87 protein-coding genes, 1 tRNA gene and 1 pseudogene (1 of these 89 only partly in view) are annotated in these 114,511 nt (G+C 35.9%); 56 read left to right on the top strand and 33 right to left on the bottom strand.

Annotated features, from left to right (window positions below; genetic code table 11):
- Positions 1-85: 85 nt before the first annotated feature.
- The 4 genes from uvrA to GR162_RS18380 all read right to left on the bottom strand — a co-directional run bounded on the left by uvrA (position 86) and on the right by GR162_RS18380 (position 7,198).
- Positions 86-2,917 (bottom strand): excinuclease ABC subunit UvrA, encoded by a 2,832-nt coding sequence (uvrA, locus tag GR162_RS18395; protein WP_160783310.1) that lies wholly within the window; start codon positions 2,915-2,917, stop codon positions 86-88.
- A gap of 128 nt (positions 2,918-3,045) precedes the next feature.
- On the bottom strand, positions 3,046-4,830 hold the full coding sequence (locus GR162_RS18390) for a chloride channel protein (protein ID WP_160783309.1): 1,785 nt from the start codon (positions 4,828-4,830) through the stop codon (positions 3,046-3,048).
- 72 nt (positions 4,831-4,902) lie between these two features.
- Positions 4,903-6,591 carry a gamma-glutamyltransferase gene (gene ggt / locus GR162_RS18385; protein ID WP_091136405.1) on the bottom strand — a complete coding sequence of 563 codons (1,689 nt, stop codon included), beginning with the start codon at positions 6,589-6,591 and terminating at the stop codon, positions 4,903-4,905.
- A 22-nt stretch (positions 6,592-6,613) separates the two neighbouring features.
- Positions 6,614-7,198: an ACP phosphodiesterase gene (locus tag GR162_RS18380; RefSeq protein ID WP_091136401.1), complete on the bottom strand. Its 585-nt coding sequence runs from the start codon at positions 7,196-7,198 to the stop codon at positions 6,614-6,616.
- A 206-nt stretch (positions 7,199-7,404) separates the two neighbouring features.
- Here GR162_RS18380 and glmM point away from each other — a divergent pair, with 206 nt between their 5' ends.
- Complete coding sequence (gene glmM / locus GR162_RS18375; protein WP_160783308.1) at positions 7,405-8,793, top strand: phosphoglucosamine mutase; 1,389 nt, start codon at positions 7,405-7,407, stop codon at positions 8,791-8,793.
- Positions 8,794-8,884: 91 nt separating this feature from the next.
- On the opposite strand, the gene GR162_RS18370 is transcribed toward glmM, so the two are convergent.
- Positions 8,885-10,369, bottom strand: coding sequence for a glycosyl hydrolase (locus GR162_RS18370; RefSeq protein ID WP_160783307.1), 1,485 nt, complete (start codon positions 10,367-10,369; stop codon positions 8,885-8,887).
- A gap of 209 nt (positions 10,370-10,578) precedes the next feature.
- The gene (locus GR162_RS18365; protein WP_091136391.1) at positions 10,579-11,451 is read right to left on the bottom strand and encodes a lysophospholipid acyltransferase family protein; all 873 of its coding nucleotides are present in this window, start codon (positions 11,449-11,451) and stop codon (positions 10,579-10,581) included.
- Positions 11,452-11,563: 112 nt separating this feature from the next.
- Between GR162_RS18365 and GR162_RS18360 the strand changes: the two genes are divergently transcribed.
- From GR162_RS18360 to GR162_RS18345, 4 genes are all read left to right on the top strand, one after another.
- Entirely contained in the window at positions 11,564-12,202 is a 639-nt protein-coding gene (locus GR162_RS18360) for a rhomboid family intramembrane serine protease (protein ID WP_066034135.1), read from the top strand.
- A gap of 51 nt (positions 12,203-12,253) precedes the next feature.
- On the top strand, positions 12,254-12,946 hold the full coding sequence (locus tag GR162_RS18355; protein ID WP_160783306.1) for an SIMPL domain-containing protein: 693 nt from the start codon (positions 12,254-12,256) through the stop codon (positions 12,944-12,946).
- A 124-nt stretch (positions 12,947-13,070) separates the two neighbouring features.
- Positions 13,071-13,640, top strand: coding sequence for a Crp/Fnr family transcriptional regulator (locus tag GR162_RS18350; protein ID WP_160783305.1), 570 nt, complete (start codon positions 13,071-13,073; stop codon positions 13,638-13,640).
- Positions 13,641-13,712: 72 nt separating this feature from the next.
- Positions 13,713-14,102 carry a RidA family protein gene (locus tag GR162_RS18345; RefSeq protein WP_160783304.1) on the top strand — a complete coding sequence of 130 codons (390 nt, stop codon included), beginning with the start codon at positions 13,713-13,715 and terminating at the stop codon, positions 14,100-14,102.
- Between the two features lie 193 nt (positions 14,103-14,295).
- Here the strand turns inward: GR162_RS18345 and GR162_RS18340 are convergent, their stop codons facing one another.
- On the bottom strand, positions 14,296-15,672 hold the full coding sequence (locus GR162_RS18340; RefSeq protein WP_160783303.1) for a sensor histidine kinase KdpD: 1,377 nt from the start codon (positions 15,670-15,672) through the stop codon (positions 14,296-14,298).
- Between the two features lie 247 nt (positions 15,673-15,919).
- On the opposite strand from GR162_RS18340, the gene GR162_RS18335 reads away from it, so the two are divergent.
- Positions 15,920-16,897 (top strand): YheT family hydrolase, encoded by a 978-nt coding sequence (locus tag GR162_RS18335; RefSeq protein WP_160783302.1) that lies wholly within the window; start codon positions 15,920-15,922, stop codon positions 16,895-16,897.
- Positions 16,898-16,906: 9 nt separating this feature from the next.
- Here GR162_RS18335 and GR162_RS18330 read toward each other — a convergent pair whose 3' ends face one another.
- Positions 16,907-17,674: a DUF2490 domain-containing protein gene (locus GR162_RS18330; protein WP_160783301.1), complete on the bottom strand. Its 768-nt coding sequence runs from the start codon at positions 17,672-17,674 to the stop codon at positions 16,907-16,909.
- 256 nt (positions 17,675-17,930) lie between these two features.
- Between GR162_RS18330 and GR162_RS18325 the strand changes: the two genes are divergently transcribed.
- From GR162_RS18325 to GR162_RS18295, 7 genes are read left to right on the top strand one after another with little or no spacing between them, the layout of a single operon-like run.
- Positions 17,931-18,560 (top strand): TetR/AcrR family transcriptional regulator, encoded by a 630-nt coding sequence (locus tag GR162_RS18325; RefSeq protein WP_160783300.1) that lies wholly within the window; start codon positions 17,931-17,933, stop codon positions 18,558-18,560.
- Positions 18,561-18,588: 28 nt separating this feature from the next.
- A complete protein-coding gene (locus tag GR162_RS18320) occupies positions 18,589-19,830 on the top strand; it encodes a TolC family protein (protein ID WP_160783299.1) in 1,242 nt (413 codons plus the stop codon).
- An 11-nt stretch (positions 19,831-19,841) separates the two neighbouring features.
- On the top strand, positions 19,842-20,744 hold the full coding sequence (locus GR162_RS18315) for an HlyD family secretion protein (RefSeq protein WP_160783298.1): 903 nt from the start codon (positions 19,842-19,844) through the stop codon (positions 20,742-20,744).
- 11 nt (positions 20,745-20,755) lie between these two features.
- Complete coding sequence (locus GR162_RS18310) at positions 20,756-21,706, top strand: ABC transporter ATP-binding protein (RefSeq protein WP_160783297.1); 951 nt, start codon at positions 20,756-20,758, stop codon at positions 21,704-21,706.
- Positions 21,696-22,439 (top strand): ABC transporter ATP-binding protein, encoded by a 744-nt coding sequence (locus GR162_RS18305; protein ID WP_160783296.1) that lies wholly within the window; start codon positions 21,696-21,698, stop codon positions 22,437-22,439. The genes GR162_RS18310 and GR162_RS18305 overlap by 11 nt, the downstream gene beginning before the upstream one ends.
- Before the next feature lies 1 nt (position 22,440).
- Entirely contained in the window at positions 22,441-23,547 is a 1,107-nt protein-coding gene (locus GR162_RS18300; protein WP_160783319.1) for an ABC transporter permease, read from the top strand.
- On the top strand, positions 23,544-24,668 hold the full coding sequence (locus tag GR162_RS18295; RefSeq protein WP_160783295.1) for an ABC transporter permease: 1,125 nt from the start codon (positions 23,544-23,546) through the stop codon (positions 24,666-24,668). The genes GR162_RS18300 and GR162_RS18295 overlap by 4 nt, the downstream gene beginning before the upstream one ends.
- Positions 24,669-24,735: 67 nt before the next feature.
- On the opposite strand, the gene GR162_RS22190 is transcribed toward GR162_RS18295, so the two are convergent.
- Positions 24,736-25,071, bottom strand: a complete 336-nt coding sequence (locus GR162_RS22190; RefSeq protein ID WP_202393968.1) for a hypothetical protein — start codon at positions 25,069-25,071, stop codon at positions 24,736-24,738.
- 112 nt (positions 25,072-25,183) lie between these two features.
- Positions 25,184-25,900, bottom strand: a complete 717-nt coding sequence (locus GR162_RS18285; RefSeq protein ID WP_160783294.1) for a YqjF family protein — start codon at positions 25,898-25,900, stop codon at positions 25,184-25,186.
- Between the two features lie 151 nt (positions 25,901-26,051).
- Here GR162_RS18285 and GR162_RS18280 point away from each other — a divergent pair, with 151 nt between their 5' ends.
- Positions 26,052-26,309 (top strand): hypothetical protein, encoded by a 258-nt coding sequence (locus GR162_RS18280; RefSeq protein WP_160783293.1) that lies wholly within the window; start codon positions 26,052-26,054, stop codon positions 26,307-26,309.
- 304 nt (positions 26,310-26,613) lie between these two features.
- Positions 26,614-27,783 carry a zinc-dependent alcohol dehydrogenase gene (locus GR162_RS18275; RefSeq protein ID WP_160783292.1) on the top strand — a complete coding sequence of 390 codons (1,170 nt, stop codon included), beginning with the start codon at positions 26,614-26,616 and terminating at the stop codon, positions 27,781-27,783.
- Positions 27,784-27,885: 102 nt separating this feature from the next.
- On the opposite strand, the gene GR162_RS18270 is transcribed toward GR162_RS18275, so the two are convergent.
- Both GR162_RS18270 and GR162_RS18265 read right to left on the bottom strand, forming a co-directional pair.
- On the bottom strand, positions 27,886-28,542 hold the full coding sequence (locus tag GR162_RS18270; RefSeq protein ID WP_160783291.1) for a DUF6766 family protein: 657 nt from the start codon (positions 28,540-28,542) through the stop codon (positions 27,886-27,888).
- A gap of 171 nt (positions 28,543-28,713) precedes the next feature.
- Positions 28,714-29,388: an SRPBCC family protein gene (locus GR162_RS18265; RefSeq protein WP_160783290.1), complete on the bottom strand. Its 675-nt coding sequence runs from the start codon at positions 29,386-29,388 to the stop codon at positions 28,714-28,716.
- Between the two features lie 246 nt (positions 29,389-29,634).
- On the opposite strand from GR162_RS18265, the gene GR162_RS18260 reads away from it, so the two are divergent.
- The 3 genes from GR162_RS18260 to GR162_RS18250 all read left to right on the top strand — a co-directional run bounded on the left by GR162_RS18260 (position 29,635) and on the right by GR162_RS18250 (position 31,975).
- Positions 29,635-29,925, top strand: coding sequence for a hypothetical protein (locus tag GR162_RS18260; RefSeq protein WP_008467860.1), 291 nt, complete (start codon positions 29,635-29,637; stop codon positions 29,923-29,925).
- 97 nt (positions 29,926-30,022) lie between these two features.
- The gene (locus GR162_RS18255; RefSeq protein WP_160783289.1) at positions 30,023-31,420 is read left to right on the top strand and encodes a DHA2 family efflux MFS transporter permease subunit; all 1,398 of its coding nucleotides are present in this window, start codon (positions 30,023-30,025) and stop codon (positions 31,418-31,420) included.
- A gap of 117 nt (positions 31,421-31,537) precedes the next feature.
- Positions 31,538-31,975 (top strand): hypothetical protein, encoded by a 438-nt coding sequence (locus GR162_RS18250; protein ID WP_066034147.1) that lies wholly within the window; start codon positions 31,538-31,540, stop codon positions 31,973-31,975.
- A gap of 98 nt (positions 31,976-32,073) precedes the next feature.
- On the opposite strand, the gene GR162_RS18245 is transcribed toward GR162_RS18250, so the two are convergent.
- Positions 32,074-32,424: a hypothetical protein gene (locus tag GR162_RS18245; RefSeq protein WP_160783288.1), complete on the bottom strand. Its 351-nt coding sequence runs from the start codon at positions 32,422-32,424 to the stop codon at positions 32,074-32,076.
- Positions 32,425-32,460: 36 nt separating this feature from the next.
- On the bottom strand, positions 32,461-32,706 hold the full coding sequence (locus GR162_RS18240; RefSeq protein WP_160783287.1) for a hypothetical protein: 246 nt from the start codon (positions 32,704-32,706) through the stop codon (positions 32,461-32,463).
- A gap of 224 nt (positions 32,707-32,930) precedes the next feature.
- On the opposite strand from GR162_RS18240, the gene GR162_RS18235 reads away from it, so the two are divergent.
- The 3 genes from GR162_RS18235 to GR162_RS18225 all read left to right on the top strand — a co-directional run bounded on the left by GR162_RS18235 (position 32,931) and on the right by GR162_RS18225 (position 35,582).
- Positions 32,931-33,509, top strand: coding sequence for a Crp/Fnr family transcriptional regulator (locus tag GR162_RS18235; RefSeq protein ID WP_160783286.1), 579 nt, complete (start codon positions 32,931-32,933; stop codon positions 33,507-33,509).
- A gap of 164 nt (positions 33,510-33,673) precedes the next feature.
- Positions 33,674-34,531, top strand: coding sequence for an SDR family oxidoreductase (locus tag GR162_RS18230; RefSeq protein WP_160783285.1), 858 nt, complete (start codon positions 33,674-33,676; stop codon positions 34,529-34,531).
- Between the two features lie 13 nt (positions 34,532-34,544).
- On the top strand, positions 34,545-35,582 hold the full coding sequence (locus tag GR162_RS18225; protein WP_237421392.1) for a VOC family protein: 1,038 nt from the start codon (positions 34,545-34,547) through the stop codon (positions 35,580-35,582).
- Between the two features lie 81 nt (positions 35,583-35,663).
- On the opposite strand, the gene GR162_RS18220 is transcribed toward GR162_RS18225, so the two are convergent.
- Both GR162_RS18220 and GR162_RS18215 read right to left on the bottom strand, forming a co-directional pair.
- On the bottom strand, positions 35,664-37,700 hold the full coding sequence (locus GR162_RS18220) for a transketolase (protein WP_160783284.1): 2,037 nt from the start codon (positions 37,698-37,700) through the stop codon (positions 35,664-35,666).
- Positions 37,701-37,713: 13 nt separating this feature from the next.
- On the bottom strand, positions 37,714-40,341 hold the full coding sequence (locus tag GR162_RS18215; protein ID WP_160783283.1) for a glycoside hydrolase family 3 C-terminal domain-containing protein: 2,628 nt from the start codon (positions 40,339-40,341) through the stop codon (positions 37,714-37,716).
- 281 nt (positions 40,342-40,622) lie between these two features.
- On the opposite strand from GR162_RS18215, the gene GR162_RS18210 reads away from it, so the two are divergent.
- The 31 genes from GR162_RS18210 to GR162_RS18060 all read left to right on the top strand — a co-directional run bounded on the left by GR162_RS18210 (position 40,623) and on the right by GR162_RS18060 (position 96,807).
- On the top strand, positions 40,623-41,654 hold the full coding sequence (locus GR162_RS18210; RefSeq protein WP_160783282.1) for a LacI family DNA-binding transcriptional regulator: 1,032 nt from the start codon (positions 40,623-40,625) through the stop codon (positions 41,652-41,654).
- Between the two features lie 429 nt (positions 41,655-42,083).
- Positions 42,084-43,118 carry a glycoside hydrolase family 43 protein gene (locus GR162_RS18205; protein ID WP_160783281.1) on the top strand — a complete coding sequence of 345 codons (1,035 nt, stop codon included), beginning with the start codon at positions 42,084-42,086 and terminating at the stop codon, positions 43,116-43,118.
- 24 nt (positions 43,119-43,142) lie between these two features.
- On the top strand, positions 43,143-43,853 hold the full coding sequence (locus GR162_RS18200) for an NUDIX domain-containing protein (protein WP_160783280.1): 711 nt from the start codon (positions 43,143-43,145) through the stop codon (positions 43,851-43,853).
- Positions 43,854-44,564: 711 nt separating this feature from the next.
- Positions 44,565-47,654, top strand: a complete 3,090-nt coding sequence (locus GR162_RS18195; protein WP_160783279.1) for a TonB-dependent receptor — start codon at positions 44,565-44,567, stop codon at positions 47,652-47,654.
- A 12-nt stretch (positions 47,655-47,666) separates the two neighbouring features.
- The gene (locus tag GR162_RS18190) at positions 47,667-49,607 is read left to right on the top strand and encodes a RagB/SusD family nutrient uptake outer membrane protein (RefSeq protein ID WP_160783278.1); all 1,941 of its coding nucleotides are present in this window, start codon (positions 47,667-47,669) and stop codon (positions 49,605-49,607) included.
- A 151-nt stretch (positions 49,608-49,758) separates the two neighbouring features.
- Positions 49,759-51,489 (top strand): glycoside hydrolase family 43 protein, encoded by a 1,731-nt coding sequence (locus tag GR162_RS18185; RefSeq protein WP_160783277.1) that lies wholly within the window; start codon positions 49,759-49,761, stop codon positions 51,487-51,489.
- Between the two features lie 135 nt (positions 51,490-51,624).
- The gene (locus tag GR162_RS18180) at positions 51,625-52,854 is read left to right on the top strand and encodes an SGNH/GDSL hydrolase family protein (RefSeq protein WP_160783276.1); all 1,230 of its coding nucleotides are present in this window, start codon (positions 51,625-51,627) and stop codon (positions 52,852-52,854) included.
- Positions 52,855-52,892: 38 nt separating this feature from the next.
- Entirely contained in the window at positions 52,893-55,610 is a 2,718-nt protein-coding gene (locus GR162_RS18175) for an alpha/beta hydrolase-fold protein (protein WP_160783275.1), read from the top strand.
- A 47-nt stretch (positions 55,611-55,657) separates the two neighbouring features.
- Complete coding sequence (locus GR162_RS18170; RefSeq protein ID WP_237421391.1) at positions 55,658-58,207, top strand: glycosyl hydrolase 115 family protein; 2,550 nt, start codon at positions 55,658-55,660, stop codon at positions 58,205-58,207.
- Positions 58,208-58,244: 37 nt separating this feature from the next.
- Positions 58,245-60,719 (top strand): glycoside hydrolase N-terminal domain-containing protein, encoded by a 2,475-nt coding sequence (locus tag GR162_RS18165; RefSeq protein ID WP_237421390.1) that lies wholly within the window; start codon positions 58,245-58,247, stop codon positions 60,717-60,719.
- A gap of 18 nt (positions 60,720-60,737) precedes the next feature.
- Positions 60,738-63,020, top strand: coding sequence for a glycoside hydrolase family 127 protein (locus tag GR162_RS18160; protein WP_160783274.1), 2,283 nt, complete (start codon positions 60,738-60,740; stop codon positions 63,018-63,020).
- A gap of 244 nt (positions 63,021-63,264) precedes the next feature.
- Positions 63,265-64,842 (top strand): glycoside hydrolase 43 family protein, encoded by a 1,578-nt coding sequence (locus GR162_RS18155; RefSeq protein ID WP_160783273.1) that lies wholly within the window; start codon positions 63,265-63,267, stop codon positions 64,840-64,842.
- A 155-nt stretch (positions 64,843-64,997) separates the two neighbouring features.
- Positions 64,998-66,335 (top strand): glycoside hydrolase family 43 protein, encoded by a 1,338-nt coding sequence (locus GR162_RS18150; RefSeq protein ID WP_160783272.1) that lies wholly within the window; start codon positions 64,998-65,000, stop codon positions 66,333-66,335.
- Between the two features lie 38 nt (positions 66,336-66,373).
- Entirely contained in the window at positions 66,374-67,744 is a 1,371-nt protein-coding gene (locus tag GR162_RS18145) for a glycoside hydrolase family 43 protein (RefSeq protein ID WP_202393967.1), read from the top strand.
- 59 nt (positions 67,745-67,803) lie between these two features.
- Positions 67,804-69,750 (top strand): glycoside hydrolase family 97 protein, encoded by a 1,947-nt coding sequence (locus GR162_RS18140; protein ID WP_160783271.1) that lies wholly within the window; start codon positions 67,804-67,806, stop codon positions 69,748-69,750.
- A gap of 710 nt (positions 69,751-70,460) precedes the next feature.
- Entirely contained in the window at positions 70,461-73,661 is a 3,201-nt protein-coding gene (locus GR162_RS18135) for a TonB-dependent receptor (protein WP_160783270.1), read from the top strand.
- Positions 73,662-73,671: 10 nt separating this feature from the next.
- Positions 73,672-75,561, top strand: a complete 1,890-nt coding sequence (locus GR162_RS18130; protein WP_160783269.1) for a RagB/SusD family nutrient uptake outer membrane protein — start codon at positions 73,672-73,674, stop codon at positions 75,559-75,561.
- A 41-nt stretch (positions 75,562-75,602) separates the two neighbouring features.
- Positions 75,603-78,626 (top strand): SusC/RagA family TonB-linked outer membrane protein, encoded by a 3,024-nt coding sequence (locus GR162_RS18125; protein ID WP_160783268.1) that lies wholly within the window; start codon positions 75,603-75,605, stop codon positions 78,624-78,626.
- 27 nt (positions 78,627-78,653) lie between these two features.
- Entirely contained in the window at positions 78,654-80,390 is a 1,737-nt protein-coding gene (locus GR162_RS18120) for a RagB/SusD family nutrient uptake outer membrane protein (RefSeq protein ID WP_160783267.1), read from the top strand.
- 43 nt (positions 80,391-80,433) lie between these two features.
- Entirely contained in the window at positions 80,434-81,471 is a 1,038-nt protein-coding gene (locus GR162_RS18115; RefSeq protein ID WP_160783266.1) for a DUF5627 domain-containing protein, read from the top strand.
- A 33-nt stretch (positions 81,472-81,504) separates the two neighbouring features.
- Positions 81,505-83,178: an endo-1,4-beta-xylanase gene (locus GR162_RS18110; protein WP_160783265.1), complete on the top strand. Its 1,674-nt coding sequence runs from the start codon at positions 81,505-81,507 to the stop codon at positions 83,176-83,178.
- Between the two features lie 590 nt (positions 83,179-83,768).
- A complete protein-coding gene (locus GR162_RS18105) occupies positions 83,769-86,777 on the top strand; it encodes a TonB-dependent receptor (RefSeq protein WP_160783264.1) in 3,009 nt (1,002 codons plus the stop codon).
- Between the two features lie 12 nt (positions 86,778-86,789).
- On the top strand, positions 86,790-88,283 hold the full coding sequence (locus GR162_RS18100; protein WP_160783263.1) for a RagB/SusD family nutrient uptake outer membrane protein: 1,494 nt from the start codon (positions 86,790-86,792) through the stop codon (positions 88,281-88,283).
- Positions 88,284-88,484: 201 nt separating this feature from the next.
- Positions 88,485-89,447: a glycoside hydrolase family 43 protein gene (locus GR162_RS18095; protein WP_202393966.1), complete on the top strand. Its 963-nt coding sequence runs from the start codon at positions 88,485-88,487 to the stop codon at positions 89,445-89,447.
- Positions 89,448-89,497: 50 nt separating this feature from the next.
- A complete protein-coding gene (locus GR162_RS18090; protein WP_237421389.1) occupies positions 89,498-90,796 on the top strand; it encodes a glycosyl hydrolase family 8 in 1,299 nt (432 codons plus the stop codon).
- Between the two features lie 19 nt (positions 90,797-90,815).
- Positions 90,816-91,931: an alpha/beta hydrolase-fold protein gene (locus GR162_RS18085; protein WP_160783262.1), complete on the top strand. Its 1,116-nt coding sequence runs from the start codon at positions 90,816-90,818 to the stop codon at positions 91,929-91,931.
- Between the two features lie 34 nt (positions 91,932-91,965).
- On the top strand, positions 91,966-93,132 hold the full coding sequence (locus tag GR162_RS18080; protein WP_160783261.1) for an alpha/beta hydrolase-fold protein: 1,167 nt from the start codon (positions 91,966-91,968) through the stop codon (positions 93,130-93,132).
- Between the two features lie 669 nt (positions 93,133-93,801).
- The gene (locus GR162_RS18075; protein WP_160783260.1) at positions 93,802-94,242 is read left to right on the top strand and encodes a hypothetical protein; all 441 of its coding nucleotides are present in this window, start codon (positions 93,802-93,804) and stop codon (positions 94,240-94,242) included.
- 465 nt (positions 94,243-94,707) lie between these two features.
- A complete protein-coding gene (locus GR162_RS18070; RefSeq protein WP_160783259.1) occupies positions 94,708-95,367 on the top strand; it encodes a BON domain-containing protein in 660 nt (219 codons plus the stop codon).
- Positions 95,368-95,392: 25 nt separating this feature from the next.
- Complete coding sequence (locus GR162_RS18065) at positions 95,393-96,064, top strand: BON domain-containing protein (protein ID WP_160783258.1); 672 nt, start codon at positions 95,393-95,395, stop codon at positions 96,062-96,064.
- A 47-nt stretch (positions 96,065-96,111) separates the two neighbouring features.
- Positions 96,112-96,807 carry a TIGR00730 family Rossman fold protein gene (locus GR162_RS18060; protein ID WP_160783257.1) on the top strand — a complete coding sequence of 232 codons (696 nt, stop codon included), beginning with the start codon at positions 96,112-96,114 and terminating at the stop codon, positions 96,805-96,807.
- Positions 96,808-96,863: 56 nt separating this feature from the next.
- Here GR162_RS18060 and GR162_RS18055 read toward each other — a convergent pair whose 3' ends face one another.
- Positions 96,864-97,496: a hypothetical protein gene (locus GR162_RS18055; RefSeq protein WP_160783256.1), complete on the bottom strand. Its 633-nt coding sequence runs from the start codon at positions 97,494-97,496 to the stop codon at positions 96,864-96,866.
- Positions 97,497-97,645: 149 nt separating this feature from the next.
- Between GR162_RS18055 and GR162_RS18050 the strand changes: the two genes are divergently transcribed.
- Positions 97,646-98,080, top strand: coding sequence for a hypothetical protein (locus GR162_RS18050; RefSeq protein WP_160783255.1), 435 nt, complete (start codon positions 97,646-97,648; stop codon positions 98,078-98,080).
- A 75-nt stretch (positions 98,081-98,155) separates the two neighbouring features.
- On the opposite strand, the gene GR162_RS18045 is transcribed toward GR162_RS18050, so the two are convergent.
- From GR162_RS18045 to GR162_RS18025, 5 genes are all read right to left on the bottom strand, one after another.
- Positions 98,156-98,977 carry a universal stress protein gene (locus GR162_RS18045; RefSeq protein ID WP_160783254.1) on the bottom strand — a complete coding sequence of 274 codons (822 nt, stop codon included), beginning with the start codon at positions 98,975-98,977 and terminating at the stop codon, positions 98,156-98,158.
- Positions 98,978-99,003: 26 nt separating this feature from the next.
- Positions 99,004-99,504 carry a hypothetical protein gene (locus tag GR162_RS18040; RefSeq protein ID WP_160783253.1) on the bottom strand — a complete coding sequence of 167 codons (501 nt, stop codon included), beginning with the start codon at positions 99,502-99,504 and terminating at the stop codon, positions 99,004-99,006.
- 43 nt (positions 99,505-99,547) lie between these two features.
- Positions 99,548-99,700, bottom strand: coding sequence for a hypothetical protein (locus GR162_RS18035; RefSeq protein WP_160783252.1), 153 nt, complete (start codon positions 99,698-99,700; stop codon positions 99,548-99,550).
- A 157-nt stretch (positions 99,701-99,857) separates the two neighbouring features.
- On the bottom strand, positions 99,858-100,526 hold the full coding sequence (locus tag GR162_RS18030; protein ID WP_160783251.1) for a BON domain-containing protein: 669 nt from the start codon (positions 100,524-100,526) through the stop codon (positions 99,858-99,860).
- 52 nt (positions 100,527-100,578) lie between these two features.
- Positions 100,579-101,088 carry a hypothetical protein gene (locus GR162_RS18025; protein WP_160783250.1) on the bottom strand — a complete coding sequence of 170 codons (510 nt, stop codon included), beginning with the start codon at positions 101,086-101,088 and terminating at the stop codon, positions 100,579-100,581.
- Positions 101,089-101,384: 296 nt separating this feature from the next.
- On the opposite strand from GR162_RS18025, the gene GR162_RS18020 reads away from it, so the two are divergent.
- Positions 101,385-101,822, top strand: a complete 438-nt coding sequence (locus GR162_RS18020) for an OsmC family protein (protein ID WP_160783249.1) — start codon at positions 101,385-101,387, stop codon at positions 101,820-101,822.
- Positions 101,823-101,968: 146 nt separating this feature from the next.
- Here the strand turns inward: GR162_RS18020 and GR162_RS18015 are convergent, their stop codons facing one another.
- From GR162_RS18015 to ppsA, 6 genes are all read right to left on the bottom strand, one after another.
- Positions 101,969-103,324 (bottom strand): MBL fold metallo-hydrolase, encoded by a 1,356-nt coding sequence (locus tag GR162_RS18015; protein ID WP_160783248.1) that lies wholly within the window; start codon positions 103,322-103,324, stop codon positions 101,969-101,971.
- Between the two features lies 1 nt (position 103,325).
- Positions 103,326-104,156, bottom strand: coding sequence for an ATP cone domain-containing protein (locus GR162_RS18010; protein WP_160783247.1), 831 nt, complete (start codon positions 104,154-104,156; stop codon positions 103,326-103,328).
- A 73-nt stretch (positions 104,157-104,229) separates the two neighbouring features.
- The gene (locus tag GR162_RS18005; RefSeq protein ID WP_160783246.1) at positions 104,230-104,682 is read right to left on the bottom strand and encodes an Hsp20/alpha crystallin family protein; all 453 of its coding nucleotides are present in this window, start codon (positions 104,680-104,682) and stop codon (positions 104,230-104,232) included.
- Between the two features lie 114 nt (positions 104,683-104,796).
- Positions 104,797-105,846 (bottom strand): response regulator, encoded by a 1,050-nt coding sequence (locus tag GR162_RS18000; protein WP_160783245.1) that lies wholly within the window; start codon positions 105,844-105,846, stop codon positions 104,797-104,799.
- Complete coding sequence (locus tag GR162_RS17995) at positions 105,843-107,030, bottom strand: PAS domain-containing sensor histidine kinase (protein ID WP_160783244.1); 1,188 nt, start codon at positions 107,028-107,030, stop codon at positions 105,843-105,845. Before GR162_RS17995 ends, GR162_RS18000 begins: the two co-directional genes overlap by 4 nt.
- Before the next feature lie 97 nt (positions 107,031-107,127).
- Entirely contained in the window at positions 107,128-109,560 is a 2,433-nt protein-coding gene (ppsA, locus tag GR162_RS17990; RefSeq protein ID WP_160783243.1) for a phosphoenolpyruvate synthase, read from the bottom strand.
- Between the two features lie 237 nt (positions 109,561-109,797).
- Between ppsA and dinD the strand changes: the two genes are divergently transcribed.
- Together dinD and GR162_RS17980 are read left to right on the top strand one after the other, a co-directional pair.
- The gene (gene dinD / locus GR162_RS17985) at positions 109,798-110,646 is read left to right on the top strand and encodes a DNA damage-inducible protein D (RefSeq protein ID WP_160783242.1); all 849 of its coding nucleotides are present in this window, start codon (positions 109,798-109,800) and stop codon (positions 110,644-110,646) included.
- A gap of 45 nt (positions 110,647-110,691) precedes the next feature.
- On the top strand, positions 110,692-111,132 hold the full coding sequence (locus tag GR162_RS17980; protein ID WP_160783241.1) for a hypothetical protein: 441 nt from the start codon (positions 110,692-110,694) through the stop codon (positions 111,130-111,132).
- Positions 111,133-111,529: 397 nt separating this feature from the next.
- On the opposite strand, the gene GR162_RS17975 is transcribed toward GR162_RS17980, so the two are convergent.
- The 5 genes and pseudogenes from GR162_RS17975 to GR162_RS17955 all read right to left on the bottom strand — a co-directional run.
- Positions 111,530-111,610: transfer RNA gene (locus tag GR162_RS17975), tRNA-Tyr, on the bottom strand.
- 454 nt (positions 111,611-112,064) lie between these two features.
- A pseudogene (locus GR162_RS17970) lies at positions 112,065-112,451 on the bottom strand (TlpA family protein disulfide reductase); the annotation flags it as partial.
- Between the two features lie 18 nt (positions 112,452-112,469).
- Positions 112,470-113,231, bottom strand: coding sequence for a DUF4369 domain-containing protein (locus GR162_RS17965; RefSeq protein ID WP_160783240.1), 762 nt, complete (start codon positions 113,229-113,231; stop codon positions 112,470-112,472).
- A gap of 263 nt (positions 113,232-113,494) precedes the next feature.
- Positions 113,495-113,935 carry a KTSC domain-containing protein gene (locus GR162_RS17960; protein ID WP_160783239.1) on the bottom strand — a complete coding sequence of 147 codons (441 nt, stop codon included), beginning with the start codon at positions 113,933-113,935 and terminating at the stop codon, positions 113,495-113,497.
- 441 nt (positions 113,936-114,376) lie between these two features.
- Positions 114,377-114,511, bottom strand: partial view of a hypothetical protein gene (locus tag GR162_RS17955; protein ID WP_160783238.1) — the 3' portion only. Its footprint extends 111 nt past the window's final position; only the last 135 of its 246 coding nucleotides appear in the window; the start codon falls outside the window, past its right edge — the gene reads right to left on this strand; the stop codon is at positions 114,377-114,379.

Here is a 114,511-nt window from a genome sequence, read left to right as displayed (position 1 = left end):
GAAATGACAAAGAATTGTGGTTGTTTTGTTTAAAAAAACAAAATTCTACATACACTAGGTTTTTAAATATTTACAAAGATCACTCTTACTCTAACTCTTTTTTCAAAAACTTAGCTGTATAACTCTTTTTATTCTGAGCCACTTCTTCTGGAGTTCCTTTGGCAACCAATTGTCCACCACCTTTTCCGCCTTCTGGCCCAATATCGATAATATAATCTGCTAGTTTGATAACATCCATATTATGTTCGATCACTAGAATGGTATTGCCTTTGTCCACCAATTTATTTATTACTTCCATCAAAACGCGAATGTCTTCAAAATGCAATCCAGTTGTAGGTTCGTCAAGAATATAAAATGTATTTCCAGTATCTTTTTTAGACAATTCTCCTGCTAGTTTTATACGTTGCGCTTCACCGCCAGAAAGCGTTGTGCTTTGTTGTCCAAGTGTAATGTAACCTAAACCAACATCTTGAATTGTTTTGATTTTTCTGTGAATTTTTGGAATGTTTTCAAAGAAAGGAACCGCTTCATCAACCGTCATATCCAAAACATCAGAAATAGATTTTCCTTTATATCTAATTTCTAAAGTTTCTCTGTTGAAACGTTTTCCTTGACAAGTCTCGCATTCTACGTAAACATCTGGCAAAAAGTTCATTTCGATTGTTCTAACACCAGAACCTTCGCAGGTTTCGCAACGTCCTCCTTTTACGTTAAAACTAAAACGTCCCGCTTTGTAACCACGAATCATACTTTCAGAAGTCATGGTAAACAGATTTCTAATTTCAGTAAAAACTTCCGTATACGTTGCCGGATTAGAACGTGGTGTTCTACCAATCGGACTTTGGTCAATGTCAATTACTTTGTCGATATGTTCTAAACCTTCAATCTTTTTATACGGTTGCGGTTTTTTTACGCCATTAAAATAATGTGCATTTAGAATCGGATAAAGCGTCTCATTAATCAAAGTCGATTTTCCGCTTCCAGAAACACCCGTTACGCAGATTAACTGTCCTAACGGAATTTCAATAGAAACGTTTTTAAGATTGTTTCCAGTTGCTCCAGTAAGTTTTAAAAATTTACCATTTCCTTTTCTTCTTTTCTTCGGAATGTCGAATTTCATTTTGCCGTTCAAATATTGAGCAGTAATTGTATTTGATGCTAATGTTTCTTTCGGAGTTCCTGTGCTGATGATTTGTCCACCATATTTTCCCGCTTTTGGACCAATATCAATTACATAATCGGCGGTTTCAATCATGTCTTTATCGTGTTCTACCACAATAACCGAATTTCCGATATCACGTAATTGCTCTAGCGACTGAATTAATTTTTCATTATCTCTTTGGTGGAGGCCAATACTTGGTTCATCCAAAATATAAAGAACACCCACCAATTGCGAACCAATTTGTGTCGCCAAACGAATACGTTGTGCTTCACCACCAGAAAGCGATTTTGAACTTCGGCTTAAAGCCAAATAATTCAAACCAACATTCATAAGGAAGTTCAAGCGGTCTTTTATTTCTTTTACAACTTCAGAAGCAATTAAAAGCTGTTTGTCTGTCAGATGGTTTTCTAAATCTAAAAACCATGCCGTCAAATCTGAAATATCCATATCACACAATTCGGTGATATTTTTTTCATTTACTCTAAAAAACAAAGCTTCTTTTTTAAGACGTGAACCTTCACAAACAGGACAGTTAATTTCGTCCATAAAATCTTTTGCCCAACGTTTTATAGTTGTTGTGGCACTTTCGTCATATTGATTTTTAATGAAATTAGAAATTCCTTCAAAATCAATTTTATATTCTCTTGTAACGCCAAGATCTTTTGAGTTGATAGAGAATTTATCTTTCCCGCCATACAAAATCATTTGCATGGCTTCTTCTGGAATTTTCTCAATGGGATCAGTTATTTTAAATCCGAATTTTTCCCCGATGGTTTCCAATTGCTTGAAAATCCATGAAGATTTATATTCGCCCAGAGGCGCAAGACCACCTGCTTTTATTGATAATTTCGGATTCGGAATAATCTTTTTGACGTTGATTTCGTGCACAGTTCCCAATCCGTTGCAATGAGGACAAGCTCCTTTTGGAGAGTTGAACGAAAATAAATTCGGCTCTGGATTCTGATACGAAATTCCTGTTGTAGGACACATTAAGTTTCTACTGAAATAACGTACTTCATTAGAATCCTGATCCAAAATCATCAAAACATCTTCACCGTGATGCATGGCTGTATTGATGCTTTCTGATAATCTTTTTTGCGTATCAGGATTATCTTCAATGACCATTCTGTCTACAACAATCTCGATATCGTGAGTTTTGTAACGATCCAATTTCATTCCTGCAACCAAATCTTGAACTTCGCCGTTTACACGAACCTTCAAGAATCCTTGTTTGGTAATCTGCTGGAATAATTCGGCATAATGCCCTTTTCTGGCCTTAATAACTGGCGCGAGAATATTAATGCGTTTTCCTTTGTAATCCTGAATAATCAAATCTTTAATTTGTTCATCAGAGTACGAAACCATTTTTTCGCCTGTGTTGTAACTGTAGGCATCTGCACCACGTGCATATAGAAGTCTCAGGAAATCGTAAATTTCGGTAATCGTTCCAACTGTAGAGCGCGGACTTTTACTGGTAGTTTTTTGTTCAATTGCGATTACAGGAGAAAGTCCGTCAATTTTATCTACATCAGGACGCTCTAAACCGCCAAGGAATTGTCTTGCGTAGGCAGAAAAGGTTTCAACATAACGGCGCTGGCCTTCAGCATAAATCGTGTCAAATGCCAAAGAAGATTTTCCCGATCCTGATAAGCCAGTAATGACAACCAGTTTTTCACGCGGAATAGATATATCGATATTTTTTAGATTATGAACTCTTGCACCAAGAACTTCAATAGTATTGTCTTTATCTAACATAATTTTGAGCAAAACGCAAAGTTACCACTTTGATTTGTTCTTTTAGTGCTCGATAGCAAAAGTTTATGTTACAAATAATAACAAAATAGCGATCGTTTTTATAGCTGGACTTTCTTACTTATTAAAGCTTATTCAATCGTCATTGAACGGAGTTTTGTTCGATAAGCTTCTAGTGCTATTGATTTGGAAATAAATCCGTGGTATTTCCCGTCTCTTAAAACAGGAAGGAAAGCAGATTTGGTGGTTTCAAATTTACGCATTACAATTTCCATGCTGTCGAGTGTAGAGATTGTTGCAGCAGGCGCTTTCATTACGTCTCTGATAAAGGTGTATTTTACGCGGTAAGAATTAAAAATAATTTCTCGTATATCATTAAAATGAACAACTCCAACTAGATCTTTCTCTTGATTTACAACCGCAAAAACAACCTGGTTCGAATGCGAAATAAGATCAACCAATTTAGTTAGATTTTCATCTGGATGCACTGTCAAATAATCGCATTGAATAATCGAGTCGATATCTAAAGTCGATAAAATGTTTGAATCTTTGTTGCTTGTAAAGGCATGTCCTTTCTTTGCTAAACCTTTTACGTCAAGTGAATATTTTTCGTAACGTTTAGAAATGGCAAAACTGATAGAAGAAACAATCATCAGCGGAATCATTAATCCATAACCTCCTGTGATTTCTGCAATTAGGAAGATGGCAGTTAGAGGTGCATGAAATAAACCGCTCAGAATTCCAGCCATTCCAACCATTGTAAAATTACTGATAGGAAGTTTAGATAAACCTACCATGCTTACAAGTTTAGAAAAGAAGTAGCCTAGATAAGAGCCTAAGAATAGAGAAGGAGCAAAGTTTCCTCCGTTTCCACCGCTTCCAATAGTTAATCCCGAAGCAAATACTTTAACCATCATGGTAGCGCCAATAAATAAAAGCAAAACCCACTGATTATTTCTAAAATCGGCAAATAAAGTATTATCCAACAATTTTCCAGGATCGGTTTCAGATAAAGTTTTAATGCTTTCGTATCCCTCACCAAATAGGGTTGGGAAAATAAAAATTAATAACGCCAATAACGATGAGCCAATTAAAGCTTTTTTATAAGGGTTAATTTGCTGTTTGGCAAAATAATGCTCCACCCTTTGAAAGTTTCTCGAGTAATAGATGGCAACTAGTCCGGTTAAAACTCCCAAAATAACGTAAAACGGAATATTGTGGTAATCAAAAGATTCTTGTTTTTTAAAGCTCAAAAGAATGCTTTCGTCCAAAACGATAGCAGAAACCAAAGCGCCCGTTGCTGCAGAAATCATAATAGGCGTAAAAGCAGAAATGCTGACATCTACCAATAAAACCTCAATAGCAAAAAGAACACCTGCAATTGGAGCGTTAAAAGCAGCCGCAATTCCAGCAGCAACTCCGCATCCAATCAGCAAAGTTCGATCCTTATACTGCATCTTATAATTCTGGGCATAATTTGAACCAAAAGCAGCTCCTGTAATTACGATCGGACTTTCTAAACCTGCAGAACCTCCCAAACCAACTGTCAACGAACTTGTCACAATTTGAGCATACATCTGCTTTCTAGGAATAATACTGGCTTTTTTCGCAACTGCATAAAGTATTTGAGAAGTTCCTTTTTGAATACTTCCGTTAAGAACTTTATTTACCACAAAAACAGTTAATGTAATACCTATAATAGGCAGAATACTGTTAATGAAACTCAATTTCAGGATTCCATTAATGTATGTTGCAAATGAGAATACACTATGCGCGAAAGTTTTAAGTACGATAACGGCAAGGGAACAAGATATTCCGATAAGAACGCTCGACAAAAAAAGAAACTGCTTTGGAGTCATTAACGATTGTGCCAAAGCAATGATGCTTTCGAGTCTTCTGAAATATTTTTTTAGCATTCTGTTTTAAAATTATCGTTCTTACAAAATTAGTTCATAATGTTAGATTAAAAAAATAAAAACGGAGAACTATTAAAAACCAACAGCTTTGTCATCGCCTCTAAAATCAGCTCCGCCTTCTAGATTTTTGTTTGGCAGAACCAAAATAGCATCAACTTTTCCGATGATAGGAGTTGGTTTTTCGTTGATGATATAGTTTTTTGCTTTAAGCTGATCAATTGTTTTTGTTTCAAAAGTATTGGGTTCGAAAGTAATTAAATCTGGCAGCCATTGGTGATGAAAACGTGGAGCATTAACAGCTTCTTGCATGCTTAGATTATATTCGTAAACATTTAGAATTGTCTGTAAAACAGAAGTAATGATTGTTGAACCTCCTGGAGTACCTACCACCATAAACAGTTTTCCGTCTTTTTCTACAATGGTTGGCGTCATAGAACTTAACATTCGTTTTTGCGGAGCAATGCTGTTGGCTTCATTTCCAACTAATCCAAACATGTTTGGAGAACCTGGTTTTGCACTAAAATCGTCCATTTCATTATTTAAAAAGAAACCTAACTCGTCGCAATAATATTTCGATCCATAACCGTCATTTAGTGTTGTCGTAGCCGCAATTGCATTCCCGAATTGATCTACAATTGAATAATGTGTAGTTTCTGTGCTTTCGGCATAATTCACTTTTCCTTCTTTTATTTCGCTTGATAAAGTCGCTTTTTCAGGATTAAAGCTAGCCATTCTTTCACGAAGGTAATTTTCATCTAATAATTCTTTCATCGGAATTTTGACAAAATCTGGATCACCCAAAAAGTAGCTTCTGTCTGCATACGCTCTCCTTTCTGCTTCAACAATAACCTGAATGGCATCTGGCGAATTATGCCCCATTTTGGCTAAATCATACGGCTCAAGCATTTTTAAGATTTGAGCCAGACAGATTCCGCCACTGCTTGGAGGAGCCATTGATGTAATTTTTAAACCTTTATAAGTAAATTGCAATGGTTTTCTCCATTTGGCTTCATATTTCGCTAAATCCTGCATCGTGATAATGCCGCCTTTTTCCTTTAGATAATTGACTAGGATTTTTGCTGTTTCTCCTTTATAAAATTCGTTTCTACCTTTTTTCTGGATTCTTCTTAAAGTTTTGGCTAATGCTGGATATTTGATGGTATCGTTTTCTTTAAAATTGCCAGATAAAAGCGAATTTTCTCCATTTATTTTTACAATGCTTTCGTGATAATCTTTTAAGCTTTTTTCTTGTTTTTTAGTCACTACAACACCTCTTTCTGCTAAAGCGATTACAGGTTCAAGGATTTTAGAAATCGGCATTGTGCCATATTTTTTATGAACCGCAAAAACGCCTGCAATTGTGCCTGGAACACCAATGGCAAGTGCTGTCTGGGTGCTTTTTCCTTTTATTACATTTCCCTCGCTATCCAAAAACATATCTTTTGTAGCAGCCAACGGAGCTTTTTCTCTATAATCCAAAGAACCAACCTCGCCATTGGCTTTTCTATACACCATAAATCCGCCGCCGCCGATATTTCCTGCAAACGGAAAAGCAACTGCAAGCGCCAACTCGGTTCCTACCATGGCGTCAAAAGCATTTCCGCCTTTTTTCATAATGTCAGAACCTATTTTTGAGGCTTCTTCGCGGGCAGAAACCACCATAGCTTTTGTAACAACTAATCCAGTCGGATTTGGTGTTGCCTGTTGCGCATTGCTATTGCTTATATATAAAAGTGCTATTAAAAATGTAATTTTTTTCATGTTCAATAAAATTAAATTGGACTTAAAGAGAAAGTAATTTTCCTTTTGCTTGTTCTCTAATTTCTTCAAAGAAGAGTGTGAATTCTTCTTCAAATTCATCATAAAATTCAGTAAGCTCTTCGACAGCGAACTGCATTTGAGAAACATTTTTGGATCTTCTGTCCATTTGGGTTAGTATATGTTGAATTCCTTCGGTTGTGCGATAACTTACAAGCCAGTTTCTTTCAATCATATATGGCATTAAGCCTTGAGTTTTTTCAGTTAAAATTTCATAATTATCGTGAAGCGAATGATAAAATCGATTTACAAAAAGTTCTAATTTTTCATCTGAATATTTTTTCCAGTTTTTGGCTAGAAAATGATCGTAAACAATATCTACAATAACGCCAGCATAATGGTGATATCTCTCATGGAGGCGTTTGGTGCTTTTCCTAAAAATATCATGAGAATCAGTATAAGTATCTATGAATCGATGGAGTAGAATTCCTTTTTGAACATCTTCAGGAAAATGCTCAAACTGTTTTCCGCGAATTCCGTCTGCCATAAAATTCCCGATTTTAATTAAATCATTGTCTCCAGAAAGATATATATGGGCTAAGAAATTCATTTTTTATAAGTTTCTAAGAATCGAAGTTTTTTAAGATTCTGAGTTATTTTAGTAAATGTATAAAAACTTTTTTAAATCATTTTGTTATAAAAATAACGAGATGCAAGTAGTTTCCTATAGGTTAAATTTAAAATCTTAGAATCTTAGCAACTTAGTATCTCAGCAACTTTTTTATATTTGTAAAAAAATAACCCTAACTCACAAAAATGACTCTAATAAAATCTATTTCTGGAATCCGTGGGACGATCGGAGGAAAAGTGGGAGATAATCTAACTCCTGTTGATGCAGTAAAATTTGCATCCGCTTACGGAACTTTCTTGAAAAATAATATTGCGAAAGATAAATTGACAGTTGTAATTGGCCGTGATGCGAGAATCTCTGGACCAATGATTCATAATTTAGTAGTGAATACTTTAATTGGTTTAGGAATCGATGTTATTGATCTTGGACTTTCTACAACGCCAACTGTTGAAGTGGCTGTTCCTTTGGAAAAAGCTGACGGTGGAATTATTTTAACAGCTTCTCACAATCCAAAACAATGGAATGCTTTAAAATTATTAAATGCTAAAGGTGAATTTTTAAGCGGAGCTGATGGAGCAAAAATTCTTGAAATTGCAGAAGCAGAAGCTTTTGATTTTTCTGATGTGGATAGTTTAGGTGAAGTTATTTCTAATGACGCTTACATGGATATTCATATTGATGAAGTTTTAAACTTGCCATTGGTAGATATCGAAGTAGTAAAAGAAGCTAAATTTAAAGTGGTTGTTGATGGTGTAAATTCTTCAGGAGGAATTATTATTCCGAAACTTCTAAAATTAATGGGAGTTGAAGTAGTAGAATTGTACTGTGAACCAAACGGACATTTCCCTCATAACCCAGAACCTTTAAAAGAGCATTTAACTGATATTTCGGAATTGGTAGTAAAAGAAAAAGCTGATTTTGGTATCGTAGTAGATCCAGATGTAGATCGTTTGGCTTTTATCAGCGAAGACGGTGAAATGTTTGGTGAAGAATATACTTTGGTTGCTGTTGCTGATTATGTTTTAAGTAAAACTCCAGGGAATACAGTTTCTAATATGTCATCTTCTCGTGCTTTAAGAGATGTTACTAAAGCTCATGGAGGAAGCTACGAAGCCAGTGCAGTAGGAGAGGTAAACGTGGTAGAATTGATGAAGAAAAATAATGCTGTAATTGGTGGTGAAGGAAACGGCGGAATTATCTACCCTGAATTGCACTACGGAAGAGACAGTTTGGTTGGAGTTGCTTTGTTCTTGACGCATTTGGCAAACAAAAAAATGGCAGTTTCTGCTTTGAGAGCTTCTTATCCAGAATACTACATGAGTAAAAATAAAATCGAATTGACGCCACAAATTGATGTTGATGCGATTTTAACTCAAATGACTGAGAAATATAAAAACGAAGATATTTCGACAATTGACGGTGTGAAAATTGATTTTGCAACAGAATGGGTTCATTTAAGAAAATCAAATACAGAACCAATTATTCGTATTTATACTGAGGCGCCTTCTCAAGCAGCTGCAGATCAATTGGCACTTCGAATTATTGATGAAATTAAAGTAATTGCTGGAATTTAAGATTTTCAGTTTTTAAAATAAAAAAAGCTCTTTAGATTTGTCTAAAGAGCTTTTTGTTTAGTCAAAACTAATTCATTCCGTTAGGAATGAATTAGTTCTTAATTATTTTAATCGATTTTTTAATATTTCCATACGAAGCGTTTACAATATAAACTCCTTTTGGAAGCTTGTCTCCAATTTTAATATCTTGATTTGTAAAATAATCTGCAGAAGAAAAACAGACATCTCCTTTCATATCAATTATTTTGATCGTTAAAGGTTCAGTTATATTTGATTTAATATGTAAAGTGGCTTGCGTTTTTACAGGATTTGGATAAATCGTAAAACTCTCTTTTTCAAGCTCATTATCGTTAACGCCAAGATTGGCAACAGCAAAATCGATAAAATTAAAATTAAAATCATTTGATTTGAATTTGATTTTCAAATACACCTCGCCTTTTGGTAAAAAAACATCATTTACCGTTTTATTAGCAAAAGTCTGCCAGTCACCAGTTGGCGGAAAGGTTTCATCGGCTTTTACCACAACATCATTTACTAGAATGTCAAATTTGCCTGTCAATACGGGAGATGCCACTCTAAAAGTTAAGTTGTAGGTTCCAGCATTGGCAACATTCAGCATAAATTCGTTCCAGTCTCCTTCATTGATGAAACAAACATTTTGCCCCGTTCCAGAATCTGTTGTTGTCTGTAAACCAGTTCCTTTTCTTCTGTAATGTTTATTGGCAGTAACGCGACCTGGTATATTCATTTTTTTTGCCGTGTAAGGAACATTAATATATTCAGTTCCAATTGGTCTTAGGACACCACTTGTACCACTTAACAATTGTCCTTCTAACATATCGGTCCAAGTTGGATTTACTCTTCCAGAAAACCATGAATAGCGAAAAATATCTGGATCATTTTCATAGCTGGTTAAAATTTGTTTCATGAAAGCTGTTTTTTCTTCAGCGGTCTGTATAACTCTATTGGCAAACTCCGTAATCCAAAGCGGGCGATTGAATTGTTTTAAAATTCCTGTTACTCCAATCACAGATCCAGCAGTGGCATCATAAGTATGAAAAGCGATATAATCTACTTTACAGTTGGGGCATAATTGGAAAAACTGATTGTGCCAAACAACAGGATCAGAAATTCCTCCGTAATTATTAGGGCCATTGTAAGCAGGTGAGGCGCTTACAATTTCTAGATTTTTTGCAGCAGCAATTTTTTCGATATTTGCCCATGCAGTTACTGCCTCTTGCGGTGTTAATCTTGCACCGTCGGTAAAATTAGGTTCATTAAACGCTAAAAGATATTTGGCTCCAGGTTTTATTTTATTGATGAAAGTTTGTACGTCATTGTCGCTGATCTTTCCCCATGCCATCGGGACAAATTCAACACCAAGAGATTCATAATTGGCTTTTAAATCGGCATCAGGTTCTGGCGACCAGTTGTACCACCAAGAAAGGCCTGGTTTTAAAGCTTGCATGTCGGCTTGGGAGTGGTATCCGTAAGCAATTCCTCGTTTCGGGCTTTGAGCGAAGACAGAAAAAAAGAGAAAAGATACTAAAAATGAAAAAAATAGTTTTTGGATCATGGTTAATGATTTTTTGGTTCTTTTTAGATATTGGAGAAGAACCAAATTTAAATGGTTTCCTTTTTTTATCCATTCAAAAAAATCATTACAAAAACACATCAAATTAGATAAAGAGAACGTATTTAGATATTTATTATTCAGTTTTAAAAGAAAAAGCCCGAAAAGCAAATGCTGTTTTTCGGACCTTCATTTAAATTATTTTCTAAATATCATTCAATACGGTGTTTCCATCTTTTGTGTGTCCACAAATAAAATTCCGGAGCTTCTAGAATCTGTTTTTCCACTTCTTTTAAATACATTTCGGTGATTTTGAAATTTTCAAATTCTTTCGGATTATCTGCAAGCGAAATAAATGTAGCCTCATAATAACCTCTTTTGACTTTTTTAACCTGCACAAATATCACAGCCAAATCATATTTTTTAGCTAGTGTTTCTGCGCCAGTATGTACAGGAACTTCAACTCCCATAAATTTCATCGAATGAAAAATTCTTTCCATTTTTGGTGATTGGTCACTTGCTAAACCGTACATGCTCAAAACTCCTTCACGCTGGTTTTTTGCCATTGTCGGAATCGCTTTTCGGGTTTCTATCATTTCGGTGTTGTATTTAGAGCGAATTTTTCTAACTAATCTATCAAAATAAGGATTGGCTAGTCTTTTGTAAACCGCAACTCCTTGAAAACCAAGTTTAGGATTTATGGTTAAAAGCCACTCATAACTTGCATAATGTGAAGCTACCAAAATTACGCTTTTTCCCTTTTTAGCATAATCGCGAACAAGATCAATATTGGTTACATGAAATCTTCTTTCCATTTCTTCAGGAGACATGCTCATGGTTTTAATCATCTCCAGGAACATATCACACATATGCTTGTAGAATTTCTTTTCTACAACTTTTCTTTCTGCATCGCTCAAATGAGGCAAAGTAAGCGCCAGATTTTCGCGCACTACTTTTTTACGGTATCCAATAACTTTATATACTAAAAAATATACAAAATCTGAGAATAGGTAAAATACAGGAAAGGGAAGTATAGAGATGAGCCAAAGTAAAGGGTAGGCTAAAATATAAACAAGAAATTGCATGTAAATTTTTTTTACAAAGATAAATTAAAAATGATTAGCGATTGATATTTTGCTTTCTTGCTAACTTATCTTTAAGAATGATTATATTTACCATTCACAATAATTATTATTTATGAATATTATTTTAATAGCGATTATCGTTGCGAACGTTGTTATTAGTTACAAAGGTTTTAACGATCTTTATTTTTTTAGAAAATACGAGTTTCATGTAGGAAGCATTCGTTCTGGCGAGCAAATCAGAATGCTGTCTTCTGGCTTTCTGCATGTTGATATGATGCATTTGATTTTTAATATGCTGACTTTGTATTTTTTTGCTCCTGTAGTTCTAGGCTGGCTTGGTAATTTTTCTTTTATCTTGGTCTATTTTGGAAGTTTAATTTTCGGAAGCCTTCTTACTATGCTCTTTCATAAGAACGATTATAGTTATAGAGCCGTTGGAGCATCTGGCGCTGTTACTGGAGTTTTATATTCGGCAATATTATTGCAGCCTGACATGATGCTTGGAATATTTTATGTCATTCCGATGCCGGCTTATCTTTTCGGAATTTTGTATTTATTGTACTCAATTTATGGAATGAAGGCCAAAAATGACAATATTGGGCATACGGCACACTTTGGAGGTGCTATAGGCGGTTATTTAATTACCTTGATAAAAATGCCATCATTATTTACAGACCATACATTGATGGTAATTCTGCTTGCAATTCCGATTTTGATACTTTTTGGAATGGCAAAATTGGGAAAACTGTAAGCTTGGCACAACTTTTGGAATGCTCTTGTCAAACATTAAAATTTAACAAAAATGAAAAAACTAGTATTATTTTTAACAATCATGTTTATGACTATGTCTTACGGCCAAGAAATCAAACAAATACCTTTAATTAATGTTACTGGAGAAGGAAAAGTAAAAGTAGCACCTGATCAGGTTTGTATTTCAGCTTCGGTTGAAACAAAAGGGAATAATGCTAAAGATGTTAAAAAACAAAATGATGAAAAGATGGATGCTGTTTTAAAATTCATCAAAAAAATGAATATTCCAACAGCAGATTTCAAAACAAAACAAGTAGCTCTTAATCCGCAGTACGATTATGAGAAAAAGAAAACTTCTTATAACGCTACACAAACTGTAGAAATCGTGGTAAAAGATTTGACTAAGTATGATGAATTAATGGAAGGTTTGGTTCAACAAGGAATCAATAGAATCGACAAAGTTTCTTTTGAATCATCTAAATTAGCGCAATATGAGTCTGAAGCTAGAAAATTAGCGATGAAAGATGCAAAAGTAAAAGCTGAAGAATACGTTTCTGTTTTAGGACAAAAAGTAGGTAAGGCATTTACAATTTCTGATAACTCTCAAGTTTACCGCCCACAGCCTATGTACGCTGCTATGAGAATGAAAGAAGCAGACGCAATGGGAGGAGCTTCAAACGAAACTTTAGCAATTGGCGAAATCGAAATTACAGCAAATGTTAGCGTAAGTTTTATGTTAGACTAAACTTTTCTAAATACCAATATTTAAAATCCAAATTCCAATTCAAACTGGGATTTGGATTTTTTATTTTGTATAGATTTTTTCCATTAGCCTAATTAATAATTAAATTTACTTTTAAAAGCACTTTATGAATAATCCTGAACAATTTTTAAAAACTCATATTGATAAAACAGTCCCTTTAACAGATGAAGAAGCAGGATTTATCATTTCTCATTTTGACTTAAAATCGTTTCGTAAAGGTGAATTTATCATTGAAGAAGGAAATGAGGTGAATGAGGTTTACTTCGTGCTTTCGGGACTTGTTAAATTGGTTTATGAAGATCAGGATGCTAAAAAACATATTGTTTCTTTTGCAATGGAAGATTGGTGGGAAACAGATTTTCAAGCTTTTTACACCCAAAGTAAAGCACAGTTAACTTTAGAATGCATTGAAGATACTCTCCTGTATAGTCTTTCATTAGAAAACTTTGAAAAACTTTGTTCAGATTCGCGTAAAATGGAACGTTTTTTTCTTCGAAAATCAATTGCTGGCCACATAGGGTCGCAAACGCGAATTTTATCGTTTTTAACTTCAAATGCACGCGAAAGATACGAGCAGTTAATCCTTAAAAATTCATCTTTATTGCAACGCGTTCCTAAAAGTTCTTTAGCTTCTTATTTGGGTGTTTCGCGAGAAACATTAAGCCGTCTTTTTTAAATAGTGATATTTATCACGCCTCTGAAATCAACAGCCTGCCGATTTTTGCATCATAGAATTAAATTATTAAAGATGGAAAAACGAGTAATTAATCCGTGGAAATGGCAAGATGCTAGAAATTATGTTCAAGCCGTTGATGTTAGTAATGCAAAAGGAACTTTATATGTTTCAGGACAAACTGCTATTGATGAGAATGGTATTTCCAGTAACGCCGACATGCGAACTCAATTATTGAAAACATTGGAAAATCTGGAAAAAGTAATTCGCAATGCTGGTTATGAATTGAAGAATATAGTAAGACTAAATGTCTACACTACAGATTCGGTTTCATTATTCGAGAATTTCGATGTTTTTCAAAAATGGATTCAAAAAAATGAGATTAAGCAAACCAGTACGGTTTTGGAGGTAAAAAGCCTTTTTGAAACTTTAAAAGTGGAGTTGGAGGCAACTGTGGTTAGGTAAAACATTAAAATTTTAAAATCCAAATTCCAATGAATAAAGGGATTTGGATTTTTTTATTTCAGATTTCAGACTTTAGATTGAAATTTAGGTTTTTAATACTGAGGTTGGAATTTGGAATTTCAGTTATTGAGATTTAGCCGAAAGGTTGGAATTTGGAATTTCTAGAATTGGAATTTAATAATAGTTTGAAATTTTAGTTATCGGAATTTACAATAGGAAGTGTAAACCTAAACGTGCTTCCTTTTCCTTGTTCGCTTTCTACCCAAATTTTTCCATGATGAATGTTTACAAACTCTTTGCAAAGCAGTAAACCGAGTCCGCTTCCGAGTTCATTTTCTGTACCTTTCTGCAGTACTTTTCCGTTGATTTTGAACAATTTTTCTTTGATGTAGTCAGGAACTCCGATTCCGTTATCTGTGATAGAGATTTCTGCTTTCTGATTGGTTTGGATCAGTTTTAGTTTAATTTCTCCATTCTTGTCTGTAAATTTAATGGCATTACTCAGCAAATTACGCAAAATGGTGCTGATCATATTTTTATCTACTTCTGCCTCAACTAAAAAAGCCGATTCAAAAGCAATGTTTATGTTTTTATTTATAGCCACATTTTTACTCAGTTCGATATTCTCTTCAATTAAGGCATTTAAAAGTATATTTTTAGGATGAAAAGTAATCATGCCGGTTTGCACTTTAGACCATTCCAAAAGATTTTCGAGCAGCTTGTAAATGTTTTTATTTGAGTCGTGCAGCAGTTCCGATATTTCTTTTATTTCTTCGCGGCTGTACTGTTCTATATTTTCCAGCAAAATTTCAGAAAGAGAAACAGATGATCCTAAAGGGCCTCTTAAATCATGTGAAATAATAGAGAAAAACTGGTTTTTGTCATTCAAAAGTTTTTTGATTTTATGATCTTGTTTTTCTTTTACCAAGAGCAAAAAACCAACAATTCCGATCAGACTGAGAAGAAACAGACAGATGCTGTAAAAACTATCAAAAGTATCGTTAGAAATAATAAGGTTTTGAGGATATAAGTATCGGTGGATTATTCGTATTACAATTAGAATTTCAAATCCTGTGTAGCACAAAACATAAAAAGTCTTGAAAAAGCTTTTTTTCTTTTCTGTGAAATAAATAATTGTAGGCAATAAATAAATGGCAAAAACACCAATTCCGCCAATGATAACACGAGTGTTCATCGAGGCATAAAAAAGTGTCGATATATTAAAAAGCAATATGGCAGCCGCTGTAATAGCTATCTGAATTTGAAACTGTCTTTTTGCGTGTGTTTTAATGAGCGACAGCATTGCAAGGGTTTCGAAGCAGCAGGCGCCAAAAATCATCGAATTGGCAATATTAATAGAAGCAAAGTCGGGAATAATATTTCGTAAAAGAGCCAATATCCAAGCAACGGTCAGTATTAATTTACCTAAGCCAAACCATTTTAATATTTTTCTATTATCGCTAGTGGCATATGAGAATGAAAAACTAAAAATAAGGATGCAGGTAAAAAAATTACCCCAGAAATAAAGCAGAAAAATGGTTTTTGGATCTACTGGTAAAAGTTCAAACATTAAAAGGATTTTGCTTTTTGGAAATCGATTTTACAAATATACAAATAAAGTAAACATTCAGACCTGAGTCGACGCTTCATGAGCAGTGTTTCTGCATATTTAACAATTAGTTTTCTTTAGGATCTGTAGTGCTTTTTTAAATTTACATACTGTTAAATTATTGAAAAAGGAAGCAAATAAAAAGAAAGAATTAAATTACATGTTGATTGATTTCTTAGCTTTGTAAAGTACCACCAAATTCTTTGTTATGCCACTAATTGAACATTCAGAATATGATTCTCCTTCGATTATTCATCGCAACAGACATATTTCTACCATTTATGCTGCCTTGATAAAAAAGTTTGAAGTGCCTGAATATACAAGAGAAAAGCATGAATTAAATGACGGAGATTTTATCAACATCGATTATATTTTAAATGACTCGAAAAAAGCAGTTATTTTATGCCACGGCTTAGAAGGCGATTCGCGAAGAACCTATAATAACAGTTGTGCAGCCTATTTTCTGCAGAAAGGTTTTTCGGTTTTTGCATGGAACAATCGCACCTGCGGAGGAGAAATGAATCGACTTCCGAGACTGTATCATCATGGAGCAGTGGATGATCTTGACGAAGTGGTTCGATTTGCATTGAGAAAAGGAATTGAAGATGTTTATTTGATAGGATATTCTATGGGCGGTGTTCAGCTCCTTAATTATTTGGGTTGGACCAAAATAGATGAGCGCGTAAAAGCAGCCGTTTCTATTTCAGTTCCGACACATATTGCTACTAGCGCAGAAGTGCTTAAACAAGGTTTTAATAGAGTCTATTTAAAGAATTTTACCATTGATATTAAAAAGAAGCTGAAATACAAGGCGGCTCAATTTCCCGATTTTATCAACCGTGATCAGATTGATAATATTTCTTCTTTTGATGAGGTCGATCAATATTTTACAGCTCCGCTCCATGGTTTTGCAAGCCGTGACGATTATTACGAACGTGTTTCTCCAGAATTTTCCCTTAAAAACATTACAACTCCAGTTTTAATTATCAATTCGCTGGACGATCCATTTTTGGGAGAAAGATGTTACCCAAGAAAGATTGCCAAAGACAGTGCCTACGTATATCTGGAAACTCCTAAATATGGCGGTCATTGCGCTTTTCCGCTTCGTGATTCTGAATATTCTTATGCCGAAAAAAGAGCTTTCAAGTTTTTTGAATCTTTCAGGTCTAACAATACTTTGGTTTAGAAATAAATTTTATTCATCACCAGAATTCTCAATTTCAGATGGCGCTTTTTTTCTAATGCTGGTATTCAGATAAAAAAACAATCGTATTGTGTGATTCATGTCGTACTGATATCCAGAGTATTTTTGCTGATAGACATTCATATAGCCAAAATCGTAACTCCATTTCGAATTAATATTTTTTCTGATTCCGATAAAAAAGCGGTTTTGATCAAAAGTATTATAAACGACTTCTTCTCCAAAATGCAACAGAATTTCATCTGAAAGAACCATTTGAGGCCAAGATTTTTTATCAGAAATTCGGAAAGTAAAACTCATCAGGTAACGAATTCTATTGGTAAAACGCCAATCGCCACTGGATCTATCATTGACGATTTTTTCCTGCCAGCGCTGTTCATTTCGCAAGCGCTGCAAAATGCTTACATTTCCAAATTTTGTATTTAATTGGGCCTGCTGATAAATTCTATTTTCATCTGAAAAAGTACTCCAGTCGGGATTTGATGGAGCAAGCCACATGTGTGCATATCCTAGATTTAAGGAAGTATTTGAATTTGGAATATAGCTGATTCCTCCTCTTATAAAATAAAAACTGGGATCAGATACAAAATCATTTCGTCTGATATGGAAATCGCCGATTACACCCCAATGGTCAGCAAATTTGGTAACCGTATTGATAGAAACCCAAGTCTGAAGCTGCTGGTTAATTTCTTTTTCCTGCCCTTGTCCCAATACATGTAAAGAAAGCAGGAAAATCAGGATTCCGATAAAATAAGTCTTCATAAAAAAGCACGATAGAAATTAATTAAAAAGTAAATTTCTTTAAAATCGGTAATAAGCAATCAATTATTAGCGTAAAGATATTCTTTTTTAACGAGAAATTATATCGTATATTTAAGTTTTAATTTGTTTTATATCAGTTGTTTATGTGTTTTAAAAAGTGATTTAGAATCTTTTAAACAAAAAAATTAATCATTTGATTAAAATTTTTGTTTAACGTATTTATAAAAAACGTAAATTTGCCTGTAAAATATTAAATATGAGTACTTCAGCATCTGAAAAGAAAGATTCTACTACAGAAGAAAAGATAAAAACAGCAGCTAAAACTGTTTTTTATAAAAAAGGTTTCACAGCAACACGAACAAGAGATATTGCTGAAGAAGCAGGTTTGAATCTAGCTTTGCTTAATTATTATTTCAGAAGCAAGGCTAAACTTTTTGAAATCATAATGACAGAAACTTTTACTGGTTTTATAGGAAGTATGAAAGTAATTTTCAATGATGAAAAAACGTCTTTAGAACAGAAAGTAATGACTATTGCTGAGCGATACATTGATTTTATCAGCGTAGAGCCAGAAATTCCAACCTTTATTTTAACTGAAATCCGCAATAATCCAGAAGGGCTTTTAAAAAGACTGCCGATTAAAGAAATCGTAAATGATTCTGTTTTTATCAAGCAATTTCAAGAAGCGGTTCAAAATAAAGAAATAACCGAACCCAATCCACTTCATTTTTTGATGAATCTCTTGGGATTGGTCGTTTTCCCATTTATAGCAAAACCGATTATCATGGGAAGCAAAAATCTTGAAACCGAACAGTTTCATGCCCTAATGCAAGAGCGTAAGAAAAAAATCCCGATCTGGATTACTATGATGTTCAAAGCTGTTTAATAATAACGAAAAGTTAATTTATACTGTAATGAAAGGGAAATTATACTTTACATATATTGGAATCTTGTCCTTTATAACAGCACAAGCTCAGACTTTGACAATTGATCAAAGTTATCAGTTGGCTGTTGAGAATTATCCTTTAATTAAACAATATGAACTTATTGAAAAAAGTAAAGAATATACTTTGAGCAATGCCAATAAAGCGTATTTGCCTCAAATAAGCTTGACCGCAATTGAAGGATATGTTTTTGGAGATTTTCCAAGTATGGGAAGCTCGGGAAACGACAGTAAATTTAAATTTATTGGTCTCGGGCAAGTCAACCAGACGATTTGGGATGGAGGTGCTACCAAAACACAGAAAAAGATTATTGAAGCCTCTTCAAACGCAGATAAGGCTTCTGTAGAAGTTTCACTTTACGATTTACGTTCTCGAGTAAATCAGCTTTATTTTGGCGTATTGCTTATTGACGAGCAATTGAAACAGCTTCAAATACAAAATGCCATTATTGCCAATACTATTGATAAGGTTAAAAAACTTCACGAAAATGGTTTGGCCTATAAAACGGATGTTGACGAAATGAAAGCAGAACAGCTCAATCTCAGCAGACAGAAAAAAGATTTTGAATATACTAAAGCAGGCTACCAAACGATGCTTTCTTATTTGATAGGAAAAAACATCAGTCAAGAGAAATTTGGAAAGCCTTTCAATTCTTCTAGTCTCGACACCATTATCAAACGTCCCGAACAATTGCTTTTTGCCAGTCAGCGAAATTTGGTAAATGCACAATCAGAAATGCAGAAAGTCAGCCTGATGCCTAAAATTGGTTTACTTGGTGCAGGCGTAGTTTTGGCACCTGGAATTAATTTGGGAGCCAATAAAATTTCTACCGTTGGAGTAGCTGGAGTAAGTGTTGGATGGGATATAAAAGGCTTGTACAAAAATTCAAACGAAAAACAGCTTGCACAGCAGAATTTGAAAAAAATAGAAGTGCAGGAAGAGACATTTTTATTTAATACCAGATTTCAGATGAATCAAAAAACGGCTGATATTGAACGACAGAAAGCCATTTTGAAAGATGATGATGAAATTGTAAAGCTTCGTCAGACTATTCGCGAAGGCTATCAGCTGAAATACGACACTGGAGCTGGCCCGCTGATCGATTTACTGAATGCAACCGAAAAAGAAGGAAATGCACGAGCAGAAAAAGCATTGCATGAAATTCAATTGCTTATGTCAGAATACGAATATCAAACAATCAAAGGAAATTAACTCCATATATTATGAAAAAGATAAAGCTTTTATATTTTCTTATCCCCCTAATTTTCATGTTTTCTTGCGATAATAAAGAAAATGATTTTGATGCTTCAGGATCTTTTGAAGCGGTTGAAACCATTCTGTCAGCAGAAGCAAACGGTCAGATTTTACAACTCAATGTCGAAGAAGGACAGCAATTGGAAGCTGGTCAAAAAGTGGGTTTTATAGACAGTACACAATTGGCCATTAGTAAAATGCAATTGCGCCAGAATGAAAAAGCGATTTTGAGCGGCAAGCCTCAAATACAGATTCAGACTGAGAGTTTAAAAAGACAGCTTGACAATGCCATTTTAGATCGTAATCGAACTGAAAGATTGGTAAAGGGCGGAGTGGCTTCGCAAAAACAATTGGATGATGTAAATTCTAAAGTAGCGACGTTGCAAGCTCAGATAACGGCGCAGAAGAGTTCGTTGGAAACCACAACCGAAAGCTTGACAGAGCAAGGAAATACTGTTGGTGTTCAATTAAAAGGAATTCAAGATCAATTGAGTAAAAGTGTGATTGTAAATCCGATAAAAGGCACGGTGTTGGCAAAATATGCAGAGCAGTACGAAATGGCGGTAATGGGGAAGCCGCTATACAAAATTGCGAATCTTGAAACGCTAGATTTAAGAGCTTACATAACAGGGACACAATTGCCGCAAATTAAAATCGGACAACAGGTAAAAGTGCGTATAGATCAAGGAGAAAAGAAATACAAAGAATATCAAGGTACAATTGGATGGATTTCAAACAAATCTGAGTTTTCTCCAAAAACAATCCCGACCAAAGATGAAAGAGCTAATTTAGTTTACGCCATAAAAGTGAGAGTAAAAAATGATGGCTATCTGAAAATTGGCATGTATGGAGAAGTGCTTTGGTCAAAATAAAATAATACAATATGCCTTCAGTTACATTAAAAAATATTACAAAAAAGTATGGTGATTTTGTCGCCGTAGATGAGGTGTCTTTTGAAGTGCAGAAAGGAGAACTTTTTGGGTTGATTGGTCCCGATGGCGCTGGAAAAACTTCGATTTTTAGAATCTTAACGACATTACTTTTGGCGGAAGGAGGTACAGCAACTGTTGAAGGACATGATGTTGTAAAAGAGTTTCAGGAAATTAGAAATAAAGTAGGATATATGCCAGGAAAATTCTCATTGTATCAGGATTTGACAGTAAAAGAAAACCTCGAGTTTTTTGCCACTATTTTTGGAACTGCGATTGAAGAGAATTATGATCTGATTAAAGATATTTACGATCAGATAAAGCCTTTTAACGACAGACGTGCAGGAAAACTTTCGGGTGGAATGAAGCAAAAATTGGCTTTGTGCTGTGCGTTGATTCATAAACCTGAGATTTTATTTTTGGACGAGCCTACTACTGGTGTAGATGTGGTTTCACGCAGTGAGTTTTGGGAAATGCTGGCAAAGCTTAAAAAACAAAATATCACAATCGTAGTTTCGACTCCTTACATGGATGAAGCAAAATTATGCGATAGGATTGCGCTTATCCAAAACGGAAAAATAATGACGGTCGATGAACCGCAGCAAATTATAAACAGTTTTCCGAAATCACTTTTTGCTGTAAAAGAAAAGAATATTTATAAGCTTTTGCAAAATCTTAGAACCGAAAATGAGGTTGAAAACTGCGATGCTTTTGGAGAATTTCTTCATCTTACTTTAGTCTCGGAAAAAGCTAATGAAGAGAAAGTTAGAGCTATCGCTCAAAAATACAATCCAGAAGATTTAGAAGTAAAAAAAATAGAACCTACAATCGAAGACAGTTTTATTCGACTAATGAGAGAACAGAACGATTCTAGAGAACCAAAAGAAATGCTGGATGGAAAATAAAGCTATAATTTGTAAAAACCTCACCAAACAGTTTGGCGATTTTAAAGCAGTTGATAAAATTAGCTTTGAAGTGAACGAAGGCGAGATTTTCGGTTTTTTGGGAGCCAATGGAGCTGGAAAAACAACAGCAATGCGCATTCTCTGCGGACTTTCTTTTCCAACTTCGGGAGAAGCTAGCGTAGCTGGTTTTGATGTGTATCGACAGCAGGAAAAAATCAAGAAAAACATTGGTTATATGAGTCAGAAGTTTTCGTTGTATGATAATCTGACCATTTTGGAAAATATTGAATTTTTTGCTGGGGTGTATGGAGTTTCAAGACCTGAAATAAAAGAAAGAAGCAAGGATCTGATTTTGACTTTAGGACTAGAAAAAGAAGCCAAAAAATTGGTTGGAGGATTGCCATTGGGATGGAAACAGAAATTGGCTTTTTCTGTTGCGGTATTTCATCGGCCTAAAATTGTTTTTCTAGACGAACCTACAGGCGGTGTTGACCCAATAACGAGACGCCAATTTTGGGAAATGATTTATCAGGCAGCAGCAGACGGAATTACGGTTTTTGTCACCACGCATTATATGGACGAAGCCGAATATTGCGACCGAATCAGTATTATGGTCGATGGACGCATGGCAGCAATAGATTCTCCTTCGGCATTAAAAAAACGCTTCAATGCCGTTTCTATGGATGAGGTTTTTTATGAACTGGCGCGAAATGCCAAAAGAACATCAGATTAGTATGAAAAGATTACTGGCTTTTATTCGAAAAGAATTTTATCATGTTTTTAGAGACAAAAGAACGCTGCTGATTCTTTTTGGACTTCCTGTTGCACAGATTGTTCTTTTTGGTTTTGCATTGAGCAGTGAGGTCAAAAATATCGGAATTGCTATTCAGGATAATTCACACGATATTCATACCGAAAAAATGATACAAAAGATACAGTCCAGTTCTTATTTTCATGTTGAAAATCCGATTTTGAATTACCATGATATTGAGAACAGATTTAAAGATGGAAGTATTAAATGTGCCGTCATTTTTCCATCCAATTTTGGTTCTGATGTGCAACGTCTTGGAGGGGCAAAAATTCAGGTAATTGCTGATGCATCAGATCCTAATACGGCTACGATTGTGACCAATTATTTAAATACCATTATACGAGACTATCAGCAGGAATTAAATCCGTCTGCAAAGTTAAATTATCAAATAATTCCAGAATTAAGACAGTTGTACAACGAAAAGCAAAACGGTTCGCTTAATTTTATTCCAGGCGTTATTGCCTTGATTTTTATGATTGTCAGTACGGCTTTGACTTCTGTTTCTGTTGTACGTGAAAAAGAGCTCGGAACGATGGAAATTTTACTTGTATCGCCTTTCAAGCCGATTATGGTTTTAATTGCAAAAGCAATTCCGTTTTTAGTGCTTTCCATAATCAATTTTATCATTATTATATTTCTTTCAGTATATCTGCTTGATGTTGAGATTAAAGGGAGCTTTCTGCTTCTTTTTGCAGAAAGTATTTTGTTCATTATCACTTGTCTTTCTCTTGGATTATTGATTTCAAATGTTACCAATTCGCAACAAACTGCGATGCTTATATCAATGATGGGAATGATGGTGCCGACTTTGATTCTGACTGGTTTTATGTTTCCGATAGAAAATATGCCTTGGGTATTTCAAGCTATTTCTCATTTAATTCCGTCGCATTATTATTACATCATTGTAAAAGCTGTAATGCTCAAAGGTTTGGGCTTTTCATACATCTGGAAGGAAACTCTAATATTGGCAGTAATGACCGTTTTATTGCTTACGGTCTCTTTGAAAAAATTTAAAATCAGATTGTCATGAAAGTGCTGCGTTTCATATTACAGAAAGAATTTCGACAGATCTTTAGAGACAAAACCATATTGGCCATGATGTTTTTTGTGCCGACAATACAGCTCATCATTTTACCGCTTGCCGCTAATTTTGAAGTAAAAAGTGTAAACATTGTTTACGTAGATCATGACCACAGTTCTTATTCTCAAAAATTAATCAATAAAATAGGTTCTTCGGGATACTTTCATATTGTGGCAGCTCCACCATCTTATTTGGAAGGCATGAAATGGGTTGAAACGGGAGATGCCGATTTAATTTTAGAAGTTCCTTCTGGTTTTGAACGAAACTTAGTAAGAGAAGGCAGTCAGAAAGTGAATATAGCTGCAGACGCTATCAACGGAACGAAATCAAATATTGGAAATGCTTATTTGAATGTTGTGTTGGCAGATTTTAGTAATGATTTGGATATTCGGTTTAAACTACCGCCACAATCGGCTTCAGCCACCTCTTCATTAATTACCTTGACAAGTACAAATTGGTACAATCCAAGAGCGGAATACAAATATTATATGGTTCCAGGCATTTTGGTTTTGTTGCTCACTTTGATTGGCGGATTTATTACGGCATTAAATATTGTAAAAGAAAAAGAAATTGGTACAATTGAACAAATTAATGTAACGCCAATTCAGAAATGGCAATTTATTTTAGGAAAACTTATTCCTTTTTGGATTGTCGGAATCATTGTATTTACAGTTGGCCTTATTGTAATGTACTTGATTTACGGAATATTTCCGCAAGGCAGTTTCTTAGTGTTGTATCTTTTTGCAGGAGTTTATCTGACCGCTTTATTAGGATTAGGACTTTTGATTTCAACCTTTGCCGATACACAATTGCAAGCTATGTTTATTGCTTTTTTCTTTATGATGATTTTTATGCTCATGAGCGGTTTCTTTACCAGTACCGACAGCATGCCGAATTGGGCAAGAACTATGTCAGAGTTTACTCCTGTAACGCATTTTATAAAAGTGGTTCGGCTTATTGTTCTAAAAGGAAGTGGTCTGCAAGAAGTGGGAAGAGAGCTTTTATATTTATTTATTTTTGCTATTGTTTTGAATGCTTTAGCGATTTATAATTACAGAAAGACAAGTTAAATAAAATGGTAGTCAAAAACGATTAAAAACAAAACCCCGTTTGAAACTCTCAAACGGGGTTTTGTTTTTATAAATTCCGATTCGGATCTGTTCCTGTTTCATCTCCTTCTAAATTTTCCTGAGTAAATTCATCATCGTCAATGTCTTCCTCATCTTCCTCATCTTCAAATTCTTCATCGAATTCGTCGCCTCCCGGACCATCATCGTCAAGTTGCTGATTGTTGATTTGATCTTCGTCAAATTCGTCGCCATAATCTGGTTCTGCATTCTCGCTTATAGAATGATCTGCTGGCGGTGCATCAATATCGATATCATCATATTGATGTTCATCTTCATATCGGGTTTCGTCGTCTTGAAAATATTGGTCTTCTGGACTGTAATTTTCTTTTTCATTTAAATTCATAGTGCTATTTTTAAGTTGTTCTTAATTGTTTCGTGTAAAAATAGCGTTACCATATGCGTAAAATTTATACGAGTGATCCTTTGCAATTATATAATTTACAGTTTGTTGCAATTTAAGTCTCTACTTTTCCCCATAATACTACTTGAGTTTTTTCTGCGTAATGAATTTTATCGGGATACGTATTAATTACAAATTGTCCAGCCTCATACCAAATGTCTTGTATCTTGACGTTTAGATCCAAAAGTTCCCATTCTTTATGATGAATATCAAAACGGCAGATTTTGCCATTGCACATTTCATATAACGAATGCCTTTCGGTGAGCCATAAATCTAAATCGGTTTTTTGAAGAGAGGCTGTTTCCCCAATTTTAAAACCAAGAAGATGATTTTTCTTTATGTTTTGAGAGGTAAGATGATTTCCTGAACGTTCGATTTCTGCTTTTTCATAAGGAAGTCCGATAAAAAGTCTAGAAAACAATACTTCGATTAATTTATTGGTTTCAATAGAAAATAAGTAAATGCCAGGAATTCCGTTTTTGATAACATACGTTCTAATATTAATTTCTTCAAAATTAGAAATGTAAGGCAAAGGAGGAAAGTATCGTAATCTCATATTTTTTACTTCAAAAGAAACAAGAGAAACCCATGCCATTGAAGAATAAGTGTCTAGCAGTAATCCTTTAGGAATATATTTCTCCAAGAAATATACAGGGACTTCCCAATGAAAAAAAACAGTATGATGCCACTCCTGATAGTATTTCCATTTTCGTTCAGGCAAAGCGTATTGTCTGTTTTCTGTCGAATTTAGTATTTGCTTTATTGAGGCCATTCAAATGATAATTTAAGTGATTTGTTTTTATGGTAATCATGTAATAACGAGAGTTTTATAGTGTAAATATCTATGGTCTTTCTTTATAAAATTTGCAATGAAACAAACTAAAGTGTTTGATAAACAAATTGTTAATTTAAAATTGATTGTTATGAAAAATTTATTTTTAATTGGTTGTATGCTTTTGTGTTTTAGTTTTGCATCAGCTCAGGATACAATTCCGGGGAAGAAAAAATCTTCTCCAAAAACCGATACTGTCCATCATAAAAAGAATAAGCAGTATCCTTCAACACGAAAGACTGATACAGTCAACAAACAGCGTACTGATAAAAAGAAAGGAACTTCAAAGTCAACTAACCCGACTACTGTTCCTCCAACGAGAGATTCAATTAATGGCACAAGACCATAAAAATGTTACTTCTCAATTTAGTGCAAATGATGAGGCCTGTTTTTTATTTAAAATGGGCCTTTGTTTTTTTTAATTTATTCCAGATATCAAGTTGATAAATATATACTTATCATGCAGACAGTTTTTTATATAATTTCTAATATTATGCTGCATGATTTTCATTTTCATTGTTTTATCCTATAATAGATAGGTTTTTCTTTTAGCTCATTAGATATCGTATTTTGTAAGAGTAACTATAAATGATGTAATCGCAACTCTTTTGTTTATAGTTAATTAGTAATGATTAATTTTAAAAATTATTATTATGAAAGCAGCAGTTATTCATGGACCTGGCTCTATCAAGTATGATACAGTCGACGATCCGATTTTAAAAGAAAAAGACGATATAATTTTGAGAGTCACCTCTACCGCAATCTGCGGATCTGATCTTCATATCTATTCAGGAGGAATTCCGCAGCCACGGCCTATGGTTTTAGGTCACGAATTTATGGGTATTGTAGAAGAAACAGGATCTACAGTTACAAATCTCAAGAGAGGCGACCGTGTTGTGGTTCCGTTTCCTATTGCCTGTGGGAGTTGTTTTTTCTGCACTCATGATTCACCTGTAAATTGCGAACACAGTAATCCCGAAAATTATGGACCAGAAGGCGGAATTATGACCGAGAAAGGCGGAGCATTGTTTGGTTATACTGATTTATATGGAGGTTATGATGGGGGGCAAGCACAGTATGTCAGAGTTCCTTATGCTAACTACGGTCCTAGGATAGTGCCTGAAGATTTATCAGACGAGCAGGTGCTTTTCCTGACGGATATTTTTCCCACCGGTTATACAGGTGTTGATTGGGGAGAGGTGAAAGGCGGGGAAACTGTCGCTATTTTTGGAGCTGGCCCTGTTGGAATTATGGCTGCAAAAAGTGCATGGCTTCGTGGCGCAGGTCTGGTTATTATTGTAGATACGTTACAATACCGTCTGGACAAGGCTAAAGCAACAACCGATTCGGTTACCTTGCTTTGGGAAGATGACCCCAAAGATGTTATCGAACAAATTCGCGCAATGACCAACGGACGCGGTGCAGATGTCTGCATTGATGCTGTAGGTTTTGAACCCGACCGAAATATAGCCGATCGTATAAAAGCGACGATCAATTTTGAAAAGGGATCGATTAAAGTATTAGAAGCTTGTATGAGTGCCGTGAGAAGAAACGGAATAGTATCGGTATTGGGAGTGTATCCTGTTAATTATGATAATTTTCCTTTAGGGCAGTTTTTTGACAAGGGAATAGTTTTAAAGGGAGGACAGGCACCTGCACACAAACACATAGACAAACTTTTAGATTATGTGGTTCAGGGAAAGGTAAAACTTGATGATATTATTACCCACAGGCTTCCGCTATCTGAAATTTCACATGCGTATGATATTTTCAAAAAAAGAGAAGACGGCTGTGTCAAAGTGGTTTTAGATCCTTGGGAATAATTTTAAAGGTGAAGTTTTTATTTAAACTTCACCTTTAATTTTTTAATAAGCTGAAAAATATTTTCTGTAAAAGCTTATAACTTATTTTTTTATGGCTAAAAATCATCCGCCAGTTTCCATATGAGGCGCATCGACTGGCTTGGACTGTGAAGAACCAATCTGACGCAGATATATCGATAGCATAATGATAGCAAAAACAGAAAGAAATTCACTTTGCCAATTCTGAAAAGACTCAAACCAAAACCTCGAATTTCCTAAATAAGAAGACACGGTTTCCAATGGTTCTCCTTTTCTGAGAAGCTGTTCGTTTTCATCTTTAAGGCTTCCGTAAAAATGAATAATAAATGATATTACAAACAGAAGCAAAAGCATAATAGTGAGCGAATGCTTGTAAATCTTCAAAATAAAACCTCCTTTTTTAACTGGCCAAGGCGCATCTTTTTTTGTTGGATCCGGTTCGCGGTCTACCTCTTCTGGTTCGTCTATTTTTTTGGATTCTGAAGAGCCTTTTTGTTTTAGGAAAATGGTAAAGACTACAAACAATGCCATTTGTAAAAATTCACTTTCCCAGTTTTCAAAAGTCGATTGGAAAAAATGCCCAGAAGTGAGATACGCTATAAAAGTGATCGTATTTGCACCTTCATCAATCAGTTCTTTATTATGCTCTTTAAATCCTAATATAATCTGGCCTGCTAAAGATCCGATAAATAAGACTAAGAAGCAGATACACAATCCGTTATTTCTAAAAAATGTTTTCATTTTATTGTTATTTATTCTCAAAGTTCAAAAAAACACCAAATAAAATTTTATAAGATTTATTTCACTTTTTATAGTTTTTGCATAATGAATCGATTATAAACACAAAAAACGCCTCCATAAATGAAGACGTTTTTCTACAAAAAAATAAATACAAGAAACAGTAGCGTTTTCTTATTCTTGATTAGTTTCAAGATAGACTTTAAGATTGGAAATGTCATCTTTTACTAACTTTTCAAAATAAGGATTTAAAAGTTTGGCGGCGCTTTCGCCTGCAATTCCAAGTGGAGCATGATACGAAATTGTAACATCTAGTTCTGTTGCTTTTCCTTTTGGTTTAAAGACAACTTTTCCAGCATTTTTAATAGAAGACCCTTCAATAGAATTCCAGCTTAAAAGTTTGTCCTTTTCGTCTCTTACGATTTCGGCATTCCAAGATATTTTCCCGATTCCGCCAGGACCTTTTGCTGTCCATTGAGAGATTGTAGAGCTTATAGGTCTTACAGAATCCAGATGATTCATGAATTTTGGCAAATTTTCTAAGTTTCTCCAAAAGGCATACACTTCGCTTACAGATTTATTGATTACGCTATTTACTCTGATATTTATATTTGAGGCTTTGTCATGCATTAAATGGTCTGCGGCATCATAAATCGGGCAGTAGCCTGAAATGCCGCGTAATAGCATTGCACCTCCAGCTCCCGCTTGCGTAATACTTTTATTTTCTTTAGAAAGCGCGTTGTACAAAAGATAAGCGCCACTTGTAACCATTAAAACTCTTTCTAGTTTTGAGACATTATTTTTTAATAATGATTTTGAAGACTGATTTTGTTTGGATACTGTATTCATAGCTATTCATTTTTAAAAAGATACAATTAGTGAGACAAGCTGCGAGAATAATATTGTAGCTTGAATAACAAATTTCGACAGTCTTTTAAAGTATTCTTTACAAGATTAAAAACATGATTTACACATTTTACATTAGCAAAGTCTTCAATTGCTCTGATTTTTATAAAGGCTTTTTGAAATTATGTAAAATCATTGATACACAGTGGTTTAATTTAGTTTTGTAAAAATTTTAAAAAAACTTGAATTATGAAAACATTTTTGAAAACAATCGTTATGCTGCTTGTAGTGACAGCTTTATTTTCATGTAAAAAGAATGAAAATAACAATGCATATCCAAATGATAATCAAGCAGACACTATGAACATGTCAGTCGATACAGTTGGGCCAGCTGTAGACTCGTCGGCAACTTTAAATTCTGATCAAAATGGTCAGAATGGTACAACAGGAGCAACTGGAGAAGGGGCGACTGGTTCGGGAACAGATGGATCAACCCAGAAAGGAAATCAGAATATTAAAACAGATTCGATTAAAAAGTAATTTCATTTCGGCTAAAGGAAAAGCTCTTAACACTTTTAAGAGCTTTTTTTTATTAATTTACAGTATTGTTATGAATCAAGCTTTATCTAATTAAAGGATGCTAAATAATAAAGAAGAAAAAAAAGAACAAAATGCCGTGTACCTGCTTCCTTGGGTAACAGCAATTGCTATGTTTATGCAATCATTAGATGGTACTATTTTGAATACCTCGTTGCCATCAATAGCCCAAAATATGGGATATTCAGCAACCGAAATGGATTCGGTTATTGTAACGTATACACTTACATTGGCCATGTTTATTCCGCTCTCTGGATGGCTGGCAGATAGATTTGGCACTAGGACGATGTTTATGATTGCCGTATTACTGTTTATGACTGGATCTTTGTTTTGTGCCCTTTCTGTTGATTTAAAAACGCTAAATTTGGCACGTGTTTTACAAGCCATTGGTGCTTCAATGATGGTGCCTATTGCGCGATTGGCTATTTTATATCAATATCCAAAAAACGAACTGCTTAAAACGATGAATTTTATAACCTTATTTGGATTATTAGGAATGGTGGCAGGCCCAAGTTTAGGAGGTTTTCTCTCAGATAATTTCAGCTGGCATTGGATTTTTCTCATAAACATTCCAATCGGTTTCATTGGGATTTCGATGGCATATCGCATTATGCCCAATTTTAAACACGCAGTAGGACGATTCGATTTTAGAGGATTGGTTTATTTCAGCTTGGCGCTTATCTCTATTACATTGGTTTTAGAACTTATTGGAAGCGGGAGGCCTCATATGATTGTGATTTGGAGCTTACTGTTTTTATCGGGATTGCTTTCGCTTTTTTATTATATTCATTACAAAAGAACCGAAAAACCTATAATAGATCTGCAGCTTCTAAATATTAGAACCTTAAAAATTGGATTAATAGGAAGTTTGATCACGAGATTGGGAATAGGCGGACTGCCATTGTTATTGCCGCTCATGCTGCAAACAAGTTTTGGGTATTCGGCATCTGTGTCTGGATTGTTATTGCTGCCTTCTGCATTGTCAAATGTAGCTGTAAAGCCTTTTATGGTAAAAATCATCAAATTTTTTGGATACAGAACGGTATTGATTAGCAACACCATTTTACTAGGATTTATTTTGATAATCCTTGGATTTGTGACGAAAGAAACACCGTTAGGATACTATATTTTGCTGATGATTTTCTATGGAATTTTCACTTCTATTCAAATGTCGGCTATGAACACCATTACGCTTTCAGATCTCGATCAAGATACAGCCAGCGGAGGAAATACCATGTTAGTTATTATGCAGCAGCTTTCGGTAAGTTTTGGAGTTTCGGTTGCCAGTCTTGCTCTTTCTTTATTTCAGTCCGGTATTTTTGAGTTGGATACTGCCAAAGCCTTTGAGTATACTTTTATAACATTGGCGGTCTTTACTATTTTTTCGAGTTTTACCTTTTCAAAATTAAATAAGACAGATGGAGAAGGGTATATGTAAGGTCTTTATGGGTATTTTATAAGTTTAAAAAGTAATCGTAAAATCGGATTGATGATTTCTTAAGTTATTTTGTAATTCATTGTTTGTTAGATTATTGTTGAATTAAAAACTATAATTATGAAATTGCAAAGAGAAATTATCAACGGATTTTTAATATTCGTCGGAATTGCACTGTTCTTTCTTTTGATGGAGCTCTTAAATCTTTCGAATCTATTTTATTTAAGACTTTTAAATGTAATTTTCATTTTTTATGGTGTAAACCGAAGTTTGAAAATGAATCTTGCCGAAGGAAAAAACGAATTTGTCCCGAATGCTATATCGGCTATGGTTACCTCATTTACTGCTGTCGTGATAAGCATAGTGGCACTTCTTATTTACAGTTATGCAAAAGGAGGCGATAAATATGTAAAATCATTATCAGAAGCTTTTATGTTTGGAGGAGAGCCATCGGTAACCTCTTATTGTCTTTCTTTATTTTTTGAAGGAACTGCCTCGTGTATTATCGTGACGCTTTTATTGATGCTGTATTGGAATAATAAATATGTTGCAGATTAAATTCTCAAAAAAGATTTAGCCAATACAATAAATCCTGAAAAAGATTTTTTTTGAACTTTCTTTTCAGGATTTACTTTTTGAAACAAAGAAATATTGATTTACTCTTCATCATCCCCATCTTCATCAGGTTTTGTTTCGTCTAAAGTTCTTCTGTTTGCATCATTATCAAACTCATCATCGTTATCGTTCTCCTCTTTAAGATCTTCATCTAAATCTTGGGCGATAGGCGCATTTTTTTGAAAGAAAGGATCGGAAGTGTCATTTTCATTTTCTTCTCTTTCCTGATATTCAGGAGTGTGTTTGTGTCTCTGTGACTCGTTTTGATGCTGATTGATGGCAGGATCTTTTTTCTCCATAGTTTCAGAATTAATCGAATCGCTTGCCGAATGATCTGCTGCGTGATAGATAAGATCTTCCTGATCGTAGCTATCGTAATTTTCTCTTGACATAGTATTTTAGTTTAATGTTATACAAATTTGATTTTTTTAAATCTTAGTAAGTTTTGAAGGATCGGTTGCTTCTTCAACACTTTTTCCTTCTGGTTGCTGATTTTTCTTTTCATTTGAAGCAGAATTTTCTTCTGTATTTTCCTCATCATAATCGCTTAATCGTCCAGCTTCGCCAGTACTGCCTCCAGGCTGCATACCTCCAGATCCGCTATAAGCACTGTTTGCATTTTGATTGGTCAGCTCTTCTTCGTTTTTTTCTAGATTTTGCTTATTATTTTCCATGATTTCCTTTTTTTATAATTTTTGAACTTTCTCCAAAAAAAGCATCTAATGATTTTTCAGCTTCTTTTTTAATTATTTTAAAATTAGTAAACCTTAGCCCTTGATTTTTATATTATTACATCGAGCTTTTATATAATAGGAAGTAAAATAACTGATGAAATATGTTTTATCCAATTTCACTTTGAATTTGTTGGTCAGAAGCCTTTTGCATAATTTTACATGATATGTATGAAATATTCCAAAAATATCTTGACGAAAAAGCTGAACTGACTCAGGCTGAATCAGAACGTATACAATCATTTGCTATTATTAAAAAACTTCGTAAAAGACAGTATTTACTTCAAGAAGGAGACGTCTGGAAATATGATGCTTTTATAACTCAAGGTTGTGTAAGAACATATACCGTTGATGAAAAAGGCAGCGAACACGTAAACAGTTTTAGTATTGAAAACTGGTGGACAGGCGATCGTGAAAGTTTAATGCTGCAGCAGCCGTCCCGTTTTAATATTGATGCTATTGAAGATACTGAGCTGATACTGTTTACTCATGAAAACTTTGAATTGCTATGTCGAGAAATTCCAGCATTTAATAATATGGTCAATGCTATTTTGCAAAGAAGTTTTATAGCTGCTCAAAACAGAATTCAAGCTTCACTGACGCTAACAGCAGAAGAGAAATATTTAAACTTCATAAATAAATATCCCGGGTTTGCTTCAAGGATTCCCCAAACTATGATTGCCTCATATCTTGGTATGACACCAGAAACACTAAGCCGCATTCGGAAACAGACCGCAAAGAAATAAATCTATAGGGAGCTTATAAAGCTCCTTTTTTTATGTCCGCTTTCAAACTCTTGATCTATATCAAGTTTTTACTTATTTCTAATCAATGTACAGGTTTTGCATTAGACGCAACTTTGTAATGTTCAAAAGAAACAAACATTATAAACATTTAAAAAATAGAAATCATGTCAAAAACAATTTTCATTACAGGAACAAGTACAGGCTTTGGAAAATTAACAGCGGTAACATTAGCTAATGCTGGTCACTCAGTAATTGCAGGAATGCGAAACACAAATGATAAAAATGCCGCTGCCGCGAAAGAACTTCAAGCAATAGAAAATATTGAAGTAGTAGATATTGATGTCACAGATGACGCATCAGTTAGAAATGCGGTTGAAAAAATAATCATTAAATACGGAAAAATTGATGTCTTAATTAATAATGCGGCAGTAAGCGGTTTCGGTCTTTTAGAAGGATATTCAATTGATCAGGTTCGTAAAATGTTTGATGTAAACGTTTATAGCGTGCTTCGTATGTATCAGGCAGTGCTTCCTTCTATGAGAAAAGAAAAAAATGGTTTGGTTATCAACATTACAACTGGAGCAAGCGGACATACACTTCCTTTTATGATTCCGTACATCGCATCAAAATTGGTAGTAGAAAGCTTTACAGAAGGATTGCAAGATGAACTTGCAGATTACGGAATTGAAAATGTGAGCATCCAACCTGGAGTTTATCCAACCGAAATGAATAACGGATCGAAAGCTGGTATTCATGCAGATAAAACAGCAATTATTGAACAATACGGTGATGCAGCAACTGAAAAATTCAATGCATTAGGGACAGCATTATTTGGTAAAATGGCTCAGTTTGAAATGAATCCACAAACAATAGCGGATGGTATTCTGGAATTGGTAAATATGAAAAAAGGGGAGAGACCGCTTCGTTTTCCGCTTGATGCCATTGCTCAAGGAACTGACAAAGAATTTATAGAAGCCCGCGCCAATATTAAAGCAAAATGGGTAGCAGCTTACACTAATTAATTTTCTTCTTTAAATGAATTTAAGAATAACAAACGTAAATATATTCATGAGAACAAATTATAAAAAATCGAATAAAAAAGTACAAACATCAGCAGCAGCAATACTGAATTTACTAATACTTTTTTCTGCTTCAGATAAAACAGTAGCGCAAAATAGTGCAGGAATTGTCGGAATCGATCATGTCGGGATCAATGTTCCAGATCTTAATAAAGCCGTTACATTCTTTAGTGATGTGCTTGGTTTTGCACCCGTAACGCAATTAGGACCAACTCCACTTGACGCTGATTGGAAAAAGCTAAACCATATTAATCCTAATACCGGAGCCGTTACTATAAAAATGATCAATGCAGGCAATGGAGCAAGTATAGAAGTGTTTGAATATGCTGATAATAAAGGAAGTAAAACCCATCCCAATACAGATGATATTGGAGCGTCTCATATTGCTTTTTATGTAAATGATATTAATGCAGCAGTTGAATATTTAAAAAGTAAAAGCATAAAAATGGTAGGAGAACCCTTTACAATGCCTTCTGGAGACACAGCAGGCGAGTCTTGGGTGTATTTTGAAACGCCATGGGGTTCTAAAATGGAATTGGTTTCGTATCCAAACGGAAAAGGATATGAGAAAGGAAACCCCAAAACAGTCTTATGGTCTCCAAAAAACAAAACAATCAAAAAAACGGCTGATGATTTCGATCCTAAAAAGAATACATCGATAATAGAAAATCATCTGAAGATCTGGAATGAAAAAGACGAAGTAAAACGTAAAGCATTATTGAATAAAGTTTACGATACAGATATAGAAATGGTAGATCGCCATTTTGTTGCTGAAGGAATTGAGGATATCAGTAAATTTATTGTAGAACTTCAAGCTAAAAATCCTGATTTTAGATTTACAGCAAAATCTGTTGAAACCAACCATAATATAGTGAGATTGTATTGGCAATTTGGTTCAAAAGCAAAACCATCAGTGGTTAGCGGCATGGATTTGTTTGTGATTGAAAACAATAAAGTTCAAAAGCTATATGTTTTTGTAGATCAAAAGGAATAATGTCTAATCATTTTTGAAAATTATAAAAGCCAGAAATTCTTTTTCTGGCTTTTTAAATTGTATAGAATAGTTTGGTTTCGATTATCTCTGATTTTCCAAATACTTCAATATTTCATTGCTAATATTTTCAGCTGTAAAGCCGAATTTTTGATCTAAAACTGAAGCAGGAGCGGAGTAGCCAAAATGATCTAATCCGTATACAATTCCTCGAGAACCCGCTAAACTTTCAAGATTAATAGGAAGTCCGGCAGTTAAACCAAAAACCAATCCGTCTTTTGGAATAATACTTTCTTGATATTCTTTTGGTTGAGATCTGAAAATGCCCTCAGAAATTATGGAAGTAACATTTATTTTTAATTGTTTTGTTTTTTCCAACTCAGAAGCCGCTTCTAAAAGAGTGGCAACCTCAGATCCGTTTGCAATTAAAGTAAGATCTGGATTTTGAGTTTCTTTAATCAGATAACCGCCTTTTTTAGCCTGTGATGCCGTTTCGAACTTTGAATCCTTGTACGGAAGATCTTTGATGTTTTGTCTTGAAAGGATTAATGCGGTAGGAGTTGTTTTATTTTCAACCGCCATTTGCCATGCTACCGAAGTTTCAGTGGCATCAGCTGGACGCAGTGCCAAAAAGCTTTGATGGCCCGAATGGTTTTTAATTTTTTCCAAAAGCCTGATCTGAGCCTCTTGTTCAATTGGCTGATGCGTTGGTCCGTCTTCTCCAACTCTAAATGAATCATGCGTCAACACATATTTTACAGGAAGCTCCTGAATTGCAGCAAGACGCATAGCAGGTTTCATATAATCAGAAAAAACAAAAAAAGTAGCTACAACAGGAATTACGCCGCCATGTAGAGCCATTCCGTTTGCAATTGCTGCCATTGTAAGTTCGGCAACACCAGCTTGAAGAAATGCTCCGCTAAAGTTGCCTTTTTGCATCACTGAAGTCTTTTTCAAGAAACCGTCTGTTTTGTCACTGTTAGACAAATCGGCAGAAGAAACAATCATGTTTTCTACTTTTTCAGCCAAATAAGCTAAAACCTCCGCAGAAGCATCGCGTGTTGCGGCATTAGCCTTTTGAGATATAGAACTAAAATCCATTTCAGGAAGTTCTCCGCCGAAAAACTGCTGGATCTTTTTAGCAGATTCAGGATTTTGACTTTCCCAAACCGAGATTTTTGATTTTCTTTCTTCAGCATCCTTAGTTTTTTGTTCTAAAACTTTTTTATAATGGTCTTCAACGCTGTTGTAAATGGCAAAAGAATCTTTTGGATCAGCACCCAAGTTTTCAAGTGTTTTTATAAAATCTGCTTTTGTTGCTCCGATAGGTTTGCCATGAAGTTCGCATTGTCCTTCGTATAATGTCCCGTCAGAAGTAACACAGCCTTTTCCCATTATCGTTCTTCCAATAATAAGCGTAGGCCTTTTTAATTCGGCATTTGCGGCGTTTAGTGCAGAGCGTATCTGAGTATGATTGTGAGCATCAATAGTAATGACCTTCCATCCCCAAGATTCATATTTTGCGGCCGTATTTTCACTCGTTACTTCGTCGGTCATAGAAGATAATTGCACATCATTAGAATCATAAAACATTATAAAATTGTTTAATCCTAAATGTCCTGCAATCCTTCCAGCTCCCTGCGAAATTTCTTCCTGAACACCTCCATCTGTTATAAAACCGTATATTTTATGATCGAATAAATTATCGAATTTTTCAGATAGAAATTTAGCAGCAATGGCAGCTCCAACGCCCATAACATGCCCTTGTCCCAACGGACCAGATGTGTTTTCAATTCCTCTCTTTACATCAATTTCTGGGTGACCTGGCGTTACAGACCCCCACTGTCTGAAGTTTTCAAGATCTGTTTTTTCATAATTACCCAAAAGATAGTACTGAGCGTACATTAAAGCAGATAAATGCCCAGCATCCATAAAGAAACGATCTCTGTAAATCCAGTTCATTTCAGTTGGATCATATTTTAGATATTCAGAATATAAAATATGCATAAAATCTGCTCCTCCCATTGATCCTCCAGGATGTCCAGAATTGGCTTTTTCAACCATTGATATGGCTAAAGCTCTAATATTATCTGCTGATAATTGGTCTATTGTCTTGTTCATTACTACTAAATAATTATTTTTCTATTTCTAGAGTTTGAGTTATTATATTGGTTTTTGTTTGATTTTTTTCATCTGGTTGAGAGCCTCCAACTGCTATCTGAATTTTGCCTCCATACTGTTTTAAGCTTCCGTCTTCTGTCACATAGGAGAGATCTTCTGGAGAAAGATTAAATTTGACAATAGTACTTTCGCCAGGTTTCAAATTAAATCTTTCAAAGCCTTTAAGACTTTTTAAAGGCGTTTTTATTGAGGTATTTTGATTAATTATATATAGCTGAGAGACTTCTTCTCCTGCCATCTTTCCTGAATTTGTTACTTTGACGGAAATAGTGATTGGCTGTCCTTTTTTTATTTTTGATGAAGTTTTTAATGCACTGTATTTGAACTCTGTATAACTTAATCCATAACCAAAGCCGTATAATGGGGTGCCTTTAAAGTAGCGATATGTTTTATTATCCATTTTGTAATCAACAAAAGATGGTAAATCAGAATCGTCTTTATAAAAGGTTACAGGAAGTCTTCCTGCTGGATTATAATCTCCAAAAATAACGTCGGCAGAAGCCGTTCCAGCAGCTTGTCCGCCGTACCAAATATTAAGTATTGCTGGAATATTTTCTGCTTCCCAAGGCACAGCAATTGCACTGCCGGTCATCATTAGGAAAACTACTGGTTTTCCAGAAGATTGAAGTGTTTTTAGAAGTCTTGTCTGCACTTCTGGAAGCAGGATAGAAGTACGGTCTCCGCCATTAAATCCAGGCGCATTAACTGGCATTTCTTCTCCTTCAAGTTGAGGAGAAATTCCTCCAGCGAAAATGAAGGCATCTGCATTTTTATGGCGTTCAATTAGATTAGCAAAATCTGTTTTTATAAAATTCCCTGTTTGCAGAGACACTTCAGCTTTTCCTTCACCTTGCCAGTATTCCAACACTAATTTGTAAACAGAATCTTTTTTGGTTTGCAGTTTGTAGGTTTTTGCTCCCCATCTGTTTTTCCCCCAAGCGTCTATAACTTCTTTTCCATCAACAATAAATCTATAGCCATCATCTGCAGCGATTTCAAAAGTAATAGAACCATCTTCATCTGCTTTAAAGTTAGTAGTATAGCGTGCCGAAAAATGATTTGCTTTGATGTTTTTGGTAACCATTGCTCCTTCCTGCCAGAAATTATTTATTTCAGATTCAGTTCTTATAGTTTCAGGGTTGCCAGACAATGTATTGTTATTAAAATATTCAGCTTTAAAACCTTGTTTTCCTTCATAAGAATAACGGTTTTTAAGATCTTTATAAACCAATAATGTGTCATTGGTAAAGTTGATGGCTTTTTCATAAACTACTTCGGTTTCTGGTCCAACTTTTTCTTTAATACCTTGTAAAACTGTTGTTAGTTTGGAAGGTGTTCCATTGTAATTGCCAAGTATGGAGATTGAATTATCTGCATTTGGACCTAGGACAACGATCTTCTTCAGTTTTTTGCTTAATGGAAGCGTATTTTTATCATTTTTAAGCAATACTATAGATTGTCTAGCCATTTTTAAAGCGTGATCCTTGTGTTCATCCGATTCTAAAACCGAATTTGGAGTCTGAGCATATTTTACCATTGCTACCGGATCAAACATGCCTAGTCTGAAACGGATCATAAAAAGGCGTTTTACAGAAACATCAATTTGTTTTTCGGTAATTTGACCATTTTTGACAGCTTGAACAAGCGATTTGTAAGCGTCTGTTCCGCAGTCAATATCGGTTCCATGAAGTACTGCATCGGCTGAAGCAGATGCCGCATCAGGATGTGTTTTATGGTTTTTGAAAAAATCATCAATCGCCCAGCAGTCCGATGTGACATAACCGTTAAAATTCCATTGATTTCTTAGAATATCATTCATTAAAATGTCGCTGGCACAGCAAGGCTGCGTTCTGAATGCGTTGTAGGCACACATAACTCCTGCAACGTTAGAACTGGTAACTAATTTTTTAAAGGCGGGAAGGTAAGTATCCCAAAGTTCATAAGGCGTTACATCTACATCAAAAGTATGGCGTAGAGATTCTGGTCCGCTATGTACTGCGTAATGTTTTGCACAGGCTGCTGCTTTTAGATATTTAGGATCATCTCCTTGTAGGCCTTTTACAAAAGCATCTCCTAAAACGGCTGTCAGAAAGGGATCTTCTCCATAAGTCTCTTGTCCGCGTCCCCATCTTGGATCTCTAAAAATATTAATATTTGGAGTCCAATAGGTAAGTCCTAAATAGCGTTCGTTAGTTCTATTAAGCTCAACCGCTTTATTGTAAATGGCTCTGCCTTCTAGAGCAGAATAATCCGCCATTTTGAAAAGTGAATTTTTATCAAAAGTAGCAGCCATTGCAATAGCCTGTGGAAAAACTGTTGTTTTAAAGGGAGTTCTTGCAACACCGTGAAGTGTTTCATTCCACCAGTCATAAGCTGGAATTCCTAGTCGTGGTATGGCAGGCGCTGCATTTAACATTTGGGCTACTTTTTCTTCTAACGTTAATTGCCCTACTAAGTTTTCTACTCGTTCTTCAAAAGTAAGATCAGTATTTTGAAATGGAAATTTAGGGTTCTTATTCTGTGCCGTGCACCAAAGTGAGATTAATATCAGAATTTGATACTTTAATTTTTTTGTTTTCATATGAATAATTTTTACTGATGTTGCGACTGATGGAGTGCTGTATTTTTATAAAAAAAATAAATTGCAACCGATTGTGTAAAGAAAAGAAAAATATTTTAACTTTAGAGCTTTATTTAAAAAATAATGCCATTTTGCTGTCGTATTGATGATTTTTTATGATAAAAATTGCGTTTTATATTGATTGTCAGTAAATTCGTTATGCAAAATGGAGGATGTGGTATTGAAAATACGTGACCAATTTTTTAAATTATATTTAAAATTTACGACTAATCATATAGTAAATGGAAGAACACAGACATGTAACAATTTATGATATTGCAAAGAGACTTAATCTAGCTACATCGACAATTTCAAGAGCTTTAAAAGACCATCATACCATAAGCGATAAGACTATTAAGAAAGTTAAAAAGACAGCCGAAGAAATGGGATTTGTTCCCAATACTTTGGCAGCGGGACTAAGAGGCAACAAATCTAAAACGATTGGCGTTTTAATTCCAACTATCACACAGCCTTTCTTATCATCTTTAATTAGCGGTATCGAAATCACTGCCAGAAAATCTGATTACTCTGTTATTATTATGCAGTCGCATGATTCTTATGAAGAAGAAGTTAATATGACTAAATCGCTTTATAGCAGTAGGGTCAGCGGTGTTATTTGTTCGTTGGCAATGGAGACAAAAGACACTTCACACTTTCAGCAATTTTCAAATAATAATATTCCTCTTGTATTTGTTGACCGTGTGCCAAAGGACTTTAATACTTTTAGAGTGGTTATTGATAATTATACCGCTGGATATAAAGCAACAAAACATCTTATAGAACAAGGCTGTAAAAGAATTGCACATATGACAGCTGGTGCTGAATTTGGCAATCTTTATAATGAAAGGAAAAGAGGCTATGCAGATGCACTAGCTGATTATGGCCTGCCATTGAGAGAGGAATTGATTATAAATCTGAAAGCAATGACTTATGATGCTGGCGTTAAAGCCTGCAATAAACTGTTTGGGCTAAAATCGCCACCTGATGGACTTTTTGCGCCAGGAGACATTCTTGCGGTTAGCGCTGTACAAACAGCAAAAAAGAAAGGAATTAAAGTTCCTCAGGATTTTGCTGTAATTGGTTTTAACAATGACCCCATTTCAGAGATAATCGAGCCGAATATTACAACTATTACCCATCCTGCAGAAAAAATGGGAAAAGCGGCAGCAAATATTGTCATTGATACTATAGAATTTCATAAAGAAGAAGAAGCAAAAGAAATTACTTTTTTAAATACTGAAGTACTGGTGCGTGAATCTTCGAAGAAAGTTTAAAATTTTTTGTACTTAAAAGAAGCTGCTATTGCATTTTATGTAGTAGCAGTTTCTTTTTTGTCACATTAAATTAAAGGAAATAATACTATGAATATTTTGAATTTGAAAGTCTTAAAAAACTAGCCGAACTAGAATTTAATAAGTTTTTGATTAAGCATATTAGCAATCGGTTGTTAATTAGAAATAGCCTAAATAAAGAAACTAAATTTGCATAGTATGTTTTTTTGTATAATTTTACACAACCGATTGTTTTTATCAGGAAACAATATTATTTTTGCCATTTCTGAAACTATTATCCTAGCGATTGTGAAAAAAGAGACAATTGCATAGCCAAGCAAAGAGAATAAAATTCAGTTCACAGAATTTTTAGATTTCACCGAAACGGAACTGAAAGAAAGAAGAAGTTAATTATTAAAGAAAAATATCACTATGCCTGAAGACAGCATTGAACACATTAATTTTGAAGAAATAAGCAATCTGGCAATTTCCAAGCCTTTAGTTTCCCATATCTACACCGCCGATCCTTCGGCGCATGTATTCAACGGAAAGATTTACATTTATCCGTCGCACGACATCGATGCGGGGATTCCATTTAATGACAACGGCGACCATTTCGGAATGGAGGATTACCATGTCTTTTCGATGGAGGACATTTCATCGGAAGCTGTCGACAATGGGGTTGCATTGCATGTGGATGACGTTGCCTGGGCCGAAAAGCAGATGTGGGCGCCCGATGCCGCACATAAGAACGGAAAGTATTATCTGTATTTCCCTGCCAAACGCGCCAGCGGAATTTTCCAGATCGGCGTAGCGGTTTCAGACTCGCCAGTCGGACCTTTTGTTCCTGAAAAAGACGCCATAAAAGGCAGCTACAGCATCGATCCTGCGGTCTTTGAAGATGAAGATGGGAAACATTACATCTATTTTGGGGGAATCTGGGGCGGACAGCTTCAGAAATACCGCAATAATGAATATCATGAAAACAATGAAGAGCCTCTTGCGGGCGAAAAAGCCTTGGGGCCGATTGTGGCTTTGTTAAGAGATGATATGCTCGAGTTTGCTGAAGAGCCGAGAGAAATCCAGATTTTGGACGAAAACGGAAATGGGCTTCTGGCAGGGGATAATGCGCGCCGTTTTTTTGAGGCTTCGTGGGTGCACAAATGCAACGGAAAATACTATTTCTCGTATTCGACGGGAGACACGCATTTCATCTGCTATGCAATCGGAGACAGTCCGTACGGGCCGTTTACGTATCAGGGAAGAATCCTGAATCCGGTGATAGGCTGGACGTCGCACCATTCGATCTGCGAAGTGGAAGGGGAATGGTATCTGTTCTACCACGATTCGAGCCTTTCAAAAGGCGTGACGCATTTGCGAAGCATGAAAGTGACCAAGATAGAGTATCTGGAAGACGGTTCGATTGTAACGATTGATCCGTACGGAATAAGAAGATTATTTGATTAAAAGGGAGTTTTAATTTTATTTTCTATGAAAAAAGAAGAATCAGAAGAGAGAGTAGGTTTTAATTTAAGTCAAGAAAATAAGATAGAAATTGACTGTGTAATATTCTGTTTTGAAGACAGGAGCTTAAAAGTTTTGCTTGTCAAAAATGAAAATGATGCAACGAATGGCAACTGGAGATTACCTAGTGCGAGTTTGGAAGAGGGAGAGACAATATTAAAAACGGCACAAAAGATTTTGAAAAAATATATTTCAGAAGAGGATTTCTTTTTGGAACAATTACGGGCATTTGGTTATCACTCATCAGCATCATTTCAAGAAAATATCTCAATCGGATATTATGCAATGGTGAACAAAGAAAAAAAAGTTGATGATGACGAATTGCCATCTAACGTAATCTGGATTGATGTACACCATATAGCTGATTTAGAGGAAAAATATATGGGAGTAATTGATTTCAGCATTAAAGAATTGCGAAAGAATATTTGTTGCAGTGCAGTTGGCTTCAATCTTTTGCCCGAAAAGTTTACTTTGCTTCAAGTGATTCATTTGTATGAAATAATATTGGGCATTGAAATCAATAAGACTAATTTTAGAAGAAAGATTTTGCAGAGAAGATTAGTTCGAGGTCTTGCTGAAAAAGAAGAAGGCGTCTCAAACAGGGCTGCTGAATTTTATAGTTTGAATGTGCCAAAACATGAAATATTTTGGAATGCAAAATTCAATTTTAATTTTTAAAAGAAATTTATTGTGATTTGGTAAAATTACAATCATTAATTTCTAATTTGAGTTATATGATAGCTGAAGAACGTTATTTGTGTCTTTATTAAAAAAATATAATAGATGTAAATAACTTAAGAAGATTTAGTGTCACGACTCTCTTGCATTTATATAAGAAATATTTTATTGGCGATTACTTGAGAAGACAAAAGTTTTTTTTAGAATTTGTTTAAAAACCTTTCATGAAAATGAAAGGTTTTTTTGTTAAAACAAACAATCGATTGCTTTAAAGACAATTTTTAAGAATTTTAAAGATTGGCAAATCAGGTTACTGCTGTTTAATGTACGATTTTACTGGTTTTTTGTGTTTGTTTACAGTCCTGTAATCTAAAGGATTTTAATTTTTTCAAATCAAAAACCAGAATTTTTCATTTTTATGTTTTCTTTAAGAATATCCCAAAAACGCATAATTTTTATTAAACATAGCTACAACGTTATAGTTTGTTTTATAATATTCTTATTTTTTTAAGCTTAATTATGAAGGAATTATTTTTTTAAGCTGTATTTTTTTTGTACTTCTCAATAAAAAATTACACAACCGATTGTGTTTGATAGATATTTTTCTATATTTGTAATAAATACACTTATTAAGTTGATATTAGATTTTCACTTTTAAAGTGTAAAAAAGCTAACTAACAAAAACCAATTTTAATAATTAAATCAATTTTTATGACTAACCACTTTACTGCAAGTAAACAGAGACATTTAAAATGTTTATGTTTTTTTATGCTGATGTTTGCGTTTTCATTTCAATCTAAAGCGCAGACAACAGTTACAGGAACGGTAACTGATGCAAGCGGTCCTATTCCAGGGGCTAATGTTAATTTAAAAGGAGCCAAAAACGGTGTGAGCACTAGTTTTGATGGTACTTATTCTATAAATGTGCCGGCAAACGGAGTACTTATTTTTAGTTTCATCGGATTAAAAAGCAAAGAAGTTGCTGTAAACGGACAGAAAAATATTAATGTAACACTTGAAGAAGATGCCAATAACTTAAAGGAAGTTGTGGTAATCGGATACGGTACACAAATTAAAGAAGCGGTTACAGGATCTGTTGCTTCTCTTGGCGGCAAGGAATTGAACGAGGTACCAGCAGCTAATATTACTCAAGCGCTTCAAGGAAGGCTTCCAGGTGTTGAGATGACGCAAACTTCTTCTAAACCAGGTGCTGCAATGCAGATCAGGATTCGAGGGACTAGATCGTTGACAGGAAGTAACGATCCTTTGGTGGTATTGGATGGAGTTCCATTCGCAGGTTCTATAGGAGATATTAATCCTGCAGATATCAAGTCTGTGGATATCCTGAAAGATGCTTCTGCTACAGCTATTTATGGTTCTCGTGGAGCAAATGGTGTAATCTTAGTGACTACTTTAAAAGGAAAGAAAAATCAAAAAGCTACTTTTACCTACAATGGTTTTAGCGGGATTAAACAGGTTTTCTCAAAATATCCTATGATGGACGCATCTAAATTTGCTGCTCTTCGTGATTATTCAGGGTTATATGCAGATGGCGTTGACGAGAAAAGAAATGTAAATACAGATTGGCAGGATTCACTATACGGTTCTGGCGAAATGATTAGCCATGATGTTAGCGTTTCAGGAGGAAGCGAAACAGGTGCTTACAATGCAGGCTTAGGATATTATAAAGAAGAATCAGTTCTTCCTGGCCAAAGCTATGAGCGTTTTAGCCTTAGAGCGGGTTTAGACCAGCAGATTAATAGATCTATTCGCATTGGATTCAATACGAATAGCAACTACAGCATTACAAATGGCGATAATATCGGAACAGGAACTATTTTGCAGACTTCACCGCTTGCTAATCCGTACAATGCAGATGGTTCTTTGAAAAGAACAGTTAGCATGGCGGCAGATGACCAGTGGGTTTACACTAGAAAGTCTATTGAAAATTTGGGAGATGCTTATGTGAATTTAAATAGAGCTTTCAGTTCTTACAATAACATTTTTGCAGAAATTAAAATCCCAGGTGTTGAGGGATTAAAATACAGACTTAATACAGGTTTAAATTTACGCACATCAAATGCTGGATATTATGAAGGTCAGGGAGTTTTTGACGTAAACCCGACAACACTTTCTAATGCGGCAATCACAAATGGTTGGTCTACACAATGGCTGTTGGAAAATTTATTGACTTATGATAAAACATTTGCACAAAAACATACAATAAATTTTGTCGGATTGTACTCCAATGAACAATACACAGGACAAAGTTCGAGAGTGACTCGAAACGGAATTACTTCTGACGCTTTCCAATTTTATAATTTAGGGCAAAGTGAGGAAGAAGCAGTGATTAATCCGGCAGATCAAGATTATACGCAATGGGGATTGACATCTTATATGGCTAGGTTAATGTATTCTTATGATAACCGTTACTTTATATCTGGAACAGTTCGTTCTGACGGTTCATCAAGATTATCTCCTGGCAACAAATGGGTAACTTATCCTGCTGTATCTGCTGGTTGGACACTTTCAAATGAGTCATTCATGAGAGATATTAAATACATTAATTTATTGAAATTAAGAGCGGGGTATGGAGAAACTTCAAATCAGGCAGTATCTCCTTATGCAACGCTAGGAGCTTTAAGCACAAGACCGTACAATTTTGGAAGCAATAATTCAACTGGAGTATATGTTACTGAGCTTCCTAATCCTAATTTGGGATGGGAGTTTTCTACTACATGGAACTATGGTTTAGATTTCGGATTTTTTAATAACCGTTTATCTGGTACAGTTGAATATTATAAAACCAATACAAAAAATCTATTGCAGCGTGTGGGACTTCCAGCAACATCTGGTGTAAGCAGTTATGTGGCCAATGTGGGAGAAACACAAAACAAAGGTTACGAAATCTCATTGAACGGAGTTATTCTTGATAATCCTAAAGGTGTGACATGGTCTGTGGGAGTTAACTTCTATAAAAATGAAAACAAACTTGTTGCTTTAGCATCAGGTGCTAGCCGTGATGAAGCAAATAATTGGTTTGTTGGATATAATATTAATTCAATCTATGATTATGAAAAGGTTGGAATCTGGCAGGAAGGTGATCCATATATGTCAATTCTTGAGCCAGGACCAACAGGAATTAACCAGCAAGGAACAGTTGTAGGATCTATTAAAGTGAAATATACAGGAGAATATAATCCAGATGGTTCGCCAACCCGTGCTATTAATGCAAGCGATCGCCAGATTATAGAAACAGATCCAGACTTTCAGGGAGGTTTTAATACCAATGTAACTTACAAAGGATTTGATTTTAATGCAGTAGGAGCATTTAAAAGCGGAGGTGTTTTAATAAGCACATTATATGGAGGTGCAAGCTATATGAACTTATTAAACGGACGTAGAAGCAACGTAGATGTTGACTACTGGACTCCAGATAATAGAGATGGAGAGTTTCCTAATCCGAGAGGTATCAGAAGCGGGGATAACCCTAAATATATGTCGACTATGGGGTATTTTGATGCTTCTTATGTAAAAATTAGAGCAATGACTCTTGGATATACTCTTGATCCAAATTTTACAAAAAATGTAGGAATTGACAAATTAAGACTTTATTTCACAGTGCAGAATCCGTTTGTTCTATTTTCTCCATATCATGATAAATCTGGAATGGATCCTGAAACGAATTCATTTGGTGACGAAAATCAGGCTGTTGCCTCTTATCAGAGAAGATTTTCTGTTATAGGTACAAATACTCCTGCAACCAGAAATTATTTATTTGGACTTAATTTAACATTTTAATCAGATACAGACATGAAACGATATATTTTTAAAAATTTGATTATAGGATCAACGGTTTTACTTTCATTAGCCGGCTGCTCTGATATATTAGAGGAAAAACCTCATGATTTTTATGAACCTGGCTACTTTAAAACAGAACAGGGGGTTAAACAGGGATTAACGTCTCATTATGCACACTTGCGCTGGATTTACGGACAGGCATATTTTTATAATGCATGCCAGACAGGAACAGATGAGGCAACATATGCACAGAGTGCAGACGGAAATTTTAAAGATCACGATTTATCTGGTGTGGGTATCATTAATCCGACTTCAAGCCGTTCAGATGTTTTGTGGAATAACTCTTATTATGATATCAATACCGCAAGCGGTATTATCGAGAATGGTGCGGCTGTAGGAGTTGCCAACAGTTTAATTGCAGAATCGAAATTTTTCAGAGGATTTGATTATTTCCTTCTTGTGCAGACTTTTGGAGGTGTACCGTTAGATTTAGGAGCTGGAGAATTAAAGTTTAACAGCAAACCTTCAAGATATTCTAAACGTAATACAGTTCCTGAAGTATATACGAAAGCTATTTTCCCAGATTTGCTTACAGCTGTCCAAGATCTTCCTGATGCGCCGAGATTGACTGGTACGGTAACCAAAACAGTAGCACGATTATTTCTAGCAAAGGCATATCTTACGTATGCTTGGTGGTTGGAAAACCCAAATAATATTCCAACTTATCCAGATGCCCCAAGAACAGATCCTGATGGACATAATGCACAGTGGTATTTTCAGAAGGCTTATGATTTGGCTGTAGAAGGAATAAATAATCCAGGGTCTTATGGACTGCTTGATTCTTATTATGATGTTAATGCGGGAGCAAATGACAGAAATAAAGAAGTAATGCTTTATGCAGATCATACGCAAGAAAGCGAATATTACAATGGTGCAAGTCTGACGTACGGTAGTGGTGGTGCTCCAGACAACTTTTCGGGTTGGATGGTGACTTGGAACTATACTGCCATCAGAAGTAAAAACGGAACGGCAGCGGTTTCTTCAGTGCAGAGAGAAGCCAACCAATTCCTAGGACGTCCGTGGACAAGAATGGCGCCGCCAATAGAAGTTTTTACTAACACATTTGCTGATAAAACCAACGATTCTAGATATGATGGAACATTTGCGACTGTTTATAGAGGCAACTGGAATCTTACAGGAACGGGACTTACAGGTGTAGCAACTCTAACGAATGCTAATGGTTTGACAATTAAACCAGGAGACGCTGTTTTAAGCTTCCTTAATGATGAGCCTGCAACTGCAATCACTTATCCTTCTGGGCAAGGCGACAGCGGAGTAGGTGCCGGGGTATTGCCAGGAAGAGCAGATTATGTGATTTCTCCAAAAGGCATTAGCAGAATTGTATACCCAGGTTTCTGGAAGCTTGGACCTTACAGAACAGATAACGCTGGAGGATTAGGACAGCCTAATGCAGGAAGTACAAGACCATTCCCAGTCGCAAAATTCTCTGAATTATATTTAGTTGCAGCCGAAGCGGCTGTTAAAGGAGCTACAGGATCTTGGAGTGCCAGATCTCTTGTAAATGTACTTAGAGCTAGAGCAGGAAAATGGAAATGGGACAATAATGGAAATACGGCTAAAATTCAGGATAATAGCGCAGCCATGACCAATGCAACCCCAGCTGTAATTGATATTAACTACATTCTTGCTGAGCGTTCACGTGAGTTTTTTGGTGAAGGATACCGTTGGTATGACTTAGTAAGAACACAAAAATGGAATGAAATTGCTGGGAAATATTCTATAGGAGGATCTAACTACGGACAGCATACGCCAGAAGTGGTAACCCGAACAATTGATCCGCATCATTACTTAAGGCCAATTCCGCAAGGACAAATCGATGGAATGGAAATGTCTGCTGATGAAAAAGCAGCGTACCAAAATCCGGGATATTAAGTTTTATTTTTCTAAAAACTATTTCTAAGCAAATAAGATCAATTTTATGGATTATCTTATTAGGGTTTATTAATTTAGTTTTAAACAAGCCGGGAGTAACCATCTCGGCTTTTTAATATTTTTCGAAATGTACTTTAACAAACAATATAAAATGAGGAATAAAAAAAAGATTCTTATATCAGTTGCTGTTCTGTTTTGCTCTATCCTTACACAGGCTCAGGAAAGCACTATCCAAAAAAAGAAGAGCAGTAAAGATCCCATCTTTTCAAACGCAACTTACGTAGGAGACGACCAGATTTACAAAAGCAATCCGTTAAAAGAAGATGAATTTTATTCTCCGATTCTTCAGGGATGTTATCCTGATCCTGCCATTACGAGAAAAGGAGATGATTTCTATATGGTATGTTCTTCATTTGCCATGTTTCCAGGAGTGCCCATTTTTCACTCTAAAGATTTAGTAAACTGGACCGATTTAGGAGGGGTATTGAATAACGTTTCAGAATTTAACCCTCATGATACAGGAATTAGTGCTGGAGTTTATGCACCAGGAATTACGTACAATCCTCACAATGACACTTTTTATATGATTGTTACTGCTTTTACAGGCGGTTTAGGAAATATCATTGTAAAAACTAAAGATCCAAAAAAAGGATGGGGAAGTCCAATTAAATTAGCTTTTAACGGAATAGATCCGTCTATTTTCTTTGATGACAACGGAAAAGGGTATGTCGTGCACAATGATGCTCCTGATAAAGGAAAAGAATTGTACAACGGACATCGCGTAATTAAGGTCTGGGAATATGATTTAGAGAAAGATCAGGTAATTCCAGGAACAGACAAAATTATTGTGGATGGCGGAGTTGACCTTTCGAAAAAACCAATTTGGATTGAAGCTCCTCATTTGTATAAAAAAGACAATCATTACTATTTAATGTGTGCTGAAGGAGGTACCGGAGGAAATCATAGCGAAGTTGTTTTTATTAGCGATAGTCCAAAAGGACCTTTTAAACCAGCATCTAATAACCCAATTCTAACACAGAGATATTTCCCTCAAAACAGACCCAACAAAGTAGATTGGGCAGGACATGCAGATTTAGTCCTTGGTCCAGACAATAAATATTATGGTGTATTTTTAGGAATTCGTCCAAACGAAAAAGATAGAGTAAATGCTGGACGTGAAACTTTTATGCTGCCAGTAGACTGGTCAGGTACCTTTCCTGTTTTTGAGAACGGTTTAGTTCCAATGGGGCCAAAATTAAAAATGCCAAACGGTGTGGTAAATAAAACAGGTAAAGATGGTTTTTTCCCTAATGGCAACTTTACATTTACAGAAAATTTTACATCACAGAAGTTAGATTATAGATGGATTGGATTACGCGGACCAAGAGAACACTTTATTTCTATTGTTAAAAAAGGTTTGCAGATTACGCCATTTGCTGTAAACATCAAGGAACTAAAACCAACTTCTACTTTATTTTACAGACAGCAGCATAATACTTTTTCTTTTACAACAACTTTAGAATATAAGCCAGAGTCAGAAAAAGATCTGGCAGGAATTGTATGTCTGCAGAACGAAAGCTACAATTATGTTTTTGGTGTTACTAAGAAAGGAAAAGAGACTTATATACTATTGGAAAGAACGGAAAAAGGACAATCAGAAATTATATCAAGTGCAAAAATAGAGGTGAAAGGAGCAATACGCTTGCAAGTTAAAGCAACAGGCGACAATTATCAATTTAGTTATGCTTTAAACGGTGCCGATTTTGAAAATCTTGGGAATCCAGTTTCAGGAGATATTCTTTCAACAAATGTCGCTGGCGGATTTACAGGAGCTTTGGTGGGGTTATATGCCACTTCATCAAATAACTCACATCCGAAATAAAATTCAAAAAAAACTCAAACTCCCATTATTTCAGTTTGCAGAATTAATGGGAGTTCCTTTTTCAGATAGCAATTCATCAAAGCAGTATTTAAGTATGCTTTTTGGATAAAAAAGAGGTTTTAAATTTTAATAGAAATGATAAAAAGATATTTAAAATATATATTGCTTTTACAGCTTTTCATTTTAATAGGATGTACGGCCAATCAGCAATTAGCAAAATCTTCTCAAAAGGCAGCTGACAATTGGGTCGGATCGTGGGCTTGTGCACCAATGCTTGTAGAACCAAACAATATGCCTCCAGCACCAGGTTTGGCCGAAAATACACTTCGTCAGATTATAAAAGTTTCGATTGGAGGAGAGCATATTCGTCTGCGTTTTTCAAATCTATTCAGCGATCAGCCTACAGTTCTAAAAAAAGTCAGTATAGCCAATGTGCTTGAGGCTCCTGCGATTGATAAAAGCACACAAAAAAATCTCAGCTTTAATGGAAATCAAGAAGTAACATTAAATCCAAATCAGGAAATATTTTCAGATAAACTGAATTTTAAATTAAAGCCAGGCCAGCTTCTTGCCATAACCATTTATTATGGAGCTGCATCACAAAAAACAACTGGACACCCAGGATCGAGAACGACCTCTTATATTTTAGCGGGAGACAATCTCAACAATGATGTTTTCTCGGACGCCATAAAAACAGATCATTGGTATTCTATTATCGGACTTGATGTTGTGTCATCAAAAAAGGCATCTAATATTGTTTGTCTGGGAAACTCCATAACAGATGGGCGAGGTTCTGGAACAAACAAACAAAATCGCTGGACCGATATTCTAGCAGCTAGACTCGCAGCCGATAAAGCAACTCAAGATATTGGAGTTTTGAATTTAGGAATAGGAGGAAATTGCGTTGTAAAAGGCGGACTTGGCCCAACGGCTTTAGAACGTTTTGACCGTGATGTGCTTTCGCAGTCAGGTATAAAATGGCTTGTAATATTAGAAGGAATAAATGATATAGGCGGAATTAAACGTGCGGAAGATGCTCCTTTAAAAGCCCAAGAAATTATAGATGCTTATAAAATTATGATAGAAAAAGCACACGCCAGAGGCATAAAAGTCTATGGCTGTACGATTTTGCCTTTTCAAAAATCATTTTATGACGCGCCTTTCAAACAAGAAGCAAGAGATCTAGTGAATGCTTGGATTCGAAATAACCATTTTGATGCGGTAATAGATTTTGATAAAGAAATGGCTTCGGAAACCGATTCTAAAACCATATTATCAAATATGCATGATGGGGATTTTTTACATCCTAATGAATTAGGTTATCAAAGAATGGGCGAAGTCATAGATTTAAATTTATTTAAGTGAAATCCCATTTAGTATTAAAACAACTTTAACAAGATATCATGAAATCAATAATTAGATTTTTCGCAATAGCAGTTCTTTTTTTAAAGGGACTGAATGGATATTCTCAAGATCCAAATTTTCATGTTTATTTAAGTTTTGGACAGTCGAATATGGAAGGCGCTGCTCCGATAGAAGCTGAAGACAAAATAAATGTAGATCCTCGTTTTCAGGTTCTGGAGGCTGTAAATTGCCCAGATTTGAATCGCGAAATGGGAAAATGGTATACTGCAATTCCGCCATTATGCAGATGTAAAACAGGATTAACATTGACAGATTATTTTGGAAGAACTATGGTAGCTAATCTTCCTAAAAATGTAAAAGTGGGAGTGGTAAATGTTGCTGTGGGAGGATGTAAAATTGAGCTTTTTGATAAAAATAATGTCGAAAATTACGTAAAAACAGCACCAGAATGGATGCTAGGCATGCTTAAGGAATACAATGGCAGCCCGTATGCAAGATTGGTTGAAATGGCAAAAATTGCACAAAAGAAAGGAGTTATAAAAGGTATTTTACTGCATCAGGGAGAATCTAACACGGGCGATACTCTATGGCCGAAAAAGGTTAAAATAGTATATGATAATCTGATGAAAGATCTAAACCTTGATCCTAAAAAAGTGCCGTTGCTTTCAGGTGAAACCGTTCATGAAGAACAAAAAGGAAAATGCGCCAGCATGAATAAAATCATTGCAACACTTCCTCAAACCATTCCAACCTCTTATATAATTTCATCAAAAAGCTGCGCAGTAGCTCCAGATTTCCTTCACTTTAGTTCGGCAGGATATAGAGATTTAGGAAAACGTTATGCAGAAAAAATGCTTTCATTATTAGGCTATAAATCAGATAGCCCAAATGAGCCTTTTATAGTTCAAGCACCAGTCGGTTTTGATCAGTTAAACCCATCAGTTCCATCAGGAAAAGTAGAAACGGTAAGTTATGATTCAAAAACAGTTGGAACAAGCAGAAAAGCCACTATTTATACGCCACCTGGATTTAGTAAAAGCAAAAAATATCCAGTTTTGTACCTTTTGCACGGAATTGGCGGAGATGAAAAAGAATGGCTTAATGGTGGAAGTCCTCAGATTATATTGGACAATCTTTATGCAGAAGGAAAAGTAGAACCGATGATCGTAGTAATGCCAAACGGAAGAGCCATGAAAGATGACAGCGCTACCGGAAATATAATGGCGCCAGACAAAGTGCAGGCATTTACAGATTTTGAAAAAGATTTATTGAAGGATTTGATTCCTTTCATTGAAAAAAAATATAATGTTTACAAAGACAGAGAGCATCGTGCCATTGCAGGATTATCTATGGGTGGCGGACAGTCTCTGAATTTCGGTTTGACAAACCTAGATAAATTTGCTTGGATAGGCGGATTTTCTTCGGCTCCAAATACCAAGAAAACAGAAGAATTGGTGCCAAATCCTGAAGAAGCCAAAAAGAAACTGAAACTGCTGTGGATTTCTTGCGGAGATAATGATTGGCTGCTGGAAAACAGTAAACGAACACACGATTATTTATTCAAAAACAATGTCCCGCACATCTATTATCTAGAACCAGGAGTTCACGATTTCAAAGTATGGAAAAACAGCTTGTACATGTTTTCGCAGTTATTGTTCAAACCAGTTGATGAATCAAGTTTTGCAAAATATACGGTTTTAGGAGCCACAGCTCAAACCAACATACGTAATGCCAAATATCCTCAGATTCTGCCTGATAACAGAGTAATCTTTAAAGTCAATGCACCTGACGCATCAAAAGTGCAGATAGACCTTGGGAAAAAGTACGACATGCAGAAAGATGGTCAGGGAGTCTGGAATGTTACAACTGACCCTATAAACGGAGGATTTAATTATTACTCGCTTTTGATTGATGGTGTGGCAGTTGCAGATCCGTCAAGTGAAACTTTTTATGGAATGGGGCGCATGGCCAGTGGAATAGAAATCCCGAAAAAAGATAGTGATTTTTATGAATTGAAAACTGTTCCGCATGGTGAGGTAAGAATAATGAAATACTTTTCAAAAGGAACTAATTCTTGGCGTGAAATGTATGTGTATACGCCACCAGGATACGAAACCTCTTCAGAAAAATTTCCTGTGCTGTATCTTTTACACGGAGGTGGTGAAGACCAAAGAGGATGGAGCACTCAAGGAAAAGCAAATTTGATTTTGGATAATTTAATTGCAGAAAATAAAGCAAAGAAAATGCTTATTGTAATGCTTGATGGCAATATGGGCAATACAGGAGGAACAGCAGGTTTTGGAGAAGAAACATTAAAAGCATTTGAAAACGAACTGAAAAATGGAGCCATACCTTTTGTAGAAAGCAATTTTAAAGTTGCGACAGACAGCAAAAGTAGAGCTTTAGCCGGTTTATCAATGGGTGGATTGCAGACACTTTACGCTGGAATTAAAAACTCTAATATGTTTTCAAGTCTGGGCGTTTTCAGTTCAGGCTGGTGGGCAAACAATCCGAAATTATCAGATCCTCAATATGAGTTTATGAAAAACAATGCGCAGTCAATTAATGCTAACTTAAAAGATTTCTGGATTTCGATGGGAGGAAAAGAAGACATAGCTTACGAGAATTGTAAAATCATGATGCAGAAATTTGATCAATTCGGCATAAAATATAAATACAGCGAATATCCAGGCGGACACACTTGGCCAGTATGGAGACACGATTTGTTCCTGTATTCACAGTTATTATTCAAATAACACAAAGCAGAATCAAAGATTTTGATCTAAAATAAGCTGAATCTGAAATGAATGATAAAAAATACCTGATGAAAAACTATTTGAAATTTATATACGCCTTGATTTTTGTTTTAGCAAGTACGCTATCAAAAGCTTCTCAGCCTTTTATAACAGAAGATAAAAGCCAGAATGTTATGGTGCTGAAAGAAAAATCGCTGTCACTTTCTTTTTGGATAAATTCAAATTTAGATGCAGGCATTTTGCGAGCTGTACATAATCTACAGTCCGATTTTGAAAAAGTTACAGGCCAGCGTCCGCTTATTTTAAACCAAAATCCTAATGCATCATCACCGCTCATTATCATTGGAACGATCGGATCTAATTCTGTTATTGATGATTTAATTAAACAGAAAAAAATCGAAGGAAAAGAACTCAAAGGGAAGAATGAAAAATTCATCATACAACACGTTAGAAGTCCTTTTAAAGGTGTAGACGAAGCGCTCGTAATTGCAGGAAGCGACAAACGCGGTACGATTTACGGAATTTATGAATTATCGAAACAGATTGGCGTTTCTCCTTGGTATTACTGGGCTGATGTGCCTGTAAAACAGAAAGAAAACATTTATTTCATTAAAGGGATGTACACAGATGGAGAACCAGCTGTAAAGTACCGAGGCATTTTCCTTAATGATGAAGCACCAGCATTGAGTGGCTGGGCAAAAGCTACTTTTGGCGGTTTTAATAGCAAGTTTTATGAAAAAGTTTTTGAATTAGTACTTAGGCTAAAGGGCAATTATATGTGGCCTGCGATGTGGGGAAATGCATTTTATGACGATGATGTGGCGAGCGGGCCTCTAGCAAATGAGATGGGGATTGTAATGGGAACTTCTCACCATGAACCAATGGCTTTGGCACAAACCGACTGGCGACGTTATATTAAAAAAAATAATTTGCCGAATGTTTGGGACTATTCCAAAAACAAAACTGTTTTAGACGAATTCTGGAAAACGGGGATTCAGCGAAGCAAAAATTGGGAAAAACTGGTAACTATTGGGATGCGTGGCGATGGAGACGAGGCAATGAGCGAAGGCACCAATATAAGTCTGCTGGAAAATATTGTAAAAGAACAGCGCAAAATTATTGAGAAAGAAACAGGGCAAAGCGCCAATAAAACACCTCAGGTTTGGGCTTTGTACAAAGAGGTTCAAGATTATTACGATCAGGGAATGCGAGTTCCTGATGATGTCATTCTTTTATTTTGCGATGACAATTGGGGAAATGTCCGCAAACTTCCAGATCTTTCTAAACCCTTGCATAAAGGAGGTTACGGAATGTATTATCATTTTGACTATGTTGGAGGTCCAAGAAATTCAAAATGGATAAACATAAGCCCGATACAAAGGGTTTGGGAACAGATGAATCTGAGCTACGAAAATGGAGTCGATAAAGTCTGGATTGTGAATGTTGGCGATTTAAAACCAATGGAATTTCCAATAAACTTCTTTTTAGATATGGCTTGGAATCCTACAAGCTTCAACTCTCAGAATCTTTTCCGATACACAGAAAGTTGGGCAGCAGAACAGTTTGGAAGCAAATATTCTAAAGAAATTGCTCGATTATTAAATACCTATCCGAAATTTAATCGTCGTGTTACTCCAGAAATGTTGGACAGCAAAACCTATTCTTTAGAAAATTATAACGAATTTGAAAATGTCGTTAATGATTATAAAAACTTGGCATTGGATGCTTATAGAATTTACAACGAACTTCCTAATGAATCTAAAGACGCTTACTTTCAGCTGATTTTATATCCAATAGACGCTTGCTGCAATCTTTATGAAATGTATTTTGCACAGGCAAAAAATAAAAAACTCGCAACAGAAAAAAATAGTCTAGCCAATTATTATGCAGATGAGGTTAAAGTAAAATTTGAACGCGATTCTGTTCTTCAAAACAAATATAATAATGAAATCGCAGGAGGAAAATGGCCTCATATGATGGATCAAATGCGCATAGGTTATAAAGCTTGGCACGATGGTCCTAAAAATATTCTTCCAGAGGTAAAATATCTTTCGGATAGCGAAATTGTTGTTCCGAAAGTTTTTATAGAGAAAGATGGTTATGTATCGATTCATGCAGCCCATTTTTCTAAAATGAATAATTCGAAAAAAGTACATTGGGAAGTAATTCCAGATTTTGGAAAAACACTGAGTGGCATAACGACATTTCCGCAAAATATTTACCCAACAGCAGAAGATCATGTCTTTGTAGAATATGCAGTCCATTTTACTTCAACGGGAGAATTTAAAGTAGAACTTTTATTGGCGCCAACACTGAATTTTAACAGCAATAAAGGGCTTCGATATGAAATATCTTTTGACGGAGAGAAACCGCAGCTTGTAAATTTCAATGGACATTATAAAGGAGAATTAGGAAAATGGCAGGCAGAGCATATGATTCATTCTGAAACTAAACACACTATTCTGAAGTCAGGGAAGCATACACTTCGTTTTAGAGTTTTAGACCCAGGAATTGTGCTTCAAAAAATACTAATCGATACAGGAGGTTTAAAACCTTCTTATTTAGGAGCTCCTGAAAGCGAAAGGGCAGTTGAATAAGTTTTGAAAGTCTTTTGTCAGATAAAAGAATATTAAAATGGCTAAAAAAAATATGAAAAAGCATTTGTTTAATCTTCTGTTTTTCTTCTCGATATCTATATTCGCTCAAGAGAAATCAGATCTAAAGCTTTGGTATAAAACTCCTTCCGGGGGTGTTTGGGAAAATGCCTTGCCAATAGGAAATGGCTTTCAGGGTGCCATGGTTTATGGAAATGTCGGAAAAGAAATTTTTCAGCTGAATGAAAGCACAGTCTGGAGCGGAAGTCCTAACCGAAATGACAATCCGAAAGCGAAAGAAGCTCTTGAGCAGATAAGACAATTTCTTTTTCAAGGCGAATACCAAAAAGCTGAAAAACTGATCAATGAGGCTATCATTACCAAAAAATCTCATGGGCAGATGTTTCAGCCTGTGGGGAATCTGGAGCTGAATTTCTCAGATGAAAAGTATTCTGATTATTACCGTGAACTGGATATTGAGACTGCGGTTGCAAAAACAAGGTATAAAATAAATGGAGTAACTTTTACGAGAGAAGCTTTTATCTCTTTTGCAGACAGAGTTTTGGTTATAAAGCTTTCTGCCGATAAACCTGGACAATTGTCATTTACAGCCGATTTTACATCGCAACATAAAAAACAGAAAATTACGCTTAACAACAATAATGAAATTTCACTTTGGGGAAACACTAGTGATCATGAAGGTGTAGAAGGAAAAGTTCAGTTTAATGCATTGGCAAAATTGAAAATTGAGGGCGGAAGTATAAATACTGCTGATAATGCGTTAAAAGTCGATAAAGCTGATTCTGTAGTTATTATGGTTTCTATAGCTTCAAACTTTGTAAATTATAATGATGTAAACGCCGATGAAAATAAATTGGCTAAATCTTATCTAGATAAAGTATTTGTCAAAAATTATGATAAGATGAAAACGGCTCATATAGCAGCTTATCAAAAATATTTCAAAAGAGTTAAACTGGATTTAGGAAGTACCGAACAAGCTAAATTGCCTACAGATGAAAGACTGTCCAATTTTAGAAACGTACAGGATCCGTCTTTTGTAACCTTGTATTATCAGTACGGAAGGTATCTATTAATTTCATCTTCTCAGCCTGGCGGACAGCCCGCAAATCTGCAGGGAATCTGGAATCGCAGCATGGCACCAGCGTGGGATAGCAAATACACCATCAATATTAATACAGAAATGAATTACTGGCCAGCCGAAAAAACAAACCTTTCTGAAATGCATGAACCTTTGCTGAAAATGATTCAAGAGCTTTCGGAGACAGGACAGGAAACAGCAAAAGTAATGTATGGAGCGAGAGGCTGGATGGCGCATCATAATACCGATATCTGGAGAGTTAATGGCGCAGTTGATGGCGCCACGTGGGGAGTGTGGAATGCAGGCGGAGGATGGCTGAGCCAGCACGTTTGGGAACATTATTTATATACCGGAGATACAGCATATTTAAAATCGGCTTACAAAATATTAAAAGGAGCAGCTCTTTTTTATGCTGACTTTCTTGTTGAAGACCCTGCAAACGGATGGCTGGTCGTAGCACCTGGAAATTCACCTGAAAACACTCCAAAGGCACATCAAAATTCGGCAATGACAGCAGGTTCTACTATGGACAATCAAATTGTATTTGATGTTTTTAGTACGCTGATAAAAGCTTCTGAAGTTTTACAGAAAGACAAAGAATTTGCAGATAGTCTTAGAATATTGAGGAAAAAACTGCCTCCGATGCAGATAGGAAAATACAATCAGCTGCAGGAATGGCTTGATGATGTGGATGATCCGAAAGATAATCACCGCCATATTTCACATTTATATGGTTTGTATCCGTCCAATCAGATTTCGGCTTACAGAACTCCAGAGCTTTTTGCAGCTGCAAAAAATACACTGCAGCAAAGAGGCGATGTGTCTACAGGATGGAGCATGGGCTGGAAAGTAAACTGGTGGGCAAAAATGCAGGATGGAAATCATGCCTACAGCTTAATTCAAAATCAGTTGACACCGCTTGGCGTAAATCACGAAGGCGGAGGAACTTATAATAATCTTTTTGATGCGCATCCGCCATTTCAGATCGATGGTAATTTTGGCTGTACTTCCGGTATTACCGAGATGCTTATGCAAAGTTCAGATGGAGCAATTCATCTGCTTCCTGCTTTACCTGATGCTTTAAAAGAATACGGATCAATAAGCGGTTTAAAAGCAAGAGGAGGTTTTGAAATAAAAGATTTAAAGTGGAAAAATGGAAAAGTAATCGCTTTAAACATTTATTCTAATCTTGGCGGCAATCTAAGATTAAGAACTCCTAATGAGCTTATTCTAAAAAAGAATAAAAATTTGAAAGTAGCATCAGGTGTAAACCCAAATCTATTTTATGAGGTAGAGGAAACCGAAAAACCAATTATTTCTAAAGATTCAAACATTCAATTGCTGAATATTAAAGCATCTTATTTGTATGATATCATGACAGAAAAAGGGAAAACTTATACTTTTTACTTTCAATAAATTCAAATTCAATCTATAATGAAAAACAACATTTTATTTTACCTATTCGCCTTATTGATGGGAGCCAATGTATCGGCTCAAATGAAGTTATTTGATTTAAGCGAAGTAAAACTAAAAGAAGGGCCATTTAAAAATGCTCAAAATGTAGATCTAAAGTATATTTTAGCTTTAGATCCTGACAAACTTCTAGCGCCTTATTTATTAGAATCTGGGCTTCCGCCAAAGGCAGATCGTTATGGCAATTGGGAAAGTATAGGATTGGATGGACATATTGGCGGACATTACCTTTCAGCTTTAGCTTTGATGTATGCATCTACTGGAAACAAAGAGCTTAAAGATAGATTAGACTATATGCTTTCAGAATTGGCGCGCTGTCAGGCTAAAAACGGGAACGGTTATGTTGGGGGTATTCCGCAAGGCAAAGTTTTTTGGGATCGAATCCATAAAGGAGATATTGATGGAAGCAGTTTTGGACTCAACAATACTTGGGTTCCTATTTATAACATTCACAAACTTTTTGCTGGTTTAATTGATGCTTATCAATACACCGGAGGTGAGCAAGCAAAAAATATAGTAATAAAACTTGGAGACTGGTTTATAGAATTAATCCGTCCGCTTTCTGATGAACAGATCCAGAAAGTTTTGGCAACAGAGCATGGAGGAATAAATGAATCTTTTGCCGATTTGTATATCATTACAAAAGACAAAAAACACCTTGAAACCGCCGAAAAATTATCGCATAAAGCTTTATTAAATCCGTTACTGCAAAAAGAAGACAAACTCACAGGACTTCACGCTAATACTCAAATACCAAAAGTGGTTGGTTTTGAAAAGATTGCAGCTCTTTCTGATAATAAAGAATGGTCAGATGGTGTGCAATATTTTTGGGATAATGTGACCCAAAAACGAACAGTTGCCTTTGGAGGAAACAGTGTTGCAGAACATTTTAATCCTGTTAACGATTTCAGCGGTATGGTAAAATCGAATGAAGGGCCAGAAACCTGCAATTCGTACAATATGGAACGTCTTGCTAAAGCTTTGTTTCTCGATAAAAATGATGTGCATTATCTGGATTTTTACGAAAAAACACTTTACAATCATATCCTTTCGAGCCAACATCCAGAAAAAGGAGGTTTTGTGTATTTTACGCCTATTCGCCCAAATCATTACCGCGTGTATTCTCAGCCTCAGACAAGCATGTGGTGCTGTGTAGGAACAGGACTTGAAAATCATACGAAATATGGAGAATTAATTTACAGCCATACACAAAATGATCTTTTTGTAAATCTTTTTATTCCTTCAATTTTAAAATGGAAAGAAAAAGAAATAGAACTCGAGCAAACCACAAAATTCCCTTATGAAAATCAGACAGAATTAGTTTTAAAACTTAAAAAAGCAAAAACCTTCGCTTTGAATATCCGTTACCCAAAATGGGCCGAAAGTTTTGCAATATTCATTAACGGAAAAGAACAAAAAATAATCTCTAAATCTTCTGAATATGTTGCGATTTCAAGAAAATGGAAATCAGGAGATAAAATAGCAGTGAGATTTCAAACAACGCTACATTTAGAAAATCTGCCAGACGGTTCCAATTGGAGTGCATTTGTCAAAGGGCCAATTGTGCTGGCGGCCAAAACTTCGACAGAAGGATTAGACGGCTTGTTTGCAGATGACAGTAGAATGGGACACGCTGCAAGAGGAAAATTTATTCCGCTTGATAAAGCCTATGCCTTGGTTGGGGATAAGGCAGATTATATATCAAAACTTAAAGAAACAGCGAACTTAAGATATAGCTTAGATTCATTAGAATTGGAGCCCTTTTTTGAAGTGCACGATGCCCGTTATCAAATGTATTTTCAGACGTATTCCAAAGAAGAATATAAAGAAAAACAGGAGTTGCTGAAGAAGCAGGAAATTGAAGCGATGGCGCTTGAAGCCAAAACAATAGATAAAATAAATTGTGGAGAGCAGCAGCCAGAAGTAGATCATTTGTATAAGGGAGAAAAAAGCAATTCGGGTTACGAGGATGGGAAGTTCTGGCGCAATACACGCGCTTATATTTCGTATCAAATGCTGAATAAAAACAAAAAAGGCCAGATTTTGCAGATCAGCGTTTTGGACGAATTCAACAGCGATAATACTACTATTTTGATTAATGAAAAACCAGCAGTAATAGCCGCTTCTGATAAAAAAACAGTCAAAATAAAAATAGAAAATGCCGAAGTATTGAACATTAAAATTTTGGCAAAAGAAGGGAAAGTAAGTCCAAAGTTTGCTCAGCTTAGAATTGTCACGAATTAATATTTGTGGGAATTAAAATAAAATTCAACCAGTTGGGTGAAACGCGGCAAAATTTATTTTAAACACATAGAAACATAGATTTTCATTGCTTCTGCTTAAGAGTATAGAAAAAGCTAGCTTTAACACATAGTTCTATATTAATTACCTAAAAGCTATGTTTCTATGTGTTTAAAAAAACTATGCAATAGATGAATTAATACATAATATTTTCCGTCTGATATTTTTTAGAAAAACGAAAACAACTATGAAAACAAAAGATTTTATATATACGGTTCTTGCGATTGGCTTGACTATCCTGACAGGTCATGCGCAAAAGGACAAAGCTAAGAATCCCATTATTTTTGCAGATGTTCCTGATTTATCTGTAATTAGGGTTAAGGACACTTATTATATGAGCAGTACAACCATGCACATGAACCCTGGAGTTCCGATTATGAAATCTAGCGATTTAGTCAATTGGCATCTGGTCAATTATGCGTACCAAACTTTAGAAGATAATGATGACCGACTGAATCTGGATCATGGAAAAAATGATTACGGGCGAGGTTCTTGGGCGAGCAGTCTACGCTATCATAACGGAATGTATTATGTGAGCACTTTTTCGGGAACAACAGGCAAAACCTATATTTTTTCTACAAAAGATATTGAAAAAGGCCCTTGGAAAAAGATTGTCTTAAACAATTCTTATCACGATCACTCTCTCTTTTTTGATGATAATGGCAAAGTCTACCTCGTTTGGGGAGGCGGAAAACTTCAAATAATCGAATTAAAAGAGGATTTATCAGGAGTAAAAGAAGAAACCAAGAAAGTATTAATAGAAAATGCCAATGCGCCTGCACAAAGCGATATTATGCTTCCTGCAGAAGGATCGCAGCTTTTTAAAATTAAAGGGAAATATTATCTGTTTAATATATGCTGGCCAAAAAATGGCATACGTACCGTAATCATACACAGAGCAAATGCTATAACAGGTCCTTGGGAAGGGAAGATCGGACTGCAGGATTTGGGCGTTGCGCAAGGCGGACTTATCGATACTCCAGATGGCAAATGGTTTTCTTATTTGTTTAGAGATGCGGGCGGTGTAGGGCGTATTCCGTATCTGGTTCCTGTAAAATGGGAAAACGGCTGGCCAATCTTGGGAGAAAATGGTAAAGTGCCTCAATATCTAGACCTTCCAGCCAATAAAAACCTAATTCCAGGAATTGTAAATTCAGACGAATTTAACCGAAGAAATGGAGAAAATGATCTGCCGTTGGTTTGGCAATGGAATCATAATCCAGACAATGTATCATGGTCGGTCAAAGAAAGAAAAGGGTATTTGAGATTAAAAACCTCTAGAATAGACAGCAGTTTTACGCATGTAAAAAACATTTTGACTCAGAGAACTTTTGGTCCAGTATGTTCTGGAACTGCAATGCTGGAGCTTTCTAATCTGAAAGAAGGAGATTTTGCAGGTCTTTCGCTACTGCAAAAAGATTTTGGTCTTGTGGGAGTAAAAGTAAATCAAGGAGCAAAAAGAATTGTGATGGTGGATGCTGAAAAAGGAAATGCGAAAGAAGTACAAAGTGTACCATTACATCAGGACAAAATATATTTTAAAGCCGAATGCGATTTTAGGAATCAAGCAGATCAGGGAAGATTTTATTACAGTTTAGATGGCAAAAAATGGACTGCCATAGGAAAATCAATCAAGATGCCATACACCATTCCGCATTTTATGGGCTACCGATTCGGACTGTTTAATTACGCTACTAAAACGGCTGGAGGTTTCGCTGATTTTGATTATTTCCGTATTGACGATAAAATTTCGGAAACCAATTAATCCTAGTAAAAGCTTTTAATACAAAATAAAAATAGAAACGATGAAAATAAAGTATTGGTTTTATCATAAGCTTGTTTTCAGCAGTTAGCATAAGTTGTAAGTAATGGAAAAATTCAAACACGCAAAATAACTCTATTTTCTAATTTTAAAATATTATGAATAAAAACGCCTATAAAATTGCAATTCTCTGTTTGTTTATCATGGTCTCCTTCCAAGGAATTGCTCAAAGCGATATTAAGCAGAAACCGATAATTCAGACAAAATATACTGCCGATCCAGCTCCAATGGTTTATAAGGATACTGTTTTTTTATATACTTCCCATGATGAAGATGATGCAGAAGGATTTAAAATGGTTGATTGGCTTTTGTATACTTCTACAGATATGGTAAACTGGACCGAAAAAGGTGTTGTAGCATCTTTGAAAGATTTCAGCTGGGCCAAACATGACAATGGGGCTTGGGCTATTCAGACTATTGAGCGCAATGGCAAATTTTATTTGTATGCACCTATGCACGGAAATGGAATAGGGGTTTTAGTGTCAGACAGTCCTTACGGACCATTTAAAGATCCGTTGGGAAAACGTCTTATAGATACCGATCATAAATGGAATGATATAGATCCGTCTCCTTTTATAGATGATGATGGTCAGGCTTATTTGTATTGGGGTAACCCAGATGTTTATTACGTAAAATTAAACGAGGATATGATCTCTTATTCTGGCGATGTAATAAAGGAACCAACAAAGCCCAAGAATTATCAAGAGGGACCGTGGGTTTACAAGAAAGGCAGAAACTATTATCTATCTTATGCTTCTACCTGCTGTCCAGAAGGAATCGGATATGCTATGAGCAATTCGCCAATGGGACCTTGGGAATACAAGGGAATGGTTATAGAAGCCAGCGAAAAGACCAGAGGGAATCACCCAGGAATAATTGATTATAAAGGAAAATCGTATGTTTTTGGGCATAGTTATGATATTATAAAAAGGCAGACTGCTACATTTTATGAAAGACGTTCGGTAGACTTGGATGAAATCATTTATAATCCGGATGGAACGATAAAAACGCTGTCTTATTTCTCCGTTGATGGAGCTGCAGCAGTAGGAGATATTAATCCTTTTAATCGTGTTGAAGCCGAAACGATCGCTTGGAGTGAGGGAGTTAAGTCGGATAAAAAGGATCAAAAAGGAGTTTTTATCACTCAGATAGACGATAATGATTACATAGAAGTTAAGGCGGTTAATTTTAAGAAATCGCCAAAAGAATTCTGGATAAATGCATCTTCTGTCTCAGGAGGCAAAATAGAAATACATCTAGATGATAAAGATGGAGCGCTTTTAGGAGTGTGCAATATAAAAAGCACTGGAAGCCTAAATAATTGGAAAGATTTTACCTGTAAGGTTAAAAAAGTAAAAGGTCTTCATAATATCTTTTTCGTATTTAAAGGAGAAGAAAAATCCATGTTTAATTTGGACTGGTGGACTTTTAAATAATTTTATTTCTAGTTTAAAAAGTAAAAAAAATAAAGAAAATGCCATATAAAATTTATTTAAAAAGATTAAGGCTTTTAGCAGCATGTAGTATTCCTCTATGTGGTTTTGCCCAAAACCCTATTGTACAGACAAGCTATACAGCAGATCCAGCGCCGATGGTTTACAATAATAAACTGTATCTATATACTTCGCATGACGAAGACGATTCTACTTGGTTTACTATGAATGACTGGAAATTGTACACTACAGAAGATATGGTAAACTGGACAGATCATGGCGCGGTATTATCGTATAAAGATTTTAGCTGGGCGAAATTGAATGCGTGGGCAATTCAATGCATAGAAAGAAAAGGCAAATTTTATTTGTATGCGCCAATTACAGATAATCAAGGTAAAAACGGAATTGGAGTAGCGGTTTCAGACAGTCCGTACGGACCATTTATAGACCCTTTAGGAAAGCCATTAGTACAAAACAGCAACGCCGACATTGATCCAACGGTTTTTATAGACGATGATGGACAAGCGTATTTATTATGGGGTAATCCCGTTTGCCATTATGTGAAATTAAATGAAGACATGATTTCGTATAATGATGAGATACAGGTATTTCCAAATACTGTAGAAGCATTTGGAAAGCGTACAGGAAAAGAAGATCCGCGCAGACCCACTACTTATGAAGAAGGGCCATGGCTTTACAAAAGAAATAAATCGTATTATATGTTTTTTGCCGCGGGACCTATTTCTGAACATATAGGTTATTCTACAAGCAAAAGTCCGCTTGGGCCATGGAAATATCAAGGAGTTGTAATGCCTACACAAGGAGAAAGTTTTACCAATCATCCTGGAGTGGTAGATTTTAAAGGAAAAACCTATTTCTTTTATCATAATGGAGCATTGCCGGGAGGCAGCGGTTTTACGAGATCTGTAGCTGTAGAAGAACTCCAGTTTAATTCTGATGGAAAAGTAAAAGAAATGAACATGACAGAAGGCATCAAAAAAGGAATAGGCACGCTGAATCCTTATGTGAAGTCAGAAGCAGAAACTATAGCTTGGTCAAAAGACGTAAAAGCGATGCAGAACAAGGAAGTTGGCGTATTTATAACAGCCATGAAAAATAATGCCTACACAAAAGTACGTGATGTGGATTTTCGTGAATCGGGTGCTTCAAAATTTACTGCCCGTGTCGGTACCACGCACAACGGAAATGTGTCTATGGAAATACGATTGGATAGTCTTGACGGAGAATTACTGGGAACAGTAAAAATTCCTATGACAGGAGGAGATGATAGATGGGCTTTGGTTACAACAGATATCAAGAAAGTTTCAGGAGTACACGATCTCTTTTTTATATTCAAAGGAAAAGCTGCTGACAAAATCATGTATTTTGATTATTGGATGTTTTCGAAATAATGATTTAAAAACAGTATTTTTCCAAAAAAAGCTCTAGCCATTAACCAAAAATAAATTGTATGAATTTTAAATGTTTAATTTTTTTATGTTTAGTCAGTTTCTTTAAGCTAAACGCCCAATCAATAGTAAAAAGCCCCGACGGCAAACTTGCTGTATCGGTCTCTGTAAATAACGGAAAGGCTGAGTATAGCGTAATCTACAATGAAAAAACATTCATAGAGAAATCTCCTCTTGGTTTAAAAACAAATGCTGGAGGGGATTTAAGCTCTGGATTGGCTTTAGCAACAAATATTACCCAAAATAAAATCGAAGAATCCTATCAGCTTCGCAACATAAAAAAAAGCAATGTCCAATATACCGCGAATGAAGCCGTTTTTTCGTTTACCAAAGATGGCAAATCTGCTTTTGACGTCATATTTAGAGTAAGCAATAATAATCTGGGATTTAAATATAAGTTATATCCGCAGAAAGAAACTCTTTCTTGTGTCGTTCAGGAAGAAGTTTCAGGCTTTTTGCTGCCTAAAGGAACCACTACATTTTTATGTCCGCAAAGCAATCCAATGACAGGGTATGCCCGAACAGCACCTAGTTATGAAACCTCCTACACTCTTGATGATGCTATTGGAAAAAACGGATGGGGAAATGGCTACACGTTTCCATGTTTGTTTAAAGTAAACAATAGCGGATGGGTTTTAATTTCTGAAACAGGCGTAGACAGCGGCTATTGTGCAAGCCGATTAATAGGGCATGAGAACGGATTATATACCATCGGATTTCCAACGCCAGGCGAAAATAACGGAAACGGGACCACTTCTCCAGGAATTCCGCTTGCAGGAGAAACGCCATGGCGTACCATTACCATTGGAGAAACATTAGCGCCAATTGTCGAAACTACTATTCCATTCGATTTGGTTAAGCCAAAGTATGAAGCTTCTAAAGCGTATCAATATACAAAAGGAACTTGGAGCTGGATTATGAAAATGGACGGCAATACTACTTTCCCAGTACAAAAGCAGTATATCGATTTTAGTGCTGCAATGGGATATGAAACTATTTTAATCGATGCGCTTTGGGATACCCAGATAGGCCGTGATAAAATAGCAGAACTAGCAACATACGGCGCACAAAAAGGAGTAGGCCTTTATTTATGGTACAATTCAAATGGTTATTGGAATGATGCTCCGCAAGGCCCGAGAGGAATAATGGATAATTCAGGCATGCGACGAAAAGAAATGGCATGGATGAAAAGTATCGGCGTAAAAGGTATTAAAGTGGATTTTTTTGGAGGAGACAAGCAGGTTACCATGAAATTATACGAAGATATTTTAACAGATGCGAATGATTTTGGAATCATGGTTATTTTTCACGGCTGCACACTGCCTAGAGGCTGGGAGCGCATGTATCCAAATTATGCATCTAGCGAAGCCGTTCTGGCAAGTGAAAACCTGCATTTTGGACAGCAAAGCTGTGATAACGAGGCAACAAGTGCGGCAACGCATACTTTTATCAGAAACGTCGTAGGAAGTATGGATTTTGGAGGAAGTGCTTTGAATAAATTCTATAACAGCGATAATATTCCGAATAAAGGTTCAAAAAGAATGACTTCTGATGTCTTTGCATTAGCGACTTCTGTGCTGTTTCAAAGCGGAGTACAGCATTTTGCTTTAGCGCCAAACAATCTATCAGATGCTCCCGATTGGGCCATAAAATTTATGAAAGAAGTGCCGACGGTATGGGATGAGGTTCGGTTTTTAGAAGGCTACCCAGGTAAATATGCAATACTAGCCAGAAGAAAAGGTGCAAAATGGTATATTGCCGGAATTAATGCTACAAATCAGGTATTTAAAACAAAATTAAAACTAGATATGCTTGATTCTGGCGTGGCGGTAAATTATTACGCCGACGACGATCAGCTAAACGGAAAAGTGAGTATGCTGAAGATTAGCAAAAACAAAGAAGTTGAAATAAAAATGCCTAAAAACGGAGGGATAGTAATAACCAACTAAGAAATTTTCATACTTGAGATTTAATTGAGTCTTAACTAAAAACCAGCTTACATTTTAAGCTGGTTTTTTTATTTCTAAGTGTCTGTCAAAGTTAAAATATTATTGTGTTAAGAAAGGGTACAATCGGTTGTTTTTTTGACGAAATATATTTTTTATAAAATCCTAAAACGCATTATTCTAGAGTTTTACAGTGGTTCAAAGCACTGATTTTGTAATACTATACTTCTATTTTTATAGAGGTTTTATTATTAAGTGTAAAATACACAATTATTAATGAATTTGAGATTAAATTGAAAACCTACTATCGTTTCGAATCAAAAAGCTTTTAAAATTAAATAATATGTAAAATATTAAGATAAAAAATATTTATTGTGTTTTTATTTATGTGTTTTTTTTAATAATTATCAATAATTTTTCAAACAATCGGTTGTGTAATTCAATTTTTTCTATATTTTTGTTAACATAAAATTCACATTCATTTCTCAGACAAACCAAAGATTTCATTAATCAAATAGTGAAGTCAGATGAACTATAGAAACTTACTAACCAACCTTTTAAACCACAAAACAATGACTCACAATTCGACATGAAGCCATGATAATTATAAGCAGTTATGTATTATTCCATGGGATGCGTCTTTCCTTGTTTATGCTGCTTATCAATTAGAGAAGAGATAAAAAAAAATAATTAGTTCAAACATCTTAATTAATATGAGAATAAAATTACGTGAAATTTTTAATGGCTTGAAGTATCTGCCCTTAGGAGTTTTGTTTCAGTTTTTGTTTACAGGTGCAGTGCAGGCTGCTGAGAAGGCGAAACCTTTGGAAAAAGCAGTATTCCAGACTAATCAAGAAATTATAATAACAGGACGTGTAACGTCTGCTAATGACCATTTGGGAATTCCAGGGGTAAATGTTGCCGTAAAAAACGTGCCGAATGCAATTGCTGTTACCGATATAGATGGTAAGTATGTTATAAAGGTTCCCTCTTCAAAATCGGTTTTGGTTTTTACAAGTGTAGGGTTTAAACCGTTGGAGATAGCCGTAGAAGGTAAATCTGAAATTAATGCAGAAATGAGCCAAGATCAGACCGATTTAGGCGAAGTAATTGTTGTTGGATACGGAAAGCAGAAAAAAGCAAGTTTGGTTGCATCAATCGCACAGGTTTCTGGTAAAACGCTGGAACGTTCTGCGGGAGTTAACAGTATTGGTGCGGCTTTGACTGGTAACGTTCCCGGATTAATTACGTCTGCCAGTACTGGTATGCCGGGTGAAGAAGATCCGCAGCTTTTTATTCGTGGCGCCAGTACTTGGAACAATGCCCAACCGCTGATCTTAGTAGATGGGGTAGAAAGATCAATGAATAGTGTCGAGATAACTTCTGTAGAATCGGTTTCGGTTTTAAAAGACGCTTCAGCTACTGCAGTTTATGGAGTAAGAGGAGCCAATGGTGTAATTCTTATCACGACCAAACGAGGCCGTTCTGGTGCCGCGCTAATAAGAACCACTGTCAATACTACCGTAAAAGTGCCTTCAGAATTGCCAGCTAAATTAGATGCTTACGATGCGCTTATGGTCAAAAACAGGGCAATTGAATACGAATTGGCTCTAAGCCCTTCTAGCTGGAACGATTATCTGCCACAGGCTATAATTGATAAATACAGATTCCCTGCTAATACAGCTGAGGCTGAGCGTTATCCGAATGTTGACTGGCAGAAAACGCTTTTTAAAGATTATGCAATGTCTTATAATGCAAGTTTAAACGTAAGCGGAGGAACCAAATACGTAAAGTATTTTGCTAGTGCTGATTTTGTAAGCGAAGGGGATCTTTTTAAAAAATATAATAACAATAGAGGATATGATGCAGGTTATGGTTATAACCGTTTGAATGTTAGAAGCAACCTAGATTTTCAAATTACGCCAAGTACCGTTTTTAAAGTTGGACTTGCGGGTTCTCATGGCGTTAAGAAGAGTCCTTGGGGAGCTTCGGGAAGCGAGTATCCAATGTGGGATGCGGCGTATTCAACAGCTCCGGATGTGTTCTTGCCTTACTATTCTGATGGTTCTTGGGGGTATTATGCTCCGAATCAGGGTAAAGCATCTAACTCTGTGCTAAATTTAGCAATAAGTGGGGTACAGTATGTAACCACTACAAAATTAAACACCGACTTCACGCTGGAGCAAAACTTAGATAAAGTGCTTAAAGGACTTAGTTTTAAAGGAATGATTGCGCTTGATAATACTTTCGTGGAAAACAACCGAGGAGTAAACGATTTATATAATGATGTGCAGCAGAAATGGATAGATCCAAATACGGGTTTGGTGTTGTATAAAAACAGTTTTGATTTTAATAACAGATTCGATTTTCAAGAAGGTGTTAAGTGGTCGCCAAGTCCAGGAACAGTAAATGATGGCGCTTCAGTCCGTAACCTTTTCTATCAGTTGCAATTAAACTATCATACCAAAATTGCCAAGAAACATGATATTGGTGTTTTAGGGCTTTTTAATAGATACCAGACGGCTAGGGGAAGCGAGATTCCGCACTTTAGAGAAGATTGGGTTTTCCGTACCACTTATAACTACGCCGATAAATATTTTATAGAATATAACGGTGCCTACAATGGATCTGAGAAATTTGATAAAGAGAACCGTTTTGCATTTTTCTCCTCTGGAGGGGTGAGTTGGATTGTTACCAAAGAAAATTTCATGAAAGGGACAGAATCATTTCTTGATTTGTTAAAAATACGTGCCACTTACGGAGAAATTGGAGATGACAACGTAAACGGAAGATGGCTGTATATGTCGCAGTGGGCTTATGGAGGAAATGCCTTGATGGGAGTCACGGGAGAAGCTGCAGAACAGAGCCCGTACACTTGGTACAAAGAAGCTTCTGTAGGTAATCCTGATGTGCATTGGGAAGTAGCCAAAAAGAGCGATATTGGGGTTGACTTTGGTTTTTTCAAAGGACTGGTTTCGGGAACTTTTGATGTTTATCGCGAAGACCGAAGAGATATCTTACTAGACGGTTTTAGAAGAGCAATACCGTCTTATTATGGAGCAGTTGCTCCGGTTGCCAACCTTGGGCAGGTTCAAAATAGAGGGTATGAACTTGAGCTTAAATTTAATTATACTTTTGGAAGTGGCTTAAATCTTTGGTTGAATACCAGCATGACACATGCCAAAAACAAAATCATAAGTGCCGATAATCCTGAATTGCTGCCAGATTACCAAAAAGGTGAAGGAAAAGCAATTGGACAGAGTTATTCCTATGTCAGCAATGGCTATTACAACACATGGGATGAATTATATGCCAGCACTATACATAGCACAAATGACGGACAAAAATTGCCAGGCAATTATAATATTCTAGACTTTAATGCCGATGGGATTATAGATGCTAAAGATAATATTCCGTTTGGATATTCGGGGACACCGCAAAATACCTACAATACTACTTTTGGAGTAAACTGGAAAGGATTCAGTGCATTTGTTCAGTTTTACGGAGTAAGTAATGTGACCAGACAAGTAGTTTTAACCAGTTTGTCTGAGCAGAACCATGTGGTTTACGACCAAGGATCTTTCTGGTCATCAGATAATACAAATGCCGATTCTCCAATGCCTCGCTGGCTATCTACTGCAAGCGGTTTTAATAATGGAAGCAGATACATGTACGATGCCTCATACCTGCGTCTAAAGAACGCTGAGATTGCCTACACATTTGATGGGAAATCAAAATGGATAAAATCTGCTGGTCTGCAAAGTATCAGAGTATATGTAAACGGAAACAACTTGTATCTATGGTCAAAAATGCCAGATGATAGAGAGTCCAATTTTGCAGGAACAGGATGGGCATCACAAGGAGCTTATCCAACTGTAAAGCGATTTAATCTGGGAGCCAATATTATATTTTAAACGGAGAATTATGAAAAAATATATCAACACTATAGTAAAGTACAGCATTGTTTTAATTACGCTTTTAATTGCGGGATCATGCAGCGATTATCTGGAAAAATCAGCTGATTCTGATATTTCTTCAGAAGAGGCATTCAAAAATTTTGAAAATTTTCAAGGCTTTACAGAAGAATTATACCACTGCATTCCTGATTTTACAAATGCTTATTGGACTAATTCATGGAATTGGGGAGAAGATGAGATTCAATCTACAGCTCGTGATTTCCACTTTGTATGTAAAATAGATAAAGGGGATTTTTGGGGATGGCAGACTGAGTTTGACGGATGGCAGGCTGGCTGGATGAACAGAAGAAATGTAAGCACCAATACCGACCGTTTTGCTAAGGACTTGTGGACATTAGGCTGGGCTGGAATACGCAAAGCGAATATAGGACTGGCCAATATTGATAAAATGACGGAGTATACTGAGGAAGAAAAGAAAATGATAAAAGGACAGCTTTTGTTTTTTAGAGGCTGGTTTCATTTTCAATTCATGCAGTATTTTGGAGGACTTCCTTATATCGATCAAGTGCTTCCAAGCGATCAGCCACTAAGATTGCCAAGACTTACATATCAGGAATGCGCAGATAAAGCAGGAAACGATTTTAGAGAGGCGGCCGATTTACTGCCAGTGAATTGGGATGATACCACCATTGGAAAGAGAACTTTAGGAAAAAACGAACTTCGTATTAATAAAATAATGGCTCTTGGATATTTAGGAAAAAATTATCTATGGGCAGGAAGTCCGTTAATGAATAAAGTGTCAACAGGAAATGCAGGTTATGATGCTGAATACTGCAAAAAAGCGGCAAGAGCTTTTGCTGAACTTCTAATGATAACAGAAAGCGGTGCATCTCAGTATAAATTGGTTCCATTTAGTAAATACAGTGATAATTTTTATACAACAGGCGGTAACTGGAGAATGCCTGGCTCGACAGAAGCGATTTTTAGAGGACCTTATTATGGAGCAAACGGATCTAACTGGGGAACTTCAAAACAATATCAGCCAGCTCCTCAAATTTGTGATGGTGATGTGAAGTTTTTGCCAACGGCAAATTATGTTGACAATTACGGAATGGCAAACGGAATGCCGATTAAAGATATTACTAAAGCTGATCCAGAATCAGGATATGATCCGCAATATCCTTGGAAAGGAAGAGATCCTCGTTTTTATAATGATATTGTTTTTGATGGCGTAAAATGCGTTACAGGATCGATGCCTGCAAATGAAGAACAAAACAGATATGCCAACCTTTATACTGACGGAAGCTATAGAAATATAAGTTCAGGAAGCAGAACAGGATATTTGCTGTATAAGTTCATTCCAAGAACAGCCAATAAATTTGATGATGGTTTTGGATATGGCAACAATCTTAATATCCATCTTCCGTGGATGCGTCTGTCAGATATCTATATCATGTATGCAGAAGCTGCTGCAGTAGGTTATGGTGGTGCAGCAGGAAAAGATCCGCAATTCTCAAAAACAGCTGTTGATGCTATAAATGTGATTCGCGATAGAGCAGGTGTGGGCCATGTTGCGGCTGTATTTACAGGTGGTTTGGATGCATTTATTGGAGAGGTAAGACGTGAACGTGCGGTCGAATTAAGTTTTGAAGGACACCGTTTTAATGACTTACGCCGCTGGATGCTTTTAATTGATAGTCCGTATACTTTGAAGAAGTCAATTGAATTTGATAGAGCTGGTCCATTGGATGTAAACAATCCAAGCCAAAACAAAGTGCTTAATCTTCGCGAGGTGGTAATATTGGAGCGAAAATTTTCTGAAAAACATTATTGGCTGCCATTAAAAAATGCAGACGTAAATATGTATATGGAGTTTTCTCAGAATCCAGGATGGTAGTTCATAGACTATTTTAATAAACTAAAAAAAAATATAGAATAATGAAATTTATACAGCTTAAAATAGTGCTATGTTTTGCAGTATTAACTTTGTTACCTGCTAAAATCCTTGCACAAAATAATCAAAAAATAAACTTAACTGGGATTATAACTGGAGCAGATGGCAAACCTCTTGAAAATGCAACTTTAGCAAGTACTCAGGATAATGTTTCAGTAACTACAGATGCTTCAGGAAGTTATTCCATCACAGTAACGCCAGATGCAGATTTGGTAGTGCAGGCGCCAGGATATCAATCCCTTTCGGTTAAAGCTTCTGCAGGAATAGACGATTTAAGTCTTAATCGCATTGCGGCAGACCAAGTGCAGATTGCTTTCAAAAAAGAAGATGCCCAGAATTTGATGGGAGGTATTTCTTATCTAAATGTACCTCAAATTATAGACAAAAATTATACGACTTATAGTCTTGACGGAGTTCAGGCTCTTGTGGGAGGATATAATGGAAGTATATGGGGAATGGGAGGCGATTTGGTATTGGTAGATGGCTTTCCAAGACCTGCCAATTCAATATTAACAACTGAAATAGATCAGATAACCTTTTTGAAAGGAGCATCTGCCGTAGCGCTTTACGGAAGCCGTGCTGCTAAAGGAGTGATTTACATTACGACAAAAAAAGGTAAAATTCAAAAACAGCAGATTACATCAAGACTAGACAATGGGGTTTTTATACCAAAGAGTCTGCCTAAATATCTTGGATCTGCAGAATACATGCAGTATTACAATCAGGCAAGGGTTAATGATGGTTTAGATCCTTTATATTCAGATGAAACAATCTATAATTTTGCTTCGGGGAAAAATCCATACCGATATCCGAATGTTAATTATTATGCACCCGAATACATAAAGAAATTTTATTTTAATTACGATGCCAATGTCGAAATTACGGGCGGTAATAAAGTAGCCAGATATTTTACAAATGTCAATTTTCTATCACAGCAAGATCCTTTGCAAGACTTTGGCGAAGCGGCTAATAATAATATGAACAGATTCAATATTAGAGGTAACGTAGATTTAAATATTAATGATAGAATTTCTGCTACAATTGGTGCCAATGCCATTTATTCAAATACAAGAGGAGTGAATACCGATTATTGGCAAAATGCATCTACTTTAAGACCGCATCTGTTTAGCCCTTTATTGCCAATTAGTATGATTGAGCCAGGGGATAAAGCGACATTAGCTCTTGCAAATAGCAGTAATTATATCATAGATAACCAATATCTTTTGGGCGGTACACAATTGAATCCGACCAATCCGTTTGCAACCATTTATGCTGGAGGATACAATACGTTCACAAGCCGTCAGTTCCAATTTAATACAGGCGTTGATGTGAAGTTGGGAGATTTATTGGATGGACTTTCATTTCACACTGATTTTGCTGTAGATTATGCTACCTCTTATACTCAGTCTTACAACAATTCATATGCTACTTATGAAGCAAATTGGAATACTTACGCGGGATTTGATCAAATTGGTTCTTTAACGAAATATGGAAAAGATGCAAAATCTGGAGTGCAAAATATCAGCAATAGTGCTTTTGACCAGACAGTGGCTTTTTCAGGACAATTTAATTATATAAAAAAAATAAAAGAGCAGCATAATGTATCGGCTATGCTTACAGCTTCAGGATTTCAGCAATCACGATCTGAAGTGTATCATAAAACGAGTAATGCCAATTTAGGATTAAACGCAGCTTATAATTTCAATCAAAAGTATTTTGCAGAATTCAATGGCGTATATGTGCACTCAGCAAAATTTGCTGAAGGAAACCGCGGCGCATTTTCTCCAACGATGTCTGTTGGATGGAGATTATCAGAAGAAGAATTCATGAAGAATATAAGCGCGATCGACAATCTTAAATTGTCAGTATCAGGAGGTGTCTTAAATACAGATCTTGACGTAAACGGCTATTATTTGTATCAGAGCATCTATACTCAGACTGACGGAGCTTGGTTTAGCTGGAGAGATGGAGCATTGAACAGAAGCACCGACTCAAGAAGAGGTGAAAACTTAGATCTTGGCTTTGCAAAAAGAAAAGAAATAAGCGTTGCTTTGGAAGGTTCATTCTTTAAGAAACTAATCACACTTAACAGTAATTTTTTCGTTAATAAAATAGAAGGAAATATTATTCAGGCGGCAAGCTTGTATCCAAATTATTATACTACAGGCTGGCCAAATACATCGTTTATTCCTTACATCAATTATAATGATGATAAGCGTACAGGTTTTGATTTTGATTTGAGATTTAACAAAAAAGTCGGAACTGTAGATTTAGCGCTTGGCTTTACAGGAACTTATTTAAATACAGAAGCTTCAAAACGTGCAGAACTTTATGAAGATTCTTATCAAAACAGACAAGGCAAGCCTTTAGATGCTTTATGGGGACTTAAAAGCGATGGCTTCTTTAGAGATGCAAACGATATCCAAAACTCGCCTTCGCAGACTTTCGGGCAAGTTAAACCGGGTGACATTAAGTATAAAGATCAAAATGGCGACGGCATAATTGATGTGAAGGATGAGGTTTATCTAGGTAAAGCTGGGTGGAACGGTGCTCCATTTACCTTTGGAGTTAACTTTACTGCTAAGTGGAATAACTTTACGTTTTTTACCATCGTTACAGGCCAGACGGGTGCTTACGGCATGAAGAATAACTCGTACTACTGGATAGATGGAGAAGATAAATATTCTGTAAACGTTCGCAACAGCTGGACAGAAGAAACCAAAGACACGGCTACATTCCCTAGATTAACTTCATTGAATAGCGATAATAATTACCGCTCATCAGATTTCTGGATTTACAGCACCAATAGAATTGATCTTTCTAAGGTTCAGATTACTTACGATTTTCCAAAAAAAGCACTGAGTCAGACTTTCTTTAATGGTTTAAGTGTTTATGCGCTAGGAGCGAATCTTGCGACTATAGCAAAAGAGAGAGAGCATATGGAATTGAACATTGGCAGCGCTCCGCAAACCAGATACTTCAATCTAGGTCTTAAAGCATTATTTTAAATTTTAGAAAACACTTATTTAATTAGTATGAAAATAAAATTATTAACCTTTATATCAGTTGTGTTTATTTTTTGCAGCTGTGATGACTTGATCGAGCCTGCGATAGAAAATAACAGGGGATTGAAAGATATGTACGCTGAAGCAGAATATGCTCAGGGAATTCTTTTAAATGCCTATACCAGATTGCCCGGAAATTCTTGGTCTTTTAATGATGTAGCTACAGATGATGCTGTTACCAATGATATCAATAGCAACTATCTTAAAGTGGCGACAGGACAATGGACGGCCAATTTCAACCCGTTAGATCAATGGACTAATTCAAAAAGCGCTATTCAATATCTGAATATATTTCTTGCAGAAGCCGATAAAGTAAAATGGGCAAAAGATGATAATGTTAGCGTATTGTTTAGAAACCGTTTAAAAGGCGAGGCTTACGGGCTGCGTGCGCTTTATATGTATTACTTGTTACAGGCTCATGCAGGAGTTGCCGCAAATGGTGAATTATTAGGGGTTCCGGTTTTGTTAGAACCTCAAACTTCAACTTCAAACTTCAACGTTGCCCGCAGTTCATTTGAAGATTGTATGAAACAATTGTATGCCGATGTGGCAAAAGCGGTAGAATTGCTTCCATTAGATTTTGAAGATGCTGCCACTCTGCCTCCAGGATATGATAATCTAGCCGATTATAATCGTGTATTTGGGCAATATGCCAGACAGAGAATGTCTTCTAGAATTGCACAAGTAGTAAGAGCTCAAGCGGCTTTATTGGCTGCAAGCCCAGCTTTTAGTTCTGCAAGTACTACTACGTGGGAAAATGCGGCTAAATATGCTGGAGATTTGCTAAATCTTAACGGCGGAATTGCAGGAATCGATCCGAACGGACTGAATTGGTATAATAATGCAGCTGAATTGAGCAGTTTAGGGGGTGGAGTAAATCCTAAAGAAGTAATCTGGAGATCGGATATTGCAGAAAGCAATACTTTGGAAAGCGATAATTTCCCTCCGACACTTTTTGGAAAAGGGCGTGTTAACCCAACTCAAAACTTAGTGGATGCTTTCCCAATGGCCAATGGATATCCTATTACAGATCCAGCCAGTAATTATAATGCTGCCAATCCATATGCCAATCGTGATCCGCGTTTGCAGAAATTTATTTTAGTCAATCAAGCTACTGCGGGAGTAAACAATACCGTAATAACAACAGCAAGTGACGGAAGCACAAATGATGCGCTAAATAAAGTGGGGACATCGACTAGAACAGGCTATTATTTGAAAAAATTATTGCGTCAGGACGTTAACTTAAATCCAAATGCTGTAAACAATCAGAGACATTACAAACCTCGTATGAGATACACAGAACTGTATTTAATTTATGCTGAAGCGGCAAACGAAGCATGGGGGCCATTGGCTACAGGATCTGCAGGATTTTCAGCCTATGACGTAATTCAAGCCTTAAGAAAAAGAGCAGGAATAAGCCAGCCTGATTTGTATTTAGAATCTATTAAATCAGATCAATCCGCGATGCGCAACTTAATTAGAAATGAGCGCCGATTAGAATTATGTTTCGAAGGTTTTAGATTTTGGGATTTGCGCAGATGGAATTTGAATTTAACTAACGCGGCAGAAGGAATGAAAATTCAAGGAGGTGCTTATCAGAAAATTACGGTAGAAAATAGACTTTTTCAAGAACATATGAAATATGGTCCAATACCATATTCTGAGGTTCTTAAGTTTAACGCTCTGATTCAGAACAAAGGATGGTAGAATTATTTCTGTCTAAATGTCTATTATAAAATTGTATAGAAAAATGAAAAACAAGATATTTTTAATGGCCGCGGTTCTTTTTGGCTTATTTACAGCATCATGCACTAACGATGATCAAAATTTTGATGATTACGAATATTCAGCAGTGTATTTTGCCTATCAGTTTCCTGTTAGAACCATAACTTTAGGAGAAGACATATTTGATACTTCGCTGGATAACCAACATAAATGTAAAATTATGGGAACCGTGGGCGGGGTTTACGAGAATAATAAAGAAGTAACAATTGATGTTTCGGTTGCCAATGCTTTAACATCAAATCTTTTATTTAACAGCGGAGGCGATCAGATTGTAGCAATGCCTGCCAATTACTACACGCTTTTAAGCAATAAAATTGTTATTCCGAAAGGACAGATTTCTGGAGGAGTCGAAGTGCAGTTGACAGATGCTTTCTTTGCAGATCCTCTAGCTATAAAAAAGACCTATGTTATTCCGCTTCAAATGACGAAAGTGGTGAATGCTGACTCTATTTTATCAGGAAAGGCACTTGTTGCAAATCCATTAAGACCTATAGCTTCTGATTGGAGTGTGGCTCCTAAAGATTATGTTTTTTACGCTATTAAATATGTAAATCCTTGGGATGGATTTTATTTGAGAAGAGGGAAAGACACTTTTGTTGGAAATAATGGAAACACTGCGCTTAATAGAGTAGTAACGCGTCATAACCAATATGTTGAAAAAGATCAGGTTAACAGAATCAATACTTTGTCAATGAAAACTATAGATTTTCCAGTTACTATTAAAGATAATACAGGAGCCAATATTAATTTCAATCTGGTGCTCACATTTGATGATAATAATGGCTGTACTATTTCTGGAAACAATAGCACTCAGTTTACCGCAACTGGCACAGGTAAATTTGTGAAAAGAGGAGAAAAAAACAGCTGGGGAAGCAAAGATCGCGATGCTCTTTATTTAGACTATAAAGTGAATTTTCAAGATTTTACCCTAACGACCCAAGATACATTGGTACTTCGTGACAGAGGCGTGACTGCAGAATTATTTACACCGGTTGCCAAATAATTGAAAATTATTAAAAGTATAAATTTAAACAATATGAATAAATTATATAAAATGGCGACGCTGTTCTGCACTGCAGCAGCGGTCTGGTCCTGTGCAAATGATAGTGTTTTAGATTTTGAATATGCTAAACCTGAATCAATTGCCAATCAGGAAAAAATAGATGCCTATAAAGATTTAAAAACATACGTGGACAGATCTAGCAATCCAGATTTTAAATTGGGCGCCGGAATATCATTGTCTGAGTATGTTTCTGGTGGAGTTGTGAAAAGGCTTGTAGATCGAAATTTTGATGAAATCACCATGGGCTACGAAATGAAGCATGGAGCGGTAGTTAAAAATGACGGTACATTTGACTTTTCAGGAATAGATAAACTGCTGGCAGCTAGCCAGCAATCTGGAGTTACAATATTTGGACATACTTTGTGCTGGCATTCCAATCAAAATGCAACCTACTTAAAAAGTCTTATTGCACCGGTAATCATTCCGTCAACCGGAGGGCCAAGTTGGGATCTTGTGACTGGCAATGATTTTGAAACAGACAATGCTTCCAATTATCAAGTGAATTCAAATGTAACTGTTGCCTATACTGCAGTTGGTGGAGGAGCAAACGGATTGGGCAGAGCGCTTAAAGTAACCAATGCCGCAGTTCGAGCAAATGACTGGGAGGCACAGCTATTTATAAAATTTTCTCCAGCTGTTCAAGCAGGCGAAAAATATCAGCTGTCTATGGATGTTCGTTCAGATGTAAATGCTTCTTATTCTACACAGGCGCATGTAACTCCAGGAGCCTATAAGCACTGGGATTTTTTCGGAACAATTTCTTCAACGCCTACTTGGACAACGTATACAAAAGAAATTACCGTTTCGGCAGAGCAGGCAACTTGCGGGGTAATTGCTTTTAATCTGGGAAAAACAGCGACTAACTACTATTTTGATAATATTACATTAAAGAAATATAATCCAACAGGAGGAAGTACAATTATTGAGAAAACCCCAGAGCAGAAAAAAACTATCATTAATGAAAGTCTTGAAAAATGGATTTCAGAAATGGTGAAAAAATGTGCTACAGTAAAAGCTTGGGATGTAGTCAATGAGCCAATGGATGACGGCAAACCGTACGAATTAAAAACAGGTATTGGAAAAACTTTGGCAGCGGATGAATTTTTCTGGCAAGATTATTTAGGTAAGGATTATGCTGTAGAAGCGTTTAGATTGGCAAGAAAGTACGGTAATCCAACCGATAAATTATTTGTTAACGATTACAATATGGAATATAATCTGGATAAATGCAAAGGACTTATTAAATACGTAGAGTATATTGAAAGCAAAGGACAAAAAGTTGACGGGATTGCCACACAGATGCACATTAGCATTAACTCTAATAAAGAAAATATCGCATCCATGTTTCAATTATTGGCGGCAACTGGAAAACTTATTAAAGTATCGGAGCTGGATATAGCAGTAGGGACTGGAAACGTTACTGAAAGTATGCTTCAAAAACAAGCTGAAATGTATAAATATGTTGTAGATATGTACTCAAAATATATTCCAGCCAAACAAAGGTATGGTATTACAGTTTGGGGAGTTACCGACAGCAAAAAGGATTCCTCTTGGCTTCCGGGCGAAAAACAAGCTTTATGGGATATTCAGTTTACCCGTAAGCCAGCCTACGCAGGATTTGCAGATGGACTAAACGGAATGAAATAATATACTTTTAAGTATACTTTGTGGCCCGATGCAATTGCATCGGGCTTTTTTTATGAAAATACGTTTCGCAGCTAAGAAACAGATAACTTTTTTAACAACCGATTGTTATTTTGACTTTTTTTATTTCTTTTTTAGCCAATGTTGCTATAAGATTACTTGCAAAATTTATCTTTTCAACTGGTTTTAGTAAATTTTTACTTATAATTTAATGGTTTTTGAAAGTTTTATCCTCTTTTTTGAATATTTATATTTTTTGTAGAAAATGGGTCAGTTGGCTACCGAATTATTATTTTTTATTTTCGAAATTATTTTTAAAATGTATAATTATTATTTTTTTTGGTTTAAAAATATTTTAAATGTTTTTATTTCTGTTGTTTTTTGAGTATTTTTTAAATTAATAATAAAACAACCGATTGTTTTATAAGTTGTTTTTTTATATTTGTGATGATCTGTTGTTTGTAAAATTGATCTCCTATCGAAATCGGCTTTTTGCGCAAAAGATTCTCAATATAAAATAAAACATATATGAACCCCATGCTAATTTAAAACAAAAACCATTAACTATTTAAAACCAAACAAAAACAATTAATATGAAGTTAAAGCTCAAAATTGCACTAATCGGACTGCTGATACTTAGCAGCCATAGTATAATGGCACAATCAAAGACCATTCATGGCGTGATTACCGACCCTTCGGGATTTCCGTTGCCAGGTGCCAGTGTTAATGTAGAAGGTACGCAGAATAGCGCATCAACAGATTTTGACGGTAAGTACTCTTTAAAAGGAGTTAATCCTACTGATAAAATAACGTATTCTTACGTTGGTTTAGTTTCACAAACGATTACTGTAGGTGAAAGAAGCTCAATCAATGTAACTCTTGTTCAAAACACACAAAACTTAAATGAAGTTGTAGTGGCCTATGGTACTCAAAAGAGAGCGAAAGTTACAGGAGCAGTTTCTACGGTAAGTTCAAAAGATATTGCCGCAGTGCCTATTACCAATGCTGAATCGGCTTTGCAAGGACGTGCAGCAGGGGTTACAGTCGTAAACGGTGCGCCTGGTTCTAATCCTACCGTTAGCATTCGTGGACTAGCAACAATGGGAAATAGCGCTCCTTTGTATGTAATTGATGGAGTTTTAACTGGGAATCTTTCAGGTTTAAGCCCTAATGACATCGAGAGCATCTCGGTTTTGAAAGATGCTTCTACAACAGCTTTATATGGTTCTAAGGCTTTTAACGGTGTAGTTATGGTTACTACTAAAAAAGGAAAAAAAGGCCCTGGTCAATTAAGCTTTAGCACTTACGTGGGAGGGCAGGAAGTAACAAAAAGATATAGTGTTTTAAATACACAGCAATACCTTCAGTATGCTAAAGATCTAGGAAGCGACTTAACGGCTAGAGCAGCTGAGTTTGGAAATATCAATACCAACTGGCAAGACCAGATTTTTCAAACCGGTGTTATGCAGGATTATAACCTAAGTTTTTCAAATGGTACAGAGACTTCAACAGGACGCTATTCTGCTGAATATATGAAACAGGATGGAGCTATTATAAATACTGGTTTCGAACGTTATTCTTTTAGAGCCAATAATACTCAGGATATTGGAAAACTGAAAATAGGAAGCAACATGGGGGTTTCTTTCAGCACGATTAATCCAGAACGAAGCTCAGGCGGAAGAACATTATTAGAGCATGCCATTAAAATGGCTCCGTATTTGCCAATTTACAATGAAAGTAGTTTAGGAGGTTATCAAGGTCCTAGCGCAATTGATGGAAATGATGCTGAAAACCCAGTGCGTGTAGCAAATTTAGGGTATCAGAAAATTAATAACCTATCTATTATCGGGAATATTTACGCAGAATTAGAAATTTACAAAGGTTTGAAATTCAGATCGCAAGTTTCTTTAGATTACTATACAAGTAAAGACCATACTTTTATTCCAAGTTTTCAGGATGGTTCTTATCACAAACAAGCATTTTCTTCAACAAATGAAACAAATTCTCAAGGGCAAACTATTGTTTTTGATAATAGTTTAACATACAAAACAACGATTGCTCAAAAGCACAATCTTGAAGTATTGGGAGTTATTACTAAAATTGACGGAAAAGGACAAAGTTTAGCAGCAGGAAGCAAATACTATATTTCAAACGAAATAGATCAGTTGCGATATAATGAGGGAAGTTTAGGGTCTGCTAATTATGAAGAAAAAAACTTAGGTTATATTGCTCGTATCAACTATGATTATGATGGTAAATATCTTTTAGCTCTTTCAGGACGTAGAGATGCATCTTCTCGTTTTGGGGCAAATAATCGCTGGGGGAATTTCTATTCTGTTGCATTAGGTTGGAATATTGCGAAAGAAAACTTTATGCAAAATTCTATTTTCAGCACTTTAAAACTTAGAGCTAGTACAGGGACAACAGGAAACGATAGAATAGAAAATTACCAATACAGTGCTACTTTATTGGCAAACTACAATTACCCAATTGGAGGGGCAAATGCACCAGGTGTTTCTTTAGGTGTTGCGGCTAATCCGGACTTGAAATGGGAATCGAAACTGGATCGAAATATTGGTGTTGATTTTGGTTTATTTGATGATGCGCTAACCGGTTCGTTCGAATATTTCAATAATAAAAGCAGCGATATTCTTTTCGCAGTTCCTTTGGCTGCTTCTGTTGGTTCTGCAGGTGGCGGAACTCAGATTCAAAATATTGCAGACGTAAAAGTGAGCGGTTTTGAAGTTTCTATTGGTTACAATGACAGAAAAGGAGACTTTACATGGTCTGCAGTAGCAAATCTAGGAACAAGTAAAAACGAAGTGGTTGGTCTAGCGCCTGGAGTGACTAGCGTATTAGGGGGGCCTTCTGCAAGAGCAGGTTTGGAAAATTTCTCTAGATTAGAAGTAGGACAGCCATTATTCTATTTTTATGGATATCAGACCAATGGAATTTACCAAAATCAGGCAGAAGTGGATGCTGTTTTTGGACCAGGTCAGACGGCTATAAAACCAGGTGATATAAGAATTGTTGATCGTGATGGCAATAAAGTGATCAATTCAGATGATAAAACAAACATCGGAAATCCGTACCCTGATTTTACTTACGGTTTAAATCTAAGTGCAGCATATAAAAACTTTGATTTCAATTGCTTTATTACAGGAGTTGCAGGAAACGATATATATAATGCAAACACTTTTGACTTAAAAGGAATGAACCGTCTGTTCAACGCCAGCACAGATGTTTTAGATAGAGCAAATGTTGTAAACGGTGTGGTAACAAATCCTTCGGCTACATTGCCAAGAGCACAAGGTGCAGATATTAACTGGTCTTCTGCAAACCAACGCTATATTGAAGATGGTTCTTTTACAAGATTAAAAAACATCGCTATAGGATATACATTGACAGGAGATGCTTTTAAAAGCTATTTCTCAAAAGCGAGATTCTACATCAGTGGACAGAACCTTGTTACAATCACAAATTACTCTGGTTTAGATCCAGAAATTGCAAGAGCAGATGGTAATGCAAATTCAGCAGGTATTGATTTAGGAAGATATCCACAGCCAAAATCAGTAATTTTTGGAATTGATGTTACATTTTAATACTTAAAGACGATGAAAAAAATTAAATATATACTTATAGTACTGTCTGGAGCTTTAACTCTAACGTCATGTGACAGTAGCGAATTAGAATTGACTAATCCCAATACTTTATCGCCTGAAACTTTCTTTAAAACCGAAACGCAGGTACAATCTGCCGTAAACGCTTCGTACGCCAACCTTCAAACAAGAGGGCTTTATGGAAGAAACCTTTTCTTTGCGATGGACCTTATGGGACATGATGCTTTAGGAAATCCGCAGTTAGAAGGTAACAAGAAACCTTTTCAGGATTTTTCTTTTAATGCAGGAAATGATATTATCCAATACTATTGGGAATCTTGTTATACAGGAATATCAAGAGCCAATTTTGTGTTGGACAACGAGCCTAAAATCAATGCTCTTCCAAATTCTGTTTTATCTCAAGAAAAAAAGAACAAATATTTAGGAGAAGCTCATTTTTTAAGAGCCTACTATTATTTCCTATTAGTTAGACGTTTTGGAGATGTGCCAATTTATAAAACGGGTACTATTGTCGGAAATGCAAGAAGCCCTAAAGCAGAGGTTTATGCGTTGATAGAAGAAGATCTTGTATTTGCATCACAAAATCTTTTGCCAAAAGCTTCAGAGGCAGTTGGAAGAGCGAATAAAGAAGTAGCTTATGCACAATTGGGAAAAGTATTGCTGTATCAAAAGAAATATAATGAAGCTTTAGCAGCATTAAATAATGTGACAAGTTATAGCCTTGAAGATAAAGGTAATTTTTACAACAACTTCATGGAAGAGACCGAACACGGTAAAGAATCGATTTTTGAAATTGAGTTTGATGAAAAAAATGGAACTGGTGATCAATGGGGAGCTGTTGGTGATAGCGGCGGAACTGGTTTTGATGAGTCAACGCTTAGAGGTCAGGAATACGGAAATCTTAGCTGGTACAATGTTTACCCATCAGATGAGCTTTTAGATTCGTATGAAGTAGGTGATAATCGCTTTGGGGATACTTTTTATGTTCCTGGTTCGTCTTATCTAAAAGGAACCAAAGTTATGGTGGCAAGTAATTTTACTACCTCTGCAGGTATTAGAAGAGCGGGTTGGAAAAAATATCAAAACTATTACAATAGAGAAGATGAAGCGACACGTTCAAGCATTAACTTTAAAGTAATGCGATATGCAGATGTATTGCTTATGAAAGCAGAATGTGAAAACCAAAGAGATGGAGGTTCGCAGGCAGCAGCAATAGCATACATTAAAGAAGTTCGCGACAGAGCAAACCTGACAACCACTATTGCACCAACAAAAGAAGCGGTTTTTGCTGCAATTGTACACGAGCGCCAAGTAGAATTTGCTGGAGAGCAATCTCGTTTTGATGATCTTATAAGATGGGGTCTGGCAAGTACAGTATTGCAAGGAACAGGTTTTACTCCTGGTAAAAGTGAATTATGGCCAATACCAAATAGAGAAACATCTTCTAATCCTAAAATAAAACCAAGCGATAACAATCCTGGTTATTAAGATAATTAAATTTTGGTTAGTTTAAGTTAAATAAAGTCAAGTTAAGTTAAGTTAAGTTAAGTTAAGTTAAGTTAAGTTAAGTTAAGTTAAGTTAGTTTTTTGTAAACAGCGCATTTCACTGCGCTGTTTATTGTTTACAGAAATAAAACTGGAGAAAAAACTAATCGCATTTTCGTAATTATTTCAATTAAATCAAATAAAATGAAAAATACAGGCAAAATTTTATTTGTGCTCTTCTGTAATTTATTTGCAATGCAGGCAGAAGCACAAAACCCTATCATCAAAGATATTTTTACTGCAGATCCAGCTCCTCTTGTCCACAAAGGCACTTTGTACTTATACACAGGGCATGATGTGGCAACTCAGGAAGATACTAATTATAAAATGTCCGACTGGCACGTTTTTTCTACAACCAATATGAAAGATTGGAAAGATCATGGAGCACCGCTTTCTCCGAGCACATTTTCTTGGGCCACAGGTGATGCGTATGCAGCTCAGTGTATAGAAAGAGATGGAAAATTCTATTGGTTTGTTTCTACATTTCATAAAAAAGACGAAGTAAGCCAAGGAGGTGCTGCAATAGGCGTGGCAGTTTCAGATAGTCCAACAGGTCCTTTTAAAGACGCCATTGGAAAAGCGCTTATCATAAATGAAATGACAACAGATATGAAGTATGGTTGGGATGATATCGACCCAACTGTATTTATAGATGATGATGGACAAGCCTATATGTTTTGGGGGAATGGAAGCTGCAAATGGGTAAAACTTAAGAAAAACATGATAGAATTGGATGGAGAAATTACCACTTTCAAACCTAAAAATTATATCGAAGGACCGTGGGTGTACAAAAGAAAAGGACTTTATTATTTAGTGTATGCCAGCGCTGGAACAAAACCCGAAATGATAGAATATTGCACTGCAAAAAGCATAACGGGACCATGGAAGTATCAGGGAATTATCCAAGAAAATGTACAGAATAGTTTTACCACACATCCTGGAATTATTGACTATAAAGGAAAGTCATACTTTTTTTATCACAACGGAAGTTTGCCAACAGGAGGCAGTTACAGACGTTCAATTTGCGTTGATTACATGCATTACAACAAAGACGGAAGCATCCAAAAAATAGTGCAGACTGTCGAAGGTGTAAATCCTGTAAAATAAAAAATCTCATTTTGTTTTCAGATGAATGATTAATATTTAAACAGATAAATATGATTGCATATAAAAAAAAATCAAACCGATATTTAATTGCAATTGCAGTTTTGGCGCTAGTCTCCATGCTTATTGCACCAATTTCGGTTAAAGCACAGAAGAAAAAGAAAACAGCAGCGACAGAATCTGAAAGACCTCAATATCGAAACCTTTTTAAAGAAGCAGGCTACAGCCAAAATGAAATAGACAAGAAAGTAGCCAAAGCTTATTTTGATATATTCGAAGGCCCAAATAAAATATATTTTGAAGAAGGCAATTCTTTAGGATATGCTTCTGACATTAAAAATAAAGATGCCCGTACCGAGGGAATGTCTTATGGTATGATGGTTGCCGTTCAGCTCAACAAGAAAGAAGTTTTTGATCGTTTGTGGAGATGGTCTGTAAAATATATGCAGCATCAAGACGGGCCAAGAGAAGGTTATTTTGCTTGGAGCGTCAATCCGTTGACGAAAAAGCAGAATTCTCCAGGTTCGGCTTCAGATGGTGAATTATATTTTGTTACAAGCCTTCTTTTTGCTTCTAACAAATGGGGAAACACTACGGGAATTGACTACTACAAAGAAGCCAGAAAAATACTAGATGCCATGTGGAAAAAAGATGGCACTGGCAATGTACATAACATTATAAACACCGAACACAAACAGATTTCATTTGTGCCTGAAGGAGGTGGTTATAACTGGACAGATCCCTCTTACCATGTTCCAGCATTCTATGAAATATGGGCATTATACGCTAAAGATGGCCATGAACAATTTTATAAAGAATGTGCAGAAGTTTCGCGTAATTTTCTACATAATGCATGCCATCCCGTAACAGGTTTAAATTCAGATTATACTGAGTTTAATGGCGAACCGCATCCCACTCCGTGGATGCCTCCGGGATTTCGTTACGATTCTTGGCGCGTTCCGATGAATGTGGCAATGGACTATACTTGGTATGGAAAGGATAAAAAATGGCAGGAAGGATACGCCAAACGTTTTCAAGATTTTCTTAGATCGAAAGGATTAGACAAGTTTGAGGACCAATTTAATTTGGATGGTTCAACTCCCGACTTTATCCTTCAAGCTGGCCCTGTCAAAAAGCTAAGACATTCTATAGGATTAGTAGCCACTTCAGCAACAGCATCATTAGTCAATCCCGGTAAAGAAAGTTTAGATTTTGTTCATGCGGTTTGGAACGCAAAGCTTGAACCTTACGAAGACGGTTACTTTGATCCCTATTATGATGGACTGATGTATCTTTTTAGCCTAATGCATCTTAGCGGAAAATATCAAATTATTGTTCCAGAAGTAAAATAACTTTTAAAACAAAAAAAATATGAAACAGTATAAAATGGTTATCTTATTGCTTTTATCAGGATTTGTTGGATTTGCACAGACAAAAACAAATTCAATTATTGAAGATTTTAAGCCTTCAGTGCTAAATCAGCCAGGGCAGGAATATCCAAAAGTTAATTCTCAAGGCTATGCACGATTTCAAATTGCAGCGCCCGAAGCAAAATCGGTTGTAGTGAGTCTTGGACTTGGCGGAACCAAAGGAGGAACTGTCCTTACAAAAGATCAGGACGGTTATTGGAAAGGCACTACAGAGGGAGCAATGGATGAAGGTTTTCATTATTATCATGTAACTATTGATGGAGGTGTATTTAACGATCCAGGTGCGCTTAACTTTTACGGATCTACACGTTGGGAAAGCGGTATCGAAATTCCGGCTCATGATCAGGATTTCTATGCATTAAAAGATGTTCCGCACGGAAATGTGCAACAGGTACTTTTTCCTTCAAAAAGCACTAATACATCTCGCAGGGCTTTTGTTTATACTCCCCCTTCTTATCATAAAGATAAAGACAAAAAATATCCAGTTTTGTATTTACAGCACGGTTGGGGAGAAGATGAAACGGCTTGGAGCAATCAGGGACGCGTGAACTTAATTATGGATAATTTGATTGCAGAAGGTAAAATAAAGCCATTTATTATCGTAATGACTTACGGAATGACAAATGAAATTAAGTATGGAGGTTTGGCAAGTTTTAAAATAGAACCATTTCAAACGGTTCTGGTAGACGAGTTAATTCCGTACATTGATTCAAATTTCCGTACGATTTCCAATCAAGCAAACCGCGCAATGGCTGGCCTGTCAATGGGCGGAATGGAAACGCATTCTATTACGCTCAACAAACCTGATGTTTTTTCTCATTATGCGCTTTTAAGCGGTGGAATTTATAAGCCAGAGGAGATTAAAGATAAGTCAAAGCTTAAACTGATTTTTATAAGCTGTGGCAGCCGCGAAAGACCAGAATCAGTGCAGTCTGCAGTAAAAACATTAAAAGATGCAGGATTTAATGCTGTTTCTTACGTCTCTGAAAACACAGCTCACGAATTTTTGACTTGGCGCAGAAGCTTCAAAGAATTAGCTCCGCTTTTGTTTAAATGAGATGCAATTTTTATAAAAAATTAAACTAATAAGTATGAGACTATCTATTAACGCAGTGATTGCAATTTTTAGTTTGTATTTTCAGTCTGTGAACGCTCAATCTGAGCATATTATAACTGAAGATTTTAAACCTTCAGCAGTGAATCAGCCAGAAAGAATATTTCCTCAGGTTAATTCGCAGCGACGTGTTCGCGCTAGTATTTCGGCTCCAAATGCAAGCAAAGTACAGCTGGACATTGGCGGTGTAAAATACGACATGAAAAAAGACGATAAGGGTGTGTGGACAGGAGAGTCAAATCCGCAAGATGAAGGATTTCATTATTATCAGTTAAATATCGATGGCGCTTCCGTTCCAGATCCAGGAAGTCTTTATTTTTATGGTGCAGGAAGATGGGGGAGCGGTATAGAAATTCCTTCAGAAGATCAGGATTTTTTTGCCTTAAAAAATGTGCCTCACGGCTTGGTAAGTGAAAATATTTATTTTTCTAAACTTACCAATTCTTTTAGACGCTGTTTTGTTTATACTCCAGAGGGTTATAACGAAAATACAAAAATGCGTTATCCAGTGCTTTATCTGCAGCATGGAAGTTTTGAAGATGAAACAGGCTGGTCTGCACAAGGAAAAGCTAACTTGATTTTAGATAATCTGATTGCCTCAAAAAAAGCAGTGCCGATGATTATTGTGATGGACAATGGTTATGCTTATAAAGCTCAAGATGGTAATTCAGATAAAAACCAATCTAAGGAATCTATTTTTGAAGATGTGCTTATTACAGAAGTTATCCCTATGATTGATGCTAAATTCCGTACCATTCCAAAACGTGAAAACAGGGCTATAGCGGGGCTTTCAATGGGAGCTAATCAGACCATGAGAATTATGATGAATCATTTGGATACTTTTGCCTATTATGGAGGATTTAGCGGTACAGCAAATTATCCAAGTTCTGATGCGATTGATGCTTCTACGTTTTTAAATGGAAAGTATAAAGATGGAAACGCTTTAAACAAGCAAATTAAACTTTTCTGGCTCGGATTAGGAACAAAAGAACCTGCTCCGTTTCCTAAATCAATTGGTGCCTTTCGGACCATGTTAGAGCAGCAGGGAATTAAGTATGTATATTACGAATCGCCTGAAACGGCACACGAATGGCTCACTTGGAGAAGATGCCTTCATCAGTTTGCTTCTAAATTATTTAAATAAAATAGTCTAAATATTGAGTTTGGTCTGCTAGTCATTAAAAAAAATAATGATTAGCAGACCAAACTGCATTTAGCCATTTTCGAGTCTTATTTAGAAAATAACAATAGCCTTACTTTCTAAGCACGCTTAAGATCTGATTAATTTTTAGGAATGAAAAAAACAGGGCTTGAAGTAAAAAAAAAAAGCATGCTGAGATTGCAATATCTTTTACAGCAACAGATAAAAAGGAAAGTAATAAAAGTAAAAAGTTTTCCCTGATAAAGAATGCAGCCGAAATTAATAAAGGAGGATTCTTGAAAAAAATAGAACTGCTAATTTTTATTTTTTAATAGTTTATTGTGTTGTGGGTTACTGTAGTTCTTAATGATAAAGTTCCAAATGCTGTCCCATATTGCGGCAATTTGGTTTCATCTTATAAAATGAAACAAGATAAAACGAGAATAGGCGTTCGTTTAAATTTTAAGGCTTTAATTTTAAGGTCATGCTAATCTCAAATAATTGTCGCCTCACGGCTTATGGCGATTTAAGTCAATAGATAGTTTAATTTCTGGTCTAATAAACACTAATAAAAACTCTATTTTTTGGACTTAAAATTATCTTATCTCTGTTTTTTAGGATTTATCGGTTAATTATAGTTGAATTTAAGTGTAACATTAAAAAAAAAAGAATATGAAAAAAATTGCTTTATCAGTTTTTGTGGTATTAGGTTTTGCAAGTGCTTTTGGACAGGCAAGAAAAGAATTGAACTTTGGCCTTGTAGGCATTAATTATGAAATACCGGTCCATAGGGATATTACCATTGCCCCTGGAGTCGGAACAACCCTGGATCTTGACTGGCTCAATGCTGGAGTAAAGGGAAATTATTATTTCGATCATGTATTTGGCATTACCGATGATGCTTGGGATGTATATGGCGGAGCTAATGTAGGCTATTCTTTCGATTTGAGAGATGACCATGATAATAACGGGCACGATGAAAGTGATTTTAATGTTGGCCTACAGATAGGCGGAAGATGGTTTTGGAATGATAAGTGGGGCGTTTATGTAGAGATTGGAGGCGGGAATGTTTCAGGATTTTCTCCGGGCATTGGATTGACATTGAAGCTGTAATAAAGACCGCAGTATCAAGGCAAAGAAAACTGAAACAGCCACGATTCAGTAGTGTTTCAAAATTAGTGATATGAGATTTTGAAATTCTAACCTTTTGAAATGGAATAAATTTTAGAAATGAATAATTTAAAGATGAGAAGTAATGCTCATCTTTTTTGTTTTAATGTTGCCTTAAATGAGCTAAAATGAGTAAAAATGCGGCATAGTGTTCCAAAGTTAGTGATGGTATGAGTTGTCCAAAATGTAGCGGAATAGTATTAAGTCCATTTTAATTGTGTTATTATGTTGATTATCAATTTTATAAATTACACTAAATTTAGCTGATTATGAATTCTCAATATATGATTGAGGTCATTTTTAAGACTGATGCAGGTCATTTTTTGTACGCAATTCTTTTTTCAATTTTGCTTAACGCATAAAAGAATACTTTATGCGTAATTAAAGTACTCATTAAAAAAAGATGCCATGAAAAAAGATAATGATATCTTAAGAAAGGAAGTCAAAGACGCCCTCAAATGGGAACCTCTGCTTCAAACAACAGAGATCGATGTGCAGGTTGATGATGGTCAGGTCAGCCTTGGAGGAATGGTAGATACCTACGCACAGAAGAAAGAAGCAGAATACGTCATAAAAAAGATTTCTGGTGTAAAAAGTGTAATCAATAATGTCAAAGTAGATTTATTTATTTCAGATATTAAGAGTGACGCAGAAATTAAAAATTCGGTAGCTAAAGCCCTGCATGAAAACTGGGCTGTTCCAGATCACAAACTGACCATTTCAGTGAAAGACGGGTGGGTCACTCTTAAAGGAATTTTGCACTGGAACTTCCAAAGAAAAGCAGCCGATGATGCAATCCGCTATCTGAACGGAGTCAGAGGAGTAATTGATGAAATAAAGATACAGGCCGAGATTAAAAATGAAATGGAAAAAGAAGTTGTTGAAAAAGCGCTTCGCCGTAGCTGGCTGCTGGATGTCGATAATATTAAGGTTAGAGTAGATGGCAAAACTATTTTTCTTAGCGGAGTTGTCGATTCACTTTTCCAAAAAGAGGAAGCAGAGAGAATTGCTTGGAATACCCCAGGAGTATGGTACGTAGACAATGAAATTTTGGTGGAATTTAATTGAGAATGAATAATTAAACTAAAAAGGTATGAAAAATAATGAGGCATTACAGCAGGAAATACAGGAAGCATTAAAATTTGAACCAATGCTACATGCAGCAGAAATTGGGGTAATTGTAAAAGAAGGAATTGTTACTCTGACCGGAACGGTCGAGAATCTGATAAAAAAGACTGAAGCTCTTCATGCTACAAAGAAAATCAGAGGCGTGGCTGCAATTGTGGACGAAATTGAAGTGAAAATCGATAAAGATTTTGCTCTTTCAGATCAGGATATTGCGACAAGACTCGTAAAAAAGCTGAAAGAAAACTTGGTCGTGCCCCAAGGAGCAATTCATCTTACAGTTGAAAAGGGAAATGTAACAGCCGAAGGGATAGTTCCATGGAATTTTCAGCGTGAGACTGCTCTGGATTTAATTAGAAATCAGTCTGGAGTAAGGGATGTGAGTAATAATATAAAACTAAAGAAAGAACTTAGCGATCAGGCTGAGAAGGAAATACTTGAGAAAGCACTCCGTAGACACTGGGCCTTTGATACAGATGAAATTGATATTCAAGTTGCTGGCGCTACAGTGCAGCTCTCTGGTATTGTCGGCTCTATTTTTCAGAAAGAAGAAGCAGAAAGAATTGCTTACAAAACCCCAGGTATCATAAAAGTCATAAATCATTTAAAAGTAAATCTTGAACAGCCTTATTTGTGTTAAAGCAAAAAAACAGCGAAGATATTTAGCAGAATTTTAAATTATAGGCTATGGCAGATCGAAATGAAAAGGCTGAAATTAAATTTTTGGAAGGACCGCAGTCAAGATTTGCAGAACTGAGATTCATAACGGCTATTTTAATGGAATTGGTAAGATGTTTTCGAAAACTTTATTCAGTGGGACCTTGCATAACCTTTTTCGGTTCGGCAAGTTTTAGCGAAGGGCATCCCTATTATGAATTTGCAAAGCACGCAGCTGGGCAATATGCTAAACTTGGTTTTACGATTATGACAGGAGGCGGACCAGGCTTAATGGAAGCAGCAAACCGTGGAGCTAGAGAAGCAGGTGGAAAATCCGTGGGATGCAATATAAAGCTCCCCGTTGATCAAACTCCTAATTCTTATCTTGATAAGTGGGTGGAGGCAAAGCATTTTTTTGTGCGTAAAATAGTTTTGGTGAAGTACTCTTTTGCTTTTATCGTAATGCCTGGCGGATTTGGGACACTCGATGAGTTTTTTGAATCACTGATACTGATCCAGACTCAAAAGATTAGAAATTTTCCAATAGTTATATTTAACACCCAATATCATAAGGCACTTATTGAGCATATCCATTATATGAAAAAACAGGGAACCATAAATGAGTCGGATTTAAATCTTTTTATGTTTACAGACGATATTGAACAAGCCAGACTTTTCATTATTGAACACAGTATAAAGCGTTATGGACTAAAGCCAAAATTTTAGTTCTAGCATTAAAATTCTTTGCTTTGATTATGATTTAAAGAAAGCAAATGATTTTATCAGTTTAATTCTTTGATCACATTTTCTTGAAGCATATTCTGTATTATTATTTTGCCATACTGATGGGCAAGATTTGAAATGCCCGAAGGGTTAAAAGATTCTGTGCGAACCGAATAAAGCAGTTTTTGATCGGATATTCTATATAGATTGCTTTCCCAGAAATAAGTTGTATTGTTAATGTAGTAGCCATCCTGATATATTTTTCCATATATGGCTGCATAGTAAGGATAAAAATCACTGTATCGATATTGATTTACCAGATCATACATACCTGCTGGCGCATGATATTTTTCTTTATCAAGACGAAGCAGAACGATAGTCAATACCGAAACTACATTTTCTTTCTGCAGATTTTTTAATATTTCTTTTTCATCTTGTACTTTAGACTTATCAGAACCCAACAAGTCAATTGTGGATAACGCCTCATACCCAAGATTACATAAATCGTCGGCCATATGATTTTCCATTTTTTTTCGCAGTTCTTCATCAGGTCCTTCTGTCAGAGCCAGTATTGCTATTTTTCCATTTTCAAGACTAAACGGCTCTTCTGATTTATAGGTGCTAATGATTTTTGTGCTTGAGCACTGAGCGATTAATATTGAGAACAATACTATATAAGCACTTTTTTTCATCTCGATTCTTCTTAAAATTAGTATTAAAGTTATAATTCCCGCTTTAAATCAAAAATGACCAGCATCACTTTTACTTCTGTCTCTTTTTTTTGATATAAATTAAGTTTGGGAATACTTTACAGAAAACTAACAATTTAACTATCAGCATCATGAAAACAAAATTGTATATAATGGCTTTGATGGCAGCATTGATTTATTCGTGCCAGGATGGGCTAAATTCCAATCAAGAAGAAATTAGTCAGGATTCGATTCAGGCTCTAAATATAGAGAAAAGAACTCTTAGGCAATGGTTTTCCTTAAATAGAGAAGCTGACAGTATTATTGCCTCAGCAGAATCCATGATTGAGAAAGAGATAGACAATCCTAGAGCAGCGAAAAGAAATAAAAATAATGTTGTAAAAGCCCAATATCATCTAGATCGGTTGAAACAGAAGGTTGCTTATATCAAAGATTACGAGGTAAGCATAGACCACTTTGATCAAGATGTAAGCCACACATTAGATTCTTTGAAGATTGATTACCTTCAGGAAAAAATGAGACTTGAAGCGGCCTTGTGTGAATTGGATGTTTATGAGCTCCCTTAAAGTGACTTAATTAAAAAGTGATTTTAATTTTTAAAACAATAAAGGCAGACCATAAAATAATGGCCTGCCTATTTTTTATTCTTTTCTGAAAACCAACATAGGTGTCCTAGTATCAAAGCCTTTTTCGGAACTTTTAAGTGGCTGGAGGAGCTGCTCAAACCAAGTTCTGTCTTCTTTTGCAAACATAACAATGAGAGATGGTTTTGTGACTATGATGTCAATCTGAATACTTCTGTGAAGAGACTGTTCAGCGGGAAGTTTTTTAAAATAAAAAACGATTCTTTCCGATTTATATTTGTCTTCAATGCTATTTAATTTATTTTTAATATCCTGCTCATTTTTAAAATAATTATAGTGATAAACTGAAATTCTAGCATCAAATAATGATGAGATTTTTTTGACTAACTGGATTTCATGGGAAAAATTTTCAATATCGGAGGGGTAGAATACGGAGCTGATAGTTTTTGTTCGGTAATGGCGTGGCACCACAAAGATAGGAATAGGGGAGTCATTTAAAATTCTAGAAGCATGTGTGCCTAACAATTTATTGATCAGTCCCCCACCACGAGTGCCTATGCAAATATAATCTGCTTTGACTTTTGCCGCGCATTCAATTATGGCACTGCTAACATCGAGCCTGCTCTCAGTGATAAAACTAATTTTGCCTGAAATTTTTCCGGTCTGCTTGTAAAGTGTGTTTACAAATTTCATAAGTTCTTTATTGTCTGCAGCGCGAAGAGTCGCAAAGGTTACAGCCGAGAAAGGGTCTATTGCAAATGAGGTGTCAGCGTGATAGAAGACTAGCTCATAAGGAGTCTGGGAAGCAAGCTGTATGGCAAAACGTACAGCTGTTTTTGAGTTTTGGGATAAATCTGTAGTAACCAATATCTTTTTCATGATTTTAATTTATAATATGCAGAAAATTAGAAAAGAGCATCATACTTCTTCTGTTCAGTTAATTTCATTTCGTTTAAATATTTATCAACTTTTTTCCATTCTGCGGAGTCAATTTTTGCAGTATCAATGTCTGATGTCCAATCAAATGCAGGAAATAGTTTCAGACGGTTTACGATTCGTTTTTTATAGCCAAAAGAAAAGCGGTCACCTCTCATTTGAAATTCTATTGTTCTCTGGGGCGTTTTTTTGCTCTGATATAGAACAGTCTGTGTTTTCCAGTCTCCAGGCCATGTTAAAAAAGAATTCAGAAAACATAATATTGCTATGATCAATGCAGTAATAATTCTCGACGCTGTAGTTTTTAGTCTGTCTGTAAACCGACCGATTATTAATGTGAAAGTAAAAACTGCTGTATAGAATATTAAAAAATGCAGAATAGAATTATTAATATATAACGCAGTATAGCGATTCAAACATAGAAGAATTGCCGAAATGGCAAAAAGCGAATAAATGAGTAGTGTTTTCATTAGCTGCTATTTTAAAAATTTCAAAAGAAACTGTCTTCCTTAATTATTCGACATCGTGCAATTCAGATTCCTCGTCATAGTTATTCAGATCCCTTTTTAAATCTTCCTCGTGTGTCTTTTTGTCTTTTGCATTTTGAACAAAAACAAAAATCATTACTACTAATAAGATTATCCCCACGAATGATAAAATAAGCATAGCTATTAAATTTTAAAATTTGTTTTTTTTTAGCAAAATATCCCATGCCCATATATCTCCAATAAAAGTATGATGCCGATTATTTAAATTAAGCTTCATTGATTTTCTTTTCAGAAAGGTTTTGGCATATTATGAATTAAGACTGCATTTCTAGCTATTATAAAGCTGGAGAATATTTGTGTTGGACAACCAGCTGGTTATCAACTGACCATACACCTGGAGTTTTCCATGCTGTTTTTTCGGCAAGATCCTTTTGGTAAAGCGATGAAACAGCTCCAGTAAGAATAACTGTCGTGCCATCTACACGCACTAATATATTTTGAGAGTGCAGTGTCCAGTTGTTTTTCAAAGCTCTTTCAACATCTTTTTTGTCAATCTCATTTTGAATTTCAGACTTGATTTTGATGTGGTTGGTGACTCCTCTCACGCCTGTAAGATACGATATGGCTTTTTCCGCCGCTTTTTTTTGGTAATTCCAAGTAAGATTGCCCTCCAGTGTAATCCATCCATCTTCTACTTTTACTTTTAAATTCTCATTAGGTACTGACCAGCAGTCAATAAGAGCTTTTAGTACGTCGTTAGCAATATCATTGTCTGATTTTGCACTGTTGGAATATTTGACTTCAATTTCCTCTACAACTGCTCGCACACCATCAACGTTTTTAGCGGCATTCTCCGCTTCACTTTTTTTGAAATAGGCGTCGACTGTTCCCATAAGGGTCACTACGCCATTTTTGGCAGTCACTCCAATTTCTGCTGCATGAAGCTGCGGTTCCCATTTTATGGCATTCTGCACATCTCTTTGTAATTCTTCATCTGTTTTCATTTTATTTCTAATTTATGATAGTTAATCGTTAAAATTCTTTGCTCTGTTTTTATTAGTTTTCCAGAATCATCTGATTTTCTTTTGCAGAAGGTGAATTTTCTTTTGGAAGATGCACCTCAAGTATGGTCTGTATTTTTTTAATTTTATCAGAAGAATCGTCGGCGCACAGCATAAATTTTCGAGCTCTGATTTCAGTTCTATATTCAATGACTCTATTTTTTGAAAAAGCTATAGCAATAAGAGATATTGAAGCTGCTGTAAGTATTGCTATACAAGCGTATATGATGGGCATTTTGATAGCAGAAATGTTCATTAGGTTAAAAAAGAATAAGGAGCCAAATACTATTGAAGTTAAACCCACAGCAAATAATCCTATAGAACTCCATTTCTCCATCCGGTCATATATAGTGTAGTAGCCCACAACATTCCGCTGGATATAACATTCTGTGCCAATAATTGATAATTTGGTAATGTCATAACCGTATTTTTTCAATTTTATTATTGCATTTTCTGCCTGCTGCTGGGTTTGAAAGTGCGCTATAATTAATTTATGATTTTTCATGGCCAGTCATTTAGTTATTACTCCCCATATCTTTTTATGGGTGGGAAAACAGAAATTGTAATTTGTTTTTTTTAATTTCTGTTTAGTAAAATTGCATTAATATGCTGGAATTAAAAATGATGTGCATCATCTCTTGAAATGGTTTTGGATGGTGTTATCTTTTGATAGCCTTGGGAAAAGTGATGGGAATCATTTAGTCTTAATCGGTAAATGATTAATTTAGAGGCGTGCGGTATGTTTTTTAAATCAATCTTAGCATAAATGAAATTACGGTAATTAGCCAAGCTAGAATTATCATGGAAACTTCAAAAGATTATCAGGTAGACCTTCTTTGGAAAGAGGATCAAAATGCAGAGTTACGCTCAGTGCTTTTTGAGGATAAGCTCCAAGTAGCTGCGCACTGCTGTCTGAGTCCTGTTAAAGATGATGTCTGGACGGCGGAGCATCTTTTTATTGCTTCTATTCTGAGCTCCTACATGACAGCGTATTTAAAGATGGCTAAAAATAAAGGGATTCATTATAAAAAGTTCAACAGTATTGGCAGAGCAACATTTTCAATATCAGATGAAACATCCGAAATTACAGATATCCTGATCAGGCCAGCAGTAGTAATTAGCAATAGTGGACAGATAAATAAAGCCCTGAAAATATTTTCATTGTGCAGACGACATAGTCTGGTGCTAAATGCTTTAAATATAAGGGTTCATATATTTCCTAAAGTAGCTGTTGAGTAAAAAAGTGGTTGTGACTCTCAGGTTTTTATTAGAAAGCTGCGCAAAAAAAAATGTGGACAAAACAATTTTCGCTATTTGATTTCGAATTGCTTTTTTACATTATATGGATGCATGTTTTTTACGGATGCTTTTAATTTAGGTTAAATTTAAATTTCTATCTCGCTTCCCATTAAAGCGACATTGCATTGGTATCCATATCTCTCCCTAATTTTAATCCGCAGCTCGTCTGCAGGCTCATTTTCGCCATGAACCAAATACACACATTTTGGAGCATAGGTAAGATTAGAAAGCCAGTTTGCAAGACCTTTCTGATCCGCGTGAGCCGATAATCCTTCTATATGCAAGATTTTAGCATTCACTTTACAATAATTTCCAAATATTTTTATTTCATCTGCCCCCTCCAGAAGTTTTCTTCCGCGGGTACCTTCCGCCTGATAACCTGCAATTATAACAGTTGTTTTCTCCATAGGAAGATAGTGTTCGAAGTATGACAAGACCCGGCCACCAGTAGCCATACCACTTGCTGCCAAAACAACTTTAGGCTGCGGATCTTCAATTATTCTCATGGTCTGCTCAAATTCCGAAACTATTTTAAACATGCCGCACATCTGATGGCAGTCGTCAATTGAGAGTTTATGCCACTTTGGATTCTCTAAAAAGATGCTCAGCACACTTGTGCCCATAGGAGTATCCAAAATATAAGGCACATTCGGAATTCGTCCTTCTTTTTTAAGTTGCCAGAGAAGATACATAATAGATTGGGTGCGTTCTACGGCAAATCCTGGAATTATTACTGTTCCACCAAAGCTTATTGTACTGGTAATATATTTTTCAAGTTCTTTTTTGGAATCAATTTCAGGATGAAGCCGATTACCGTAAGTACTTTCTAAAAATACATAATCGGCCTGAACTGGTTTTTGAGGGGCATACATTAAAACATCATCGTCACGGCCTATATCACCTGAAAAAACCAATTTTCTGCCTTCTATGCTTACTGTTATACTGCAGGCGCCAATTATATGCCCAGCATTGGAGTAAATGGCTGTAATATCATTGGCTATAACAATAGAATCATTGAGAGGAACAACTTTAAAAAGTGGAAAAACGCATTCTGTCTGCTGTAACGTATAAAGCGGTTCTGCAGGATTATGTTTTGAATACTGCTTTTGGTTAGCTCTCTCAGCTTCTTCTTCCTGTATTTTGGCACTGTCAATTAATACGAGCTCGGCAACTTCCTTTGTTGGGGCTGTACAATATATTTTGCCCTTAAAACCTTGATCAACAAGCCTCGGAAGCCAGCCGCAATGATCTAAGTGGCCATGCGTCAGCAGCACGCAGTCAATGCTTGAAGCGGGAACCGGCAGAGGTTGCCAGTTAAGTTCCCTGAGTACTTTAAGACCCTGAAAAAGACCGCAGTCCACCAATATTCTAATGCCATTGCTTTCTATTAGTGTTTTAGAGCCTGTAACTGTTCCAGCACCTCCTATAAATTTTATTTTCATTTTAAATAAAGTTACAAATTTGCGAAGCCTCTTTTAATACATTTCTGATCCTGTTTTCGCTCAGTCCTATTATTGAAAGATTTTTAGAGTCATTGACAATATCCCTGACCAGTGTCTGATTCAAAATAAGCAGTTTTTCTTTCTCAACAAGAGAGAGGGTTGTGAGGCAGGTAACAGGATAAAGCATTCCTTGGTCTATTTTGTTTTTAATGCCGTTGTCTTTAGGAAAATCCCAGCTCAAAAGCTCAATTCCAGAACAGACTGCAAAAGTTTCAGCATCTTTTGTAAAACGGTTGTTGGTTACCAAGATGCAGGAGCTGAAAGTTTCCTTTCCAGAGAAAAGAGTATGCTGCCGTGCTTTAAGATCATTGAAACGCGATAATATATACATTGGAACTTTTACATCCGAAGCGCTCTCTCTGCTACTGTGAAATTTACATTCCACCATCCAGATTTTATTTTCTTTTTTAAGAGCAATGTCAACTTCATGTGAGACACATTTTCCCTGTAGCGCCAGATTCGTTTTAGTCTGAAATCCTTCTGCACCATATAGTCTCGAAATAAATTTTTCGAAGAAAAAGCCATCAGGCCCAAGCAGCTGTAGGGCATACCGCAGATTATATCTGGCAGCATGCCCATTTGAAGCTTTTTTTAGGGTTGAGAAAGCTAGTTTGTATATTTCTTTTGTAGTGATGCCGTCATAAAGCTGGTTTTCGATAAGCTGTAAAGTCTGTTCTATCAGGGCAGGAGCAGCACCCGATTTTTGAAGTGAAAGCTTTAGTTTGGATTTGTCAAACGGTACAATATGCCCTGAGTGTTTAGTAACTTTCATAACAGACAGTTTGGTTAAGATTATCTACTACTGTAAAATCAGGATGGCTGCCAGAGTCATCCTGATTTCAGAATCAGTTCACTTTGATATGCTGTACAGGTTTAGCAGTACTGCTTTTCTTTTTGGGCAGTGCCAGTTTTAATACCCCATTTTTATATTTGGCATCAATTTTATCTGAGTTTATATTTTCAGGAAGCACAAAGGCACGGCTGAAAGAACTGAAAGAAAATTCTTTTTTTCTGAAATTTTTATTTTCTTCTTCAGATTCTTCTTCTTTTTCTGCACTTGCATGTAAGACTCCGTCTTTTATTTCTACTTTGAAGTCTTCGCTTTTAAAACCTGGAGCGGCGATTTCTATTTCAAAATCATTACTGTTTTCAATTATATTTGCTTGAGCCGTGAATATTCCATTTTGATTGCCAAAACTGAAAAATGGAGAAAAATCAGGAAAACGGCTGCTGAAAAAATCGTCAAAAACGCTCAGTTGAGAGCTGTTTTTTTTCTGTGTTGGAACTAATGTTGTCATTGTTTAAAAATTTTAAGTTGAACATTTCTGAAATGAATGACTCAAAAGTACTACACATTAGAAAGCCGGAGAATGAGGCAGATCAGCTGAAAAAGTGATGCTGGTCATTAAAAATCAATTTCTAATTTTACTCAGTTTTTCTAAATTCAGAATATGGATAGTGCCAGCTGTCTTTTCAATTAATCCCTCTTCTTTAAAATCAGTAAGAGTGCGACTGACTGTTTCTGGAGAGGTACCTGAAAAAGCGGCAAGATCGTCCCTGCTGAATTTTATTGTAGAGCCGTCCCTGCTATGCTGCTGTAATAAATGTACAATTCCCTGTGCAATTCTTTTTCTGACAGACATATAGGCAATCTGTAAAAGACGTGTTTCTTTATCCCTCATGTCTTTGGAGAGAATCTTTATAAATTTGGTGCCAACGTCAGGGTATAGGAATAGCAATTTGTCGAGCTGTTCAAGGGGAAGAAAACTCAATTCAGTATCTTCCATCGCAATTGCTGTATCGAGGTAGAGATTGCCTGTAAATAAAATGCTGATGTCTAGATAGTCATTTTCTTTGTAAATGCCCGTAATAAGTTCACGACCTTCTTCGGTAAGTTTTACAGTCTTGACTTTACCGCTTATAATATAATATATTCCTCCTACATGATCGCCTTCACAGTGTATATACTGGTTTTTTTTATACTTTCTCGAATTTCGATCCAGCATAATTTCTTTAAGTTTTAAAAGTCCATCCTCTCTGGAAATAATTGTCTTGAGATTTTCGGACGTATGCCCGTAGAAAAGTTGCTGTGCATCTTTTTTTTTGAGGCGGGCTTCTATAGCCCTCAAAAGTTCTAGATCGTCAAATGGCTTTGTGAGGTAATCATCTACGCCAAGCTCCATGCCTTTTCTTATATCCGCTCTTTCAGTTTTTGCAGTTAAAAATATTATGGGAACAGCCTGGGTCTGGGCATTTTTCTGCAAGATGTGAAGCACGCCGTAACCATCCAGTTCAGGCATCATAATATCGCACAGGATAATATCGGGAATGTTTTTCAAGGCAATTTCAACGCCTTTTTTTCCATTTTCTGCATCAAATACTTCATAGCCTGAAAGTTCAAGTATTTCAACTACATTTTCTCTAATGTGTTCATTATCTTCAATGATAAGTACTTTACTCATAAACGTGGCAATTCAATAATAAATAAGGTTCCTTTATTAACAGCGCTTTTAAAAGATATTGAGCCGTTCATAATTTTTACATAACGCGATACAATGTGAAGCCCCAAACCAGTGCCTGGAACTGTCCCTGTATTGTGGGCTCTAAAAAAAGCTTCAAACAGATGTTCTTGATCTTCCTCAGGTATGCCTATACCGTTATCTTTTATATTGATGGTAATTTTACTGCTGTCAAAAGTGGTCCAAATTTCAATCTCGGTTTCTTCGCCTGAATACTTTATTGCATTGGATACTAGATTTATAATGCAGTTTTTAAGCAGATTCTTGTCGAGTTTTACTAATGTGATTTCGTTATTTGGGATGCTGATTATTTTCTGTTTTTTTTTGGTCAGCAGCTTAAGTTCTCCTATTATCTCTTTTATGAATGCCTGAAGATCAAAACAAGAAATCTGGAGCGTTATTTTATTGGCTTCTGCTTTTTCAAGAAGCAGAAAATCATCCAGTATTGCAGTTAAATTGGAAACGGCACTTTTGATTTTTCTTATATGCGCATCGATTTTAGGATGGCCCAGCTCTTCTGAGTAGCGCTGAAGTAAGGAAGCGGAAAGCTGTACGGTGCTTAAAGGTGTTCTGAATTCGTGCGAAGCCATTGATAGCAACCTGCTTTTGATCTGATGGAGTTCTTTTTCCTTTTCCAATGTAGTGCTTACTTCTTCTTTAGCGTTTGTCAGAGCCTCAATGGTTTCATTTAAGATCAGAGTCCGGTCTTTAACAAGCTCTTCCAAATGCTGGGTATACTGCATCAGCCGACTTTCGGCTTCCTTCTGATGGCTGAGGTCGTGTATAAAACCTGCAAAAATTCTTTGATTTTCAAATTTGACTTCACTTACTCCGAGGCGGAAGGGAAATATATTGCCGTCTTTTTTTCGTCCCAGAACATCCCGCCCATAACCGATAATATGCGGAATTCCTGAAGATAGATAACTTTCCAAGTAAGAGTCATGTTTTTCCCTGTCTGGAGAGGGCATGAGTATCGAAATATTTTGGCCTATTACCTCGTTGGGTTCATACAAAAAAAGCCGGCACGCCGAAGGATTTATCGACTCTACAATACCTTTGTCATTAATTGTAATAATGCCGTCTATTGCATTTTCAATTATGGCATTTAACAGTGCCTGATTTTTCATTGCCAATGGAATTACTCAATAGCAAATATCGTTAAAAGTTTTTGATTTTCAATGATATGGCTTTTTTAAATGCTCGATTCGAAGTGTTTTTTTCTGTCTAAATCGGATTTTCCGGTTTTGCTTTGGAATTTTTGTGTGCCATTGCAGCATTCTTGTTCACAGCCGTATTTATATTTCTAATGCCATTGATCAAAGCATCAGAATTAAAGGAAATACTTCCGATTCCTTCCTTTACCAGAAATTCGGTAAAAGAAGCTGAATCGCTCGGAGCCTGACCGCACAAACCGATCTTTTTGTTTTTTTTGATTGCGGTTTTTATCATTTTTTTGATTAACTTTTTGCTGGCGGGATTCTCTTCGTCAAAAAGAGGCGCTGTCATTGCTGAGTCACGGTCAATGCCAAGGGTAAGCTGTGTAAGATCATTGGATCCTATGGAAAAACCGTCAAAAATTTCGGCAAATTCTTTCGCAAGAATAACATTTGAGGGTATTTCAGCCATTACATATATTTCAAGGCCGTTTTCACCTTGCTTTAACCCGTAATCCCTCATAATCGCGATGACTTTTTTCCCTTCTTCAGGTGTGCGGCAGAAAGGGATCATCAGTTTTACATTTGTAAGCCCCATTTCGTCTCTCACTTTTTTAAGAGCTTTGCACTCAAGCTCAAAACCTTCTCTGTAGTTTTCATGGTAATAACGCGACGCTCCTCTAAACCCGAGCATAGGATTCTCTTCCAGACGCTCAAAAGCGGAACCGCCTAAGAGTCCTGCATACTCATTGGTTTTAAAATCGCTCATCCTGACAATGACTTCCTTAGGATAAAAAGCTGCTGCAATTACCCCAATCCCCTGAGTGAGCTTGTCTATTAGGTAGTCTTTTTTGACAGGGTAATTCCGGGTCAATTTTTCTATCTCCAATTTTTGTTTCTGATCAGTAATTTTTTCTGGATGGACCAGAGCCATAGGATGGATCTTTACATTATGAGTAATAATAAATTCCAAACGCAGCAGTCCAACACCATCATTGGGAAATAAAGCAAGTTCGAAAGTTCTTTCCGGTTCAGAAATTATAAGTTGCGCTTTAGGTTTTTCTGGCAGAGGGAGAGTATCGAGTTCTGTACTTGAACAAATAAATTGAAGTTTGCCTCTGTATACATAGCCGGTTTTACCCTCTGCGCAGCTCAGAGTAATATAATCGCCATTTTTAATTGCCTGTGTGGCATTGGATGTTCCTACGATCGCAGGAGTTCCCAGTTCTCTGGCGACAATGGAAGCATGGCTTGTTCTTCCTCCTTTATTGGTAATAATTCCTGCTGCTTTTTTCAGCACTGGATCCCAGTCAGGACTGGTATTATCTGTTACTAGAATATCTCCTTCCTGCACCAATTCTTGTTCTGCTGGAGAATGCAATACCCTTGCAATGCCGGCTGATATGGCCTGACCAACTGCTTCGCCCGTAGTGAGCACTTGTCCTTTATTTTGTAATGTATAAGATTTGACAGACAATGGTCGGGTAGTGGAGTGGACTGTCTCGGGTCTTGCCTGGATGATGTAAAGTTCGCCGCTGCATCCATCTTTGGCCCATTCAAAGTCCATTGGTTTTTGATAGTAATCTTCAATAATTACTGCCCATCTTGCTAGGTTTTCTATTTCTAAGTCCTCCAAAACAAAACTCTCGCTGTATTTTCTGGGCGTTATTTTTAGAGTTGTAGAATTGGTGCCTGATGCATTCTCATTGTAAACGAGCATTTTGCTTTTGCTTCCGAGATTTTTCTGCAGAATCGCTTTCCTGCTGTTTTTAAGAGAAGGTTTAAATATGATAAACTCATCAGGTGTGACAGTACCTTGTACAATTGTTTCTCCGAGTCCCCATGTGCCGGCAAGGTGGACTACGCCGCGAAAGCCCGATTCAGGCTCAAGGGTAAAACCTATACCGGAACAGCCCAAGTCGGAACGCACCATCTGCTGTATTCCTACAGAAAGAAAAACTTTGTTGTGATCAAATCCTTTATCGTGTCTGTATTTAATGGCTCTATCTGTGTAAAGCGAGGCAAAGCAGCATTTCACCGCATAAATTAAAGCAACGCTGCCTTTTATGTTGAGATAAGAATCGTGCTGTCCTGCAAAACTCGCATTAGAGAGGTCTTCTGCCGTTGCACTGCTTCTAACCGCTACGGCAAAATCTCTTTTTTTATCATTCGATAAGGAATTATAACCCGCCGTTATGCTGGCTTCCAAATCCAAAGGAAATCTACCCTGAAGGATCAGCTTTCTTGCTTTTGATCCAATTTCTGTTAAATTGGTAAATCCAGACGAATCTAAGGAGGCAAGCAGTTCCTGCAACGGAACCCTGAGTTTGTTGTATTCCATATAATATTTATATGCTTTAGTGGTAATGGCAAACCCATTAGGAATTCGGATTCCTTTAGTAGTGAGGTTGTTGTATATTTCACCTAAAGAGGCATTTTTTCCTCCAACTGTATTGATATCATCAATTCCAATTTCGCTAAATTTTAAGATAAGTTTTTCCATTTTATGTTAAATCAGATTGTCGTATTATGGACTGTAATGGAATAAAGGTAGAATATCACAGTATGGCTCAAAATGATGGCTGTCACAGCCCTTTTTATATTTTAAGATAACGGATTTCATTTTTGTGATGAAGGTCATTTTTCAGCGCTGATTTATAAATGAAATTTGCCTTACCAATGATTGCTAAAACAGCTGACGGGAGATGCATATCCTGTCACGGATACATTTCACAGCGCTATGGAAACAAAGAAAACAACAAAAAGAAGTATATCGGTTTTTGATAAAATACGCCGATATGACAAAGCCGGCAATGAATTTTGGAGTGCAAAGCAATTTGCAGGCCTTTTGGGCTATACTGATTTTAAATTATTTGTAAAAGTCATTGAAAAAGCTGAAACAGCCTGTCGGAATGCGTGGCAGAGTCACGAACTCCATTTTAAGCAAAGTGAAGCACAAAAAAACAGAAAAAAGGAGGCTCCTGAAAATAATGACGTAAATCTGTCACGTTATGCCTGTTATCTTATCATACAGAATGCCGATCCTGTTTTAAAGCCTGTTGCGGTGGCACAATCCTATATGGCAGCGCAGACCCGATTTGCAGAAGTTGATAGGATGCAAAAAAGCAATACGTTAAAAATTTTAAAGAAGAGGAGATTTTTTCTCCGAAATGAACTGGCTAAGGAAAATCTTAAGCTTGCAGGCTTGGCGCGTAAAGCAGGTATCGTAAAACCGCAGGATTATGCGTTATTTCAAAATCATGGATACCGTGGTCTTTATGGAGGGCTGGATGCAAAAGCGATTCGGGAAATAAGTGAACTTGGCCCTAATGAGAACATTTTGGATCATATGGATAGCACTGAATTAGCGGTGAATTTATTCCGAGTAAAACAGACTGCTGAGCTGCTCAATAAAGGCGACACCAAAAATAGCATTGATGCCAACAGTACCCATTTTGCAGTAGGATTAAAAACCCGTCATGCCATCGAGCAAATGGGTGAAGCCTTGCCAGAGAATCTTCCTGTATTGGAGAATATCAAATCGACAAGAGGAAAAGGATTGGCATCAAGAAAGAGTAAAGAAGATTGATAAGGTCCAAGACGTTATGCGGAAAGTGAAATCTAAAAACAAGATATGAAGACAAAGATTATATTGCCTGCTCTTGGTGCATTTTTATTATGTTGCTGCCAGAAAAAGGATTTGATGGATTCTATCGAAAATGACAGTGATCCGAATTCGGTCCAGCTTTCAAGCATAGACAGCAAGACGGTTAAAAAATGGCTTTCATTGGATAAGGAGGCAGATAGCATAATGAATTCTGCGCAGTATCTTATCCAACAGCAGAGCGAGATCGTGGACTCTTGTCCTCAAGATGAACGTGAGTATATGAATACAAATATTATGGAAGCTCAGCGGCACCTTGACCGTTTTAGAAATAAAGTAAAATATACCAGAAATTTTGCCATTCACATTGAAGAGTATAACCCTTCATTGGAATCCACTCTTGACTCACTGAAAGAGGACTGCATACAGGAAAAATATATGCTTGAAAAGGCATTGGGCAACTTTAGATGATTTGTAGCATTGCCAAAATTTGTTTTGCCAAGAGGCAACATTCCTATCCGAGTGCTGAATATTGCGGCAAGAGATTTATAATCGCTGTGTTATGATTCTCCTAAGATAGTTAGTCTTTTTGCTAATCAAAGGTCTGGTTTTCCTACTTTAAGATTTTTGAATCTTCATAATGATATTAAGCAGAAATGAATTTCAGGCACTTAGGGAAACAACATAAATTGCAAGGCTAGGATTAGAAATGGATTATAACAACGGTTACAAAATTTAATAAAAATGTCTGAAAATGCAATAAAACAAAAAAGCCTGCGAATTTCACGATTTGCAGGCTCTATTACGTTTTTTGTGGCTTTTTGAAAAAATTGAAAACTTTAAATTTTCAGGCTTTTCGGCCTTTCCGTGGGGAGAGCAGGATTCGAACCTGCGAAGTTTTCACAGCAGATTTACAGTCTGCCCTCGTTGGCCGCTTGAGTATCTCCCCGAATCTCTAGCGTTGCGCTTATTGTTGTAAGCGGTTGCAAAGATAGGAACGTTTTCTACATTTCCAAACAAATAAAGGACTTAATTTTAAGTTATTTTAAGGTTGTTTTTTAATTCATTGGAATTGAATAAAATAAAAAACATTTAAATTGTGTTTTTTTAAATTTATTTTATTAAATAAGAATATTCTTATTGTGTTTTACGGTTTTCCGCTATAGATTTATTATTCAATAAAAACTTGTAGCCATTATTTTTATTGGGCTTTTGAGTAAATTTAGAAAGGAAAAACAATTATTAGATACTGTTTTATATTGGATCTATTCTATCCTTAAACATCATTGATATTTAAACGAGAGTTGTTTCCTTATGAAGATTGACTTTATGAATGACACATATGCCACAAAACAAAAAAATCTCCGCTAGGGAGATTTTTTTGTTTTATTTTGAATGTAGAATTATTTAGCTAACAATTCTTGGATTTTTGCTTTAAGTTCAGCGCCTCTTAAGTCCTGAGCTACCACTTTTCCTGATGCATCTAGAATAAAAGTTGCTGGAATAGACTCAACATTGTATTGTTTCGCAATAGGCTCGTCCCAAAATTTAAGATTTGAAACATGAGTCCAAGTTAAACCGTCTTTTGCGATAGCTTCTTTCCATTTTGCCGCATCTTTATCTAACGATACTCCAACAATGTTTAATCCTTTAGAATGAAACTCTTTGTATAGAGCTACCACATGAGGATTTTCTTGTCGGCATGGTCCGCACCAAGAAGCCCAGAAATCTACGATAGTTACTTTGCCTAAGCTTTCCTTAAGCGAAACTACTTTTCCTTCTGGATTTGGAGCCGAAAAATCTGCTCTTCATTTAGCGCTGCCTACTGGTGGAGCTGTAGCACCAACAGACGGCATTTTTGCTTGGCCAAATCTAGTTTTGATTTCTTTTCCTGGAGCTGTGTTTTTTAAAGACTCATCCAAACCGTTGTAAAGTCCTTCTAATTTTTTCATGTCAGCTGTTGGATCATTCAATAAACTTTGGATAATTAAAGCTGTAATGAAAGATTTTGGGTGACCTTCAGCATAAGTCAAATATTTCTTTTTGCTGCTTTCTTGTACTTCTTTCTGAATTTCCATGTACTGTTTCATCAAGCCATTGATAGTTGCTGTATCTTGCGCTTGTTGAGCTTGTTTCATTTTTTCGTTGTTCTTTTTTTGGAAATCAATTAAACTTTTTTGAGTTTTATTCATTTCTTCCATGAAAGCAAAATACTCGTCGTTGTTGTAAGTTCCAGAGATTTTAGATTTGTGGATACTATCTTTGTCAATAGCAATATTAATTTCTCCAGTTTCAAGGATGAATGGGATAGGACCATTAGCACCTTGTAAAATTAATGTGTGGAAAGCTGGTTCTGTAACTTTTCCTTTTATTTCAAATTTTCCGTTTTCAACTTTTACTGTATCAAGAGAAACTGGCATTCTCGTAGCAGGGTCCTGACCTTGTAAGATGATAGTTTTTCCGTTTTCAATTCCTGTAGCAGTACCTGTAATAAGGTATTCTCCATCTTTAACTTTGCTGCAAGAAATGATAGCCGCAGAAGCTGTAAGTACAAAAAGTATTTTTTTCATTATAAAAAATTAATTAGTTAATTGATTTGTGTGACAAAAGTATCTAAAAATATAAAACATACAGAATTTTGTAACCTAAAATTTTGTTATAGTTTTTTTAGTCTTAAAATGCATAAAATCAGCGTGTTTATTGGTGTAATTTGATGAAAAACTCTTAATGTGGAACATATTTGAGTGATCTCTATTCAATTTTTTAAATTTTAGACATAAAAAAAGCACTCGTTTTATAGAGTGCTTTTTTATAAAATATAGCGTTGTAAAACTTATTCTTGATTTGTTTTCTTTCTCCAAGTAAAAGAGTTCAAAATATGTCTTTTTGCAAATCTTGCCGGAGAATCTGCATTTACCATTTTAACATAAGTTGCTTTAGGAACACTGATGTATTCGTAAACACTTCCGTTAGAAAAGTCAATAATTAAACGACCTTCTACAAATTTAAAATCTGTGATAGAGCAAGTAGAAATTGTTTCTGTGTACTCAGGTAAATTAAGTTTGATAGTATCAGGGTGAATACTTACTAAAAAGTGGTAAGCTTCGATAATCGTTTTACTTTTTTCTTCTGCTTCTTTTAAACCAGCTTCATTTCCAACAAATTTATCAGGATGAGATTCTTTCATCGCATTACGATAAATTGTTTTTAAATCTTTTAATTCTGCAGTTTTGTCTACGTTTAGTAACTTGCGGTATTCAACTATTTTTTTCATAAATAAAGGTAACTACTTGTCTATTAGTTTGAAATCGTTCTTTTTTAGTTCAAATCGACAAATTTTTTGCAAAGGTACACTTTTTTTTAACTTTTCAGTTTTGATGCAAAAAATATTCAGGAAAGTTGGTTTATTAAAATGTTAACGGAGTTTTTTGAGTGTTTTTAACGGTGCCTTTTTTACCGCAAAGTACGCAAAGAATTACGCAAAGTGCGCAAAGTTTTTTTAAGAATCATTAAAATGAAAAGTTCGCAAAGCTATGTCTATACTTAGCTTTGCGAACTTAATATTTAGATCTTATTTAACTTTTAGCAGAAATGTCTTAGCGTTCTTTGCGTAATTCTTTGCAGCCTTTGCGGTTAAAATCAACTTTTGCGGTTTAAAAAAACGTCCCAACAAACAACTTAAAACAAGAAAAACCTGAAACCTGAAACAAACAATTTATTCCGGTTTGTGATTCGCTTTATCGAAATTTCTAGATTTCTTAGGATATTGTTTGTAGCTCATGTCGCTTGGGTTTTCGATAACAGATTTTATGGTAATCCAATCGCCGACATTAAATTTCGCTTGAACCAT

Origin of the sequence: Flavobacterium sp. HBTb2-11-1 (genome assembly GCF_009826975.1) — a bacterium.
Taxonomy (GTDB): domain Bacteria; phylum Bacteroidota; class Bacteroidia; order Flavobacteriales; family Flavobacteriaceae; genus Flavobacterium.
The sequence above is the reverse complement of the archived record's forward strand: the minus strand, read 5'-3'. Positions and strand labels throughout refer to the sequence as shown.

Excerpts from the sequence above, each read along its gene's own strand:
- uvrA (WP_160783310.1), bottom strand. The coding sequence starts at position 2,917 with ATGTTAGATAAAGACAATACTATTGAAGTTCTTGGTGCAAGAGTTCAT.
- GR162_RS18390 (WP_160783309.1), bottom strand. The coding sequence starts at position 4,830 with ATGCTAAAAAAATATTTCAGAAGACTCGAAAGCATCATTGCTTTGGCA.
- ggt (WP_091136405.1), bottom strand. The coding sequence starts at position 6,591 with ATGAAAAAAATTACATTTTTAATAGCACTTTTATATATAAGCAATAGC.
- GR162_RS18380 (WP_091136401.1), bottom strand. The coding sequence starts at position 7,198 with ATGAATTTCTTAGCCCATATATATCTTTCTGGAGACAATGATTTAATT.
- glmM (WP_160783308.1), top strand. The coding sequence starts at position 7,405 with ATGACTCTAATAAAATCTATTTCTGGAATCCGTGGGACGATCGGAGGA.
- GR162_RS18370 (WP_160783307.1), bottom strand. The coding sequence starts at position 10,369 with ATGATCCAAAAACTATTTTTTTCATTTTTAGTATCTTTTCTCTTTTTT.
- GR162_RS18365 (WP_091136391.1), bottom strand. The coding sequence starts at position 11,451 with ATGCAATTTCTTGTTTATATTTTAGCCTACCCTTTACTTTGGCTCATC.
- GR162_RS18360 (WP_066034135.1), top strand. The coding sequence starts at position 11,564 with ATGAATATTATTTTAATAGCGATTATCGTTGCGAACGTTGTTATTAGT.
- GR162_RS18355 (WP_160783306.1), top strand. The coding sequence starts at position 12,254 with ATGAAAAAACTAGTATTATTTTTAACAATCATGTTTATGACTATGTCT.
- GR162_RS18350 (WP_160783305.1), top strand. The coding sequence starts at position 13,071 with ATGAATAATCCTGAACAATTTTTAAAAACTCATATTGATAAAACAGTC.
- GR162_RS18345 (WP_160783304.1), top strand. The coding sequence starts at position 13,713 with ATGGAAAAACGAGTAATTAATCCGTGGAAATGGCAAGATGCTAGAAAT.
- GR162_RS18340 (WP_160783303.1), bottom strand. The coding sequence starts at position 15,672 with ATGTTTGAACTTTTACCAGTAGATCCAAAAACCATTTTTCTGCTTTAT.
- GR162_RS18335 (WP_160783302.1), top strand. The coding sequence starts at position 15,920 with ATGCCACTAATTGAACATTCAGAATATGATTCTCCTTCGATTATTCAT.
- GR162_RS18330 (WP_160783301.1), bottom strand. The coding sequence starts at position 17,674 with ATGAAGACTTATTTTATCGGAATCCTGATTTTCCTGCTTTCTTTACAT.
- GR162_RS18325 (WP_160783300.1), top strand. The coding sequence starts at position 17,931 with ATGAGTACTTCAGCATCTGAAAAGAAAGATTCTACTACAGAAGAAAAG.
- GR162_RS18320 (WP_160783299.1), top strand. The coding sequence starts at position 18,589 with ATGAAAGGGAAATTATACTTTACATATATTGGAATCTTGTCCTTTATA.
- GR162_RS18315 (WP_160783298.1), top strand. The coding sequence starts at position 19,842 with ATGAAAAAGATAAAGCTTTTATATTTTCTTATCCCCCTAATTTTCATG.
- GR162_RS18310 (WP_160783297.1), top strand. The coding sequence starts at position 20,756 with ATGCCTTCAGTTACATTAAAAAATATTACAAAAAAGTATGGTGATTTT.
- GR162_RS18305 (WP_160783296.1), top strand. The coding sequence starts at position 21,696 with ATGGAAAATAAAGCTATAATTTGTAAAAACCTCACCAAACAGTTTGGC.
- GR162_RS18300 (WP_160783319.1), top strand. The coding sequence starts at position 22,441 with ATGAAAAGATTACTGGCTTTTATTCGAAAAGAATTTTATCATGTTTTT.
- GR162_RS18295 (WP_160783295.1), top strand. The coding sequence starts at position 23,544 with ATGAAAGTGCTGCGTTTCATATTACAGAAAGAATTTCGACAGATCTTT.
- GR162_RS22190 (WP_202393968.1), bottom strand. The coding sequence starts at position 25,071 with ATGAATTTAAATGAAAAAGAAAATTACAGTCCAGAAGACCAATATTTT.
- GR162_RS18285 (WP_160783294.1), bottom strand. The coding sequence starts at position 25,900 with ATGGCCTCAATAAAGCAAATACTAAATTCGACAGAAAACAGACAATAC.
- GR162_RS18280 (WP_160783293.1), top strand. The coding sequence starts at position 26,052 with ATGAAAAATTTATTTTTAATTGGTTGTATGCTTTTGTGTTTTAGTTTT.
- GR162_RS18275 (WP_160783292.1), top strand. The coding sequence starts at position 26,614 with ATGAAAGCAGCAGTTATTCATGGACCTGGCTCTATCAAGTATGATACA.
- GR162_RS18270 (WP_160783291.1), bottom strand. The coding sequence starts at position 28,542 with ATGAAAACATTTTTTAGAAATAACGGATTGTGTATCTGCTTCTTAGTC.
- GR162_RS18265 (WP_160783290.1), bottom strand. The coding sequence starts at position 29,388 with ATGAATACAGTATCCAAACAAAATCAGTCTTCAAAATCATTATTAAAA.
- GR162_RS18260 (WP_008467860.1), top strand. The coding sequence starts at position 29,635 with ATGAAAACATTTTTGAAAACAATCGTTATGCTGCTTGTAGTGACAGCT.
- GR162_RS18255 (WP_160783289.1), top strand. The coding sequence starts at position 30,023 with ATGCTAAATAATAAAGAAGAAAAAAAAGAACAAAATGCCGTGTACCTG.
- GR162_RS18250 (WP_066034147.1), top strand. The coding sequence starts at position 31,538 with ATGAAATTGCAAAGAGAAATTATCAACGGATTTTTAATATTCGTCGGA.
- GR162_RS18245 (WP_160783288.1), bottom strand. The coding sequence starts at position 32,424 with ATGTCAAGAGAAAATTACGATAGCTACGATCAGGAAGATCTTATCTAT.
- GR162_RS18240 (WP_160783287.1), bottom strand. The coding sequence starts at position 32,706 with ATGGAAAATAATAAGCAAAATCTAGAAAAAAACGAAGAAGAGCTGACC.
- GR162_RS18235 (WP_160783286.1), top strand. The coding sequence starts at position 32,931 with ATGTATGAAATATTCCAAAAATATCTTGACGAAAAAGCTGAACTGACT.
- GR162_RS18230 (WP_160783285.1), top strand. The coding sequence starts at position 33,674 with ATGTCAAAAACAATTTTCATTACAGGAACAAGTACAGGCTTTGGAAAA.
- GR162_RS18225 (WP_237421392.1), top strand. The coding sequence starts at position 34,545 with ATGAATTTAAGAATAACAAACGTAAATATATTCATGAGAACAAATTAT.
- GR162_RS18220 (WP_160783284.1), bottom strand. The coding sequence starts at position 37,700 with ATGAACAAGACAATAGACCAATTATCAGCAGATAATATTAGAGCTTTA.
- GR162_RS18215 (WP_160783283.1), bottom strand. The coding sequence starts at position 40,341 with ATGAAAACAAAAAAATTAAAGTATCAAATTCTGATATTAATCTCACTT.
- GR162_RS18210 (WP_160783282.1), top strand. The coding sequence starts at position 40,623 with ATGGAAGAACACAGACATGTAACAATTTATGATATTGCAAAGAGACTT.
- GR162_RS18205 (WP_160783281.1), top strand. The coding sequence starts at position 42,084 with ATGCCTGAAGACAGCATTGAACACATTAATTTTGAAGAAATAAGCAAT.
- GR162_RS18200 (WP_160783280.1), top strand. The coding sequence starts at position 43,143 with ATGAAAAAAGAAGAATCAGAAGAGAGAGTAGGTTTTAATTTAAGTCAA.
- GR162_RS18195 (WP_160783279.1), top strand. The coding sequence starts at position 44,565 with ATGACTAACCACTTTACTGCAAGTAAACAGAGACATTTAAAATGTTTA.
- GR162_RS18190 (WP_160783278.1), top strand. The coding sequence starts at position 47,667 with ATGAAACGATATATTTTTAAAAATTTGATTATAGGATCAACGGTTTTA.
- GR162_RS18185 (WP_160783277.1), top strand. The coding sequence starts at position 49,759 with ATGAGGAATAAAAAAAAGATTCTTATATCAGTTGCTGTTCTGTTTTGC.
- GR162_RS18180 (WP_160783276.1), top strand. The coding sequence starts at position 51,625 with ATGATAAAAAGATATTTAAAATATATATTGCTTTTACAGCTTTTCATT.
- GR162_RS18175 (WP_160783275.1), top strand. The coding sequence starts at position 52,893 with ATGAAATCAATAATTAGATTTTTCGCAATAGCAGTTCTTTTTTTAAAG.
- GR162_RS18170 (WP_237421391.1), top strand. The coding sequence starts at position 55,658 with ATGAATGATAAAAAATACCTGATGAAAAACTATTTGAAATTTATATAC.
- GR162_RS18165 (WP_237421390.1), top strand. The coding sequence starts at position 58,245 with ATGGCTAAAAAAAATATGAAAAAGCATTTGTTTAATCTTCTGTTTTTC.
- GR162_RS18160 (WP_160783274.1), top strand. The coding sequence starts at position 60,738 with ATGAAAAACAACATTTTATTTTACCTATTCGCCTTATTGATGGGAGCC.
- GR162_RS18155 (WP_160783273.1), top strand. The coding sequence starts at position 63,265 with ATGAAAACAAAAGATTTTATATATACGGTTCTTGCGATTGGCTTGACT.
- GR162_RS18150 (WP_160783272.1), top strand. The coding sequence starts at position 64,998 with ATGAATAAAAACGCCTATAAAATTGCAATTCTCTGTTTGTTTATCATG.
- GR162_RS18145 (WP_202393967.1), top strand. The coding sequence starts at position 66,374 with ATGCCATATAAAATTTATTTAAAAAGATTAAGGCTTTTAGCAGCATGT.
- GR162_RS18140 (WP_160783271.1), top strand. The coding sequence starts at position 67,804 with ATGAATTTTAAATGTTTAATTTTTTTATGTTTAGTCAGTTTCTTTAAG.
- GR162_RS18135 (WP_160783270.1), top strand. The coding sequence starts at position 70,461 with ATGAGAATAAAATTACGTGAAATTTTTAATGGCTTGAAGTATCTGCCC.
- GR162_RS18130 (WP_160783269.1), top strand. The coding sequence starts at position 73,672 with ATGAAAAAATATATCAACACTATAGTAAAGTACAGCATTGTTTTAATT.
- GR162_RS18125 (WP_160783268.1), top strand. The coding sequence starts at position 75,603 with ATGAAATTTATACAGCTTAAAATAGTGCTATGTTTTGCAGTATTAACT.
- GR162_RS18120 (WP_160783267.1), top strand. The coding sequence starts at position 78,654 with ATGAAAATAAAATTATTAACCTTTATATCAGTTGTGTTTATTTTTTGC.
- GR162_RS18115 (WP_160783266.1), top strand. The coding sequence starts at position 80,434 with ATGAAAAACAAGATATTTTTAATGGCCGCGGTTCTTTTTGGCTTATTT.
- GR162_RS18110 (WP_160783265.1), top strand. The coding sequence starts at position 81,505 with ATGAATAAATTATATAAAATGGCGACGCTGTTCTGCACTGCAGCAGCG.
- GR162_RS18105 (WP_160783264.1), top strand. The coding sequence starts at position 83,769 with ATGAAGTTAAAGCTCAAAATTGCACTAATCGGACTGCTGATACTTAGC.
- GR162_RS18100 (WP_160783263.1), top strand. The coding sequence starts at position 86,790 with ATGAAAAAAATTAAATATATACTTATAGTACTGTCTGGAGCTTTAACT.
- GR162_RS18095 (WP_202393966.1), top strand. The coding sequence starts at position 88,485 with ATGAAAAATACAGGCAAAATTTTATTTGTGCTCTTCTGTAATTTATTT.
- GR162_RS18090 (WP_237421389.1), top strand. The coding sequence starts at position 89,498 with ATGATTGCATATAAAAAAAAATCAAACCGATATTTAATTGCAATTGCA.
- GR162_RS18085 (WP_160783262.1), top strand. The coding sequence starts at position 90,816 with ATGAAACAGTATAAAATGGTTATCTTATTGCTTTTATCAGGATTTGTT.
- GR162_RS18080 (WP_160783261.1), top strand. The coding sequence starts at position 91,966 with ATGAGACTATCTATTAACGCAGTGATTGCAATTTTTAGTTTGTATTTT.
- GR162_RS18075 (WP_160783260.1), top strand. The coding sequence starts at position 93,802 with ATGAAAAAAATTGCTTTATCAGTTTTTGTGGTATTAGGTTTTGCAAGT.
- GR162_RS18070 (WP_160783259.1), top strand. The coding sequence starts at position 94,708 with ATGAAAAAAGATAATGATATCTTAAGAAAGGAAGTCAAAGACGCCCTC.
- GR162_RS18065 (WP_160783258.1), top strand. The coding sequence starts at position 95,393 with ATGAAAAATAATGAGGCATTACAGCAGGAAATACAGGAAGCATTAAAA.
- GR162_RS18060 (WP_160783257.1), top strand. The coding sequence starts at position 96,112 with ATGGCAGATCGAAATGAAAAGGCTGAAATTAAATTTTTGGAAGGACCG.
- GR162_RS18055 (WP_160783256.1), bottom strand. The coding sequence starts at position 97,496 with ATGAAAAAAAGTGCTTATATAGTATTGTTCTCAATATTAATCGCTCAG.
- GR162_RS18050 (WP_160783255.1), top strand. The coding sequence starts at position 97,646 with ATGAAAACAAAATTGTATATAATGGCTTTGATGGCAGCATTGATTTAT.
- GR162_RS18045 (WP_160783254.1), bottom strand. The coding sequence starts at position 98,977 with ATGAAAAAGATATTGGTTACTACAGATTTATCCCAAAACTCAAAAACA.
- GR162_RS18040 (WP_160783253.1), bottom strand. The coding sequence starts at position 99,504 with ATGAAAACACTACTCATTTATTCGCTTTTTGCCATTTCGGCAATTCTT.
- GR162_RS18035 (WP_160783252.1), bottom strand. The coding sequence starts at position 99,700 with ATGCTTATTTTATCATTCGTGGGGATAATCTTATTAGTAGTAATGATT.
- GR162_RS18030 (WP_160783251.1), bottom strand. The coding sequence starts at position 100,526 with ATGAAAACAGATGAAGAATTACAAAGAGATGTGCAGAATGCCATAAAA.
- GR162_RS18025 (WP_160783250.1), bottom strand. The coding sequence starts at position 101,088 with ATGAAAAATCATAAATTAATTATAGCGCACTTTCAAACCCAGCAGCAG.
- GR162_RS18020 (WP_160783249.1), top strand. The coding sequence starts at position 101,385 with ATGGAAACTTCAAAAGATTATCAGGTAGACCTTCTTTGGAAAGAGGAT.
- GR162_RS18015 (WP_160783248.1), bottom strand. The coding sequence starts at position 103,324 with ATGAAAATAAAATTTATAGGAGGTGCTGGAACAGTTACAGGCTCTAAA.
- GR162_RS18010 (WP_160783247.1), bottom strand. The coding sequence starts at position 104,156 with ATGAAAGTTACTAAACACTCAGGGCATATTGTACCGTTTGACAAATCC.
- GR162_RS18005 (WP_160783246.1), bottom strand. The coding sequence starts at position 104,682 with ATGACAACATTAGTTCCAACACAGAAAAAAAACAGCTCTCAACTGAGC.
- GR162_RS18000 (WP_160783245.1), bottom strand. The coding sequence starts at position 105,846 with ATGAGTAAAGTACTTATCATTGAAGATAATGAACACATTAGAGAAAAT.
- GR162_RS17995 (WP_160783244.1), bottom strand. The coding sequence starts at position 107,030 with ATGAAAAATCAGGCACTGTTAAATGCCATAATTGAAAATGCAATAGAC.
- ppsA (WP_160783243.1), bottom strand. The coding sequence starts at position 109,560 with ATGGAAAAACTTATCTTAAAATTTAGCGAAATTGGAATTGATGATATC.
- dinD (WP_160783242.1), top strand. The coding sequence starts at position 109,798 with ATGGAAACAAAGAAAACAACAAAAAGAAGTATATCGGTTTTTGATAAA.
- GR162_RS17980 (WP_160783241.1), top strand. The coding sequence starts at position 110,692 with ATGAAGACAAAGATTATATTGCCTGCTCTTGGTGCATTTTTATTATGT.
- GR162_RS17965 (WP_160783240.1), bottom strand. The coding sequence starts at position 113,231 with ATGAAAAAAATACTTTTTGTACTTACAGCTTCTGCGGCTATCATTTCT.
- GR162_RS17960 (WP_160783239.1), bottom strand. The coding sequence starts at position 113,935 with ATGAAAAAAATAGTTGAATACCGCAAGTTACTAAACGTAGACAAAACT.